An 89,668-nucleotide genomic window follows, 5' to 3' on the forward strand; every position below is an offset into this window, starting at 1 on the left:
CGGTAATTTATTTCACCTCGAGAATGGCAAATAATACCGAAATTGTCGCCATTATAAGCAGTGGAGCAAGCTTTCACAGGTTTGCGAGACCTTATTTTTTGACTTCTCTTTTTATTGCGGTTATTTCTTTGGTAGTCAATCATTTTGTTTTACCGTGGGCTAATATTAAGAAAAACCAGCTAGAAGCATATACTTATAATGCCACCAATAAAGAGAAAATTTTAGGAACGGCTCCTGTTGCGGCGCAATTGAGTAAAACAGAATATATTTTCATCAATTCCTGGAATAAGCAGGAAAAAAGAGGCTATGGTTTCCTGTATCAAAAATTTGATAAGAACCGAAAGCTTGTTTATGAGCTGAAATCCACAGACGTGTATTGGCAACAGGCTAAAAAAAGCTTTATGCTGAATAGCTATCTCGAAAAAACAATTAATAAAGACGACTCTGAAAAACTCGGGCAAGGTTTTGAACTGAAAAAAGATTACGGACAAGATCCTGAAGAACTTTTCCCAAACGAACTTTTAGGACAAAATAAAACAACGCCGGAGCTGATTAAATTCATAGAACGCGAAAAAGATAAAGGGAACAGTAACCTGAATTCTCACCTCAATGAGTTTCATCAACGTACTTCAATGCCGGTTTCTATTATAATTTTAACCTTTTTAGCGCTTTCGCTTTCGTCTCAGAAGAAAAGAGGCGGATTGGGGATCAACCTTGCAATTGGTATTTCCTTAGCCTTTGTTTTTGTATTTTCATTCGAAGCCCTAAAGGTTGTATCAGAAAATAAAGTTTTGCCACCTGCGCTCGCTATGTGGCTTCCCAATATTGTGTTTTTACCGATTACCTTATTTTTATACTTAAAACGAGCCAATCAGTAAAGGAGTTTTATTTCTTTGTGATAAAAAGATTTTAGACCTGATTTTTCCAGATCGATCCAAAGTCTGCCGTTTTCGTCAGCATTTTTAATGATGCCATTTTGTCTTGAATTTTCCAGTTCAAAAACAGAGATTTCATCTTTTCTGAATAAATTTAAATTAAATTGGTCTAAAATATCCTTTTCAGCCGGAATATTATTGAGTTTCTCAATTAAATAATCATGAAATTCTTCCGTGAATTTTTTGAGTTCAAATCGATTTCCCGTTTGGGTTAGAAGTGATCCTGCATTATTTATTTCATCAAATTTTTCCTGGAGAATATTAATTCCGATTCCGATGATGAAATAGTTTTCGTTGTTGATTCTCTTTTTTTCGATCAGGATTCCGACGACCTTTTTATTTTTCAGAATTATATCATTCGGCCATTTTATTTTCACTATCTTTTCAGTCAAATTGGCAAGATAGCTTTGTACTGCGATTGCGGTATAATAATTGAACATAAAATCGGAATGAGTAACCGACTCTGTTTTTACAGCCAATGTGTAAGCTAAATTTTGCCCGATAGCTGATTTCCAGGTGTTTCCGTACTGCCCTTTTCCTTTTGTCTGGTTAAAAGTATACAAACCTACAAAATTTGACTGCGGATAAAGTAAAAGCTGAGGTATTTCGTCATTAGTAGAAGAACACTCGGTGCGGTAAAACAGCTCACTCATTTAAGAAAACTTTAAGACTTTAAAAGGCTAAAAGTAAGGCTAAAGTAAAAGAAAAACAATAAATTTGCAGATTATAGTATTTTTTAATGAATAAAACAGCAGAAAAACAAGAATTATTAGATAAAATCGTTGAAGCCATACAGGATGTAAAGGGAGAAGATATTATGATCTTCGATCTTTCTAAAATTGAAAATTCTGTGGCAGAAACTTTCGTAATATGTAGCGGAAATTCTAATACACAGGTAAATGCATTGGCAGGAAGTGTAGAGAAAAAAGTGAGAAACGAACTAAAAGAAAGACCTTGGCACGTAGAAGGTACCGAAAACGCAATGTGGGTTTTGGTAGATTACGTTTCGGTGGTGGTGCATATTTTCCAGAAACAGACTCGTGAATATTACGATATCGAAGAACTTTGGGGAGATGCAAAAATTACCAAAATAGAAAATGAAATATAAATTTTAAAAGTAATAGATGAATAATAAAGGATTTAACTGGTTTTTCCCCATTATGATCATAGCTCTTTTGCTATTCTTTGTCACCACTTCTTTAGGTGACAGTGGGGCAAAATCTATTGATGAAGACAGCTTTTTCAAAGAAATGCAGGCTGGGAAAATCCAGAAAGTGCTAATAGACAAGCAAAAGCAGAATGCTGAGGTTTATTTAACACAAAATGCAAAAACAGAAACAGTAAAAACTCAAGATAAAAGTCCGGCTCTGTTTCCGTCACTGGGAATGACTCCAAAAGCAGATTTTACACTGAAATATGGTGATTTGCAGTTGTTCTTAGCAAAGTTTGAAACGCTAAAAGCTGAAAATCCTGCAATCAAAACAACTAAGGATTATGCGGAAGGTGAAAGTCCTTTGATGAGTATTCTTATTCAGGCATTAATCTGGATTGCAATCTTAGGATTGTTCTACTTCATTCTTTTCAGAAAAATGGGAAGTGGAGGCGGTCCTGGAGGACAGATTTTCTCAATTGGTAAGTCTAAAGCCAAACTTTTTGACGAAAAAGAAAGAATTCAGACAACATTTAAGGATGTTGCTGGTTTAGAAGGTGCTAAAGAGGAAGTTCAGGAAGTTGTAGATTTCTTGAAGAACTCAGAAAAATATACAAAACTGGGAGGTAAAATTCCTAAAGGTGTACTTTTAGTAGGTCCTCCGGGAACAGGTAAAACCTTGTTGGCAAAAGCTGTAGCAGGTGAAGCGAAAGTTCCTTTCTTCTCACTTTCCGGTTCAGATTTTGTTGAAATGTTTGTTGGAGTAGGTGCTTCAAGAGTGAGGGATCTTTTTGCTCAGGCTAAAGCTAAATCTCCTGCAATTATCTTTATTGATGAGATCGACGCCATTGGTAGAGCGAGAGGTAAAAATAATTTCTCAGGTGGAAACGACGAAAGAGAAAATACCCTGAACCAGCTTCTTACAGAAATGGATGGTTTCGGAACCGATACCAACGTGATTGTAATGGCCGCAACCAACAGAGCAGATATTTTAGATAAAGCTTTGATGAGAGCGGGTCGTTTTGACCGTTCGATTTATGTAGACCTTCCGGAGCTTCATGAAAGAAGACAGATTTTTGATGTTCATTTAAACAAAATCAAATTAGACGGAACGGTAGACAGAGAGTTTTTGGCAAAACAGACACCTGGTTTCAGTGGAGCAGATATTGCGAATGTTTGTAATGAAGCAGCTTTAATTGCGGCAAGAAACAATCATGAATCGGTAACAAAACAAGATTTCCTTGATGCTGTAGACAGAATTATTGGCGGTCTTGAGAAGAAGAATAAAGCAATCAAGCCTTCTGAAAAGAGAAGAGTAGCTTATCACGAAGCAGGGCATGCAACAATTTCATGGTTGGTAGAACACGCTTCGCCATTGTTGAAAGTAACAATTGTTCCGAGAGGACGTTCTTTAGGAGCGGCTTGGTATCTTCCGGAAGAAAGACAATTGACAACTACTGAACAGATGCTGGACGAAATGTGTGCAACTTTGGGAGGTAGAGCAGCAGAACAGGTGATTTTCAACAATATATCTACAGGAGCACTTTCTGATTTGGAAAGCGTAACGAAGAGAGCTCAGGCGATGGTTACAATCTATGGTTTGAGTCCGAATATTGGTAATATTTCTTACTATGACAGCTCAGGCCAGTCTGAATATTCATTCGGAAAACCTTATTCCGAAGAAACCGCTAAGAAAATTGATATTGAGATCAAAGGTATTATCGAAAATCAATACGACAGAGCGATTCAGATCCTGACTGATAATAAAGATAAGCTTGATGCTTTGGCAAGTAAGCTGTTAGAAAAAGAGGTAATCTTCCGTGAAGATCTTGAAGAAATCTTCGGGAAAAGAGCTTGGGATCCTGAGTTGACAGAAAAACCGGTAACCAATACAATTCCGGATAAAGAAGTTATAGGAGAACAGCCGTCTGAAGATGTTAAAGACAACGAAATTCAGGCTCCTGAAAGTTCTACACAAATCTAAATTTGCATCAGCATTTTCATATAAAACCCGACAAAGATTTATTTGTCGGGTTTTTTGTGATTTAAAACTATATTCTTAGACGAATTATAATTATATTTTCTATTTTTGTATAAAGTTGACTAAAATATACTAAGTTGAGTTTATTTAAAAAGATTGTAAGCAAACTTACCAACCAGCCCGAACCAGAAGAAAAACAAAGTCTGGAAAAGCTTGGAGATTCGCTGAAAAATGCAGATCTCGATTATAAGTTTGCACAATTATTTACGCATTCAGGTGGCTTTTTCAACTATTGTGCAGATGAGGCAGAAGCGCTGCAGACTTTAAATCAGATTTTGAAAATCGAAGGGATCAATTCTGTGTTTTGTTGTGATAAAGATTTGCAGGGATTTTTAAATGTTGTTAAAACAAATTATACTCCTGAATTAGAATCACGCAATGATGCTGCCTTTATCACCTGCGAATATCTTATTGCATATGACGGAAGAATCATGCTTTCGCACAATAATATTCTGCATTATCACTCTTCAAGACTTCCGGAGAAAATTATCATTATGGCAAACGTTTCTCAGATTGTCAATAATCTGAACGATGCAATGGGAAAGATAAAACGTACCGGAAATATCAAAAATCTTACTTCAATCAGTGGAAACCATTCTAAGCTGGATCCTGCTGCTAACAATAATACGAAGCTGTTCTTGCTATTGCTGGAAGATTAGCCTCGATTTCTAAACTATAAATTTTGGACAAAAATCTTATTCAGAGAACGCTTTCGGGGATTGTTTATGTGGCAGTTATTTTTCTTTGTACAACTCCTTTCGGGGCACAGCTTTTAGATACAGTTTCTCCCGGTCTTGTTCAGCAGCAATATCTTTATTATGGTTTAATCAGCCTGCTTTTATTGGTTGGAACCTGGGAATGCATGAAGATCATGAAGTTTGGCGACAGCTATGAAAAATGGGTTGTATTTCCCTTGGTCGTTTTTGTTTTTTATTTATTCTCCAAAAGATATTTTCAACACGGATTTTATTTTGATTTCAGATTATGGGAAATCTTGGCGCTTTCTTTAACGTTGATTGCCGTTGTTACTTTATTTAAATTTTCAAACGAACTTTATTTAGACAGCGGAAAGCTTATTTTTACAGTAATCTACGTTGCTTTACCATTTTCGTTTGCATTAGGTTTGCCTAAATATTCATCCTACGAAAATACATTTTCACTGGAAGTTATCTTCTTATTCTTACTGATTTGGAGCAGCGATACTTTTGCATATTTGGTTGGAAAGTTTTTAGGAAAGCATAAAATGGCTCCTAAAATTTCACCTAAGAAAACATGGGAAGGTTACATTGGAGGAGTTGTTTTAACTTTGGTTTTATCTTATTTCGTTGAGCAATATCAACCACAGCTTCGTGGAAACTGGATGATTGTCGGTTTTCTGATTGCTGCATTTGCTCCTTTGGGGGATTTGGTTGAAAGTCAATTGAAAAGAAATTTCGGGGTAAAAGACAGCGGAAACATCATTCCGGGGCACGGTGGCGTATTAGACAGGCTCGATAGTTTTTTAATCTGCGTTCCTGTCGTATATTTGTACTTTATTATAGAAAAATTTATTTAAACTCATGAAATTACATAAGGAATCGAAAGGAACGATTACGGTTGCAACAATACTTTTTGCTATTATTGCAGCGGTATCTATTTATTTCCTTGAAATGTGGTCGCTTCTGATCATTATCCCGTTATTGGTTATTTACAGCTTGGTATTCTGGTTCTTCAGAGTTCCAAATCGTGATATTCAGGATCATGTGGAGAATGTGATCGCTCCGGTTGACGGAAAAGTAGTAATGATTAAAGAAGTAGAGGAGGATGAATTTATCAAAGGAAAAGCCATTCAGGTTTCTATCTTTATGTCTCCCTTGAATGTTCACATCTGTAGATATCCGGTTTCCGGAAATGTGATTTACAAGAAATATCATCCGGGAAAATATTTGGTTGCATGGCATGAAAAATCTTCTACAGAGAATGAAAGAACAACGGTTGCTGTAGAAAGCTTAACTCATCATAAAGTGGTTTTCAGACAGATTGCAGGATATGTTGCCAGAAGAATTGTTTTCTATTGTAATGAAGGCGATGCAGCCAAAGCAGGACATGAGTTTGGTTTCATCAAATTCGGTTCAAGAATGGATATCTTCCTTCCTTTGGATACAGAAATTATCTGCAAAATTGGTGATAAAACGAAAGGGGGTGTTGATGTTATTGCTAAAATGAGAGATTAATACTTTAAAAAAAATATATCATAAGAGCTGTTTCGGAAGGAACGGCTTTTTTAATGATTAAAATGTAAAAACTCTATATACATCTGTTGTTTTGATTGTTGACAGATTGAAGCAGGTAATAGATTATCTTTAATAAAAATTTACTTTAAATTTAAATTCTTTGATGTTTTGATACTCATTTAATACTTTTACCTTTTTTATTATTCTTATTAGTCGTAGTTTTGCCTGAAATCGACAATTTAATATTTAAATGAAAAAAATTCTACTTCCTTTAATGATCTTGGCAGGTTTAAGCAAAACAGCTGCACAAACAACAATCAATGTATTTTCTCAAATTGTTTTTTATGACGGTTATGCTGCAAATGTTTCTAATCCCGTTCCTGCCAATACAATCCGGTTGGCAAATTACAGATATGCTAAAAAATTAACGGATGCAGAACTGAATTCATTTCAGAATAAAATTACCATGAATGTAACGATTGGTGCATTGTGTGATAATTATGACAGAATTGGAGGGGTACATATTGCGCTGGTTCCGAAAAATCAATTGACTTACACGCTAAGTGACACCGGAGTAAAAAGAATCGAAATCGGAAGGTATATTACTCCTTTCATGAATAAAAATATTTCTCCGACTTCTGTTCCTTATACTTATGAATTGGATAATCTATACGCTGTGTTTAGTAACACTGCCATTAGAAATACTTACGATATCTATGTAGAGCTTGATGTCTTTGGTGTTCCATATACTGCAAATACACAAGTTGTAGGTTGTGCGGGAAGAAATGATGTTTTCGAAGGTACGCTGGATTTTGTTACATCGAATGATCCAACTATCACAAATTCTTATAATAATCTGCTTCCTCTTTTAGATTCAAATGAGCTTAATAATTACAACAGTACGGATCAGCCGGGAGAAACGGTAAGACTTGTAAATTTTAGCCTAAATCAAAGTACAGATAATGCTAAGTTTTTTATTGTTTCAACTCCGCATGGAGCTAATTCTGGCGGTGAAGAATATGTGAGAAGGCAAAATTTTGTTTATTTGGATAACGCACAGGTTTTAACGTTTACTCCGGGAGGAAAATCTTGTGAGCCTTACAGAATGTACAATACGCAGGGAAATGGTATCTATGGAACAACTGTAAAAACCACACTTTGGTGGACATCGTGGAACAACTGGTGTCCAGGAGATTCTGTCCCTATCAGAAGCTTTACATCTACTTCACTTGCAGCGGGAAATCATACCATAAAATATGAAGTTCCTACTGCGGTATTTCAGGGGCAGGATGGTAGAATTGTGCTTTCGATGTATATGCAGAGTACGAATCAGATGTTGTCGGTAAAAGATCTTTCGACGGTTGATGTTTCTGTTTTTCCGAATCCTACTGCAGATTTTGTAAATATTAAATCTGATAAAAAGGTGAAAAATATTATCGTTTATTCTTTGGATGGGAAAAGATTGAATGAAGTAAAAGATTCGAGAGTCGATCTTACTGCTTATCCGAAAGGAGGCTATTTGCTTGATATTACTTTGGAAGGAGGCCTGCAGTTTAAACATAAAATAATCAAGAAATAATTTTCAACATTTCCATAAAAAGAAGAGAAGCCAATTTTGGTTTCTCTTTTTTATTTGATGTACTGTTTTACCTCTGTGATCAGATTTAAAATTAAATCAACCGGCAAATCCTCACTTTCGTCAATTAAAAGGATTTTAAACTTCTTTCTGCCTTCGCTGATGAGCAAAGGGTGATCTAATCGGTCGCCGTGATAGAAACTAATGTAATGTTTTTTGTGTTTCTTGCTGTAATATAGGTAACACAGCATTTTCTTTTTAAATTTAAAAAAGGGCAACCCAAAACTTAAAGTTTCGGTAATATTTTCGGTATCCGATTCTAAGATCTTTTTTCTCAAAAACAAAAGAGTACTTCTTTCAGGCTCATCGATTCTGTAGAAGTACTCTTGTATAGGATTCATTTTAAATTAGATTTAAAATATATTAGTCAAAATTCTGAAGTTCAACCAGTTTTCGGTAAGTTCCTCCGCGAGCAATCAAATCATGATGGCTTCCCTGTTCAACGATTTTCCCTTTTTCCATCACCACAATCCAATCTGCTTTCTGGATAGTTGAAAGTCGGTGTGCGATCACAAGTGAAGTACGGTTTTCCATCATTTTTTCCAAAGCTTCCTGCACGAATTTCTCTGATTCAGTATCCAAAGCAGAAGTTGCTTCATCTAAAATCATAATCGGCGGATTTTTAAGAACGGCTCTTGCAATGGAAATTCTCTGCTTCTGACCTCCTGAAAGTTTTCCTCCGGCCTCACCGATATTAGTATCGTACTGATCGGGAAGATCCATAATGAAATCATGGGCATTGGCAACTTTTGCGGCATTTTGAACCTGTTCTAAAGTTGCATTCGGTATTCCGAGCGAAATATTATTTCTGATGGAATCATTAAACAAAATATTGTCTTGGGTAACCAATCCAAACAGTTTTATGTAGTTGGATAGTTTTATATTTTTAATATTTTCTCCGTCTACAAGAATTTCTCCCTGGTCTACATCATAAAAACGGGTGATAAGATTGGCAATTGTACTTTTTCCGCTACCACTTTGTCCTACTAATGCCACAGTTTTACCTTTGGGAATCGTAAGTGAAAAGTCTTTCAGGACATCTCTTTCTTCATACCCAAAAGTGATGTTTTTAAACTCTACATTATGGTCGAAACCGTTGATTTCCTTTGCTCCTTCTATCTCCTTGATATGATAATCTGCATCTAGAATTTCAAAAATTCTTTTTGCTGAAACTTCACCTTTCTGAATATTCGAAATTGCAGACGAAAGCGCTTTTAAGGGTTGTAAAATGGTATAGAATAAGGCAATGTAAGTAATAAACTCACTTCCGGATAAACCTTTCCCCTGAATCGCTAATCTTCCGCCGAAATATACAATCATACCGATGGTGACTGCTCCCAAAAGCTCACTTACAGGCGAAGCTAAAGCTTTCTTCTTAAAAAGACGTAAAGAAAGAAATCTTATTCTATTCAGAACATCATCAAACCTTTTCTTGATTTGAGGGGATGCGTCAAAGATTTTAATAATTTTAAGGCCTACTAAAGTTTCATCTACAAAAGAGTACATTTTTCCCAATTCGTTTTGTGCTTCTCCTGTATCTCGTTTAAGGCTTTTCCCGATCATTGAAATGATGGTACCCATAATCGGAAAAACGATCAAGGTGAAAATAGTCAGCTCAAAGTTGGAATATAAAAGATAGCCCATTGTAATAATAATCACAATCGGGGAACGTATAATGTCGATTAAACTGTTGAGAATGTTGCCCTCGACTTCACCAACATCGGAGGTGATTCTCGCAAAAACGTCTCCTTTTCTGGAATTCGTAAAAAACGAAACCGGTAAATCTAAAATTTTATCATGAAGTTTAATTCTGAAATCCCTGGAAACACCTGTTCTTGAAAATGTAAGGTAAAACTCTGAAAAGTAGCTGAAGATATTTCTCAGGAAAAACATAGAGATAAACAGGATGCAGGTAATCAAAAGAATATATTCAGGACCTTTTTCTATCTGCAGTTGCTGAATGTAATAATTAAAACTATCTTTTAAAAATGATCCGGCTTTGGTGATACCTTCGTACACCGGCTGTGAACTGACTTTCTTTGCTTCTTTATCAAAAAGGATATTCAATACAGGCATGAAAAAAAGCATGGCAATAATATTGAACAGGGCATAAAGAATATTAAAGAAAATACCAATCGCAATAGATTTTTTGTACGGAAGTATGTTGTCTATCGCTCGTTTATAATAACTCATTAAATTTTAGATTAATCTTACAAAAATAAGGAAATTTAAAGATAAGACGTTCTTAATTGAATTTTACTTTATCACTATACTTAGGATTGAAATTTTCAGGGTTCAATTTCTCTAAAGTTTTGGCAAAATTGTTGATAATCTGCGTCATGTTTTCGGAATTTACGATGCTCATATCGTCATTTGCATGATGATAATGCTTTATTTTGCTCATATCTGCAGTAGAAATAGAATGTGCAATAATTTTTTTCTTCACAAAGCTTACGTTATCCGATCTGTAAAACAGTTGCTGCTTCGCATAAGGATCAGGATGGATTTTTAAACCGTTTACGGCATTTTGGTTAAACAGTTCATCAAGATCTGAAAATTCGTCACCTGTAATGAAAACGGTATTTTCGCCAAATTCTGCTTCTGTAGCCACCATTTCAAAATTAAACAAAGCAGAAAGGTTGTTATAAATGGGGTCTAATTTTTTATCTTCAGAAATAGCCTGTGAACCCAACATTCCTTTTTCTTCCCCATTGAATGCCATGAAAACCATAGAAAATTCAGGAGTTTTACTTTTAAAATAATCGGCAATTCCTACCAAAGTTGTGATTCCGCTTGCGTCGTCATCTGCACCGTTGTAAATGTTGTCTCCGGATTTTTTGCTCATTCCGATATGATCGAAGTGTCCTGAAAATCCTAAAAATTTCTCTGAATTTCCTTTTTTAATCCCACAAACATTGTAAGCTGTTTTTCCTTTGTAATTAAAAGGAACGAGGTAAGAATTTCCTGTGCAATATTCAAGATTGTTTTCTTTGAAAAGCTGTGCAATGTATTCTGCTGCCTTATCGTTTTCGGGAGTTCCTATTTCGCGGCCTTTCATTTCGTCTGAAGACAACGTTGAAATCACAGTTTTTACTCTTTCTTCGGAAACATCCTGTGCAAAAGCTGAAGCTGTAAAAAGTGATAGGGAAAGATAGATTAGCTTTTTCATATTTAAATTGTATTATTTCTTTGATTTAATATTTTGATTATCGACTATCGGTCACAGTGCTTATTTTAACGCAAAGTTCACAAAGTTTTTTTTAACTACGAACTGTTTTATGGGTTCGCAAAGGCGTTTCACTCAGCAAAGAAAACTAAATCCTTAGGTCATTAGGATTGTGGTTATTCAATAATTATTAATTGAATGTGTCGCAAGTTTGTGTGAAATGTTGCAGAACCGTTAAAATATTTAATTCCAAAAGATTTTGCGGGAATTCTTGAAAATAAAAATTGCCACGAATGCACGAATTATTTATTGTGATTTTTTAAATGTTATTCGTGGCAATTTAATTTGTTTGACCAAATTGTCACTGATCCAAATACTTAAAAAGATTTTTACGCAAAGCCATCTGTGAAAATCTGTGGGGAATAAAAAAACAGCTCCTAAAAAGAAGCTGTTCTCACTCAAAAAATCGTTGTAAGGTTATCGAAGTCTGTCTACAGATTTTACGAGCCTCTCATCTTTTTTGATATAAATGTTTGCCAAAAACAAACAGATTATCGCAATCAATGGGAAAACCGGCTCAATACCCTTCTCAGGAAAATCTATTCCTCCGGATAAGTTTTGTAACCAGTACGCCAATACACCAATCAACAAAGCGTTTATAATAATGCTGAAATTATTCAGCAAGATTTGTCTTTTTCTGTTGTTAAAGCTAAACAGACTGAATGCTCCTGCCAAAACCAAAACGACTGAGGTAGCTTGAATCACCGGAATGCCTCCGAAAACCTCCACATCCTGTCCTGTAATAAAAAGGAAAACTGCTGCTAAAACAGACAGTAAAATCCATATAGTCTGTATCCTTTGTAACATAGAATTTTAAATTCAGTAGCAAAAATAACATAAATTTTGCACAATTCAAAAATAAGTGTAGATTTGCAATATACAATGTACTTGAAAACAAAAGTCACCGGACTTACTTTTCTTACTCACAACTAATTACATTTTTACATTAAATATGTTTAACATAGAAACGTTAAGGTCAAAATCCGTAACGGAATTGACTAAAATCTTAAAGGATTTGGGCGTTAAGGTTGCAAGAAACAGCAATGAAAATGATAAGATTTTTGCTATTCTTGATTTTCAGGCATCCAACCCTAAAGTTACAAAAGATTATTTCAATACCACAGAAGTAACAGCAGCTGCAAGTGCGGATGAAAAGCCCGCTGAAAAGGTGACAAAGCCTGTTGCTAAAAAATCTGCTCCTAAAAAAACTACCAAACCAAAGGCTGAAACCGAAACGAAAGAAGATCAGCCAACTGCGGAGCCGGAACCTGCCAAAACAGAAGAAGCTCCGATTGAAGAAGTAAAAGCAGAAACAACTCAGGAAACTACCGAAGAAAAACCTGCCCCTTCAAACAACAAACAGAAAAGAAAAAGAATTTCACCTCCTGCAGCAGCCAGCGAAATTGAAGCAACAGGAACAATTGAACTTCCTACGAATACAGATTCTCAGCCAGTTCAGGCAAAAGAAGAAAGACCGAAAAGACCGCAAGGTCAACCACAACAAAATCAGAAAGGTCAAAACCATCCACAGCAAAACAGTGGAAATTCTCAAAACCAAAACCGAAATCAAAATAATAACCAGAATCCTAACCAAAATCAGAACAGACCGCAACATGCTGAAAGATCTGAAAGACAGGAAGAACCGCAGGAACAGAAAAAAGAATTCAGTTTCGACGGATTGGTTAGTATTGAAGGTGTTTTAGAAATATTACCAGATAATTACGGATTCTTACGTTCGTCAGATTTTAGTTATATTTCTTCACCGGATGACGTGTATGTTTCTACAGCTCAGATCCGAAATTTCGGATTAAAAACAGGTGATACTGTAAGAGGAATTGTAAGACTTCCGAAAGAAGGAGAAAAATATTTCTCATTATTAAAGCCAACTGAGGTGAACGGCCGCGATTTAGCTTATATCAAAGATCGTGTTGCTTTTGAATATCTTACTCCATTATTTCCTGAAGAGAAATTTAATTTATCAGGAGATAATTCTACAATGTCAACGAGAATTGTAGATTTATTTGCACCTATCGGGAAAGGACAAAGAGCGATGATTGTTGCACAACCAAAGACCGGTAAAACAATGTTGCTGAAAGATATTGCCAATTCTATTGCAGCCAATCATCCTGAAGTCTATATGATGGTTCTTTTGATCGACGAACGTCCGGAAGAAGTTACCGACATGGAAAGAAGCGTAAATGCAGAAGTTATTGCCTCTACTTTCGATGAAGCTGCCGATAAGCACGTGAAAGTTGCAAATCTGGTTTTGGCAAAAGCTCAGAGAATGGTAGAGTGTGGTCATGATGTAGTGATTCTTTTGGATTCTATTACAAGATTAGCCAGAGCTTACAATACAGTGACTCCTGCTTCCGGAAAAGTACTTTCGGGTGGTGTTGATGCCAATGCACTTCACAAACCGAAAAGATTCTTCGGTGCTGCCAGAAAAATTGAAGGTGGCGGATCTTTAACGATTATTGCAACCGCTTTAATTGACACGGGTTCTAAGATGGATGAAGTAATTTTTGAAGAATTCAAAGGTACCGGAAACATGGAGCTTCAATTGGACAGAAAAATTGCCAACAGAAGAATTTATCCTGCAATCGACTTGGTTTCTTCAAGTACCCGTCGTGATGATTTGTTGATGGATGAAGTTACTGCGCAGAGAATGTGGATTTTAAGAAAGTATCTTTCTGAAATGAATCCTATTGAAGCAATGGAATTTGTAAACAAAAATATCAGAGGAACTCTGAATAACGAAGAGTTTTTGATGTCGATGAATAAATAATCTTATTGATTTCAGATATAAAATACAAAGCAGTCATATTTTGGCTGCTTTTTGTTTGTTTAAAATTATAATTAGTAAAAATAAATTCAAACATGATATTAACTCTAAATTGATTTAAATTTAACTAAACAACGATCATAAATATGTTTTGCTGAAGTTTTTGTTATTATCAATGTTAAAGATTTATTAAAATAATCCGTAATTTTTGAAGTTGGCTTGAATATTGGCTAAATTTGAGTCATAACATTAAAAATAAAACTTATGTCATTCGAATTACCAAAATTAGGATATGCTTACGAAGCTTTAGAGCCGACAATTGATGCAAAAACAATGGAGATTCACCATTCAAAACATCACCAAGCATATGTTGATAATTTAAATAAAGCAATCGAAGGAACTGATCTTGACGGATTGTCGATTGAAGAAATCTGCAGAACAGGTGTTGAAAAACCCGCTGTAAGAAATAATGGTGGAGGTCACTTCAACCACACTTTATTCTGGGAAATTTTAACTCCTGGTGGAAGCAAAGAGCCTGTAGGAGGTGTAAAAACGGCTATCGACAACTATGGTGGTTTCGAAAAATTCAAAAATGATTTTTCTGATGCTGCAAAAACAAGATTCGGTTCAGGATGGGCTTGGTTGGTAAAAAATGAAGACGGATCGGTTTCTGTAACTTCTACTCCAAATCAGGACAACCCATTAATGCCTGTTGCTGATACAAAAGGAACTCCGGTTTTGGGATTGGATGTTTGGGAACACGCTTATTATTTAAACTACCAAAACAGAAGACCTGATTATGTAACGGCGTTCTTCGATGTTGTAAACTGGGATAAAGTAGAAGAATTATTCAACAAATAATCTTCACTTGTGATAAATAAAAAGGTTCAGAAATTTTCTGAACCTTTTTTATTGTCTGAAATTATCACTTGCTCCCAACCCGTTCATTCTCAGTTTGTATTTCCAGTTTACATAAGCGAAAACCTGATATAGTTTGTATTCGAATTTAATTCCATAATTCTCTCTCGGGTCATAGTCTATTGAAGACTCAATGATATTTCTATACCTTCCTGATGTAAAATAAGAATTCCATTCGGTAACCAACATTGTGTTCCTGCTTTTTAAATAAGCTTCGGAATATTGACTGATTGGTCGTGCTACAGCATTCAGAAAATAATCAAACTGAGTGTCGATTACGATCAGATCCCATTCGCCATCATCATTTTTCTCTGGTTTCATTACAGATTCTTCTTTTTGTTTCTTTGAATTATTCTGTGCCAATAAATTTAGAGGAAGAATGATTAAAATTAATATGATAAGTAAATTTTTCATAATGAATGTTTTATACGAAAAAAGCACTCCAATAGAGTGCCTTTGTTGTTATTTTTTAATGTATTCTTTCTGAAGAACCGAAACACCGGGAAAGTGATCGCTGTAACCTCCTGTGAATCGGTCGCCATCCCAAGAACGAAGAGGGTATCCTTTCCATTGTCCTTCTTTATTTACAAGATAAGAAGGCGCATAGATTTCTGCTTTAAAAATACTATAAGTAGGTGTAAGCTTTTCTTTTGAGTAGAGATTTTGAGAAACAATAATCTGATCAAACAAATTAGGTGCATCTCTATATGCTAAAGATGCAACACCTGCTTTATACAGTTTATACATCAAATTATAGTATGGTTTTTTATCTGATAAATCTTCAGGGCTTTCTACTGCGCCAAGATATTTTTTCAAACTTGGGCTTACAGGATCGTCATTATAGTCACCCATTGAAATTAGTTTTATACCAGGATTTTCTGCTGATAATTTATCCATTTCGTTTTTAAGTACCGTTGCAGCTGCATTTCTTCTTGGTTGGGAAGCTGCTTCACCACCACTTCTTGAAGGCCAGTGATTCATAAACACGGCAATTTTTTCTCCGTCTAAAAGGCCAATTGCCACCAAAATATCTCTTGTATATTGTCTTTTGCCATCTTCATTGTATACTTTGATTTCTTTGGTGTAAGAATTCTGTAAAACAAATCTGTTTTTCTGATATATAAGAGCAATATCGATTCCTCTTGCATCATAAGAGTTATAGTGTACAATACCATAATTGCTTTTTGCTAAAACAGGCTGCTTTATAAGATCTTCAATTACCTGTCTGTTTTCAACTTCTATAAGACCGCAGATTGCAGGATTATCATTCGTATATTGTCTGCCAAGCTCAGAAATTACTTTTGCTTCGTTCGCTAATTTCTGGTTGTAGTATTTTGTGCCCCATCTTTTTTTACTGTTTGCAGTAAAATCATCTGCTAAAATCTGATGACGGATAACTTTTTTTCCTACTAAAAGTTCGTTGCTCCATTCTCCTTTGTAATCTTCAGTAGTTTCTAAATATTTAAGAGAATCAATCGGAACACTTCTATGGAATTTAGGATTTGAGAACGGTACTGTTCCGTCAATATAATCTGCAGAAACAATAGTGTCCCAAAGGTTTTCTACATTTAAAAAAGCTACTGCCGCTCTTTTTACCTGTTTTTGCTGAGAAAAACCAAGTGTAAAGCAGAAAACTGCAATTATGAGTGCGAATTTTTTCATGTTATCGTAATATTCAAAAAATTGAGGGGGTAAAATTACACAATTTACATCAATAAAATATTAAATTAATCTTAATAACTGTTTTTTGATTTCAATCATAAAGAAGCTGTTTTTTTAGGATATCATTTACTTGTTAAGAATATTTAATAGAATAAAATGCAGAAAATGTTTGAGTTAATGAAAATAATCCTAAATTTGTTGCCCCTTAAATAAAGAAGGTGTAAAAAATAAGTTTATTATGATTAAAAAACTATCCCTAATCTCTTTGTTTACACTATTACCTGCATCCTATTACTATGCACAAACTACTGTTTATGCGTATGTTAAAGGTCAGGATGGTAAGCCTGTAGAGAGAGCAGAGGTTGATCTTGAACAATCTGTTGATGATGTAACTGCAGACAAAATCGGTTACTTCCAGTTTGTAGATTTAAAGCCAGGACATTATCTTATTACCGTTGCAAAACCGAACTTCGAATCTAAGATTGTAGAGTTTGATGTAACTGCTGATGAGAAAAGAAAAGACTTAGGTGTGATTGTTCTTAATAACAGTTTAGGAAGCGATGCCGGAGTTGTTGTGATTGATGATTCTGCAAACGATACAGAAGACGGAGGTTCTGCAATGCAACCTACAGTGGGGCTTTTGAGTTCAGGTAGAGATGCATTTCAAAATGTTTCTGCTTTTGAATTGGGAGCTTACTGGTTCAGACCGAGAGGGGTAGACAATCGTTTTGAAGATGTTTTATTCAACGGGGTTTCTATGTCTAAAAATGATGACGGAAGAATCGATTTCAGCAACTGGGGTGGTTTGAACGACGTGACAAGATATCCTTACGAAAATGTAGATAACATTACTCCTTCAGAATATACGTTTGGTAATTTGGGAGGTGTGGTTTATTATAATACAAGAGCATCTTCTTACAGAAAACAGACTTCATTAGCGTATTCATTCACCAACAGAAGCTATTTACATAGAGCAATGGCAACGTATTCTTCCGGAATGAGTAAAAATGGTTGGGCGTTTACTGTTTCAGGAAGCAGAAGATGGGGAGATCAGGCAATTATTGATGGAGTTTATCAGGATGCTTATGCATATTTTGCATCGGTTGAGAAAAAATTCAGCGAGAGACACTCTATTAACTTTACTGGTTTCGGTTCCCCCACATACAGAGCTTCAAATTCACCGAATACTCAGGAAGTTTACGACATCATGGGTAAAGACTACAATTCATATTGGGGATGGCAAGATGGTGAGAAAAGAAATTCAAGAATCAGAAAAGTATTTGAACCGATGTTTATGCTTACTGATTATTTAAAAATCGGAAAAAACTCAAACTGGACAAATACGGTTTCTTATCAAATCGGAAGCGATGCAAGAAGCAGATTAGACTGGTTCCGCGGAAAAGATCCGAACCCAACCTATTATAGGAATCTACCAAGTTATGGACTTGTAACAGCTGATGAATTTAGAGAGAAGTCTCAAATTGACTGGACGAGTTTATATTCTCAAAATAACAACATTCCTGTCGAAACTTATACAATTGGTATAAATCCGGATGGAACTCCAAAAACAATAAAAGGAAAAAGAGCTGTTTATACTTTGGTGGAGGACGTAAATAGAGATAAAACTTTCAATTTTGCATCTCACTTTGATACAAGACTAAAAGATAATTGGAAATTAAATATCAACTTTAATTATCAGAATTTGAAGTCTGATAACTTTAGAAGGATAAAAGATTTATTAGGTGCAGATTTTGCATTTAACCGAAATGCTTTTAACAATGATGTACAGTACAATGTAGATGATCCTAACTTTACTGTGAAAGTTGGTGACAGAACACAATATTCTTATGAGCTAACTAAAAATCATTACTCATTAAATATTTCATCAGAGGTAGATTTCAATAAATTTAATATCATAGCATCTATTTTCAGTTCTTATTCTGAATCTCAGAGAGAAGGAGATTACAAAAGCGGTATTTTAATTTTACAAAATAATTCTAAAGGCAAAAGTGCAATCTATGATGCTTTAGATGCAGGTCTAAAAGGGAAAGTGACTTACAAAATCAATGGTAAGAACTTTATTGTTTATAATGGGGCATTCTTTAGCTTAGCTCCGACTTTAAATGAATTATACATTAATCCTAGAGCTGTAGATTATTTAACTCCAGGAGTTAAAAATCAAATTATCAACTCTAATGATTTAAGCTATATCATGAGAGGTCAGATTCTTAAATTAAGATTATCAGGTTATTATACTACAGTAAGTAATTCTACAGAAATTTCAAGATATTATGCCGTAGTAGCTGATCAAACAGGGTCTATGAATACCTTAATTAATGAAGCGATGACAGGTGTTGATAAGAGATATATAGGCGCAGAACTTGGTTTTGATGTGAAAATTACCCCAACATTAAACGCAACAGGGGTTGCAAGTATTGGTGAATATAAATATACAAACCGTCCAGATGTGTACTCATTTGATGATTTAAATGATTTCAGAAGCTATGGTAAGGCAAACATCAAAGATTACAAAATAGCTGGAACTCCACAAAAAGCATTTTCATTTGGTTTAAAATACAATTCACCTAAATATTGGTGGGTAGGTGCATCTGCAAATTATTTAATGGATCAGTATCTTGATTTTTCAGCATTAAATAAAACAGCTTCAATGTATACAGATCCGGGAACAAATGATACATATGCAGGCGCAAGTCCTGAGTTGATTCAGCAATTGACGGCGCAAACTAAATTTGATGATCAGTTCATGTTAAATGCCAATGCCGGAAAATCATTCCTAATCGGCAAATACAGAATGGGAATCAGTGTATCTGTAAATAATATTCTGAATAATAGAAATTATGTAACGGGTGGTTTCGAACAAGGTAGAGCGGCTAATTTCCCGCAACTTCTTGAGGAGTCTCAAAGAGAAACACCTCATTTTGGACCAAAACTTTGGTATGACAGAGGAATTACGTTCTTTACAAATGTTTATTTAAGATTCTAAAACAAAGTAATAATGAAAAAATATAATTCAATTTTAAAATATATTTTCGCAATCTTTGCTGCACTTGTAATTACAGGTTGTGTGCATGATGATAAATATGATGAGCCAAACCTTGATGGTTATCAGTGTGCAGATCTTACTGCTACAATGACGCTTACTCAACTGAGAGCTAAATTTGCTCCTACTGCAACTGCAGCTTTTGTTTTTCCAGACAATTCCACTGATATTGTTGAAGGATATGTTTCTTCTACTGATGAAACGGGAAATATCTATAAGACAATTTATATTCAAGATAAGGCTGAAAATCCTACACAAGGTTTCGTAATTAGTGTAGATGCGGTAAGTAATTATACAAACTATCCTCAGGGATCTAAGATCTATATTAAATTGGCCGGTTTGGCTTTAGGAACTTATGGTGGAGTTGTTCAGTTAGGCGTAAAAACCGGAACTGAAACACCGGCAACTTCCGTATCAAGAATTCCTGAGAAACTTGTGCCGGCAAGAATTTTCAGATCATGTTCGATCAGAGAAAATATTGTTCCTAAGAAAATGACTTCTTTACAGATGGTTTCTGCAAACGATCAATATATCGGATGTTTGATTCAGATGGATAATGCAGAATTCGACAACAGAATCTTATGTACAAACTTTGCTCCCAATGGTGTTACTGTGGACAGAATCATCAGAGATAATACAACAACGACAACTAGAGTTGTAAGAAACAGTGGTTATGCATCATTTGCCAATCAGATTCTTCCTTCAGGAAACGGTAAATTTGTTGGTATTTACAGCAAATTCAATAGCACTTACCAAATGTACATCAACAAGGTTACTGATCTTGAGATGACTAAATTCCCGAGAATCGACGGTATTGCATCAAACCCTTGTGAGTACAGTGATAACGGATTAACTCAGAAAACAGTTGCTGAAGTTAAGCAATTGGCAACAAGTCCACTTACATTGATTACAGGTGATTTTGTTCTTAAAGCTAAAGTAACGGCAAACGATAAATCAGGTAACCTTTTCAAATATATCTATGTTGAAGATGCAACAGGAGGTATCAGAATTAATATCGATAAAGCTGATATGTTCAACGATCCTAGATTTGTTGTAGGTAAAGAAGTTTATGTAAAACTTAAAAACTTATATGTAGGAGCTGTTTCAGGCGAAATTCAGTTGGGAACTCCATTCAGTGGAGCAGTTGGTAGAATTGCAGAAGCTGATGTCTATAAATATTTCTTTGATTCTAAAAAACCAATTACTGCAGTTACTTCTACTGAGAAAATGATTAACCAATTTACTGCTGCAGATGTAGGTAGATGGATTAAAATTAAAAACCTTCAGTTTATCGCTGGAGATTTAGAAAAAGTGTACGCATCAGGAGCGGTTACCAACAGAACTTTAGAAGACTGTTCAGGTAACAAAGTTATATTGAGAACCAGTAATTTCGCAGATTTTGCAGGTCAGGTAATCGAAGGTGGAAAAGGAGATGTTTATGGTATTCTAAGTATTTTTAATGGTACTTATCAGCTATGGATTACTGATGTTTTGGGTGCAGATTTGGATGATCCAAGATGTGATGGTTCAGTTTACACACCACTTCCTGTATTATACAAAGATGATTTTGCTGCAGGTGGTTTCGGTACAGACTGGACAACCGTAAACGTTGCAGGTACTCAGATTTGGAATACTTCTAACCAAGGTAACGGAACCAATTACTATGCAGTAATGAGTGCTCCATTGGGAAGTGCAGCAAATGAAGATTGGCTGATCTCAAAAACAGTAAGTTTAGCAGGAAAAACAAAGGCTGCTGTAAGCTTCACAACTGACGTGAGATATGCAGGATCAGTTCTTCAGGTTTACGCTACAGAAAATTACACTGGAAACCCGGCTACAACAACTTGGGTTGCTTTACCTGCTGCGCTTGATACAAATACAGCAGCATTTGGAGATTGGGTAAGCTCAGGAAATGTAGACTTATCAGCGTTCTTAGGTAAAAATGTAAGAATAGCATTTAAATATACTTCAACATCTTCTGCAGCGGCAACATGGGAAGTTGATGATTTCAAAATTAAAGGTCAATAATAATTGATACTTGTAAAATAAAAAAGACGGACAGAAATGTTCGTCTTTTTGTTTGGTAGAAATGTAAATGCACAATTTGTTATTTTTGATTGTATATCAGTATAATGTTTTTGTTCAAGATCTATTTAATTGCTCCATCGGAGCAATATCTGTGTAGAAAAATTAAGAATGCATTTACATTGCGCTCCGTAGGAGCGCTACATTTAATTAAAAATATTAAAATTAAATCTATTCGGATATTAAAATAAAAAAACCACTGCAAAAGCAATGGTTATATAATTTAAATTAAAATTCTTTTAGAAAGAAACCTCATTTACCTCTTTTCCGCGCTGAAAATTCATCGTTTTCAGATTTCCTTTATAAGCAATATTCACAAGATTAATCTGCTTAGGAAATGCGCTTAAAAGTATCGTGTTCTTTATTTTTAGACTGTTGATGTCAGAAACACCTCCTGTTTCAAAATATACCCAAACTGTTTCTCCGCTTACCTGACTTCCGGTGAATGTTAAATTCTTGGGAGAAGCATTTACAAATACGTCAAAGTTGCTATTTACATATTTTTTTACTTCAGCTTCAAAACCGGCAGTATTTCTGTTGATCTTTATAGCATCAGAAATATGACTGGTATTCATCTTCGTTGTAAACTTCAGTGTTTTGCTTCCGTCGACATAGTCAACCTTCGTCATCGAAGAAAAGAAGTCAAAAACCGTGAAGCTCATCATTATTAAAAATGTAAAAATACTCGATACATATAAAATTTTTTTCATCTCAATTTATAAATTTACAGCATTTTGCTAAATAGATTGGGTCAAATTTAGTGCCAATTAAAAATTAACGTTTACAGAATATTTGTCATAAAAAGCCTTAATGTGTGCAACTGCTTCATCAGCGGTATCTACCACACGATAAAGATCAAGATCGTCTGAAGAAATCATTCCTTCATGAAGTAAAGTTTCTTTAAACCAGTCGAGTAAACCACTCCAGAATTCTGTACCAACCAGAACAATCGGAAAACGTCCTATTTTGTTGGTCTGAATTAGCGTAAGCGCTTCTGTAAACTCATCTAGGGTGCCAAACCCACCCGGCATCACGATAAAGCCCTGCGAATATTTTACGAACATTACCTTCCTTACAAAGAAATAATCAAAATTCAATGAGTACATCTTATTGATGTAAGGATTAAAGTGTTGTTCAAAAGGTAGGTCGATATTTAATCCGATTGATTTTCCCTGAGCGTTGAAAGCGCCTTTATTTCCGGCTTCCATAATTCCGGGACCGCCTCCTGTAATCACTCCGAAACCAATTTTAGTAATTTTTTCGGCAATCTCTACCGCCATCTGGTAATATTTGCTTTCAGGCTTTAGTCTTGCTGAACCGAAAATAGAAACACAAGGTCCTATTCTTGCCATCTTTTCGTAGCCGTCTACAAATTCCGCCATTACTTTGAAAACCATCCAGCTATCTTTGGTAATGGTTTCGTCCCAGGTTTTTTCTCTTAAACTGTTATGCAGCTTTGTTTCGTTGATATCCGGTTCTGTATTTTCTATACTTTCGTCTCGTATTCCTTCAATGCTCATCCTAAATTATTTAAAATATTTCTCTGCTTCAATCACAGATTCCGGTCTTCCTACATCTACCAAAATGCTTTCATGCACAAAGCCATGAATTTTTTCGGTCTGCATCAGATCCAGATATTCTTCCATCACAGAAAATTTTCCCGTTCTTTTAATCTTATCAAAAATCACAGGATTGATGCAGTGCACTCCGCTAAAAGCAAGAGGTCTGAATCCCTTGTTGAATTCTGCAAGACGCTGTTCGCCGGTTTGTACATTGAGCCATCCACGTAAAACCAAATCATCATTAAACAGCAGTTTTCTCGAACTTTCTCTGTCTGAAACCGCTAAGGTAACAAAATCTTTAATTTCTTTATGGTATTTCACAAAATCATTGATGTTGATATTCGTCAGAATATCAGCGTTCATGATCAGGAAATCTTCTCCATGATTGAGGAATTCTTTAGCAAAAATCAGGCCGCCTCCGGTTTCCAGAAGTTCATTCGATTCATCGGAGATTTCAATCTTACAGCCGAAGTTATTGTTTTCTTTCAAAAAACGAACAATCTGATCTCCAAAATGATGAATGTTGATCACGAAATCAGTGATTCCGAAAGCTTTAAGATAATTGATATTCCTCTCTAAAAGCGGAATTCCGTTTACTTTGGCCAAAGCTTTAGGATGATGGTCTGTAAAAGGTTTCAGACGGGTTCCTTTTCCGGCTGCAAAAATTAATGCCTTCATAATTATAGGTAATGGGTAATTGATAATGAGTAATTCATGAGAATAAATATTAATAACGATATTAAAAATATCACTTATTACACATTACTTATTGCTTATTATTAAGTTGGTGCTGTTCATCGTGATGAAGGCTGATTTCTACTTTATCACCATATTTTTCTTCAATAAAATGAGCAATTTTTATGGCCGAATATACCGATCTGTGTTGTCCACCCGTACAACCGAAATTGATCTGAAGGTTCTCAAAGCCTCTTCCCAGATAATTATCAATATTAATAGAAACTAGACTTTTAATTAATTCTAAAAACTTGGGCATATCGGTTTTCGTTTCCAGATATTCCTGCACGCCGATGTCGTTTCCGGTCTGGATTTTATATTCTTCCACTCTTCCCGGATTTAAAATTCCACGGCAGTCGAATGTGAAACCGCCGCCGTTTCCGGTTTCATCTTTAGGAATTCCTCCTTTTTTATATGAAAAACTGTGGATGTCTATGTGTAGCATGTTTTTTATTTACTTTTTTTGAATATTTAAATTTTCACAGTTTTGTCATTCCGTAGGAATCTAAATATTTTTATTCCATTTAAAGGGTTGAGATTCCTACGGAATGACAAAGTGTGTTTTAAAATTAATTGTTTAATATTTCCTCAATTTTCAATTTTGTTTTCTCCAAATTCAATTGCCCAATCACTTTTTTCAGCTCAGGGAAGTTCATGATTTCTTCCCAATTTTCAGCAAAATCTGTAATATTCTGAATGCCTTTTTCGATGCTTGAAATAAAATGTTGCTTCCTTTGAATCAGTCCGCGGAAACCATAAGCTCCCAAAACCTGCAGAAATCTCATCATCTGAACTGGTTTCACCGAATTTTTTAGTTGATTTTGAATCTCTGTATTTTCAAACTGGTGAATATAAAATTCAAGCATTTCATTTTTAAAATCTTCCGGGAAATTGGCTTTAGCCTGAAACAGAAAAGAAATTACATCGTACATCAGAGGACCTTTCATTGCCGACTGATAATCGATAAATGAAACTTCATCGTTATCATTTACCATAATATTCCGAGCCTGAAAATCACGGATCATGATTCCCTTCGGTTCGAGATTTTCGATGAGGTCAGCGATTTTTTTGAACTCTTTCAGCAAGGTAGATTTGTGATATTCCAATTCCAGAACATCAGCCACAAAATTTTTGAAATAATAAAGATCATGGATAATGGGAAGTTCGTCGTAACTTTCATATTCGAAAGTTTTTTTGAAATCTATTTTACCTTCGGTTTTTGTCTGAAGTTCAAAAAGTTTTCTGAGTGTCTCTTTTACCAATAGTTTTACCCTATCCGACAATCCTTCTTCAGCAATAATTTCTGAGAGTGTCTTTTTACCTAAATATTCCTGAATATACATTTTTCGGTCATCAGAAATATAATAAATGACCGGAGTATTGAGTTGTAAATCAGAAAATACATTCGAATAATAGAGAAAACTTTCGTTTTCCTGAATATTGTCGTTACAGGTAATGATGTATTTTGCGTTGCGGTTTTCAGCCAGAAAATTTACTCTTGCAGAACCGCTTTGAGCTAAAGTGATAAATTCAACAGATTTTTCACCAAAATAATTTTCAAAAAATATTTTTACGTCTTCTGAAGTCATAATATGCCAACAAATATAGTGATTTACATACGAATTGTTATATTTGCAACATGTTAAAAGACTTTAAGCCTGTTTTAGGAATATTGTTGCGCTTCATCATCATTTACCTGGTGTTGCTGTTTGCGTATCAGTTTTATCTTAACAGTTTTAAAGAATCTGGTTTGGATCCTTTTTCCAGAATGATTGCAAATCAGGTGATGTTTTTGCAAAACTCAATGGGTTTTCCTTCAGCTCTTTATGACGATATACCTAAACAACAGATATGGTTTCATGTAAAAACGGGCTTTGTTACCAGAATGGTAGAAGGTTGCAATGCTATTTCTGTAATGATTCTCTTTGTCTCTTTTGTTTTTGCTTTTTATAAAGGAACTAAAACTTTCGTTTTTGTAGCGATTGGTCTCTTGATACTATATATTATGAATGTTTTGAGAATTGCAGGACTTAATATTGTGTACAGTGATTATCCGAAATACGGTAAAATGACCCATGACTATGTGTTTCCTGCTGTGATTTACGGCACAGTGGTTGTACTTTGGCTGATCTGGATTAAATTTTTTGCATTAAAAAAATGAAAGTCTTAAGCTGGATATTAGTGCTTTTGGGTGTTGCAGGTCTAGTCTCGGTGAGAATTTTTGAAGACCGTATCTTTTATGATCCGTTCCTGAATTACTTTCACGAAGCAGATAAACAGGCAGCATATCCTGATTTTGAATTGGGACGTTTGATTATAAGTCATTTGTTCCGGTTTATCTTGAATCTTTTATTTTCTTGCGTAATCATTCATTTTATTTTTAAAAATAAAAACTGGACTTTACAGGGAGCTGCATTGATCTGTATTGTTTTTGCCATTACTTTTCCTATTTATCTTTATTGTGTTTCCACAAAATTCGAGATCGGGTTTCTTTTTTCTTTTTATATGAGAAGGTTTGTGATACAGCCTTTGATATTGCTTCTCATTGTTCCGTTGTTCTATTATCGAAAGCAAATGTTGGTAAGAAATATTGAAGACTAATCCAAAAATTTTTTTTAAGCTCATAAAAGCGCTGCTAACTTTTATAGAAGTTTTGCATTTCCTGTATAATCTTTGTGTTTTTGATTAGCCTGGATTGAGCGGCATGTCTGAGCTCTTTTCTTTGGATTTCAGCGCGGCGGCTTTGCCGCCGCGCTGAAATCCAAAGAAAAAGCGAGTAGCGAAAGCCGGAAATAGCTCCTGAAAACTCTCAGACTGTATGTTTATCTATGCTTGTTACGTTTGCGGGAGTCCATTTTACCCGTTTTACAAATGGGAGTTCGCGGACGGGACAATTCATGATCTGGCAAACAGGACATGAAATGGTTTTACAATCATCCATATGGAAATTGAATTCTACGGTTCTTTTTGTGTTTTTTGCCAGTAAAATAATGACGTTTTCCATTTCCTGATGGGCCTCACGAAGGCTGTAATAATAGGGTAGGGTAATGTGCGCATCAATGTGAAGGGAAGAGCCAAACTGCTGGATTTTCATGTTGTGAATGTCTATCCATTCTGTTTTTCTGTTTTTTTCTAAAAGGTCTATGATGTTGTTTAAAAGTTCCGGATCCTGTTCGTCCATAATTCCGCGAAGCGATTTTCGAACAATTTTATAACCGATAAAAATGATATAGAATCCGAATAATAGGGCTACGACAGAATCGATCCAGTAGATCTTGGTAAAGTAGACAATTACTAAACTGATAACGACTCCCAATGTTGTAATGGTGTCGGATTGTAAGTGTTTTCCGGAAGAAATTAATACTAAAGAATTTTCTTTTTCACCTTTTTTAATGGAGATATAGCCTAAAATATAATTGATAATGGCTGTTGCGGCAATGATGGCAATTCCCCAGTCTAATTCGCTCAGAACTTTTCCTGTAACCAAACTGTTGATGCCTTCGTAGATGATCATAATTCCGGCGATGGCGATGAGTGCACCTTCTATTCCGGAGGTTACAAATTCTACCTTTCCGTGACCGTAAGGATGGTCTTCGTCTTTTGGTTTTGAGGCTAAATGCAATGAATATAAACCCATAAAAGCACTGATCACATTCACAATACTTTCCATGGCATCAGAAAATACGGCATCGGAATCGGTGAGTTTCCAGGCGATAATTTTTCCGACAAAAAGAATGATTCCGAAAACTGCAATGAGCTTCTGGAAACCTACTTTGTCTTTATTTATTTTCTTTGTAATCATTACTTTGTTTGAAAAATTTTTGAACCATTAAGGTCTTTTAAGGTTTAAGAATTTTTAAGGCAAATATCTGAGATATTTTTTCAGTTGATAGGATTTTATCCTATCCTTTAGTAAGCCGTCGCTTCGGGACTTGTTTTAGCCATCAACTACCAACCAAATTCTACCAACTAAAATAATTATTCGATAAAAAAAAGAATCTCTTTTGGAGACTCTTTTTCTTTTTGTTAGTTTATACTAAGTCGTTTTCTACCAAGTATTCTGCGATCTGTACTGCGTTTGTTGCAGCGCCTTTTCGCAGATTGTCTGCTACAATCCAAAGGTTAAGTGTTTTTGGCTGTGAGAGATCTCTTCGGATTCTTCCCACAAAAACTTCGTCTTTTCCTTCTGAATATAAAGGCATCGGATATTCGTTATTTTTTACGTTATCCATTACCACAACTCCCGGAGTTTCGGATAAGATTTTTCTTACTTCATCAAGCTCAAATTCGTTTTCAAATTCGATATTCACACTTTCAGAATGTCCTCCCTGAACCGGAACTCGTACTGCAGTTGCCGTTAAATTGAATGTATCATCGCCTAAAATTTTCTTAGGCTCTTTCATTAATTTAATTTCTTCTTTCGTGTAATCGTCGTCTGCAAAAACATCACAGTGTGGCAATGCATTTTTGAAGATCTGATATGGATAAACCTTTTCAGCATCCTCACCTTTGATTTCTGCATTAAGCTGATCAACTGCCGCTTTACCCGTTCCTGTTACAGATTGGTAAGTAGAAACAATTACTCTTTTCAGGTCATATTTTTTATTCAACGGACCTAAAACCATGACCAACTGAATAGTAGAACAGTTTGGGTTGGCAATAATCTTGTCTTCTTTCGTTAATACGTGAGCATTGATTTCCGGTACTACCAGTTTTTTAGTTGGATCCATTCTCCATGCGGAAGAATTGTCGATTACCGTAGTTCCAGCTTCAGCGAAAAGAGGTGCGAATTCTAAAGACGTTCCGCCTCCTGCTGAGAAAATTGCGATATCAGGTTTGGCAGCTATAGCGTCGTCGATGCTTACGATAGTATAATCTACCTGTTTATACTTCACCTGTTTACCAATAGATCTTTCCGATGCTACCGGAATTAATTCTGTTACAGGGAAGTTTCTCTCTTCGAGAACTTTAAGCATAACCTGTCCAACCATTCCTGTTGAACCTACTACAGCTACTTTCATTTGAATAATAAAATTATTAAGTTAATATAAATTAAGCTCCGAAGACTCTTGCCCACGGAAATGCATATCCGAATAATGCTACCGCGATCAATCCCATGAATACGATTCCTAAAGAAATGGTATCATTAGATTTTACTTTTTTATTGATGATGGTCATCAAAACTGCTGCAATAAGCATTGAAGCCGGATGTTCTACATATTGAAATCTTGAATAAGCGTTGCTCATCAGTGTTCCAGAATCTAAAGCCGCTTTTACAGCCGGAGAGGTAAACCACAGTACAATCCCCACCAAAAACTGAATATGAAAGAAGATCATGGTGAACAGGGTTGTTTTCTTTAGGAATTTATTTACTTTCCCACTGAAACCAAACATGGTTGCCAAAAGTGCAATAATGAATAAGGCCACCAAAAGGAGTTCAAGATAAGCAAACCCTTTATGAGCATTGATTAAAATTTTGTAAAAATCCATACTTCTATTTTTTCTATTTTTAAAGTATACAAATATAAAAAATCCCAGCGATAAAGCCGGGATTTGATATGTAATAAGTTGTAAATTATTAGAATTTAAATGCAACAGAAGCTGCCCAAGTTCTACCGAATCCGAAGTAAACAGTATTACTTGTGTCTAAACCTTTGTAGAAGTTAGCTGGGTTGTTAATATATGCACTATATGCTGCTTGTGCTTGTGCATCTGTATTAGAAGACGTTTTGAAGTCTGCTAAATCTTTTACATGGTTTGAAGTTTTACCATCAGATATATAAGTAGTATCAAGTAAGTTATAAACATTACCTGTAAATACTAATCGCTGATTTTTACCAAGGTTTACAGTGTAAGAAAGACCTAAATCAAATAAGTTGTAGCTTGGATATTCTAAAGCTCCTTTTTTACCATTATTGTTAATGGATCCATTAGGTTGAACGTAAATATCACTGAAGTTAATTAAACCGTAATAGTTGTTATAGTAATTCCAATTTCCAAACACACTAAGTTGTTTTACAGGTTTTACAGTAAATCCTAAAGCAGCAGTAGTTTGAGCAGCATCTGAAATTTTTATTTTATCTAATGCAAATTCTACTTCATTTTTACCATTTAATGAAATAGGTGTTCCGTTTTCATCATAAAGAGTTCCGACAGCATTACCTTTATATTTCCAATCTCCGATAGAGAACATTGCGTTGAAAGATAAGTAATCTGTAGCTTTTACTGTTCCTTCAAATTCGATTCCCATGTGGATTTCGTGAATACCGGTTAGGTTTGCGTAAGGTCTGTTGTATAAGTTTGTTCCTGTTGCAGGTAAGCTTGGATTAATCGGAACAACAAGTCCTGTAAATCTGTTATATCTGTCTTTCCAAGAAGTATAGTAAAGGTTAACATTAGCATTGAAAATTCCGCTTCTGAAACCATATCCTAATTCCGCTGAAGCAATTTTTTCGTTAGTTAACAATGGATTGACAATTTGTTGATTTCCATTTGCTCTTCCGTCTGTTAGAGGAGAGTTATATACCGAATTGAACAAAGGTTGTTTAGCATAATAACCAATATTTGCAAAAACATTGTGATGGTCATCGATATTATAGTTTGCTCCAGCCTTTGCATTAAATCCAAAAAGGAATTTTGTATCTGTTTTTTGATTAACAGATTGACCTTGTTGGATAGTACCATCTTTTAACCAATTGTCAATTCTCTTGTATCCTTGTTCTGAAACCGATCCCTGAACGAATGCTGAGAATTGGTCTTTAGAGTATTCAAGTTGCCCAAATAAACCACCCCAAAGAACTTCTCCGTCATAGTTTCTATAAACAATCTGATTTTTATCTTTTACTGCTTTTGCAAAAGGGTTTGCTGATGGTGTTGGATTTTGTACAAGAGTGACATCATATCCTCCAGGATTGTTCATGTCATCTTTTTCAATATACTTGTTATTCCCCCAAAGATCTGTTAAGACACCTGGGTGATATCCGTAGTAGTATCTTAAATCAACTCCTCCTGAGAAACTCCAGTTTTCATTGAATTTATGTTGGAAGTTTGATAATATACCGTACCAGTCGTGTGAGTTGATACTTGCTCTTCTGGTTAAACCATTCGTTCTTGTTGCCGTTCCGGGAGTTGCATTAATTGCTGTGTAATTAGAACCTCCATTTGACCAGTTAAAAGTAGTAGTTCCTTGATTCCATGCTGCGATATCATCAAAACGAATTAATCCATTTTCATCCTTGAAAAAAGCATCATTTATACCTTTTGAGTTGGTTGCAGGACCTGTTCCGCTGGTTCTATTTCCTACGATACTACCCATAACACCTGTTCCGCCTCCTCTTCCCCAAGATGCATATAGAACAGTAGATAATTTTGATTTTTCGGATATTTTCCAATCCCAGTTAAATGATGCAACCGGTTTGCTGTAGAAATTGATTGATTGAGACATGATTTCTCCGTTCAAATATCCCCAGTTTGAATTGTATCTTCTGTTAGGTTCATCTACGCCATTTCCGTATTTAATAAATGTTGAAATTGAACTTTGGAAGTTCTGCATGTGCCATTGTGGTGCTCCAGTAAATGTAAATTGGAAATCATGCTTTTCGTTTGGCTGATAACCTAAAGCAAAATAATAGTTGTAAGCTTCGAAATCTGAACCATCAATATAAGTTGCTCCTGCAGTTCTAGCCATTAAGAATGAAGTTGACCAACCTTTTGCAGATTTACCTGTATTATAAGAAAATAGAGTCTTTAAGTAGCCATCATTACCAACTCCTAAGAATACGTTTCCTTCTTTTTTCTTGTCTGCTGCTCTTGTAATGATATTTGTCGTTCCTCCTACAGAAGCAATGGCTAATTTTGAAGATCCCAAACCTCTCTGTACCTGCATTGCAGAAGTTACGTCTGATAATCCTAACCAGTTACTCCAATAAACTGCACCATCTTCCATTCCGTTTACAGGAACACCATTAATCATTACAGCTTGGTTGTTGGTATCAAAACCACGGATATTCATACGACCATCACCGAAACCTCCTCCGCCTTTTGCAGCGTAGATTGAAGGCGTGGATTTCAAAATTTCAGGGAATTCCTGATTCCCTAATCTTTCAACGATTTGTGCTTCTTTAATTGTAGAAACTGCAACCGGTGTTTTTCTATCTTTCGCGATATCGGCAACACCTGTAAGAACAACAGCTTCAATATCTTTTGACCTGGTGTCAGCTGTATCCTGAACCTGTTGTGCATAATAAACACTAGCTGTTGATAATGTAATTATCGCAGTTAGCATCGATTTGTTGATTAATTTCATAATCGTAAGTAATAGTTAGAATTAAATTTTATGCAAAATTCGACAAATAAACTTTAACTATTATTAACTTAATGTTAATTTTTATTGATTACAAATAACATGTAACTATTTGAAAATCAATAATAATTGATAATTATCAATTTTACAGTGAAAAAAATCATATTATTTAATTTTTAATAAAATACATATGTTTTTATTAAAAATATAATGTATTACATAGCAGCTTTTAAGCTTAAATCTATATTTTCTGCAGAATGAGTCAATGCTCCAGCAGAAATATATGTGACTCCGGTAGCAGCAATATCCTTCAATTGATCTCTTGTAATTCCACCAGACGCCTCACTTTCGCAAGAACCATTAATTAGTTTAACGGCTTTAGCCATTGTAGCAACATCCATATTGTCAAGCATGATTCTGTCGACCTTTGCATTGATGGCTTCCTGTACTTCTTCGAGATTTCTTGTTTCGACTTCGATTTTGAGTTTTTTCTTCGATTTCTTCACATAATCTTTTGCCATTTTTACAGCATTGGTAATGCTTCCGTTATAATCAATATGGTTGTCTTTCAGCATAATCATATCGTAAAGTCCGTATCGGTGATTGGTTCCGCCGCCGATTGCGACCGCCCATTTTTCGCAAACCCTGAAATTCGGAGTCGTTTTTCTGGTGTCTAAAAGTTTTGTTTTTGAACCAATTAATCTCGAATCCCAATCATGTGTTAAAGTTGCAATACCGCTCATTCTTTGCATGCAATTAAGAACCAGCCTTTCTGTTGAAAGAATTGATCTTGCACTTCCTGTAACGATAAAAGCAATGTCGCCAACTTTTGCCATTTCACCGTCTTTGATGAAATTCTCTATTTTCAGATTTTTATCGAAGGTTTTGAAAATGATTTCCGCCAGTTCAACTCCTGCCAAAATGCAGTTTTCTTTTACTAAAAGCTTTGCACTTTGCTGTAAATCTTTAGGAATTGTAGACAATGTAGAATGATCGCCATCCTGAATGTCTTCTTCCAAAGCATTTTTGATGAATTGTTTTAAAACTTTATCTGTGGCGTAGCTTGGTCTTTTCATATGTGGAGATTTTTTTAAGGTCATGTGTAATCGCAGCTTTTTAATTGCTTTTGTGTTTATGAATCACGATGATTACATTATTGTAATTTTTTTAATTCGTTTTCGACTTCTTCTATTGACGGAAGATGAGATTTAAGGTTTTCGGGTAATACTTTTTTCAGCTCATAGGAAGAAATTCCTAATGGTTTGTGAAGATCAGTTAGAGAATATTCTGCAATAATTTCATTTTTGTCTTTACAGATGATCATCCCAACTGTTGCATTGTCGTTTTCATCTCGCAATTGTTTATCAACAGCAGTCACATAGAAATTAAGCTTTCCGGCAAATTCAGGTTCAAAATGCCCGGTTTTCAGTTCTATTACTACATATCTTTTTAGTTTAATATGATAAAATAGTAGATCAATAAAAAAAGATTGATTGCCAATAGAAATTTCAACCTGTTTTCCTACAAATGCAAAGCCGTTTCCCAATTCTATCAGGAACTTAGAGATATTTTCTGTCAGAGCATTTTCTAATTCCCTTTCTTTATAGTTCTCTGTAATATTGATGAAATCAAAAATATATGGGTCTTTCAGTGTTTCACGGATCAGATCGCTTTCATAATCAGGTAATGTCTTTGAAAAATTATTAATTGCTTTTCCTTGGCTTTCAATAAGATTACTGGAGATCATATTCAATAAAACTGCTCTGCTCCAACCATTTTCTATGGTTTTTTTGATGTAAAAATAAGCTTCTTCTGGGGTTTTGCATTTTGTTATTAATGCGAGATGGTGTCCCCATGGAATCAGAAAAATAGTATTGTTTAAATCGTCAACAACTTGTTGACGATTTTCATTGTCTTGATTATAAAACAGATAGAATCGTTTGCAGTATTTTAAATTGCTTTCAGAAAAACCTTTTATTTCGGGAAATTCTGTACGTAAATCTTTACTTAATTGTGAAAAGAAGCCGGAGCCATACGTATTCTCAAAATTTCGTTCGGAAATTTCCTTTCCCAAATCCCAATACATTTCTATCAGAGCAGAATTCACCTGAATGGCGGCTTTGATCTGGCTTTGCTGAATTTTTTGTTTTAAATCTAAAATCCAACGGATATATTGTTCATTGCTTTTTTGTAGCATATTCAAATTTAATATAAATTCTAAATCTGACGTTTTTAGGATTTTTTAATAATAATCAATTATGCCTGAACTAAATCTTTGTTGTAAAATGCACCTTTATTTTGAGTCATTTCCATTGATTGGGTAATAATCAGATGCGCAACGGTTGTTAAATTTCTTAATTCTGAAAGTTGGGGTGAAAGAATAGAGTAGTGGTAAATTTCATCAACGGCAGCTGCAATTTCTGCATGTTTCTGAAGTGCCATTTTCAGTCTTCGTTTGCTTCTCACAATTCCTACAAGATCGCTCATCATTTCCTGAAGCTGTTTTCTGAGGTAAGAAACGATGACCATTTCATCGATGATTTTCATTCCTTCTTCATTCCATTCCGGAACAGCTTTTAGATCATCAAAATTGAAATTGTTTTCTTTTAATAATTCTACCGTTTTCATTGCAGCGTTGTGACCGAAAACAAGACCTTCCAATAATGAGTTGGAGGCCAATCTGTTCGCTCCGTGTAATCCTGAGTTTGTACATTCACCAACGGCAAATAGATTATTGATAGAAGATTGTCCGTCTTTATCGGTTTCAATTCCGCCCATCAGATAATGGCAAGCCGGAACTACAGGAATCAGTTGGGTAAAAGGATCAACTCCTTCATCTTTACATTTTTTATAAATATTCGGAAAATGCTCTAAAAACTTTTCATGATCCATTTCTCTGCAATCCAAGCCTACATATTCATCTCCTGTGATTTTCATTTCGGCATCAATGGCTCTTGCAACGATGTCTCTTGAAGCTAATTCTTCTCTTTCATCGTATTTATGCATGAATTTTTCGCCTCTTTTGGTTCTTAATTTTGCGCCGTCGCCACGAACTGCTTCGGAAATTAAAAACAACATTCCATCGATTTTGCTGTATAAAGCTGTCGGATGGAATTGATAATACTGCATATTGGTTACTTTACCTTTTGCACGGGCTACGAAAGCAATTCCGTCTCCGGTTGCAATGGTCGGATTGGTAGTGTTTTTATAAACGTGTCCCGCACCTCCTGTTGCTGCTAAAGTAATTTTGGAAGTAATTTTTTTGATAGATTTGGATTTTTCATCTAAGATATAAGCTCCGTAACAATTGATTTCGCCTTCATTCAGTTCTTTTCCCGGAACATGGTGTTGTGTTATAATGTCGATCACGTAGTGATGATCGAGAATTTCAATATTGGGGCTGCTTTTTGCGGTTTCGAGTAAGGCTCTTTCGATTTCAAAACCGGTGATGTCTTTGTGATGTACAATTCTGTTTTCGGTATGACCTCCTTCTCTTCCTAAGGCAAATTTTCCGTTTTTCATGTCGAAATTTGCGCCCCATTCAACGATTTCGTTAAATCTTGCAGGTGCTTCTTTCACAACCATTTCAACAACATCAAGCTTGCTTTCGCCGTCTCCGGCTCTCATCGTATCGTCGATGTGCTTCTGAAAATTATCATTTTTCAAATCGGTAACGACAGCTAAACCGCCTTGTGCATATTTGGTATTGCTTTCGTCTTCGTCAGATTTTGTTACAATGATTATTTTGGCATCGGGAAACTGTTCAGAAACTTTTATGGCATAAGATAATCCGGAAATCCCGGAACCAATCACTAATACATCCGCTTTTATCATAGTTTTGCTTTAAGACAATTGTCTAAATATTAAATAAATTTAAACAATTTTTCGTTTGGTTTTCTTACTTTTTTCATGTGTTGGAAATGATCTTCTTCAGAACGATAACCTAAAGCCAAGGTAACGGTCACTTTTTCTCTATCAGGATCAATATCCAAAATCTCTTCAATTAAATCCTGTCTGAAACCTTCCATCGGGCAAGTGTCGATATTTTCTATAGCTGCAGCATACATCAGATTGGCTAAAACAATGTAAGATTGTTTTTCTGCCCAGTTGAAAAGTTCGTCCTCGGTTTTCTGGCTGACGTGCTGATTGATGCTGTTTTTAAAAAGATCAAGCTTCCCGAGTTCAATATTTCGTACTTCGGAAATGTGATTGAAATAGCCATTGATATAATTTTCTTCAATCAGTTTTTTTGAAACAATGACTACCAAATGTGAACAGGTGGAAATCTGCGATGGATTGTAAAATGCCGGAATCAGTTTTTCTTTCATCTCTTTGCTTTCTACCACCAATATTTTGTAAGGTTGCAATCCCAAAGAGCTTGCCGCCAGTTTTCCAGACTCTAAAATGCTGAGAAGAGCTTCCTGAGGAATAATAAAATCAGGATTAAATTTTTTTACAGAATATCTTCTGCTTAAAGCTTCCAAATAATTCATAAGACAAATTTAAGAATTGATGCCGAATAAAGGTTGTTTTAAGTAAAATATCTATTTGTAAATTTTCTAAATAAAAAATCACTCCCCGAAGGAAGTGATTCAAAAAATTAAGTATAGTATGAAAAAAAATTATTCTCTGTTTTTTACCATAATCCAACCTGTAAGTTTTACAGGAGTTTTGGTTTTGTTGTTTTCATTCCAGGTTACAGAATACCAGTAGCTTCCTGTAGGAACTTTTCTTCCGTTTGCGGTTCCGTCCCATTTATACTGATTGGTTTTGTCTCCTTGATGAAGTTTTGCTCCGTAACGATCATAAATGTTAAAGACTAAATTAAGCTTATTGCCTAAAGCAGAATAGTCTACGACATCATTGCGACCATCGCCGTTTGGTGTAATTACATTGATGATGTTTGGTACCGTTACATCTACTACCATAGGTTCGCAATCGTAAGCATCTTTTACAAAAACCTTATGAATTCCTCTTGAGATATTGGTAAACACATTAGAGTCCTGCCAGTTTACATTATCCAAAGAATATAGGTAAGCTGGTGTTCCGCCGTTTGCATACACTGTAATTGTTGTAGCAGATACGTCAACTGATGTAATTACTGGCTGTTCTGATGCAAATATTTTTACATCTTGCTTCACGGTACAATCTCCTGTTTTCAGCTTTACCCAATATGTTCCTACACCAACATTCGAAATTGTCTGTGTGGTTTCTCCCGTGCTCCATTCGTAAGCATCGAATCCTGTACCTGCATCCAATGTGGTTTTATCTTCGATGCAAATAATCTTATCTTTTAAGATTTCTGAATAAACCGGTGGGATGACAGTCAGTGTCACTTTAGCAATTGCATAACATCCGTTTGCATCGGTTACTTTGATGTAAACAACACCGCTTGGAGCAGTGTATGGTTGCGGAGGTGTAATCTCATTGGTTCCATTAATGGCATCCTGTAAAGACGGATAGTAATTTTTTGTAACCCCTGTCTGCGTTGTTACAGGTGCATTGGTAAGATTGAATGTCCCCATCGAAACATTGTTTTCAAGGAAGCAGCTTCTTAAAGTTGCATCATTTACCGTAACTACAGGATAGTGGTTTAATGTAATAACTGCATTATCCGTACATCCTTGTGAGGTAGTAACTTTCACGTGTACGGTACCTCCGGCTGCTGAAGGGTAATTTGACCAGTTCAGAATTTCTCCCGTACCTGCATTTAAATTTGCCAAAGTAGGGTAATACTTTTTCGTTACCCCGGGTTGTGTGGTGACTGCGGCGGTGCTAAGGTCGAAGTAAGCCAGCCCTTCATTATTGTTATTACAAGCGGTTATTGTAGGATCATCTGCAGCAAAAGGGCTCGGATTTAACACAATTCTTCCGTCACCATTATCACAAAGTGTAGAAGTCGGATCTTTTACCACCACTGTAATTGTTGTATTTCCTGAATATTGAAAATTGTTCGGGAAAGCAATTGGAGTAGGATTTCCTAATACATAATAAGTGATGATGTAATTTGAAGGATTATTTACAAACTGATTTGCATAAGATGTTAAATCAATAAACCCATTTCCGGTTGCCGGGTTTGTACAAACAAAAGGTGTAATTGTAGACTGTAGAATTGGAACTTTATCGATGAAAATCTTCGCATTTTTTATTGAATGTCTTGCGCTCGCAGCTCCTGTACCAGCAGAAAAGCCGAAGTATCCCTGTGTCATACCGATTGCACCGCCCGATGGAGCAAAAGAATTGTCTACAATTAAAACACCGTCTATTCTTATCTGAATTTTCCAATTATTAATATTAGCAGGATCTACTTCTCCATTTACTTCCACATGTTTGTAAGTCGCTCCCACGAAAGGTTGTGTGGGGTTCAGATCCGGTGAATGAAAGGTGCTGTTTGCGGTCATGTTATATTCGATGTTCGGACTTCCGGCAGGAACATTATTTGTCCCATACAGAAGGTGAACCTTACTCATTTGTCCTTCCGTACTGTTATTGAATATATCAAATGCCACCATTAATCCGTTTGCGTTGGCAGGAATTCCAAGTCCGCCACCGGTAGTAAATCCTGTAGGAGGATTGGATAGATACCAGAATGTAAGACCATCACCTCTTCCGTAAGAGGTTGTTCCGTTTCCGTCAATTCTGAAATCAAATTCAACTTTCCATTTATCGCAATATTTTAGGTTGATCGGGTTGGACAGTTTAATAGCACCAAACTGGCTGGTCTGGTCTGCTGTAAGCTGTACAAAATCACTTGTTGCAGAAGCTGACGGAACAATATCCCATCCTGTGGTATTAATAACAGGGGTTCCGGTAAGCTGGTAAGTTTGTGCTGTAAAATCTGAGTTGATGATTGATAAAACGAACAAAAAACTGAGGAGTAAAACTTTCTTCATTTTTAACTTAGAGATTTATTGTTTGGTAAAATTATCGGTTTTTTTATTTTAAATAGTGAGATCTAAAGCTTAGAAGTAGCAATAGAGTACATCATGAGTCATTATTAAAAGCTATGTTTTTAATAATAGGGTTGAGAAATTCAAAATTTAAAAAGCACCACATAGATATAGTGGTGCTTAGTATAAATTATTCTCTGTTTTTTACCAATACCCAGCCATTGTATTTGGTCTGTGTATTGTCGCTTTCAGTCCATGTGATGGTGTACCAGTAAGTACTTGTTGACAATTTTTTACCTCCGGAAGTTCCGTCCCAGGTGTAATTTCTAAATTTGTCAGCCTGATATTTCATGTTTCCGTATCTGTCATATACTGTAAAGACAAGATTTTTCTTATAAGCAAGAGCGCTGTAATCGATGAAGTCATTTACATTATCTCCGTTTGGCGTGATTGCGTTAATAAGATTCGGTACTGTAATCTGAACTTCGGTAGGTTGGCAATTGTAATAATCTTTTACAAAAACTTTTACTTCGCCTCTTGGAAGCCCGGTAAATACATTAGAGTCCTGCCAGTTGAGACCGTCTAATGAAAACTTATAAGGTGCTGTTCCTCCTGAAACATTTACAGTGATTGTATTGTTAGCAATATCGATAGTAGAAATCACAGGAGTATTTGCTTTTTTTACATTTACATTCTGTAAAGTATAGCATTTTCCTGTTTTTAAAAGAACCCAATAGTTTCCTACTGCAACATTTGTAATAGATGATGTTGTAGCTCCCGTGCTCCATTCATATCCGTCAAATCCAGGACCTGCATCCAACGTTGTTCTTTCATCAATACAAATGATTTTATCTTTTAAAATAGATGATTTAACGGGAGGTAATACCTTTAGTGTAATTTTTTTAATAATAAAACATCCGTTTGTTCCTGTGATCCTTACAAAAACTTCTGTTGATCCTGAAATATGTGTTGTTGCAGGAATAATTTCATTCGTTCCGCTTAATGCGTTGGATAATGAGGTGTAAAACTTCTTAGTAATGCCTGTTTCATTTGAAACATTTGCCGTTGTAAGATCAAACAAAGCTGTTGAGGTGGCATTTTCTATAAAACAAGATTCTAGTACGGCATCAGTAGATACTGGCAACGGATGGAAAATCAGTGTGATCTCAGCGTTTCCGGTACAACCTTGTGGTGTTGTAACCTTTACATATACTTTTCCGGGTCCAGAAGTGTAGGAAGTGTAGTTGGTGATCTCATTTGTATTTGCGTTAAGATCAGCAAGAGTTTTATAATATTTTTTAGTAACTCCGGGAACAGCTGTCACATTAGCTGCTGAAAGATCATAAGTTGCGGTTGTAGCTCCATTATTGTTGCAAGCATAGAGATTGACATTATTTGCCGTAAATGGAGATAGCGTCAATAAAATCTTTCCATCCGGGTTGTCGCAAAGAATCGATGCATTATCCCTAATAATTACATTTACAGTAGTATTTGCATTAAACTGAAAATTTGTTGCATTAGAAACGGGTACGCCTCCCACCATATAGGTAAATGTATAGTTTGCAGGGTTTGCAACAAACTGAGAATTAAAAGAGGTTAAATTAACTGTTCCGTATCCTGTAGTAGGATTTGGGCAATAACTCTGTGTGGCAGTCGGATTTAGTAGACTTACTTTATCAGTATAAATTTTAACATTTTTAATAGAATGTCTGGATCTGTTTCCTCCGGTAGAAGCTGAGAAGCCAAAATATCCGTTAGTCATTGCTGCGGCTGTTCCTGATGCAGTAAAAGGCTGATCGCAGATAAGGTTTCCGTCTATTGTGATTTTTATATTCCAGGTATTTGGTATCGAAGTGTTTACCTGAGCTGTAACTTCAACGTGCTTATAATTGGTTCCCTGAAAAGGCAGGGTCGTATTCATATCCGGGGAATGAAAAGAACTTCCCGCAGTATTAAAGAACTCTACGTTATTGTTGTCGGTTGTGTTTTGTACCTGTCCGTAAGCAACGTGTACCTTGCTCATTACTGCCGTGGTTGTGTTGTTATACGTGTCAAATCCTACAATGAGACCGATTGCATTCTGAGAAACTCCAAGACCAGAACCCAAAACACTTGCTACAGGAGGATTTGCTAAATACCAAAAAGCAATACCATCTCCGTTGGCGGTTTGGTTAGAATCCATTCTGAAATCGAATTCAACCCTCCATTTGTCGCAATATTTCAGGTTGATGGGATCATTAAGTCTGATCGACCCAGATTGATTATTTGTATCGGGAGTTAACTGAATAAAATCACCTCCGGTTCCTACAATTGTTGGAGAAACCATTGTCCAGCCAGTTGTGTTAATTGGCACTCCTGTGAGTTGATAAGTTTGGGAAGATAATTTCCCGGAAATACAAAGTACAAAAAGGGTAAAATAAAACAGTAGTTTTTTATTCATTTATTAGCATACTTTAATTAGACGCGTAAAGATATTAAATCTCAACCAATAAATATATAAATGCTGTTAATTTTGTAAAAAAGTTTGATTATTTTGTAATAAAAAATATCAATGATAACGAAAAGTTGAATATGATAACTGAGATTTTAGTCTTATTCAAAATAAAGAATTGTTTTCAGTACCTTCGAAATAAGTGTCTATTTCGAGGTTTTCTGAATTTGCAGCAGCAACTGCAAGCTTATCGCAAAGCTCGTTTTCAAAATGTCCTGCATGGCCTTTTATCCAGTGCATTTTGGGATTGTGCAGATTGTATAATGTTACAAATCTTTTCCAGAGATCGGGATTTTTTACGTTTTTCCAGCCTCGTTTTATCCAACCGGAGATCCAGTTTTGGTTAATGGCATCAGAAACATATTTGCTGTCGGTAAAAACATGAATGTCATTCTCCGTAGATTTCAGTTTTTCCAAAGCAGTAATCACAGCCAAAAGTTCCATTCGGTTGTTGGTTGTTTTTCTGAATCCTTTAGAGAATGTTTTCTGATAATTTTTTTCGGGAACACGCATTAGGATTCCATAACCTCCTTTTCCGGGGTTTCCGCTGCAGGCTCCATCTGTGTATATTTCTATTCGCATTGAGGTTGAGGCTAAGGCTTAGGTTAATTATTATTTAGATTAAATTTTACCTTAACCTAAATATTAAAAAGGAAAATCTTCTTCATCGTCAAAATCATTCATCGAAGATCCTGAAAGTTTAGAACTGTCCGGAAGATCGAATGCTGCTCCCGGTTGAATGGTTGTTTTAATTTTTTCGAAACCACTTGGCTCTCCAAAAGAAGAATTGTACCCCATTCCGTTGGTTGCCTCTTCAATATTCCCAAATTTTGCAAAATGCTTCAGGAAAGATAATCTTACATCTGCAGTTGCACCATTTCTGTGTTTTGCAATGATCAATTCTGCCTGGTTTTCTGTAGAGGTTTCTGCTCCGTCTTCATCATTATCCCAAACCGTAATTTTATAATATTCGGGTCTGAAAATAAATGATACAATATCCGCATCCTGCTCAATCGCTCCCGATTCCCTTAGATCTGAAAGTTGAGGTCTTTTTCCGGGACGCGTTTCCACACTTCTTGACAGCTGCGAAAGTGCAATTACAGGAACGTTCAATTCTTTTGCAATGGCTTTTAATGAACGGGAAATCATCGAAATTTCCTGTTCACGGTTTCCACTTCCTTTTCCGCCTCCTCCTGCGGTCATTAGCTGAAGATAATCGACCATGATCAGTCTTACGCCATGCTGCATGACCAGTCTTCGGCATTTTGCTCTGAAGTCGAAGATGGAAAGTGAAGGGGTTTCGTCAATATATAGAGGTGCATTTTCAAGTTCAGATACATTGGAGAATAATCTCTGCCATTCTTCGTCATCCAGCGTTCCTTTTCTTAATTTTTCTGAAGAAATTCTTGTCTCGGAGGCAATCATTCTGGTAATCAACTGTACCGATGCCATCTCGAGAGAGAACAATGCCATCGGGATTTTGTACTCAACGGCAATATTTCTGGCCATTGAAAGGATAAATGCTGTTTTCCCCATCGCAGGACGTGCAGCAATAATGATGAGATCGGAATTTTGCCAGCCACCGGTTTCTTTGTCTACATCTCGGAATCCTGACGGAACTCCGGAAAGTCCTTCCTTATCTTTTAAAGATTTAATCGTATCAATTGCTTGTTTTACCAATGAATTGGCGGTATCGAATCCTTTTTTAATGGTTCCGTTGGTAATTTCAAAAAAAGACTGTTCGGCTTTATCTAAAAGTTCAAAAACATCTGTTGACTCTTTGTATGAAGAATCGATAACGTTGGCTGAAACATTAATCAAGCTTCTCAAAATATATTTTTCAAGAATGACACGAACGTGATATTCGATGTGGGCTGATGAACTTACACCCATTGTAAGCTCAATAATATAATGGTCACCACCTGCCTGATTGAGTTTATCAGTCTTTTTTAAATCCTGAATGATCGTCATGATGTCAACAGGCTGATTGGCTTCGTATAATTTTAATATGGTAGAAAAAATTACAGAATGTCTCGGATCATAAAAAACTTCCGGAGTAAGCAGGTCGATAGAATGGTCGAGCCCTTTTTTATCAATTAAAAAAGTACCGATTACCAATCGTTCGAAATCTACTGCATTGGGAGGCATTTTTCCATCTGCAATCGACAATTCTCTTGCAAAGTTTCCTTGTGTAAGAGATGATAGTGTTTCTTTCTGCGCCATATTGCAAAGATAGTTTTTTTAGAAAATAATCTGAAAAGAGTAATTAAGAATTATTGTTGATAACTCTTAAAATACGAGTAATGAAGGCAGTTATTTTATGTTAATAAAAAAATCACCCCATTTCTGAGGTGATCTTATTATTATGAAAAATGTGCTATTCTCTGTTTTTTACAAGTACCCAACCGTCGTATTTAGTAGGTGTACTGTTTTTGTCATTTTCATTCCATGTAATGGTATACCAGTAAGTTCCTGTAGGGATTTTTTTACCTCCTGAAGTACCGTTCCATTTGAAATTTCTTATTTTATCAGCTTCATAGATCTTATTTCCGTATCTGTTGTAAACTGTAAATACAAGATTCTTTTTATAAGCTAAAGCTGAATAATCAACTTCGTCATTTACGTTATCTCCGTTCGGAGTAATTGCATTCACTAGATTAGGTACAGTAATCTGGATTTCGGTCGGATTACAATCATAAGAATCTTTTAAGAAAATTTTATTTTCCCCTCTTGGTAAACCTGTAAATACATTTGAATCCTGCCAGTTTGTTCCATCTAAAGAATATTGGTAAGGAGCAGAACCTCCTGATGCATTTACTGTAATTGTATTATTGTTGATATCAAGACTTGCAATGACAGGTTGTTGCGAAGGATATACATTTACTTGCTGAAGCGTGAAACATTTTCCTGTTTTTAATTTAACCCAATAAGCTCCTACGCCAACTCCAGTAATAGATTGTGTTGTAGCTCCGGTGCTCCATTCGTATCCGTCAAAACCTCCTCCTGCATCTAAAGTTGTTTTATCTTCAAAACAGATCGTTTTATCTTTAAGAATTGAAGATTTTACCGGTGGTGAAACTTTTAAATTAATTTTTGTAATGGCAAAACATCCGTTTTCGTTTGTTACTCTTACGTATACGTCTGTATTTGATGTAATGTAATTGTTAGCGGGAATAATTTCATTTGTTCCGGCTAAAGCATTAGCCTCAGATGTAAAGAATCTTTTTGTAATTCCTGTCTGAGAAGTTACATTAGCCTGAGTAAGGTCAAATGATGCTTTTGTAATGTCTCCCTCAATAAAGCAAGATTCTAAAAACGCAGGTGTAAGAACAACAACGGGGTGGAAACTTAATGTAATCGTAGAATCATCCGTACATCCTTCAACAGAAGTAACTTTTACATAAATTGTTTTTGGAGCAGACACGTATGCTGTGAAATTCGTAATCTCATTCGTACCTGCATTCAGATCTGCCAGTGTAGGATAATATTTCTTGATAGCAGTAGCATCAGCGAATACATCTGCTGTCGTAAGATTAAATGTACCTGTACCGGCGCCATTGTTGTTACAAGCCTTTAATGTAGCATCTTTAGCTACGATATTTCCTTGTTTGAATTTAAATTTTCCGGTTACAAAACATCCGTTAATAGGATTCGTCGGACTTGTGGGATCAGTATATTTTAATCGGTAATAGTAAATAGTTGTCCCGTCTACAACTGCGGTTGTTAGAGGGTTGTTTCCGGTAACGGCATCATTTGTCTCATCGTGATAAGTCACTGAAAAGTTTGGATTTCCATTAAGAATTCCTGCCGAAAGAGTGGTGAAATCAAATGACATTGGAAGTGCACATTTTAAAATTTCATTAGGCTGCGCCGGATTAGTGGCATTTGGAACTCCCGGAGTAATGAATGGATTTGGAGTCAAAGTCGGATCATTGAAAGCTGAGGTTAAAGTGGCTGTACCTCCCCAAGTAAGAGAGAATCCGTTTGTTGAACCATCCCAGTTATCAATAACCAGATAGTAGGTTTCTCCTGCGATTACATCCATATAAGGACTCATGGTGTCAACAGCACTAGGTCCGGTCGGAGATAGGGTAAGTGACAATCCTGTTGGGCCATCACTACCGTCGTAGTTACAACGTATTGGAGGGCTTAATGCGCCACAGGTTTGGTTTGGTCCATACACTCCGAAGTCGTAATCTGTCGCAAATACATTAGGATTTATTACAAAAGTCAATGTTCCGGAGGTTGCGACTGTAAAGGTGTACCAAGTTGAGTGATTCTCATCAGAGGATAAACAACCCATCAAGTCTTCATCAACAAGACCCGGCCCATCCGAGGTATAAGAAATGTCAGAATTACCACAGACTGGCATTGCTGAAACACAGTCAGATTGTGAGTAGTATAATTGTGATGTTATTAAAATAAAAAAGAGTAATAATTTTCTCATTTTCTAAATGATTTTAAATACAAATTTAACAAAAATATGCTTAAACAGATTAATTATTATGTAAAATCAAAAAAAAGCCACTGAAGAGTGGCTTTTATAATTGTATTATTTATTTTATTCTCTGTTTTTTACTAAAACCCATCCTGAGAATTTTATTGGGGTTTTGTTTTTATTATTTTCGTTCCATGTTACAGAATACCAGTAGTTTCCTGTAGGAGCTTTCTTGCCTCCATTAGCAGAGCCGTCCCACTTGTAACCATTGGATTTATCGGCTTGGAAAATTTTCGTTCCGTATCGGTCGAAAATACTCAACACTAAATTCTGCTTATTAGATAAAGCCGAATAATCGATGAAGTCATTTACTCCATCTCCGTTTGGAGTTATTACATTCGTAATGTTAGGAACAACAACAGTAATTTCAATCGGGTTACAATCATAACTGTCTTTTACATAAATCGTGTGATCTCCTCTTGTAATATTTGTGAAAACATTAGAATCTTGCCAGTTAACATTGTCAATCGAATATTTGTAAGCAGGAGCTCCGCCAATTACCTGTACCGTGATTGTGCTGTTAGAAACTTCAATATTTGATACAACAGGCTGTTCAGATGCAAATACTTTTACTTCTTGTTTAGCAGTACAGTCACCTGTTTTTAGCTTAACCCAATACGTACCCAGTCCTACATTTGAAATTGTTTGCGTCGTTTCACCGTTGCTCCATTCATAAGCATCAAATCCGGGACCTGCATCCAGTGTTGTTGTGTCTTCTGCGCAGATGATTTTATCTTCAAGCACAGTTGAATAAACCGGAGGAATTACGATTATATTAATTTTAGCAATATTGTAACATCCTTCTGCATTTGATACTCTCACATAAACAACACCATTCGGAGCAATATAAGGTTGCGGTGGTGTTATTTCATTGGTTTGATCAATAGCGTCCTGTACAGAAGGGTAATATTTTTTAGTCATTCCCGACTGATTGTTTACGATGGCTTCATTTAGATTAAATTCTCCCATTGTAGGAGTTCCCTCTATAAAACATGCTCTCAGAGTAGCTTCTGTTACGATAATTTCAGGATAAAAATTCAGCTTAATCTCAGCAATATCAGTACATCCGTATGGTGAAGTTACCAAAACAAAAACAGAGCCTACAGCAGATACGTATTGATAAGGGTTTGTAATTTCGTTCGTGTTATTATTCAAATCTGCTAATGACGGATAGTATTTTTTTACAACAGTAGGATCGTTAATTACATTTGCTGTGGTTAGATCAAACATTGCTGTTCCTGCATTATTGTTGTTACAAGATGTTAAAGTAGCATCCACAACATTGATGGCACGCTGAACAAATTTGAATGTTCCCGGAAGTCTGCATTTGCTTATCGCTCCACCAGGTGCACTAGGATCAGAATAAGTGATTACATAGTAATAAACATCGGTTGTGTTTACAGGCAATACTCCTAAGATCGGATTGTTTCCGTTAAGTGCATCATTAGAATTTTTATAATAACTCACTACGAAATTCGGGTTGTTATTAAGAATACCTGCTGATAATGTGTTAAAATCAAAAGTCGGTGGTTCATTACAAACAATTACTTCATTTGGTGAAGTAGGAGTAGGCCCTGCATCTCCCGGCGGAATAAACGGATAAGGCTGAAATGCAGAATTAAAAGGTGATACCAATGTTGCTGTTCCTCCCCAGACTAGTTGAAATCCGTTAGCACTTGATAAGAAGTTATCAATAACCAAATGATAAGTCTGACCTGCGATTACATCCAGATATTGACAGAAAAGCGGACCTCCTCCGTCTGCAGTGGTATTTGTACTGGTCATATTCAGACCTGTTGGTCCGTCGGCGCCGGAATAATTACATCTAATGGGTGTCCCTAAATTATTACATGCTTTATCCGGGCCATATACAGCCCAATCATAATCATCTGTAAAAACATTAGGATTAATTACAAATGTTAAGGTTCCTGATGTTGCAGCTGTGAAAGTGTACCATACTGAGAAATTCTCATCATCGCTAAGGCAGCCTCCCAGGTCTTCTAATATATCTCCCGGTCCTGTTGGGGTAAAGGAAATAGGTGAATTTCCACAAACCTGTATCGTTCCTCCACAGTCTGAGCTCGATTGACTGAAAACAGCTTGGGAAATAATCATCAAAAAAATGAGTAGAAATTTTTTCATTCTTGAAATATTTTTAATACAAATGTAAAGAAATTATTAATCTTAAATTAATTTTCATTGCATATTCTTACATAACGTTTGGGAACGATTAATATTGCATTCTTCTTAATTTAGGATTGGTGGTTCCTACAATAAGGGCGATCAAAACAGTCATGCTGCCGCCAAAAACGACCGATCTCACGACTCCTAAAAGCTTGGCCATCAGTCCGCTTTCAAATTGCCCCATCTCGTTGCTCGACATGATGAAAATTGAATTGACACTTAAAACTCTTCCCCGAATATGATCCGGAGTCTTCAGTTGAACAATTGTTCCTCGAATAACCACAGAAATTCCATCCAGCATTCCGCTTAAAACCAAGAACATGAATGAAAGCCAATAATAATGCGACAGTCCGAAACCGATAATGCACAATCCGAAACCGGCAACCACAGTCAATAAGATCTTTCCCTGATTTTTTCTTAACGGTACTAATGATAAGGTGGTGATGATGATCATCGAGCCAATATCTGAAGCCGCATTGAGAAAACCGAAACCTTCTGCTCCCGATTTTAAAATATCGGTGGCGAAAACAGGAATCATGGCAACTGCTCCTCCGAAAAGCACCGCAAACATATCCAGACAAAGCGCTCCGAGAATTTCTTTGGTTTTAAAAATATAAGAAATTCCTTCACGCATACTTTCCATTACTTTGATTTCTTCTTTTTTGTACTCCGAAAACTGAGGTTTAAGCTGCCAGAAAAATACTGAAGCGACAACTAAAAGTGAAATGACCACCATTAATGTCCATTTAACGCCAAAAAAACCAATCAAAAATCCTCCAACAGCATGACCGCAAACGGATGAAACCAAAAATGTTGCCTGATTTAATGTAATAGCGCTCGGAAGATTTATTTTTTCAACAATTTTAGGAATCATGGAAGGAACAATTGGTCCGATAAAAGCTCGTGCAATTCCCGTAAAGAAAATGACTCCGTAAATAAAATAAGTAATTTCGTGCCCTGTGAAATGAAGTTCCACATCAAAAAATGCAGGAATCATCAATAAACTGATCAGAAAAACATACACGTAATTGCAGATCAGAAGTAGTCTTTTCTTTTCATTCATATCAATCACATGACCTGCATACAAAGCACAGCTTACCGCCGGAATTACTTCAGAAAGGCCGATAAGACCGATCGAAAAAGGATCTTTTGTCAACTGATACACCCACCATCCGAGTAAAGTAGCAAGCATTCTGAAGGCTAAAACAATAAAAAATCTTCCCGTAAGAAGATTTCTGAATTCAACATTTTGTAATGTTTTGAGCGGCAATAAAGAAATCATGCACAAAAATAGCCTTAAATATTCATTTAAGGCTATCTGTATTTTTAATTTTCAAATGATAAATAAAATACCACCTGAAAGATTTTGTCTATTTTAGTCTGCTCTCAAAGAACTGATTACAATCGCAGCAGCACCTGCAGCTCCAATCAAAACGGCACCTCCTGCAACTCTTGCTTTTGATCTGTCTTTTACAGAAGCTACATTAGATTTTGGGATAATTACTTCTGTACTGTCTTTTTTTCCTGCAGTTCCGATCAGGTTATCACCATCTACATTACGGAAAAGGAATTTTTGTTTTTTTGAACCATCTCTCGGAGTTACCACATAGATTTTTCCTGCCTGAAGAGTTGAGTAATTATTCTGCGCAATATCTTCGCTGTACTTTGTTGTTGCACAAGATGAAATTACAAATAAAGACGTTAATAATGATGTTTTTAAAAGTACAGATGCTTTCATTATATTTTTTTAGTTTTCCAAATTTATAATTTTTTTTGAATATACGTTTTCATTAAAAAGAAAATCTCATATTTTTTTATAAGATTTTAATCTAAAATGAGACAATTTTATATTTAAAAGATAATTTAGCTTAATTAATTTGCGCCACTTCCAAATGCAGCAGCGGTATCGGCTACAACATCTGTAGCTTTTATCATTACGACAACCAAAGTAGTTAAAGCGGCAATTCCTCCGCCGGTTGCAACAACTGCAATTGCTGTTTTGTCTTTTCTTATCTCTGTAATATTGTTTTTTGCAATGAAGATTCTTTCATTTTTTCTGGTTCCAATAATGCTGTCTTTAGAAATGGAAGTAATGACCATCGGAATTTTACTTCCGTCAGTCTGAAGAAACGTATATTTATTTCCGGCTTTTATATTTTTATAATTATCAGGATTTTTAGCAGCACTATATTTCAAAGAACTACAGGAAGTAACTAAGATGATGATTAAGACAGATAAAATACTTTTCATGATAAATGATTTTTGGTGTTTATTTTTTATAGGCTTTCAATAAATCTGCAATTTTTCTGTCGTTTGCGAGTCTTGGGATTTTATTTTGTCCACCCAGTTTTCCTTCAGATTTTGCATATTCCTGAAAAGCATTCTTTTGAAGCTTGGTAATATGAAGTTTCTGCAAAATACTTCCTGAAATCAGATCATCATAATAAGTATTGCGTTTTCTAAGCTGATTATCTAATTCATTTTTAAATAAATCTAAATTCTCAGGCTCTTTTTCAAACTCAATAAACCACTCGTGATAAGGCAAACCTTCTTCAGGATTCACTTCCGGAGCCAAATGGAATTCAGTAATCTGAGCCGGAAACTTTTCGACAGTCGATTTTATAGCTTCTTCCACTTCAAAAGCAATCACGTGCTCACCAAAAGCCGATGTGAAATGTTTCGTTCTTCCACTTACCAGAATTCTGTGCGGATTTTTATCAATAAAACGTACAACATCACCAATTGAATATGCCCATAAACCTGAATTGGTTGTGAGAATTAATGCATAATCTTTATTAAGCTCAACATCTTTTAAAGTTAATCTTTGAGCATTCGGTTTTCCGTATTGTTCTAAAGGGATAAATTCATAGAAAATTCCGTGATTCGTTAAAAGCAGCAAACCTTCTTTGGTATAATCGTCCTGAAACGCAAAAAAACCCTCCGAAGCCGGAAATGTCTGTACAATGTCTACTTTTCCGCCTAAAAGTTCTTCCATTTTATCGCGATAAGGTTCATAATTTACACCACCTGTAACGATGAGTTGAAGATTTGGGAAAATCTGCTTGATTTTTTTATCGTTTTTTTCGATCAGCTTTTCAAAATACATGATCAGCCAGGGCGGAATTCCTGAAATCAGCGTCATGTTTTCTCTCTCAGTTTCTTCTACGATTTTATCGACTTTAGTTTCCCAGTCTTCAATCATATTGGTTTCCCAGCTTGGCAAACGGTTTTTCTGAAGATAATTTGGGATGTGATGGGCTACAATTCCTGAAAGTCTGCCGGTTTTTACACCAAAAACTTCTTCAAGCTCAGGACTTCCCTGTAGAAAGATCATTTTCCCGCCAACAAAATCGGCATTGTTTTTTTTAGCAATATAATGGAAAAGTGCGCTCTGTGCTCCCTTTATCTGAAATGGCATTCCTTCTTTAGAAATAGGAATGTATTTTGAACCGGAAGTTGTGCCGGAAGTTTTGGCAAAATATTCGGGAGTTTCTGTCCACAAAATATCTCTCTGTCCACGCTTTGCTTTTTCGATAAAAGGTTTCAGATCTTCATAATCTGCAACAGGAACTTTTCCCTGAAAATCTTTTACAGACTGTATGTTTTCAAAATCGTACGTTCTTCCAAAAAGAGTTTTTTTAGCCGTATCAACAAGAGATAACAATAGTTCGTCCTGATTTTTTTCTGCATTTTTCTTGAATTCTTCTGCTTTTTGAACATGTTTTTTTGCCCAAATCAACGCCGCATTTTTCTTTAGAAAGTTTAACATGGTTCAAATTTATAAATAAGTATAGAATCCAGAGAAAATATTTGAATAAAAAAACCGATGATCCTAGGCATCGGTTTATTGAAATTTGATTATGAATGACAACTATATGTTGTTATTTGTTTTGTTTATACCTTTTGTCTGGAGTTCCGTCTTTCTTCAGCATTTTATTTTCTTTATATCTTTTGTCGGGAGTTCCGTCTTTTTTCAGTTTTTGTGCTGGTTTTACTGCTTTTGTTTCGACCGCTTTCATTGGTTTCGTTGTTGTTGCAGTTTTTGCTGCTGAGCTTTTTGTAGCCGGAACAGCTTGTTGAGCAGTTGCAAATCCCAATCCTAAAATGATGGACATTGCCGTAAGAAATTTTTTCATTTGTCTTATTTTAATTAAGTAAATGTAAGGAAAAACTCATTACAAAAATTCGTTTATCAAAACTTAACTAAATTTTATAAATTATTAAATTCCAATTAATTCCAAATAAAAACCCGCCTCCAAAAAAGGAAACGGGCAACATATGAATGAGTTATTATTATATTATCTTGTACAGTTTGCTCTCCAGGTTTTACCATCTGCGGTATAGAGCATTTTCAATTCATTATTGTCGATTCTCACATATACCAATGCATTAGAATTTACCATAACCAAAGTGTTATCACCTTGTTTTTCAAATTCAAGACCATTCAGATCGGGAATTCCGTTTGAGAATCTGAAGTTGTACTTAGTTCCACTTGCGATTTTTGTGACAAAAACTTCCCCGTTATCCGTAGAAATATCATTGTCATTATCAGTATAAGCGATACTTCCTTTGTAAGTTCCTGCAAAGAAGTCGTTGTCTGCAGGATCATCATCGTTATTACATGATGATAGTGAGAAGGCCGTGAAAAGAAGTACGAATACCCCTAGAATTTTGAATACATTTTTCATAATATTATTTTTTGGTTTGTGACAATTGAATTTCCAAAGATTGTGCCCAAATTGAAATTGCGAATAATTTTAACTTTTTTTAAACAAATTTTTCTAAAAATTAAGAGAATTGCATTTTTGGGTTGAAATTTGATTGATTTGACCTAAAAGGTTAAAAATAAAAAATAACGTATCTTTGGCATAGTTAAACGGTTTCGGAATTATCCCGAAATCGCTTTTGTCGTTTATATCTACACTATTTATGCAGTTAAAAAATATCAGCGAAAATTTTCTTCCCGATTTGCTTAAAAATGAATTTGGAAAAGAAATTTTCTCACAAATTGATACTCAGCCGCATCTTTCTGTAAGAGGAAGTGCGGGTTCTTCAGCTTCGGTTTTCACAGCCGAACTTTTTCTTAGTTATAAAAAAAACCTGCTTTTTCTTGTTGATGACAAAGAAGAAGCATTGTATGCAAACAGCGAATTGGAAGATCTTCTTGGAAAAGAAAATGTACTTTATTTTCCGGCAACCCATATGGAGCCTTATCAGGTTGAAAAAACGCAGAATGCAAATCTGGTATTGCGAACGGAAGTTTTAAACAAAATAAATTCAGAAAAATCTCCGAAAGTAATTGTTGCTTACATCGGGGCACTGTCTGAAAAAGTTCTGAAAAAGGAAGATTTTAAAGCAATTTCTCATCATATAAAAACCGGAGATCAGCTCGATTTTGATTTTGTAGATGAACTGCTGAATCATTATCAGTTTCATCAGACCGATTTTGTTTCCGAACCGGGAGAATTTTCTGTACGTGGCGGAATTGTTGACGTGTTTTCTTATTCTAATGAAAAGCCTTACCGCATTACTTTCTTCGGGAATGAAGTTGAAAATATTAAAACTTTTGATATTGAAACTCAACTTTCGGTGGACAAAGTAGACGAATTTCAGCTGGTTTCGAATATGAATTTTTCAGTTTCGGGTACCAAGGTTTCGTTGCTCGAAATCTTACCTGAAGACAGCATGATCGTTTCAAAAAACGGAATTGTCGGTTTGCAGAAGCTTCGTGCTTTTTATGAAAAGGCATTAGAAAAGTACGATGGTTTAAACAAAAATATTGCGCATAGAACACCGCAGGAATTATTTATTTCTGATCAGGAATTTTTATTTGATTATAAAAAGTTCAAAACTATTGATTTCAGCGCTGTCGGAATTGAAGAAATCAAGTCGGTGGAAATTAAGCTTAACCAGACAACTCAGCCTTCTTTCCATAAAAATTTTCAGTTATTGATTGAAGATTTGCAGGAGAAAAAAGAAGAAGGTTTTGATCTGTGGATTTCTTTTTCTACCGATAAGCAAAAAGACAGATTAGAATCTATTTTTGAAGAGCTTGGTCATCAGACTGCTTTTAAAAGTTTTAAATCTGAACTTCATGAAGGTTTTGTAGATCCGGATCATAAAATTTTGGTGTATACCGATCATCAGATTTTTGACCGTTACCAAAGATATAAAGCCAAAAACGCTTTTGCAAAATCTGAGCAGTTGACTTTGAAAGATCTGATGTCTCTGAAAGTGGGCGATTACATTGCTCATATCGATCACGGGATTGGTAAATTCATGGGATTGGTAAAAGTAAATAATGACGGGAAAATCCAGGAATGTTTTAAACTGACTTATAAAAATGGTGATTTGTTGTATGTAAGTATTCATTCGCTTCATAAAATCTCGAAATATAATGGTCCCGACGGAAAAGAAATTGTTCTGAGCAAGCTTGGTTCACCAACCTGGAAATCTTTAAAACAGAAAACCAAAGCAAAAGTTAAGCAGATTGCTTTTGACTTAATTAAATTATATGCCGAAAGAAAAACGGCAAAAGGCTTTGCTTTCACGCCGGATTCTTATTTACAAAATGAGTTGGAAGCGAGTTTCGTCTATGAAGATACGCCGGATCAGGAAAAAGCTACGATTGACGTGAAAACCGATATGGAAGCCGAAACGGTGATGGATCGACTGGTTTGCGGAGACGTTGGTTTCGGTAAAACCGAAGTTGCGATACGCGCTGCATTTAAAGCGGCTACGGACGGAAAGCAGGTTGCTGTTTTGGTTCCTACCACGATTTTGGCATTTCAGCATTTCAGAAGTTTTAAAGACAGGCTTAAAGACTTTCCTGTAACGATTTCTTACCTAAACCGTTTCAGAACCGCAAAACAAAAGATTGAAACCATTGAAGGTTTAAAAACCGGAAAAGTTGATATTGTAATCGGAACCCATCAATTAGCTTCAGATAAAATTAAATTTAAAGATTTAGGTTTATTGATTATTGATGAAGAACATAAATTCGGAGTATCGGTAAAAGACAAGCTGAAAACCTTAAAAACCAATATTGATACCCTTACTTTGACCGCAACGCCAATTCCGAGAACATTGCAGTTTTCTTTGATGGCAGCAAGAGATTTGTCGGTAATCAAAACACCACCGCCAAACAGACAGCCTGTAGAAACCCAGATTGTTGGCTTTAATGAAGAGCTCATTCGTGATGCTGTTTCTTATGAATTACAGCGAGACGGACAGGTTTATTTTATCAACAACAGGGTTGAAAATCTGAAAGATATTGCAGGCTTGATTCAGAGGCTGGTTCCTGATGCAAAAGTGATTACAGGTCATGGGCAAATGGATGGAAAACAGCTTGAAAAGAACGTTTTGGATTTCATGGAAGGAAAATATGATGTTTTGGTTTCCACAACGATTGTAGAAAGTGGAGTCGACGTTCCGAATGCGAATACGATTTTCATTAATGATGCGCAACGTTTCGGAATGGCAGATCTTCACCAGATGAGAGGAAGAGTAGGGCGAAGCAACAGAAAAGCATTCTGTTATCTGATTACACCACCGTTTGATATGATGACTGCCGATGCAAGAAAAAGGCTGGAAGCCATCGAACAGTTTTCAGATCTTGGAAGCGGTTTCCAGATCGCCATGAAAGATTTGGAGATTCGTGGCGCAGGAGATCTATTGGGTGGTGAGCAAAGCGGATTTATCAATGAAATGGGTTTTGAAACCTATCAGAAACTGATGCAGGAAGCATTGGAAGAATTAAAAGATGACGAAAACTTCGAAAATCTTTTTGAAAATGAAGAAGACCGTCAGAAATTATTCAAATCTGTGAAAGAAGTGAATATTGATACCGATTTGGAATTAATGTTACCTGACTCTTATGTTTCCAGTACGGAAGAAAGATTGTTGCTTTATCAGAAATTAGCGGAGATTGATAATGAAAAAGAGCTGCAGAAATTTGAAGCTGAATTAAAAGACCGTTTCGGAACTTTGCCTGAAGAAGCGATTAACTTACTAAAAAGTGTCGCCTTAAAATGGCTTGCTGCAGCCATTGGTTTTGAGAAAATTGTCATGAAAAACGGGATTTTCTTAGGTTATTTCCCAGGCAATCCACAGGATAAGTTTTACCAGACAGAGAAATTCAGGCATATTATTACCTATTTAACCCAAAATCCTGCACAGGCTCAGCTTAAAGAAAAAGCTGGAAAAGAAGGAAATAATCTCATGATGCGGAAGGACAAAGTGAAGAATGTAGATGAGGTGAATGTGTTGCTGAAATCTATTTTAGGAGTTTAATTTTTTATCAAATAAATTTATAAAGTCAGCTTGAATATACTTCAAGCTGACTTTTTTGTTAAAACTTCAGAAAAAGCTCTATAATGTTGAAAATAATTTATATTTGCCAAGAAATAATTAAAAATGCTATGACCAGAAACAAATTTTTAACAGGAATATCTGCTATACTTCTTGGCTTTATGCTTTCTTGCGATAATACTACGGCTGATCCTATCAATAATACTTTAAACAATCCCAATAATCCGGGCGGAAGCGGTGGAGGAGGAAGTGCTCCTTCAATTACAGGACCACGAATTTTACATAAAATAAATGTGAATAGTGTGACAAATCAGGAATTTGTAACCAATGGAAATGTTCTTGAAAAAGCAATTTTCAAGGAAGCGAGTGGTCCTACTTCATTCTTAGTCGGAACAGTTACCTATACTTCGGGAAAAGTTACAAGAGTAAAGTTTGCGCAAGAAGTTAACGGTGCTCCGGCGAATACTTTATCATATGATTTCAATATTACTTATGATTCAGGAGGAAAAATCAATTACACGACTTGTCAAACAATGTTGGGAACAATGCCGAGTTTCAACAGTGAATACACTTATACATACGATGGTTCTGGAAAGATAACGAAAATTGTAGAGAAGAAAAAATCTGGAAGCACTTACACTCATTTCATCAATTATAATCTTACAAATAGCGGAGATAATATAACAAAAATGGTTAGTGAGTCGGGAATTACGAATGCGGCTGGTGTTCCGGATTTATCTGCTACGGTATTAACTACAACATATGATTACACTTCTTATGACGATAAAATTAATCCTTATACAACACTGCCAAAAACATTTTTTGTAATGTGGAGTTTGCTACATCCAATTAATTTTCCTTCATTATCTGCTAATAATCTTAAAAGTTTTAATATCGTATATCCTTCTCCTGTTCCGGGTATACCAGGTCAGGTAATTCCTGGTGCTTATACTTATTTGTACGATACTCAAAATTATCCTGTTTCGGATCAGACACAGGCACAGAAGTATATCTATAAGGCGTTATAACCAGAATTTTGTTATTAGTTTTATGGGAATATTAATAAAAACATGATTTTTATACAAAAAAAAATTATATTTGTGGAAAAATAAATAATCCCCCTTTAGAAATGAAACGATTTTTCTATTTTATTTTAATCATCGCAGGGTTTTCTTCAGTGAACTCTTGTAAAGATATGACCAATGAAGAAGGAGATCCGCTTTTGGATCTTAATGACAATACAGGTTTAATTGGTCCGAGAGCTCTTTCAAGAGAGATTACCGACTTCGGAACAATTGCTGAGTACCAGTACAGCGGTCTGCTTCTTACGAAAGTTCTTACAGAAAAAGGTTCTGTAACCAATGTAGAGTGGAGTGGTGATAAAATCAGTAAAATAACATTTAACGGTTTTCTTGATCTTGATAATGACGGTGTATTAGATACAGACAGTATTTCTTATACTCAACAATATACTTACGGAAATTTAGGAAGACTTACATTGATCTCTGAGAACAGATCTGTTTACAGAAGATTAGCACCTGTTCCTCCTGCAACAGTAGGACCTTATGCTCTTTACGAAAAGACAAAAGCAATATATAATCTTACGTACAGTGCTACAACGGCAAAATTAGCATCAATTGTAATGAAAAGAGGGAAAGATATTGTACCTTTTGAATACACAGATTATACAAAAGCTGCTTATTCTTACTTAGGAGATAATGTTTCTACAGTTTCAAAAGAAGTGGGTAAACTGATTACAAACGGAACAGTATTTGAGCCGGCTGTAGAAAAATATGATTTCGGATTTACAAACTACGATTCTCAGATCAATGGTTATACACTTTTACCGTTTGAATACAAGGTTTCAGTGCTTATCTCAACCAATATCAATGATGACAGAAGTTTGATGTTGTCACCAAACAGCCCAAGAAGAGTTTCTGTTACTGATATGACAGACCCGGTTCCTACACCAATCGTAATCTCTACGAATTATAAATATGATCCGCAGACATATATGATTCAGGGATTCGGAGTGAATTACTTCTACAAACCATTATAATTAAAAATTAGTTTTTTAAAATATTTTAAAACTCAATCCTTATCGGGTTGAGTTTTTCATTTCAGAACCCTTAATTTTGCAAAAAATTTCTCATGAAATATTTAATTGTAGGTCTTGGCAACAAAGGTCCGGAATATGAAAATACACGTCACAATATAGGTTTTAAAGTCGCTGAAAAAATTGCAGAAACTTTAGAATCATCATTCAATACAACAAATTTCGGCTGGATGGCTGAAGGGAAATATAAAGGAAGAAAAGTATTGGTTCTGAAGCCTGATACGTATATGAATCTTTCTGGAAATGCCGTAAAATACTGGATGCAGAAAGAAAATATTCCTTTAGAAAATATAATGATCGTTACGGATGATCTTGCATTGCCGTTCGGAACTTTAAGGATGAAAATGAAAGGTTCTGATGCCGGTCACAATGGTCTTAAAAATATTCAGGAAGTGTTACAGACTCAAAACTACGCAAGACTGCGTTTTGGGATCTCTGCTGAATTTTCTGAAGGAAAACAAGTAGATTACGTCTTAGGAACCTGGAATGAAGAAGAAACTGAAAAGCTGCCAGAAAGGATCGAGAAATTTTCGAAAGCTTGTTTGTCCTTCGTTTTTGCAGGAATTAACAATACGATGTCTGCTTTTAACGGTAAATAAAAATAAGTTGGGGCGGAAGCTTTGCTTCCGCCCCAACTGTTATGAAAGATAAATGTTTGTTTTATAGCCAGGTTACAACGCCGGTTTCAACGTCATAGTTTGCTCCGACAATCTTGATCTTACCTTCTTCTTCAAGTCTTTTCAAAGTAGAGCTTTGCTTACGGATATCGTCAATTGCATTTTTTACATTGTGCTGATTCAGTCTTTCAAGAAGATCTGCATTTGCAGAAGTACGCTCTTCTCCATCTTTTATAATGGTTTTAATGATGGGATCAAAATGATCAATTAAATGGTTCAAGTTATCCATACCCATTCCTTCGATTTTAGCCGCATCTAATCCGCCTTTTAAAGCTCCGCATTTTGTGTGACCTAAAACAACAACCAATTTAGAACCTGCTACATTACAGCCAAATTCCATTGATCCTAAAATATCCTGATTTACAAAGTTTCCTGCAATTCTGATACTGAAAACATCTCCCAATCCCTGATCAAAAATAAGTTCTGCAGAAGTACGGCTGTCGATACAGCTTAAAACTACTGCAAATGGCCACTGACCTTCACGGGTAGCATTTACCTGCTCCAAAAGATCTCTGTTTGCCTTCAAATTATTTACAAATCTCTGATTTCCTTCTTTTAAAAAGTCTAATGCTTTTTCCGGTGTAATCGTCGACTGGGTTTCTGATGTATGTGCTTTCATATGAATTTATTATTTTGAATTATTATTTAAAATTAAAGTTATAAAAAATTATTTGAGCTTACATTGCTCTTTTATGGGTAATGACGATGTGAGAGTCTTCATCGGTTTCGTAATCTTTATACGAAGTTTTGAAGCCTAATAGTTCCACATTAATGTCTTCTTCTTTCGCACGGATGTTGGCAAAATCCTGGATCATTTCTAGTACATCTGTTGCGATATATGATGTTCCTCTCGCATCAATCGTTACCGTAGAGTTAGATTTGATGTTTTTCAATGTCTTTTTAATCGCTGCCTTGTTAAGGAAAGAAACTTCTTCTGCCAATTTCATTGTAATTCCGTCTGCATCGCTCAGCTTTTCACGGCTTAAATAATAAGCACGCTTCATATTTCCCTGTAAGATATAGAACACTGATATTGCTAAACCAATTCCTACTCCTTTCAGCAAATCGGTTGCTACAATTGCAACAACGGTTGCCACAAACGGAATGAACTGGAATTTCCCCAAATGCCAGAAATGCTTGAATGTTGCCGGTTTTGCCAGTTTATATCCTACCAAAAGTAAAACCGCTGCAAGGGTTGCCAAAGGAATTAAATTCAGAATCACAGGAATTGTCAACACACAAATCAACAATAGAAATCCATGAATCATCGCTGAAATCTTTGAAGTCGCTCCCGCATTTGCATTAGCAGAACTTCTTACTACAACTGATGTCATTGGTAATCCACCGATAAATGAGCTTACAAGATTCCCGATTCCCTGAGCTTTTAATTCTAAATTGGTATCGGTAATTCTTCTCTGAACATCCAGTCGATCTGAAGCTTCAATACAAAGTAATGTTTCAATGGATGCGACAATGGCAATCGTTGCACCCGCAATCCAGACTTTCACATTGGTAAAACCATTAAAATCGGGTAGGGTAACAAGATTTTTAAAATCATCAAGACTCTGCGGAACCGGTAAGGAAACCAAATGCTCTTTACCGATTGCTAATGAACTTCCTGATAATTTGAATAATTCATTCAGTAAAATTCCGACAACAACGGCCACTAAAGCTCCGGGAAGCATTTTCATTCTTTTTAGGAATAAAACTTTATCCCAGGCTAAAAGTAAAGCAATTGATACAACGGTTACAATTATTGCTCCCGGATGAATCGCTCCAAAAAGTTCTGAAAAATAATTAAAATTTAAACCGTTATCAAAAATAGATTCATGGCCTTCATAATCTTTGTCAAAACCTAAAGCATGCGGAATTTGTTTTAAAATAATAATGATTCCGATCGCCGCAAGCATTCCTTCAATCACATTATTTGGAAAATAATTAGAAATGCTTCCTGCTCTTACAAAGCCTAAAATCAGCTGGATAACACCAGCAATAATACCTGCGCAAAGAAAGAGCTCAAAAGCCCCCAAATCGGTAATTGCTGTTAAAACAATGGCCGTAAGACCTGCAGCAGGTCCCGAAACCGAAATATTTGAGTTACTGATCGAGCCGATAACCAAACCACCTACAATACCTGCGATAATGCCGGATAACGGTGGTGCACCGGATGCTAAAGCAATTCCTAAACATAAAGGAAGAGCTACTAAAAATACAACGAGGCCTGAAGGGAAATTCTCCTTGATTCCTTCAAATAATGAATTTGTTTTTTTCATGACAGCGAAAAATACTTAGTGTAACCGATTGAGCTTAATTAAAATATTAATTAAAATCACCAGTAATAAAATTGGAAATTAATTTAAAAAGACATCTATTCAACATCAGAATCTGATATGAATATTTATTTTGGTCTGTGAAAAAATTAAGCTTCCGGAGGTGGAGAAAATATGGTGAGAAATGGCGAAAGATGACCAGAGTCATCAATCAATACAAAGGATCTGCGCTCGAGATCTGGTTCGAAAAACTTCAGAAAATCATGTACGTTCAGAGTTTTGGGTAAAGTCTTCTCGTAAACGGTAAATGATGAATAATGAGAGTGTGTTTCTTCTTCGTTCAGAATTACATTAGTTCTCTGTAATTTCCATCCACAAATCGCAGCGATGCTTGGCAAAGCTGTAAAGTTGATGATAAACAGTAATGTAATGATACTCCAGAATTTCATTTCACTCAAATTTTTTAGAAAGATTATTTCGTCTTTCTGCTCATAACCCAATCTGAACTTGTAAGATTATAGATCTTTTGAATGTCTTTTAAAATCTCTTCAAAGTCGATCTCCAGATCAATAATTTTACCCGTTCTAAGGTCGAAAACCCAGCCGTGAACTATAGGATATTCTTCTAAAATATATCGTTCCTGTACACAGGCCATTTTAATAACGTTGATGCATTGCTCCTGAACATTCAGTTCCACAAGCCTGTCATAACGTTTGCTTTCATCATCGATAGAATCTAATTCAGCCTGATGCAGTCTGTACACATCACGAATGTTTCTCAGCCACGGATTTAAAAGTCCTAAATCCTGAGACGTCATCGCTGCTTTCACACCACCGCAGTTGTAATGCCCGCAAACAATAATGTGTTTCACTTTCAGATGCTCTACTGCGTATTGTATCACCGCAGTGGAACTCATATCCAAAGTGTTGACAACATTGGCAATGTTTCTGTGAACAAAAACTTCACCCGGTTTGGCTCCCATCAGTTCTTCTGCCGTGGCCCTGCTGTCTGAACATCCGATGTAAAGATACTCAGGATGCTGAGTTTTGGCAAGATCCTCAAAAAAATGTGGATTGTCTGCTAATTTAGATTCTACCCATTTTCTGTTGTTTTCGAAAATAACTTCGTACGAATTCTTCATTAATTAAATTTTAAAGATTATAATTATTTATTTCGTTTAAATTATTTTCAAATTCAATAGACTGAATCAATAATTATACAAAAATATTAATTTTACTGAATTATCAAGCATTTTTAACAAAGTTTAATAAAGATAAAGATATGATAAAATTCAGCTTTAAATCTTATTATTTATATAACCATCTGTGGCATTTTCGTTAGGGAATATGTTTGCAGGATTTCCGGCTACAATCGAATTTTCAGGAACATCAAAATTGACGTACGCATTCGGAGCGACCAGAACGTTGTTTCCGATAGTTATTTTTCCTACAATTACGGCGTTCGGGCCGATCCACACTTCATCTCCGATTACCGGATAGCCTACATTTTTGCCACGGTTTTGTTGTCCTATTGTAACTCCTTGGGCAATATTGCAGTTTTTACCAATTTTTGCTTTGGGGTTAATCACCAAACTCCCCCAATGTCCGAGATAAAAACCTTCCCCGATTTCTGTTTCAGGATAAATCTGAAAGCCGTATTTGATCTGGAAATGTCTCAAAACAATTCTCCAATACAAGCCTAAAAACGGCGTCTTATTATATTTTTGGGTTTTTCTGAAAATATAAATAAAATGAAGATTCGGATTAAGGCATTTCTTCCAAATCTGAAATGTTGAAAGCCATTTTCCGCTTTCCCGATAAAAATCTTTCTGAATAATTGTATAACTCATTTCACTGCTTTTAAAGGTTATCAATAATTTCCTGAAGATGTGCGACAGATTTCTGCAGCACGAAAGGAAGTTCAGCTGAAGCTATTTCTTTTCTGTAGTGATCTGCAAGTTCTTGATTGTTCAAAATCTTTTTCATGCCTTCGTAAATTCCGGTTTCAGAGTTTGGCGTGATAATTCCCAGCTTTCCATCCTGGAGAAGATCTTTTATTCCTGAAACATCGGTAGATACAATAGGTTTATTTAAAATTAAAGCTTCAGCAATTATTGTTGGAAAGCCCTCATGTCTTGAAGACATGATATAAAAATCTGCTTTTTTAAGATAAGGGTAGGGGTTATCTCTGAAACCGAGCATTTTAACAGTTTCCGTGAGGTTCAGATTGTTCAGCTTTATCCGGATGTTTTCAAAATCAAAACCATCACCAATGATAATGATCTGATGTTTTAATCCTTCATCTATCAGTTTTTTATGTACATCCAGAAGCCTGTCGTAACCTTTTTGGGGGTAAACTGTTCCGATCGTAATAAAAGTTGGAGTAGTGTCGGAAAAGGGATAATCATCAATTATTGCATTCGCTTTCTTTAAGGTATCATCCTTATCTATTGGATTAAAAATCTTAATAACTGCTTGTTTCTCCTTTTCACTTGGAGCAATTTTCTGCATTTCCTCTTTCAGTTTATTGGAAATGACCAATATTTTATCAAATTTGAAAAACTGCCTGATTGCATCCGGAGTATATTCCTTTAGATTAAAGATGTCGTTCTGTATCCAAATGATCTTTTTAGAATCTTTTTGGGGACTTGAAAGAAGCTCTCTGTACATTCCGTGAATAGCAGCTATTTCTACATCATATTTTTTATTTTTCAGCACAAATCGATAAAGAAGCCACGGAAACCACAAAAACATTTTCTGATAAAGTACCCTGAATGCTTTCATTGGAATTTCATTAGGTTTGTTTGTGGTGATCATTTCCCCTTTAAGCAGGTAATGTAGATTGACCCATGACGGAACTTCCTTGATGTACATACCTGTGTATAGATTAATCAGTAGGTCTATTTCGTATTTGTTTTCGGGGAGATTTTTGAGAAAGTTAATCAGAACTTTTTCTGCACCACCGTGACGAAGAGAACCAATACGGATGAGGATTTTCTTTTTTTGTGACATTAATTTAAAATTTATACTCTTTTAATTTAATTTATCTTTAATAGGCGGCAGATTAATGTTCTGAAAATAAAAAAATATTTTTCATTAAATTAATTTTGACACAGGATAGAGCAGAGTAGCTAACACTTTTACAGGAAAAGATTTGAGTTCAGAAATTGTTTTTCTGAAACCTCTTTGATCAGTTGCCGAAAACTTTAAATATCCTCCAAGATTTCTAAAGATGGGTACAGGATGAGCCCATAATTTTGAACTATAGGTATTCAAAAAAGCTTTGTAATTTTCTGCAAGTCCAAATGCATTTTTTTTATCATAAAACTGGTTGGCGAGAGATTGCTCGTCGTTTTCATCTCTGTAATAGATACGGCTTATTTTATTGATACAATAATGAAATCCCAGAGTGTCAAACTGAAATTGAAAAACGCCTTCAGGGATAAACCCTTTACCGCTAAGTTTTTCAAGATTAAGTTCCATTTTTTTATAAATTTCGACCTTTCCCATTCCCCATTTATCTCCCTTTACATTGTATTTGTAACGCATATCAAATATACTGCAAATAAGAGGTTCTTCAGGGAATTTATCCCCGACAATTTTTCCATTTTGATCCTGACAAAGAGAAGAGACAAAAACAATATTTTGTTTATCATTGATTTCTTTCCATTTTTCTACAAGCACTTCTAAGGCATCATCTAATAATGCATCGTCTGAATCGAGAGGTGAAAAATAGGTTCCTTCAGAAAGTTCAATTCCTCTGAAAAATGTTATAAACTTGTGCTGGTTTTCCTGATGATAATACCGGATTCGGAAATCTGCTTTTTCCTGAAATTGTTTTACCAATAGATCGGTGCCATCTGTAGACCCATCATCTATAATAAGCCATTCAAAATCCTTGAAAGTCTGTCTCTGTAAAGAGTCGAAAACCCGAGGTAGCGTATGAGCACGGTTATAAGTAGGGGTGAGGATTGTAACTAAAGGCTTCATTATTGTTTCAGCTTGTATTGTTTTTCGAAAACGGATGTTACTTGACGATAGATTTGATCGTTATCAAATTTTGATACAGAAACTGTAGCGTTACGTTTGATTTTCTCAACAAGCTCATTATTGGTAAGAAAAGATTTCATCCCCTGATATATGGATTCTTCGTTCGGTTCTACAAGTAAACCATCATAGTTGTGTTCAATCATCTCAGGTATACCGCCCACATTTGTGCTGATTGTTGGGATCTCAAGACCCATAACCTCTCCGATGGTTAACGGATAAGATTCAGATTCAGAAGGAAATATAAAATAGTCTGAATTTTTTATATAGGGATAAGGGTTAATTTGTGAGTCCAAAAGAAGGTATGATTTTTCTACACCAAGATCTTTTGCCTGATTTTTCAGATTTTCCATTTCTGTACCACCGCCAATTACTGCAATAGAATGATTATATCCTTCATCTAAAAGTCTTTTGTGAACTTTCATAAGGGTATGATAGTTTTTCCGAACATGCAACCTTCCCATCGAAGAAAAAACAGGTCTTTGATTGTAAGATACAGGAAACTCTAAAGATTTTTTTCTTGCTTCTTCAATTTTTATAGCATTGTAAATGACAGAACTGTTTGGATATTCTATATTGTATAATTCTTTGATGATGTCTCTTGTCTGCCGGGATCCGAAAATTACCCAATCGAATTTTTTAAGACTGGTAATCCGATGCATGACGCGTTTCTGATCGGGGTCATAAGAGACATCGGTGTGAAACCAAGCTACTTTTCTTGCTTTCATCGGGCTATTCAAAACAGAATCAAAATCGGTATATCCTGATGCAACTTCTATGTCAAAATCTGTTTTGATATACTTATTATAAAGTGCTTTAGGATTTTTTCTGTAATACCACAATATAATGGCTCTTTTTACCAATTGAAAGAATCTGATCGGCTTTTTGGCACTCATGTCTTCTCTGCCTTTCTGAACACTGGTCACTTTAATGTGAGGGGGGATTTCATTCCTGAGCTCACCCTGAAAAGTATTGAGAAGCAACGTTATATCGAATAATTCTTGTGGTAAATTTTGAAAAAGATCCAGAATTACTCGCTCTACACCTCCCATTTCCATGGAACGGTGATAGAATAGAACTTTTATTTTTTGGGACATTTGTGTATTTTAAAATTAATCTTTAAAAGACAAATATAAGTATTGTTAATCTTTTTCTTTTGTGTTTTACAAAAAGATATTCTTTATAACTAATAAATTTCGATATCTTCAAGAACATACTTGTAGCGATGAAGTAATCTTAAGTAATATAAATATTCTAATCTACAGACTAGTCTATATATTTTCTGTTATTGGCTTTTAGTTATGAAAATTTTCTAAGAATTTTAGTTAAAAAGTTATTCTGTTTTTCTTTAAGAAAATTGGGTAGATTGTCAATATCTTTTATTTTTCTGTGAAAAATACTTTCAAGATTTCTTCTTTTGGCAGCATCTAAAATGACTTGATGCCAATTGTTATTTAGTTTCTCTTTCTTTGAAGATTCCTGAGATACGCCTTTATCATGCAATCGATAATAATAAAGAGGAGTGTTAATGAACGTTATGTGTCCGACTTCATAGAGCTTTAAGTACAAATCCTGATCAACAGCAGAAGTGAGCTCGGTATTAATACCTTCAGTTTTGTTATAGGCGGCTTTTTTAAATGTAAAAAAGTGGTTTACCTCCAGAAAAATATTAAAAAAAGATTTTCTACCATTTTTTACGGCACGTGAATGTTGGAATATCCGGATAGGCTTTAGCTCATTATTGCATAAATAAAATTTCGAATAGGTTGCAATATTGTCTTTATGGTGATTTTCTATGCTGAGTTGAAGCGCATTTTCAGCAAGTGCATCATCAGGATCTAAAAATCCACAAATTTCTCCGGAAGCTAGTTCTATACAACGTCTTTTAGTAAAACCAACCCCTTTATTATTTTCATTTTGAAAAAGCTTTACTTTATCATCGTCTTTCGTAAGCTGCATGACTTTTTCGTAAGAACCATCCGTAGAGCAATCGTCAACGATAATAATTTCAAAATTATGATAGCTCTGATTGAGAATGCTTTTATAGCACTCTTTAAAGTATTCGTAATGATTGTAATGGGCTATGAGAATTGAAAAGAGCATTCTGTGATATATTAGTTGTTTAGAGAAATGTTTTTTTGATCTTGTTTATTAATGATGATTGAATTGCTTGGCACATCTTTGTGAATCACACATCCTGCTCCTAAAATAACATTGTCACCTATGGTTACATCTTTTAAAATGATAACATTGGTGCCTGTCCACACGTTGTTTCCTATTTTTACCTTTCCGATATTGAAATCTGTTTTCGAAACCGAAAAGGGCTCTTTTGTATATTGATGATTGTGGTCGAAAATTTTCATGCCCTCACCTAAAATACAGTTTTCCCCGATTTCAATTTCTCCAAGACATGAAATTGTAGCTCGGGTAATGTAGGTTCCATCACCAATGGAAAATTTAGCATTATTTTTAACAGTAATAAAATTAGAATGATTGATCGTTACATTCTTTCCGAACCGGAATTCTGCATCATCGGAAATATCTAGAAAATTATTCGAACCCAGTTTGAAGGAAGAATCTACTGTGCTTTTATCAGTAAAAAAAAGCTCTCGATTTTGGGCATCAATGCAACTATTTGCGAAATTTCTTAATTTTATGAAAAATCGACCTAAAACCTTTCTCATCCAAATTGTTTTTTCAAAAGTATTAAATATTCTTTATAGTTTTGCAATAATTAAAAGCAAAAACAACTTGATGATACCCAACCAACCATTAGTCAGTATTAATATTCCTGTTTTTAAATGTGAGAAATACATTCTTCGATGTCTGGAATCTGTTAAAAATCAAACGTATAAAAACCTTGAAATTATTCTGGTAAATGATTGTACTCCTGATAACAGTATGGCTGTCATCAACAAATTTGTACATGAAAATCCCAATCTGAATATTAAAATTCATGAGCATCAAAAAAACTCTGGACTTTCTGTAGTTAGAAATACCGGGATCAAAGCATCTGTAGGAAAATATATTTATTTCTTGGATAGTGATGACGAGATCACTGAAGATTGCATTGCGCTGCTTGTTCATAATGCTTTGAAAACAGATGCACAAATCACGATTTCGCAAAACCGATGGATCAATACTTTTGATAATACAACGAAAGATTTCGGTTTTCCTACAACGGCAGATAAAAAATATTATAATAACAGACTTGAGATTTTTTCTGTTTACAGTAATGGCGGTTTTCCTTCATCCTCCTGGAATAAACTGATTAAGAGAGATTTTATCATCGATAATGAAGTATATTTTGTACCGGGATTATTTGCACAAGATGAATTGTGGTTTTTTGATCTTCTTCTCAAAACAGATACTTTATCAATCATTGATGACATTACTTATCTTTATTATCTGCATGGAGAATCTGTAATTTTCAACAGAACAAAGAAGAATTTTGAGAACTTCTTAACCATTTTGGAGTACTTCACCAAAGCTTATGAAAACGAACCAAACGTAGCGTTGAAAAAAATGATTAAAAAGAAAATTATTCTTTTCAAAGAAATGGTTCTCATCATGCAGTGGAAAGCATTGAAAGATAAAGGTTATTTAACCGTAAATATTTCAAGAATGCAGAAACTTACTAGATTGACAATAGCAGATTACTTCGATTCTGATTTTAATGCTGACATCAAAAAGAAAAATTTCTTTCAAAACATTCCTGCAGATCTTTCTGCAAAATTATTTGTCTGGAGGTTTGAACGATAATTTTAGTTTTTAAATTTATAAAAAGCAGAGATCAGAGAAAAGCTGGAAATCAGGATTGAATTGTACATTTTTGTAACACCTGAAAACTGAGATAGAACATTTTTTTTATCAAGCTCAGAATAGGATTGAAGCAGTCTTTGCTTCTGAAATGATTGTTGCTCCGCAGTCATGCTTTAAAAAAAATAATGATATGTCTTAAGGCCGTTTACAAAGTTCCGGTATGCAGTAAGCTCAAAGATAGATTTTCTTTCTTCGTAAATCTTTTTCTCTATAAAAATGTTTCTCAATAAAACATCGGTTCTTACAATATCTATTTTTTTTACAGATGGCATTTTAGCAGAAGAATCCGGGTGTATGTAATGCGTATATACAGCATCACAACTGCCGATAAACTTTGCGTTTTCGAAAATCATTCTTTCTACTATTTCATCTGCATTTAGAAGAGGTTCTGTAAACCTGAATGAATGAGATTTGAAAACTTCCTTGCGGTATAATCCTCTGATGTGAATATCATATTTGCCAACCGTTTTTTTTATTGCTTCTTCACCAGAGATTTTTCTAGAAATAAATTGAGTGTGATTCTCAAAACGAATGTCGAGATTAATCATATATTTCAGTTCCCCGGATGTAAATCTTGTGTCGACAATCGGAGTAACAATATCTAAATCGGGCGATTGGGAGAAAGTATTAAAACATTTTTCAATAGTATCCAGTTCAATGAGATCATCATGATCAAACAAAAAAATAAACTCTCCGGATGCCCTATCTTGCCCATAGGCTTTAGAATATTGTGCATACTTTTGATTTTCTTTTGTATAGACTTTTACCCTGGAATCCTGCTTTTCGAAATAAAGCAGCTCTTCTAAAGTAGAATCTAAAGAGCCATCATTTACACAGATGAATTCTATGTTCGGATAAGTCTGATTCAAAAGGCAATTCATGGAAGATTTTACAAAATCACCCAGTTGTACTGAATTGTAATAGGTTGTAATGACCGATATTAGAGGAAAGTCTTGCATAATTTGCAAATATCTGAAAAATATTTTTTCAGATATTTTTGATTAAACAACAAAATATTAATGTTTTAGCAAAGAATAGCGAATAGATTTTCATAAAATAATGTTAGATTTGTTTCTTAATATAAATACATGTGTGGCATTGCAGGAATTGCAAAAAAAAATATTCTTGAGGAGGATTTCTACAAAGAAACTCTTAAAAATATGACCAGTTCTATTATTCATCGGGGACCCGATGATGAAGGACACGAATATTTTAATAACTGCTTTTTAGGCTTCAGAAGACTGGCAATTGTAGATTTGTCAGAAGATGGGCATCAACCGATGTATTCCGATACAAAAAATGAATGCATAGTTTTTAACGGTGAGATTTACGGTTACCGCGAATTAAAAAAGGATTTAAAAGATTATCCTTTTCAGAGCAATACCGACACAGAAGTTATATTATCCCTTTTTAAAAAATATCAAACCAGACTGCCGGAATATCTCAACGGAATGTTTGCATTTGCAATTTGGGACGAAGATCAGCAGCAGTTGTTTTGTGCAAGAGACCGTTTTGGTGAAAAGCCTTTCTATTATGCTATCGGTAAGAATGGTGAGTTTATTTTTGCTTCTGAGATCAAAGCGATCTTAGCAACAGGTCTTGTTGATGAAGAATTGAATGATGAGGCGATTTATCATTTTCTAAGACATATGTATGTTGGAAGTCAACAGAGTATTTATAAAAATATTAATGTTTTACCGCCTGCTCATAAGCTGATTTACAAAAATGGCAAAATTGAAATCTCTCAATACTGGAATTTCCCTCAGAATAAATTACAAATCTCCGAAGAGGAAGCTGTATCTGAATTTAAAAATTTAGTTGAAAAATCTGTTAAAAAACAATTGGTTGCAGATGTGAAAGTGGGTGCTTTTCTCAGTGGCGGACTAGATTCAGGAACATTAGTTGCACTTTCTTCGCAGAAAAATGAAAATTTAACGACATTGGGATTTCGGTATGAAGGAGATTGGGACGAGATGCCCGATGCAAGAAGTATTGCTGAAAAATATAAAACTGACCATAAAGAAGTAGCGTTGGAAACCTCAGAAATTTCTAAAACTCTCGTTGAAGTTTTGAAAAAAATGGATGAACCGCTTGCAGATACAGCCATCCTTGCAACATACACCATCTGTAAAGAAGCAGCTAAAAACATGACGGTTGTGATCACAGGAAATGCGGGTGACGAATTGTTTGGCGGTTACAAATGGTATCAGAAAGAGAAAGAAATTCTTGAAAAGGGTAGTGCAAATTTTTCGCTTTTACCTTTTTATAAAGCAGGTTCTGTAATCACCGAAAAGCTGGGATTTGAAAAATCAAGACAATATTTTCTAGATAAGGTTTTCAGAGCCAAGTTTCCGGATATTGTTTCTTATCAGAAAGGGAAAGTCCATAATAATTTTTCTCATGGGGAAACTTCACAACTGTTAAATTCCATTTCAAAATATGAACATTCTTATGCATTCGATTTAGATAAAAACGACCTGAATACCTGCATGAGGATGGATCTCACCAACATTATTCCAGGAGATTATATGGTGAAAGACGACCGTATTGCCATGATGCACTCTATTGAACTGAGAACCCCATTTTTAGACAAAAATCTGGTGGAATTTTGCTCTGCGCTTCCTGCTGAATATAAGGTGAATGCCAATCAAACCAAAGTCATTCTGAGAGAGGCTTTTGGAGACCTGCTTACCTCAAATATTCTGAACAAGAAAAAACAGGGTTTCGGTGCTCCTATTGCAGATTGGCTGAGAATTCCTGAAATGGAAAAACTGACGAAAGATATTTTACAAAATCCGTCTTCTAAAATCTTTACAAAACTGAATTTTGGTGAAGTTCAGAAGCAGCTCAACTACAATTATAAGCATTGGTCGCTATTGGTTCTCGGAATCTGGATGGAGGGGCACTAATTATATTACAGGTAATATTTTTCTAGTATTTTTTTAAGATAGTTTTCCTTATTATTTAGATTATTTTCAATAAAATATTGTTCAATATCCGGAATATTAATGTCATATCCCGAACCGCTTCTAAGGAGATTTATATCTACTTTTTTGCTGTAAAACTGTTCTATGATTTCAAGGATTTCAATAATCGAATAATTTTTGATGTAAGCAACATTTACAACTCTGTTTAATTTCTGGCTATCAATGAGAGCAAAAGTAATATTTTTAATATCATCAACATCGATGAGGTTGCGGGTTGCTTTTGTGTGAACATTTATGGTTTCGTTGTTGTGGACGGCCCGTATAATGTAATTGATCAGTAAATTGGGATTTCCTCCTTTGCCCACTGCATTGCTTACTCTTAAAATAAGAAATTTTGGGCATAGTTTTTTTATGAGCTGCTCCATTTTCAATTTGTGGAGTACATAGTCACTGCCTGTTTTTGAAGAATCATAAATGCTGCAGGTAGAGAAATAAACAAATGTCTTTTCCTTATTTTCTGCAATTGTATTTTTTATCAGATTTTCTTCTCGTAAAAACTCCTCAGCTCTTGTTTCTAATGAATTTGATACTCCGGATGCAAAGAAAACAATATTTTCTCTGTCGTTATTTGTAAATAGTGACGCAATAAGTCCTTTTCCGATAATCATAGTGTTGTAATTGAGAATAGTATTTTTGTGGCATAATTAAATATCATCAAGTACCCATTTGTAAATAGATAATCTATATTTCCTAATTTCAAATGCGGAACAAACAATACTGTTGATACAAAGATAGTTAAAGCTTCATTTCTTGGTGCTATATATTTTGCAATAAAACTGTCCATTTTAAAATGAAACTTTTTTATGTAACCAATTTCTCCACCCAATTCATAAGTATATATAAAGCTGCTGATCAAAGCAAAAAATATGAATCTTTGCCAATCCATAGCAATGAAATAGAGTGGTATTGCACAAAAAAGTTGTAGTAAAAAAGTTGTGGCAAGAAAGGAACTGCTCAAAGAGCCATTGTCTTTCTTGAAAATAAAAACATTTATATTTCTAAAGTCATTGTATCTTATAATCACAAAGATAAGCGAAGCAAGATATTGAAGATATAATATCCCACGAGAGAATCCTTGACTGTACGCAGAAAAGTTGATGAAAATAATATTTTTCGCACTAGAATTAATGTAAAATAGTGGTGTTGGTAAGTCTTTTGTATAACTATTTTCAGGAAGATAGCTTTTAATATTTTCAAAAATAATATCTCCTGCTCCAACAAATCCATGACTAAAAATCACAATTAAAAAAGTAAGAACAGGAATGATGAAAAGGAAGTTCCATACATTTTTCAGAGGTGTTTTTTTTATTGAATACAAGTAAATTAATAAAAACGGAACCGTATAAAAAAATATCATTTCATGCAATAAGATCCCTACAGATAAAACTAAACTTAAAAGCAGCAGCTTAGTGAAGATATTGTTTTTTGCCAGCTTAATTATTTTACAGCAAACGATAATGAGTAATAAAAGCAAGCTGTCTTTTAGTCTTATTCTGTTATCTAAAAGTAAAAAAAACAAGCCTGAAGGCAGAAGCAGAAAAAAAAGGGAGATGTTTTTTTTAGTAAAATTATAAATAAAATATGCTATCAAAAGAGCATAAGTTATAATACTGAAATATTTCGTGATCGCAAGCAGATTCATACCTGTGATTTCATGTAGCCAGATGAAGATTTCTCCCAATAATCCTCTTCTGATAAAACCTGCGGAATAATTAATCAGTAATTCTGCATCAAAATAATCGAGTTTATTTGGTATGTAAAGCAGATATTGTATTCCCTGAATAAGGTATATTAATATCAGAAGGAAAATAAAAATAAATTTCAAATTAATTTTCATGCGTTTCATGTTTATCTGAGCACAATGATCATGTAAAGGCCAGAATCAGAGTGAGGTAAATTTACTTTTTATAAAACTCCTTTATCTTCTTGTGCCCTACATGCAATATTACCTCTTCTCCCAAACCTTCATTACCTTCACAGAGGCACCATTGTTTTGGCAGGATGTATGGGTAAATTCCTGTTTTCCATGCAGTTTTCCACATGACTAGAGAAGATCTCGAAGGATCGTTTTTCATAGTTTCGGCACAGGTTTTATAGAAAATATTGCCTCTTTCATCATTTTTCCAGAGTGTCATTGGGCTTTGGTTGTAAGAATGCCCAAGTCCTAAGCTCTCATCTTCTATTGGTTTTGCATCTTTAGACCAAATCATATCCTGTCTTAGTAACTGTCTGTCATTATCAGGAACACAAAATCCAAATTTTCTGGTAAGATAAATCAGTGCTATAATGTCGCTGGAAACGACTTCCATATCAGAATCCAATACACATTTGAAGTCTGCATCTGACTGCGTAAGAGACAGAAATTTAAAGTAGTCTGCAGTTCTGTATCCGTATCTTTCATGTTCAGAATTGATAACAGGAGAATTGGTTTTGATAAGGTTTACCCCATCAATTTTCAGATCAAAGTCAGAATACACGGTATATTTTGCATTTGGAAAGTATTCTTTCAAAGTTCTGAGAGATGGGTCTAATCTGGATTCGTTATTTTGAAAATCTGCGCCACCGCCGTTTACTCTTTGTTCTCCAAATTCAGAAAATAAAAATTCTATACTTAGGGAATTGATAAATTCATTATCCGTATCTGAGAATGGAATATTTCTAAAAGGTTTTCTCTTTTTTTTGTTGACGGCAAAAGCATCTCCTTTCAGAATTGCCCACGCACGTCCCAGTCTATACAGCAAAGTTCCAATCATTTTTTATCTAATAGAAAAGTTTATTTTTTTTATTTTTTCACGGAGTGGTTTTTCTATAAACAGATAGCTGAGAGCAGAAAAAAACAACAATGCTGTCACGCCACATAAAAATAGTTTCAAATCTCCAAAAATCCTTAGCCTTTGTAAGGCATATTCTGTGAAACCAAACACAGGTATCTGCAATATATAAATTCCATAACTTATCTCTCCTAAAAATACGAAAATTTTCTTGCTGAAAATTTTTGTGATTATCCCGGTATTTAACGATATGAAAATAATCAATGGTATAAAAATCAAAGCTAATAAGCCATCATGGTAGTTCAAATATTCGGGACGGAAAATAAGCGCTAATGGAATAAGGCAAAATAACAATGTAATTATCAAGTCATAATTGCCGGATCTGTTCTTTAAATGTTGTATGAAAAACAGTCCTGCAAGGTTTCCTGCAAGAAACTGATTAATATGCATAAGCGGAAAATATAGGAGGAATTTTTTTGTAATAGATTCGTTGACGATTACCCAATGACCATTTATTGCACAAATGAGAAAGATCTGTGTAAAAAGCCAAATCAAAAAAACGGGTATTACCAACTGTTTCAATTTATATTTTTGGTAAAAAAAATTGAACATTAATGGAAATATTGCATAGAATAAAAATTCTACGGATAATGACCATCCTGTAAGATTGACCGTGAAAACTTTTTCCGGAAACCAGGCCTGCAACATTAAAACATTTAAAAGCAAATCGGAAAAAACAAAATCTTCTTTTGCATCAAAAGTCTGCAAAATAAGCATAAGGAGTATTGCAAACAGGTACAGAGGATAGATTCTTGAGAATCTGTTTTTGAGGTAAGAATAAGAATCAATATTTTTTTTGCTCCCATAAGCAATAATCATAACGAATCCGGATAAAATAAAAAAAAAGCTTACCCCAATATTTGCCTGTGTGAGAATTTTGCTGACCAAAGGATGAGAAAAAATATTAAGTGGTCTTCCAAAGTGATAAGCAACAATAGCAATCGCTGCTACAAATCGGGTGAAAGTAAGTTGGTCAATCTTCATTCGGAGATTTTTTGGGAAATAAAGTTTTTCATCAAAGCTCCAGAGTTGCCGTGCTTTTAAATGATTTTAAACACCTCTGTCGCAAAATACATTTTCTGAAACCGAAAAATGATTTTGGCAAATATAGTAAGATTAATTTTATAATGAATTTCTTCCTATTTTTGTTAAAAATTTAAATGATGAATTTCCTTCCCATTGTATTCACCTGCGATGATTTTTATTTTAAATATACCAGTGTGGTTATTGCTTCCCTGCTTGTAAATCAAAATAAAAACTGCCAATATGAAATTAATATTATCAGTGAATTCATCAGTGATGAAAACAAGGCATTAGCCGAAAAACAAATTTCAAAATTCAGCAATTTTTCTATAAAATTCATCATTTTAGAAGATTTCGATGCAGGAAAATTTTATCTGAATTCTTATATGACTGTAAGTACTTATTACAGGTTTTATATTCCCCAATTGTTTAAAAATTACGAAAGAATTTTGTATCTGGATAGTGATCTGATCGTAGATGCAGATATTTCTGAATTGGCGGTCATGGATTTTGATGATAAGCTTGCGATCTGCAGCCCAAGTCCGTTCATTGTAGATAAAGTGAAAGCGGGGAACGATGAGGTTTTTACAAGAGAATATTTTCAGGAATATCTGAAAATGCCCGATCCTACGTTATATTTTAATGCAGGAGTTATGCTTTATAACCTCAAGAAAATGCACGAAATCGAAATTACAGAGAAATTTTTCAATGCAATTGAAGAGATTAAGAAGCCATTATTGCAGGATCAGGATATTCTGAATTCGGTTTTGTCCAGAAACGGAGGAGTAAAGATGGTCTCCAGTAAATATAATATGACCAAGGCTTACACGATAACTTCAAAAAGAATTTTTCTGGAGAATCTAAAAGAATTGTTCGGGATCAGTAAAAAGGACAATTGGTTTTACATCTACCATTACGTAGGAAAGGAGAAACCGTGGATGGAAAAAAGAATCGACGGACTGTTGTTCGAAAAATACGCTAAAAAATCACCTTTTTATTCTTTAATTTTTCCTAAATAAATTCAAGATGCTGTTCACTGTTTTTACTCCTGCTTATAACAGAGCTTATATCATTGAAAATCTTTACAAAAGTCTTCTTCGGCAATCTTGTAAAGATTTTGAATGGCTGATTGTAGATGATGGTTCTACAGATCATACTGAAGAATTGATAGGTTCTTTTATCAAGGATGATAAAATTACGATTCGTTATTATAAACAAAAGAATCAGGGTAAGCATATTGCGATCAATTTCGGGTTGCGAGAGGCAAAAGGTGACTGGTTTTTTACAGTAGACAGCGATGATTTTTTGCCCGATGATAGTCTGGAAATATTAGCCCAAGAAAGCAAAAATGTATTGAGAACGGATAACGCAGGCTTGGTAGGTTTGAAATCCTATCCTAATCAAACTGTTATAAAAAGAACGTTTGACGGCAAAAGTATGGAATGCTCTTCTTTAGATTTTACTTACAAATATGGGTACAATGAAGAAATGGCGGTTTGCCTGAAAACGTCAGTGGCGAAGAAATTTCCGTTTCCGGTCATTGAAGGCGAGAAATTTTGTCCGGAATCTTTGGTATTAAACAGAATGTCTAAAAACTACTCATTTTATTATTTCGGAAAATCTATCTATACAGGAGATTATCTTGAAGATGGTTTGTCTGCAAAATACTGGGAAAATTTCAAAAAGTCGGTCAATTACTCGCTGATTTATTGGTCGGAGCTTACAGCTTCTGATGTGCCAAAGGAAATCAAAATAAAAGCGCTTAAAAATTATTTTACATTTTCACACAGTGTACCCAACCGCTTCCTGAGAATTCTGAAAGATATTTCTATCCCAAACATCTTTTTATATTACCTAAGCAAGTAGTTTTTTGATCCAGTTTTCGAATTCATATTGATCTGTAATTTCATGATCAATAGGTCTGTAAGGTTTTGTAAGAAAGTCTGATAGTCTGTCGAAGTTGTTGAAATCTGTTACGAAAATATTATCCGGGTGGTAAAAATCGTATTCTTTTACCGTCGGGTTATTGGTGATCATTTTCTTTCGGTATTTAAGGGCTTCAAAAAAACGAAGTGAAAGTCCGCTGTGTTCATCCCTTTTCAAATCGATAAGAATAGATGATTTTTTTACCATGTCAAGGTTTTCCTGATAAGAGGTTCCATCGATAAGGTTTTTGATTCTGGAGTCGGTATTGACGTAGCTTCTGTCGGTATTGAGATAGATAAGAGGGTTTGTTTTAATGGTATTCTCATCAAGATAGGTAAACAGATTGGTGATTTTTTGATGTCTATCTGCGAGGTACTGCCCAATATAGAAAAAATCATACTCTGCCATATAATCCGTATTGTCTTTTCCAAAAAAACAATTGGTGATAAATTTTAGATGGTAACCCGGATTATCTTTTATATCATTTTTATCAAAAACAAAAATTTCATCAAAATAATTTCGGTACGATAAGATCTTTTTAGATACAGAAATCCCATCCAGTTGAAAATCGACCATCTTGTCGCTTATTTTTCTTGCCTTTTTCAATACAAATTCAGGAACCAAATCTGCACGGATGACCACACAGTAATCGAAATGATCATTCCCGAGCTGTTTAAGGCTTCTTTTGCAGTATTTTTCAAAATTCGCATGGTTCGCAGTAATGGGGTAAGAATTGTTTTTTAAAACATTTCTATAAAAAATATTCACTATTTTTTGCCATATACTAAATTGATTGTAATAGAGTTTATCCTTAAATAAAATTTCCAAATCGTAGCTGTTTTTTATAAACTGTTCTACAAACGGCTCTCCGAGAACTTGATTTTTGTAAATGAAAAGAATAGAAGGCATATCAATCAAATTTAAGTTTTTTTCATATTAAGGAAAAACTTTTCGTAGGATATATAAGATATCCAGGAAACTAATATAGTCAGTCCAAACGATAATATGTAAACGAATATATTGTACATACTGTGATTAATCAGCGGATATGTAAGCTTAATAACTAACAAGATAATCATCCAATGATACATATAAAGGCCGTATGAAATCTTACCTAGAAATTTAGTTAAAGGATTATCCACATCAAAAAAGGGATTGAGAACAACAGAAAGAATCGTAAAACCAAACATGAGAGCATAGATTTCATCTGAAAATGTCCCGAATCTTACATTAATAAACCAAGCAGAAATTGGGATGACTATACTTATGATTGAAATGATTTTGTTCTGAAAAATCCTGATAAAAGGATTTTTCTTAGCCAATAAAAAACCCAATAATCCTCCATACGCCATACAATTAAATTTAGTCTGATGAAAAAACTTCTGCACAAAAGAATATAATTTCTCATGATGAAACGTATGCTCATTAATATAATTAAACAAATGCGGAAAAAATGTAAAAAATATAATAAATAAAGAACAATACTTGATAAACCCTTTTCGTAAAAAAAACAATACCGCAAAAGGCCAAAATAAATAAAATTGTTCTTCTACTCCTAATGACCATATTTGCGGGCTGTTTGGCCATGACGAATTAAGGGCAGGCGGAACATTTGGAAAAATAGTTAAACAAAGTATAATAGTCCTTCTGGGTATATCAGCGGAAAATAGGAAAAAAGAAAGAAAAATGATAAGGTAATAGAGAGGCCATATTCTAAGTATTCGTCTTATATAAAATTTTTTTAAAAATATTGTCTTGTGCTTATCAATCTCCTGAATTAATAAATAGGTTATCAAAAAACCACTTAAAACAAAGAAAAGTGTCACAGAAAAATGGGCATCAGGAAACAGCATAAAATCTGTACGGAATACATTATGCTGCTCTTTGATGAGTTCAATATGGCTCCAAACTACAATGAGGGCGGCAAGGGCTCTTAATGTATCCAGTCCTTTTAAATATTTCATCTAGTGTTTTATAATTATTTGTTCTAGCCTTTGTCTCCATACTTGCCAATTCAGTTCCTGAATATACTTTTCTCTTGAAGCAATAGACATCGCCTTTATTTTTTCCTTACTTGTAAGTATATTTTCGATAGCATCGGCATAATCTTCAGGAGAAGAATTTTGTGGAAGAAGCAAGCCCGTTTTGCCATTTTCAACATGCGCGGAAACACCTCCCGTGTCGGTTGAAATTACAGGCAAGCCATATCCTGCAGCCTCACAAAATACAATAGGTGTACAATCTGCTTTTGTAGGAACAAGTAAAAAGTGAGACTGTAAAAGATGCGTCTGAATTTTTGCTAAATCATCCGGAAAATTTTTGTTGAGATAGGGTATAATGTTTACCCATTCATCCTGAATTTTCGGGTTGCAGCCAATGATTTGCAGTTTAACCGAATAGCCTTTTTGATGTAGGATTTTTACTGCTTCATAAGCAAGATTTCCTCTTTTCCTTTCCCAGTCTACAGCGAGAAATAAGAAAACAATATCTTCACCTTTGCTTTCATTGAAATTCAAAAAATCAGGCACCGCCAGATTGGCACCGAATTTTAAAACCTTCACTTTATCATGATTAATTCCGTAATGATTCACGGCATAGTTGGCTGCCCATTCGGAAGAGAAAATATTTACTGAACTTTTATCAAGCATCCTCTTTTCAATCCTTTTTGTTTCCCATTTAGAAAGCCAGCCGAAACCTGAATAGTATGGATAATAGTTCAGCAATTGTGCAACATTGGCATCATTCAGATAGATAATAGGAGTGTCGGTATTTACAAACGCAAAATCGTTGAGGTATGTTGGCACGAAGAGCAAATCAAATTTCTTTGTTTTGAGAAGGTTTGTTATCTTTTTTCCTAACTTTTTAGAAGAAAAAAAATTAACTTTAGTATTGTAACCGCGATTGAAAATCTTGTAAAACAGTTGATGGATCTTATTAAGTTTAGCGATTTCATTTTCATTTAGTAGCTGTTGCGGAATCCATTCTACTTCGTAACCCAGTAATAAAATCTGCTCATACATCTTGAACATGGTTCCGGACCAGTTTGCTTTGTTGTCAAGCGGCATTGAGCTGTAAAAACCAATTTTCATATGAGCTGTTATGATGTTTATAAATTTATTGAGAAGAATTTTTTGATGATTGTTTTTTTTTAATATAAATGCTACTTCAGATATTTATTTTTCAAATTTCTTAAAATGAATTTGATATAATTTATCTCATGCTTTACAATTTTGTGATACGGAAAAGCGCCACCGGTTATTGAAAAGAGAAAAGCAGTTCGGTGGTATCTTCCCAGAAATATTTCTCTGTCTAAATAATTTCTTTGGTTTCCTGTAAATTTTATGAGCGTTGGGACATGATTTGGGCTCGCTTTTTTTAAAAAAATATCAGCAAGGTGCTGATAGCTGCTTTTTAATCTGAAAGAGAAATAATGTCCCACTTCATTAGCAGAAATCATGCTTATTCTGAAATCTTTATTTTTTTTCATGACAGAGATTGCCGCAAGATAAATAATGAGATAGTCCGCAAGATCGCCGATGTTTTGAATTTCATCTTTGTTGTTTTTTATATCTTTAAAAAACTCATAAGGTTGCGGAGAGGTGTAGCAGGCGAAAAATTCCTGGTGCCATGCAGAAACAAACTTGTTGTTTTTTGGTGTCGCCAGAAACCAACTTTCCAGAATAGGATTCTGCATATCTGTCGTACAAAAATCTGAGTAGAAACCCAATAGATCGTATTTTAAATTTTCTTTAAGATCATAAACCCACGATAAGTTTTCAGTAAGAATTGTACTGATATCTATCCATATTCCGCCGTTTTTTTTAAGAATTTCAAGTCTTACAAGATCAGTATAATTTACAAAAGGGAGATCTTTTCTTACAGGGAGAATATCGGGAAGATAATTTTTTACATTTTTTGTGTTCAGTATGATGAGCTCAAAATCGGGAACGAGTTTTTTAAATTGGGTGATGCATAAATCTACCAATTCTGAATCACTATGGGTGTCCCAAAATGACCAAATGATTTTCGGAATAGGCTCAAGGTTTTCTGCTCCTTCTCCCCAGTTTACTTTTGATTTATATTTATCAAATTTTTCCATTTGCTACGAAAATAAGTTAAGTAGCTTTGCTACATATTTATACTGTATTTTATCTAAAAGAACCTGTTTTTGTACCTTCTTTTTTATATTTTTTGTGAATAATTCGGTAAATAAAATGTTGGTTTTTTCTCTTACACCATCTTCTACAGGGAATTTGTCATACCGAAATCTCATATACTGTTTTGTAATTGCATCTTCGTACACAATTTCACTCACCCCAAGCTTATTTCTGAAATACTGAATAGATCTCAGTTCTTCAATATAACTTTGCCCTGTTTTTTTGACATTGAATGAAACTTTTACTGAATGTTGTCTGAAATAATTTAAAAACTTTCCACAAATGGCAACATCCTGTAAGCGGCTCATTTCTGCCCAAAAAATCCAGTCTCCGGCGAGTCTATAATTTTTATATTCATCAGAAATCTGGTAATACAGCTCTTTTTTAAAAATTGCCATACTTGCATTAACGAGTTGATTAAAAGGAAGGAGCTTTTTCTCTATATATTCGTTTTTATCAATTATTTCAGAGATTGAATCTGTGCAAATATGCGGGTAAAATGTGTTTTTTTCGGTATTGTAAAAAATGGACTGACAGTGCGAAATTCCAATATTTTTATTGTCAGTCGTTGGTGCCAATAGGTTTTGCAAAAGTGTAGGTTCACACCAATCATCACTTTCCGCAATCCAAATCCATTCTCCTTTGGCAAGTTCGATGCCTTTTTGCCATTGTCTGAATGTGGAACCCGAATTTTCTTCATCGTAAATTATATGAGAGACGTTGGGGTGATTTTTATATTGTTCTATAACTTCTCTACTGTTATCAAGCGATAAGTCATCCAATATAATAAGCTCAAAGTCCTGAAACGTTTGATTTAATACAGAATCAATACGCTCCTTAAGATAGGGCGCATGATTATAGTTGGGAATGATGACTGAAACTAGTGGCATAATAGAGTTTTACCGGCAATTAAATTATCTTTTAAAAAGTGTAGTTAACTTATTTATATACGATTTAAATTTAAAATACCTGGAGTTAATAATTTTATAATGAAATTTTGCGTAGAGGTTTTTTTTATCTAAAACGATATAGTAATCTTCCAAAAATCGTCTGAATAAAATTTTACGCTGACCATCATCAAGGATATTTGAATATGCAAAATCGTAAACAGCAATCTGATTAGCCGCTAAAACTTCCGATTTGCCGCTGCTGTTATTCGGATGAATCCGGTATAACGTCAAATACTGATCTATGAATTTTATCTTTACCTCAGAATTCTTTAGCAATTCTACCCAAAACAGCCAATCCTCATGCAATTGAAATTTCTCATAAAAATACAGATTATCGATGATTTCCTTTTTTATAATCGGGGTATGTATCGGGATATTTAATCCTTGATCCCAATACTTGAGTAATGCCTCAATATTTAAAGTGTGATCTTTTAAATTGCAGAAAGGTTCTTCAATTTTATCGGCCTTTAGATGTTGAAAATCGGTGTAGATAAAGTTGAAATCATCTTTAAATTTTAATGATTCTTCAAGCTTTGTGGGTAAAAGCAGATCGTCGCCATCAAGAAATTGAATCCATTGCCCGGTAGCTTTTTTCAGACCGGCATTTCTGGAGTGGGCAACCCCACGATTATCATGCTTTATATATAGAAATCTGCCATCTTTTTGCACCCAATTTTCGGCTATTTCCCCTGTACTATCAGTAGAACCATCATTTACAATAATACATTCCCAATTTTGATAAGTTTGGTCGCTTACAGACTGCAAGCACATATCAAGATACTGGTCTTGATTGTAACAGGGAATAATTATGGAAACTAAGGGATGAGGCATAAATTGTGTTTTTAAAGCAAATATATTAAAAATCTTGCATTTAGGAGGGTGTATTGGGGCTTTATGTGCTTACTTAGAGAGTATATTTGATGTATTATTTGATCAATTTAAGTTTACATAAATTTAAAAATAATTTGTAAGGCCTAAAGTGAATTTACATAATGTATTTTTTTTAAGGTCTTTGCAAAAAGAATGAATTTGAACTTTTTGAGGTAATAATTAGCAATTGAATAATTGGCTTTTTGCTTGTTACTATAGCAATGCCATAAATATTGATAGATAACCTGACTTACAAATTCTAAAGGAAAGGTTTTAGAATGATGGAGGATAAATTTTTCACGAAATTTATTATAAGCATTATCTTTTAACTGATTCAGGTGTTGAGCACCGGATATACTGATCTCTGAGATTCTTACCTTTACATGAGTGGCACGATTATAATATATTTCACCATAATCTGAGAAAGATAGAATTGCAATGTCGTCGCTTCCCCAAGCCAACGGAATTTTTTCAAATCGATGTTTGTGATATTTATCTGTCCGAAATATGTTTTCTGATAAACTGCTATTTACTTTACCTGAATATTTATTTATGAAAAATTTTTCGGCAGCAATAGTGTCTGTATTATAGTCATTAATCTTAATGGTTTCATTGTTTTCATCAATATGGTGATGTATTGTCTTCATACAATAAATCTTGTGAGAATCGCAATAATCGACAGATTTATAAAATTCTTCAACGAAATTATCTCCTAAAACATCATCATCTCCCAAGATCTGAAACCAGTCTTCTTTTACATTTTCTAATATTCTTTCCCATTGTAGCACCAGATTCTTGCCACCCAGATTTTCAGTATAATTATAATATTTGTATTCTGTTGGGTCAAAATATTGCTGAATAATTGGCTGCGGATTCTCAGGACTTGCATCATTCCCAATATAGATAACAAAATCTTTATTGGTCTGTGTAGCAACAGACTTTATGGTTTGTTCAAAAAAATCTATTTTATAATAAGGTATGACAATGGCAAGCTTAGACATTTTTTTTGATTTAGAATAAGTTTTTAAATTTTAGACTCGGGCTTTCAATATAACGCCAAGATAAAAATGCTAAAATGTAAGTTACGAAAAGACCTGTTATCATTAGCAATATAGTATTTAAATTAAAAAAATACATCAGCAATTGTTGTATGAAAAAGCCATAAATATAAACACCATAAGAAATATCTCCAATTACTTTTCCTATTAAATTTACAGGTGAAGTATTTAGTTTAGATAACATAATAATTAAAATCGGCAGTGCCAATGGAGCTATAGCTTCATACAGATTGAAGAATATTGAAGTGATCAATATGCAAGATAAAGACATGCGTACAAATAATGTATTAAACTTTTTAAAGTTTAAAAAACTCAGTATTGAGCCAGCAAGGAAAAAACTTGCCAATTTATATGATAATTGACTTGTTAATAAAAATTGATCGAACAAAAAGCTAAGAAATAGAGGTTTAAATTGTAAAAGTAAGTAAGATACGGTAAAAGTCAATATAAGTACAGCTTTAACGAAACCTGAGCGTTTCTTGAAAAGGAATAACAAAAGCAGAAAGAGATAAAGACTGAATTCGTAGCTTAAAGACCATAAACTTCCGTTAATTGCGCCGGGATACGGATTATGAGTAAATACTCCATCAACGTTGTATTGTACTCTGTATAATGAGAGTACATTTGGAAAGTAGCTCCAATAAGATTTTTCATCAAATATATTTCTTCCCTCATAAACGAAAGGTAAAATAAGCACTGTAAACAGAAGCAGAACTACTAATGCAGGAAAAAGTCTTAAAATTCTTTTCCATAAATAGTTTAGGATGGTTTTACTCCTTTCTAAACTTTGAAAAATGAGATAACCACTCATTGCAAAAAAACATTCTACAGCAAATCGCCCCAAATCAATCTGATCATGAGAATAATGTAGAAGCAATTCTTTTTTTCCGGTTAAAGGGAATGAGTGGGAAATTATAACTCCGGATGCTAATATTAATCTAATAAAGTCAAAGTTATTTCTTCTGTCTACGGCAATTGTTTTTTCATTATTGTGAGTTGCATCATTCATGTATTACGATATAAATTTTTTAATTTAAATAAGATAAAACGCTGATGGGAACTTATCAGGCTTTAATCTTTTTCAGTACAAGAGTTTGGTAACCTTCATTGCACTGGTTTAAATCATACTGGTTGGTAAACTTCTCGATAGGTTTACCGTGAATCTGCAATACATTTTCTTTGGATATTCTGTTTAATATCCTGTTTTTGAGATTGTATTCTTTTCGCTTTCTTTCTCCTACAATTTTAATTTCCTGAAGAATCACTTCAACAATTTCAAATTTTGATTCGAATAGCTTATGAAAATCGTAGAAATTCCATTCAATGACGTGATAAGGATTATTGGGTGCCGTATTCGTGACTTTTGTGATAGGGGTAGAAATTAATAACATCCCGTCATCAGCTAAATTTTCGTAAAGATTATTAATGAAATCAAGATAATTGGGAACATGTTCTATGGTTTCAAAGCTTATGATAACATCAAAAGGGGTTTCGTCTTTGTATTTTGTGCCATCTTCGACTACTCTTGTAATATTCGTGTGACCATATCTGTGTTCGCCATATCGTATAGCATCTTCACTCAGGTCGACTCCTACAACCGAATCTGCCTCTCCCTCTGTTGCTAAAAGATAAGTTCCGTACCCACAACCTGAGGCAACATCCAAAACTTTTTTGTTTTTCACATATTGAAGCGCATATTTATATCTGTTTAAATGCTCGTCTTCATATTTTTTTAGCATGAAACCATATACCCATCTTTCTGCTTTTCCGTAAACGAGAAGATCGGATAGGTTTCTTAATTCGAAGTTTGTACAGAACAATTCTTCAATAATATTATTTTCTTTCATTTGTCCAAGTTTGGTTTATAGTGAAATATCCTTGCGAATAATCGGGTTTTTCTTGCTTAAAATTATCTTTTACGTTGATTTTCAGTCCTTTATCGTAATAATCGTGGGTTTCGGAATTATCACCAATGTAAATTTCACAATTGTATTTTCCTGATTTCAGAGGGAAGCTTGGTATTTCACAAAATATGATATTTTCACCTGATGATAGATCAAAAGTTTGCTGAAAATGACCTGAAAAAGGGGTGAATAGCCTGTTCCCCAAATCGTCATTAAACCCAATTCCTATTTTAATATTTTTGATATTTTTATTCGACTGTATGCGGAACTCTAAAACTCCATCCTGCATGGTCTGTAAATTTTCGGAATCATCATTTCCTTTACGATACGATTTGAAATCTTTCAGATAAATGTTTTTGTGGGAATTTGGTATTATGTTTTCACTGTCTGAATTATGTGTATACAGACTGATGATTGATTTAATATCCGAGCTGCCTTTTAAAAGACCGTTTTCCAGCATAATTCCTTTTTGGCAAAGTTGTAGAATGCTCGGTAAGTTGTGACTCACAAACAAAATCGTTCTTCCCTCACCTTTGGTGACATCACCCATTTTACCAAGACATTTTTTCTGAAATTCAGCGTCTCCTACGGCCAGAACCTCATCTACAATAAGAATTTCAGATTCTAAATGTGCAGCTACTGCGAACGCCAAACGTACATACATTCCGGAAGAGTATCTTTTTACCGGAGTATCAATATATCTTTCTACACCCGAAAAATCAACAATTTCATCAAATTTTCTGCTGATTTCTTTTTTGGTCATTCCCAGAATAGCTCCGTTGAGGTAAACGTTTTCACGACCTGTCATTTCCGGATGAAAACCTGTTCCTACCTCAAGAAGAGAGGCAATTCTTCCGTTTGTATAGATTTTCCCTGTTGTTGGTTTTGTAACTTTGCTCAATAGTTTTAGAAGAGTAGATTTTCCGGCTCCGTTTCTGCCGATAATTCCTACCGCATCGCCTTGTTCAATTTCGAAATTGATGTCACGAAGCGACCAAACATATTCTGAACTTCCTTTCGCTGATCTGTCGTTGGATTCACCAATCATCAGATAAGGATCTTCTTTTCCTCTTACTTTATGCCAGAAACGGTTTAAATCGTGGGTTAATGTTCCTGTTCCTACCTGACCGAGACGGTATTGTTTTGATATATTTTCAGCTTTTAATGCAAGCATGTGTTTTTTGTTTAATGTTTAAAAAAAGTTTAAGATTCAAAATAATATGAGGCAGTGATTTTAAGATGAAATGTAATAATCACTTATTATTCATATTATACCGTGTCTATAAAAGATTTTTCCGATTTGTTGAAGACCACAATTCCTGCAAAAAGTATTACAATGATAAATGCAAAGCTCATCAGTAGTCGTGGCATGCTGAAGTCTCCAGATCCTATAAAGCCATATTTAAAACATTCAAAAATAGGTGTTAAAGGATTAAGGTCAGCTAAAAATCCATAGCTTCCCAGTTTTTGTTTTACCAATGAGGTTGGCAAAATAACCGGTGTAAGCCACATAAACAAACTTACTCCAAAACCGAGTAACAAAGACAAGTCTCTGTATTTAGTAGTAAGTGAAGAAAATATCATTCCTAAGCCTAAAGAAAATATAGCAAGAAAAATAATCAGAATAGGGAATGAGAAAGCCCATGAATTGGGATGTACCTCACCTTTAAACATATAATATCCCAAAACAATCCAAAATAATACCAGTTGTATAGCTAAACGCATGAAACTCGAAATAATGGAAGAAATTGGCGTTACCAGTCTGGGAAAATAAACTTTCCCGAAAATTCCCGCATTCCCTGTAAACACATTTGAAACGCTGAGCATCGTAGTACTGAAATACCCCCAAAGCGTATTTCCTGCAAGGTAAAATAATATTGGTGGAATGCCGTCTGTCGGCAGATTTGCGATACCTCCGAAAACCAAGGTAAAAACAAGGGTTGTAAGGATAGGATTTATAAAAAACCAAAGCGGGCCTAGGATGGTCTGTTTAAAAGAAGAAATAAAGTCTCTTTTTACAAACATTAAAACCAGGTCTCTGTATCGCCAGACTTCTTTCAGATTGAGCTGGAATAAAGAGTGACCAGACTCAATGGTTTCTGTCCACTTCTGTTGTGGTTCATTCATTTGTGGGGAATTTTTTGCAAATTTAAAATAATTAATTGATTGGCAGTCTTCTGAATCATGAAATCTTCATATTCAGGCAAAAACATAGCTAATATAACCCGTAGTGCATTATAAAAAAAGTTATTCATGTTACAAAAATTTGTAAATTGTATTGACTACCAATCAAATACATTCATGAATAACCTAGATGCAATTTACGATTTTATTCTCACAAAATTGAGAG

79 protein-coding genes (1 of these 79 only partly in view) are annotated in these 89,668 nt (G+C 34.8%); 21 read left to right on the plus strand and 58 right to left on the minus strand.

Annotated features, from left to right (window positions below; translation table 11 throughout):
• A protein-coding gene (locus BA768_RS15465; protein ID WP_034677858.1) for an LptF/LptG family permease crosses the window boundary here: on the plus strand, positions 1–878 show its 3' portion. Its footprint begins 235 nt before the window's first position; only the last 878 of its 1,113 coding nucleotides appear in the window; its start codon lies off the left edge, out of view; it ends in the stop codon at positions 876–878.
• Here the strand turns inward: BA768_RS15465 and BA768_RS15470 are convergent.
• The gene (locus BA768_RS15470) at positions 872–1,588 is read right to left on the minus strand and encodes a biotin--[acetyl-CoA-carboxylase] ligase (RefSeq protein ID WP_065721481.1); all 717 of its coding nucleotides are present in this window, start codon (positions 1,586–1,588) and stop codon (positions 872–874) included. The genes BA768_RS15465 and BA768_RS15470 overlap by 7 nt on opposite strands.
• 86 nt (positions 1,589–1,674) lie before the next feature.
• Between BA768_RS15470 and rsfS the strand changes: the two genes are divergently transcribed.
• The 6 genes from rsfS (at position 1,675) to BA768_RS15500 (ending at position 7,918) form a co-directional block, all read left to right on the plus strand.
• A complete protein-coding gene (rsfS, locus tag BA768_RS15475; RefSeq protein WP_034677860.1) occupies positions 1,675–2,043 on the plus strand; it encodes a ribosome silencing factor in 369 nt (122 codons plus the stop codon).
• 16 nt (positions 2,044–2,059) lie between these two features.
• Complete coding sequence (gene ftsH / locus BA768_RS15480) at positions 2,060–4,069, plus strand: ATP-dependent zinc metalloprotease FtsH (RefSeq protein WP_034677861.1); 2,010 nt, start codon at positions 2,060–2,062, stop codon at positions 4,067–4,069.
• Between the two features lie 134 nt (positions 4,070–4,203).
• Positions 4,204–4,785, plus strand: coding sequence for an LUD domain-containing protein (locus tag BA768_RS15485; RefSeq protein ID WP_034677862.1), 582 nt, complete (start codon positions 4,204–4,206; stop codon positions 4,783–4,785).
• A gap of 23 nt (positions 4,786–4,808) precedes the next feature.
• A complete protein-coding gene (locus BA768_RS15490) occupies positions 4,809–5,681 on the plus strand; it encodes a phosphatidate cytidylyltransferase (RefSeq protein WP_065721482.1) in 873 nt (290 codons plus the stop codon).
• Between the two features lie 4 nt (positions 5,682–5,685).
• Entirely contained in the window at positions 5,686–6,339 is a 654-nt protein-coding gene (locus BA768_RS15495; protein WP_065721483.1) for a phosphatidylserine decarboxylase family protein, read from the plus strand.
• Positions 6,340–6,589: 250 nt separating this feature from the next.
• On the plus strand, positions 6,590–7,918 hold the full coding sequence (locus tag BA768_RS15500) for a peptide-N-glycosidase F-related protein (protein WP_065721484.1): 1,329 nt from the start codon (positions 6,590–6,592) through the stop codon (positions 7,916–7,918).
• 50 nt (positions 7,919–7,968) lie between these two features.
• Here BA768_RS15500 and BA768_RS15505 read toward each other — a convergent pair whose 3' ends face one another.
• From BA768_RS15505 to BA768_RS15520, 4 genes are all read right to left on the minus strand, one after another.
• On the minus strand, positions 7,969–8,316 hold the full coding sequence (locus BA768_RS15505; protein ID WP_034677866.1) for a DUF1801 domain-containing protein: 348 nt from the start codon (positions 8,314–8,316) through the stop codon (positions 7,969–7,971).
• A gap of 22 nt (positions 8,317–8,338) precedes the next feature.
• Positions 8,339–10,168: an ABC transporter ATP-binding protein gene (locus tag BA768_RS15510; RefSeq protein ID WP_065721485.1), complete on the minus strand. Its 1,830-nt coding sequence runs from the start codon at positions 10,166–10,168 to the stop codon at positions 8,339–8,341.
• A 52-nt stretch (positions 10,169–10,220) separates the two neighbouring features.
• Positions 10,221–11,144, minus strand: coding sequence for a M28 family peptidase (locus BA768_RS15515; RefSeq protein WP_065721486.1), 924 nt, complete (start codon positions 11,142–11,144; stop codon positions 10,221–10,223).
• Positions 11,145–11,618: 474 nt separating this feature from the next.
• Positions 11,619–12,008, minus strand: coding sequence for a DUF4293 domain-containing protein (locus BA768_RS15520; protein WP_065721487.1), 390 nt, complete (start codon positions 12,006–12,008; stop codon positions 11,619–11,621).
• Positions 12,009–12,153: 145 nt separating this feature from the next.
• Between BA768_RS15520 and rho the strand changes: the two genes are divergently transcribed.
• Complete coding sequence (gene rho, locus BA768_RS15525; protein ID WP_065721488.1) at positions 12,154–13,986, plus strand: transcription termination factor Rho; 1,833 nt, start codon at positions 12,154–12,156, stop codon at positions 13,984–13,986.
• A 261-nt stretch (positions 13,987–14,247) separates the two neighbouring features.
• Positions 14,248–14,844, plus strand: coding sequence for a superoxide dismutase (locus tag BA768_RS15530; protein ID WP_034677873.1), 597 nt, complete (start codon positions 14,248–14,250; stop codon positions 14,842–14,844).
• 48 nt (positions 14,845–14,892) lie between these two features.
• On the opposite strand, the gene BA768_RS15535 is transcribed toward BA768_RS15530, so the two are convergent.
• Both BA768_RS15535 and BA768_RS15540 read right to left on the minus strand, forming a co-directional pair.
• Complete coding sequence (locus BA768_RS15535) at positions 14,893–15,315, minus strand: DUF6146 family protein (protein WP_065721489.1); 423 nt, start codon at positions 15,313–15,315, stop codon at positions 14,893–14,895.
• Between the two features lie 48 nt (positions 15,316–15,363).
• Positions 15,364–16,563, minus strand: a complete 1,200-nt coding sequence (locus BA768_RS15540) for an endonuclease (RefSeq protein ID WP_065721490.1) — start codon at positions 16,561–16,563, stop codon at positions 15,364–15,366.
• 238 nt (positions 16,564–16,801) lie between these two features.
• On the opposite strand from BA768_RS15540, the gene BA768_RS15545 reads away from it, so the two are divergent.
• Both BA768_RS15545 and BA768_RS15550 read left to right on the plus strand, forming a co-directional pair.
• On the plus strand, positions 16,802–19,567 hold the full coding sequence (locus BA768_RS15545; RefSeq protein WP_065721491.1) for a TonB-dependent receptor: 2,766 nt from the start codon (positions 16,802–16,804) through the stop codon (positions 19,565–19,567).
• Positions 19,568–19,579: 12 nt separating this feature from the next.
• Positions 19,580–21,652 (plus strand): DUF5689 domain-containing protein, encoded by a 2,073-nt coding sequence (locus BA768_RS15550; RefSeq protein WP_065721492.1) that lies wholly within the window; start codon positions 19,580–19,582, stop codon positions 21,650–21,652.
• 296 nt (positions 21,653–21,948) lie between these two features.
• On the opposite strand, the gene BA768_RS15555 is transcribed toward BA768_RS15550, so the two are convergent.
• From BA768_RS15555 to BA768_RS15575, 5 genes are all read right to left on the minus strand, one after another.
• On the minus strand, positions 21,949–22,419 hold the full coding sequence (locus tag BA768_RS15555; RefSeq protein ID WP_065721493.1) for a DUF6702 family protein: 471 nt from the start codon (positions 22,417–22,419) through the stop codon (positions 21,949–21,951).
• Between the two features lie 57 nt (positions 22,420–22,476).
• A complete protein-coding gene (locus BA768_RS15560) occupies positions 22,477–23,229 on the minus strand; it encodes a TIGR00730 family Rossman fold protein (protein ID WP_065721494.1) in 753 nt (250 codons plus the stop codon).
• Positions 23,230–23,235: 6 nt separating this feature from the next.
• Entirely contained in the window at positions 23,236–23,949 is a 714-nt protein-coding gene (locus tag BA768_RS15565; protein ID WP_034677880.1) for a nucleotidyltransferase family protein, read from the minus strand.
• An 88-nt stretch (positions 23,950–24,037) separates the two neighbouring features.
• The gene (locus tag BA768_RS15570; protein ID WP_034677881.1) at positions 24,038–24,451 is read right to left on the minus strand and encodes an RNase adapter RapZ; all 414 of its coding nucleotides are present in this window, start codon (positions 24,449–24,451) and stop codon (positions 24,038–24,040) included.
• A gap of 124 nt (positions 24,452–24,575) precedes the next feature.
• Positions 24,576–25,595 (minus strand): aminoglycoside phosphotransferase family protein, encoded by a 1,020-nt coding sequence (locus tag BA768_RS15575; RefSeq protein WP_065721495.1) that lies wholly within the window; start codon positions 25,593–25,595, stop codon positions 24,576–24,578.
• A 50-nt stretch (positions 25,596–25,645) separates the two neighbouring features.
• On the opposite strand from BA768_RS15575, the gene xrtF reads away from it, so the two are divergent.
• Together xrtF and BA768_RS15585 are read left to right on the plus strand one after the other, a co-directional pair.
• Positions 25,646–26,167: an exosortase family protein XrtF gene (gene xrtF, locus BA768_RS15580; RefSeq protein WP_065721496.1), complete on the plus strand. Its 522-nt coding sequence runs from the start codon at positions 25,646–25,648 to the stop codon at positions 26,165–26,167.
• A complete protein-coding gene (locus tag BA768_RS15585; RefSeq protein WP_065721497.1) occupies positions 26,164–26,607 on the plus strand; it encodes an exosortase F system-associated membrane protein in 444 nt (147 codons plus the stop codon). Before xrtF ends, BA768_RS15585 begins: the two co-directional genes overlap by 4 nt.
• A gap of 208 nt (positions 26,608–26,815) precedes the next feature.
• On the opposite strand, the gene BA768_RS15590 is transcribed toward BA768_RS15585, so the two are convergent.
• The 20 genes from BA768_RS15590 to BA768_RS15685 all read right to left on the minus strand — a co-directional run bounded on the left by BA768_RS15590 (position 26,816) and on the right by BA768_RS15685 (position 53,059).
• Positions 26,816–27,808 carry a cation diffusion facilitator family transporter gene (locus BA768_RS15590; RefSeq protein ID WP_065721498.1) on the minus strand — a complete coding sequence of 331 codons (993 nt, stop codon included), beginning with the start codon at positions 27,806–27,808 and terminating at the stop codon, positions 26,816–26,818.
• A 229-nt stretch (positions 27,809–28,037) separates the two neighbouring features.
• Positions 28,038–29,027, minus strand: a complete 990-nt coding sequence (locus BA768_RS15595) for an aspartate-semialdehyde dehydrogenase (protein WP_065721499.1) — start codon at positions 29,025–29,027, stop codon at positions 28,038–28,040.
• 31 nt (positions 29,028–29,058) lie between these two features.
• Complete coding sequence (locus BA768_RS15600) at positions 29,059–29,496, minus strand: hypothetical protein (RefSeq protein ID WP_065721500.1); 438 nt, start codon at positions 29,494–29,496, stop codon at positions 29,059–29,061.
• A gap of 88 nt (positions 29,497–29,584) precedes the next feature.
• Positions 29,585–32,311 (minus strand): TonB-dependent receptor, encoded by a 2,727-nt coding sequence (locus tag BA768_RS15605; protein ID WP_065721501.1) that lies wholly within the window; start codon positions 32,309–32,311, stop codon positions 29,585–29,587.
• A 212-nt stretch (positions 32,312–32,523) separates the two neighbouring features.
• Entirely contained in the window at positions 32,524–33,384 is an 861-nt protein-coding gene (gene nadC / locus BA768_RS15610) for a carboxylating nicotinate-nucleotide diphosphorylase (RefSeq protein WP_065721547.1), read from the minus strand.
• A gap of 77 nt (positions 33,385–33,461) precedes the next feature.
• Positions 33,462–34,505, minus strand: a complete 1,044-nt coding sequence (locus BA768_RS15615) for a YhcG family protein (RefSeq protein ID WP_083206701.1) — start codon at positions 34,503–34,505, stop codon at positions 33,462–33,464.
• A gap of 59 nt (positions 34,506–34,564) precedes the next feature.
• The gene (gene nadB / locus BA768_RS15620; RefSeq protein WP_065721503.1) at positions 34,565–36,142 is read right to left on the minus strand and encodes an L-aspartate oxidase; all 1,578 of its coding nucleotides are present in this window, start codon (positions 36,140–36,142) and stop codon (positions 34,565–34,567) included.
• 29 nt (positions 36,143–36,171) lie between these two features.
• Complete coding sequence (locus BA768_RS15625; protein WP_065721504.1) at positions 36,172–36,801, minus strand: NAD(P)H-dependent oxidoreductase; 630 nt, start codon at positions 36,799–36,801, stop codon at positions 36,172–36,174.
• Between the two features lie 129 nt (positions 36,802–36,930).
• A complete protein-coding gene (locus tag BA768_RS15630; RefSeq protein ID WP_065721505.1) occupies positions 36,931–39,201 on the minus strand; it encodes a T9SS type B sorting domain-containing protein in 2,271 nt (756 codons plus the stop codon).
• A 187-nt stretch (positions 39,202–39,388) separates the two neighbouring features.
• Positions 39,389–41,638 (minus strand): lectin-like domain-containing protein, encoded by a 2,250-nt coding sequence (locus BA768_RS15635; RefSeq protein ID WP_065721506.1) that lies wholly within the window; start codon positions 41,636–41,638, stop codon positions 39,389–39,391.
• 156 nt (positions 41,639–41,794) lie between these two features.
• On the minus strand, positions 41,795–42,271 hold the full coding sequence (gene rnhA / locus BA768_RS15640) for a ribonuclease HI (RefSeq protein ID WP_065721507.1): 477 nt from the start codon (positions 42,269–42,271) through the stop codon (positions 41,795–41,797).
• 63 nt (positions 42,272–42,334) lie between these two features.
• Positions 42,335–43,912: a replicative DNA helicase gene (gene dnaB, locus BA768_RS15645; RefSeq protein ID WP_034677898.1), complete on the minus strand. Its 1,578-nt coding sequence runs from the start codon at positions 43,910–43,912 to the stop codon at positions 42,335–42,337.
• 154 nt (positions 43,913–44,066) lie between these two features.
• Positions 44,067–46,136, minus strand: coding sequence for a gliding motility-associated C-terminal domain-containing protein (locus BA768_RS15650; protein WP_065721508.1), 2,070 nt, complete (start codon positions 46,134–46,136; stop codon positions 44,067–44,069).
• Positions 46,137–46,250: 114 nt separating this feature from the next.
• Positions 46,251–48,329 carry a gliding motility-associated C-terminal domain-containing protein gene (locus BA768_RS15655; protein ID WP_065721509.1) on the minus strand — a complete coding sequence of 693 codons (2,079 nt, stop codon included), beginning with the start codon at positions 48,327–48,329 and terminating at the stop codon, positions 46,251–46,253.
• Positions 48,330–48,417: 88 nt separating this feature from the next.
• On the minus strand, positions 48,418–49,653 hold the full coding sequence (locus BA768_RS15660; protein ID WP_065721510.1) for an MFS transporter: 1,236 nt from the start codon (positions 49,651–49,653) through the stop codon (positions 48,418–48,420).
• 93 nt (positions 49,654–49,746) lie between these two features.
• Positions 49,747–50,109: a hypothetical protein gene (locus BA768_RS15665; protein ID WP_047480866.1), complete on the minus strand. Its 363-nt coding sequence runs from the start codon at positions 50,107–50,109 to the stop codon at positions 49,747–49,749.
• A 134-nt stretch (positions 50,110–50,243) separates the two neighbouring features.
• Complete coding sequence (locus tag BA768_RS15670; RefSeq protein WP_065721511.1) at positions 50,244–50,621, minus strand: hypothetical protein; 378 nt, start codon at positions 50,619–50,621, stop codon at positions 50,244–50,246.
• 19 nt (positions 50,622–50,640) lie between these two features.
• The gene (locus BA768_RS15675) at positions 50,641–52,140 is read right to left on the minus strand and encodes a GH3 auxin-responsive promoter family protein (protein WP_065721512.1); all 1,500 of its coding nucleotides are present in this window, start codon (positions 52,138–52,140) and stop codon (positions 50,641–50,643) included.
• 112 nt (positions 52,141–52,252) lie between these two features.
• A complete protein-coding gene (locus BA768_RS15680; protein WP_034677906.1) occupies positions 52,253–52,507 on the minus strand; it encodes a hypothetical protein in 255 nt (84 codons plus the stop codon).
• A gap of 162 nt (positions 52,508–52,669) precedes the next feature.
• Positions 52,670–53,059 carry a hypothetical protein gene (locus tag BA768_RS15685; protein WP_034677907.1) on the minus strand — a complete coding sequence of 130 codons (390 nt, stop codon included), beginning with the start codon at positions 53,057–53,059 and terminating at the stop codon, positions 52,670–52,672.
• A gap of 241 nt (positions 53,060–53,300) precedes the next feature.
• Here BA768_RS15685 and mfd point away from each other — a divergent pair, with 241 nt between their 5' ends.
• The 4 genes from mfd to pth all read left to right on the plus strand — a co-directional run bounded on the left by mfd (position 53,301) and on the right by pth (position 59,396).
• Positions 53,301–56,663, plus strand: coding sequence for a transcription-repair coupling factor (mfd, locus tag BA768_RS15690; RefSeq protein WP_065721513.1), 3,363 nt, complete (start codon positions 53,301–53,303; stop codon positions 56,661–56,663).
• A gap of 128 nt (positions 56,664–56,791) precedes the next feature.
• Positions 56,792–57,709, plus strand: a complete 918-nt coding sequence (locus BA768_RS15695; protein ID WP_065721514.1) for a hypothetical protein — start codon at positions 56,792–56,794, stop codon at positions 57,707–57,709.
• 101 nt (positions 57,710–57,810) lie between these two features.
• On the plus strand, positions 57,811–58,740 hold the full coding sequence (locus BA768_RS15700) for a hypothetical protein (protein ID WP_034677911.1): 930 nt from the start codon (positions 57,811–57,813) through the stop codon (positions 58,738–58,740).
• 92 nt (positions 58,741–58,832) lie between these two features.
• A complete protein-coding gene (gene pth / locus BA768_RS15705; RefSeq protein ID WP_065721515.1) occupies positions 58,833–59,396 on the plus strand; it encodes an aminoacyl-tRNA hydrolase in 564 nt (187 codons plus the stop codon).
• 61 nt (positions 59,397–59,457) lie between these two features.
• Here the strand turns inward: pth and BA768_RS15710 are convergent, their stop codons facing one another.
• From BA768_RS15710 to BA768_RS15755, 10 genes are all read right to left on the minus strand, one after another.
• The gene (locus BA768_RS15710) at positions 59,458–60,093 is read right to left on the minus strand and encodes a carbonic anhydrase family protein (RefSeq protein ID WP_034677913.1); all 636 of its coding nucleotides are present in this window, start codon (positions 60,091–60,093) and stop codon (positions 59,458–59,460) included.
• Between the two features lie 58 nt (positions 60,094–60,151).
• Positions 60,152–61,747, minus strand: coding sequence for a SulP family inorganic anion transporter (locus BA768_RS15715; RefSeq protein WP_065721516.1), 1,596 nt, complete (start codon positions 61,745–61,747; stop codon positions 60,152–60,154).
• Positions 61,748–61,893: 146 nt separating this feature from the next.
• The gene (locus BA768_RS15720; protein ID WP_034677915.1) at positions 61,894–62,193 is read right to left on the minus strand and encodes a hypothetical protein; all 300 of its coding nucleotides are present in this window, start codon (positions 62,191–62,193) and stop codon (positions 61,894–61,896) included.
• Positions 62,194–62,216: 23 nt separating this feature from the next.
• A complete protein-coding gene (locus BA768_RS15725) occupies positions 62,217–62,885 on the minus strand; it encodes a carbonic anhydrase (RefSeq protein WP_034677916.1) in 669 nt (222 codons plus the stop codon).
• A 156-nt stretch (positions 62,886–63,041) separates the two neighbouring features.
• Positions 63,042–63,593 (minus strand): serine acetyltransferase, encoded by a 552-nt coding sequence (locus BA768_RS15730; protein ID WP_034678287.1) that lies wholly within the window; start codon positions 63,591–63,593, stop codon positions 63,042–63,044.
• 10 nt (positions 63,594–63,603) lie between these two features.
• Positions 63,604–64,755 (minus strand): glycosyltransferase, encoded by a 1,152-nt coding sequence (locus BA768_RS15735; RefSeq protein WP_065721517.1) that lies wholly within the window; start codon positions 64,753–64,755, stop codon positions 63,604–63,606.
• 84 nt (positions 64,756–64,839) lie between these two features.
• On the minus strand, positions 64,840–65,733 hold the full coding sequence (locus tag BA768_RS15740) for a glycosyltransferase family 2 protein (protein ID WP_065721518.1): 894 nt from the start codon (positions 65,731–65,733) through the stop codon (positions 64,840–64,842).
• Positions 65,733–66,887 carry a glycosyltransferase gene (locus BA768_RS15745; protein WP_065721519.1) on the minus strand — a complete coding sequence of 385 codons (1,155 nt, stop codon included), beginning with the start codon at positions 66,885–66,887 and terminating at the stop codon, positions 65,733–65,735. The genes BA768_RS15740 and BA768_RS15745 overlap by 1 nt, the downstream gene beginning before the upstream one ends.
• Before the next feature lie 202 nt (positions 66,888–67,089).
• Entirely contained in the window at positions 67,090–67,893 is an 804-nt protein-coding gene (locus BA768_RS15750) for a glycosyltransferase family 2 protein (protein WP_065721520.1), read from the minus strand.
• Positions 67,894–67,904: 11 nt separating this feature from the next.
• A complete protein-coding gene (locus tag BA768_RS15755) occupies positions 67,905–68,474 on the minus strand; it encodes an acyltransferase (protein ID WP_065721521.1) in 570 nt (189 codons plus the stop codon).
• A 70-nt stretch (positions 68,475–68,544) separates the two neighbouring features.
• Here BA768_RS15755 and BA768_RS15760 point away from each other — a divergent pair, with 70 nt between their 5' ends.
• Positions 68,545–69,552 (plus strand): glycosyltransferase, encoded by a 1,008-nt coding sequence (locus tag BA768_RS15760; protein ID WP_065721548.1) that lies wholly within the window; start codon positions 68,545–68,547, stop codon positions 69,550–69,552.
• A 173-nt stretch (positions 69,553–69,725) separates the two neighbouring features.
• On the opposite strand, the gene BA768_RS15765 is transcribed toward BA768_RS15760, so the two are convergent.
• Entirely contained in the window at positions 69,726–70,571 is an 846-nt protein-coding gene (locus tag BA768_RS15765; protein WP_065721522.1) for a glycosyltransferase family A protein, read from the minus strand.
• 129 nt (positions 70,572–70,700) lie between these two features.
• Between BA768_RS15765 and asnB the strand changes: the two genes are divergently transcribed.
• Positions 70,701–72,521 carry an asparagine synthase (glutamine-hydrolyzing) gene (gene asnB, locus BA768_RS15770; protein WP_065721523.1) on the plus strand — a complete coding sequence of 607 codons (1,821 nt, stop codon included), beginning with the start codon at positions 70,701–70,703 and terminating at the stop codon, positions 72,519–72,521.
• A gap of 5 nt (positions 72,522–72,526) precedes the next feature.
• Here asnB and BA768_RS15775 read toward each other — a convergent pair whose 3' ends face one another.
• From BA768_RS15775 to BA768_RS15790, 4 genes are all read right to left on the minus strand, one after another.
• Positions 72,527–73,207: an NAD-dependent epimerase/dehydratase family protein gene (locus tag BA768_RS15775; RefSeq protein WP_065721524.1), complete on the minus strand. Its 681-nt coding sequence runs from the start codon at positions 73,205–73,207 to the stop codon at positions 72,527–72,529.
• A complete protein-coding gene (locus tag BA768_RS15780; protein ID WP_123947130.1) occupies positions 73,204–74,190 on the minus strand; it encodes a hypothetical protein in 987 nt (328 codons plus the stop codon). Before BA768_RS15780 ends, BA768_RS15775 begins: the two co-directional genes overlap by 4 nt.
• Positions 74,191–74,497: 307 nt before the next feature.
• Positions 74,498–75,352 carry a hypothetical protein gene (locus tag BA768_RS15785; RefSeq protein ID WP_065721526.1) on the minus strand — a complete coding sequence of 285 codons (855 nt, stop codon included), beginning with the start codon at positions 75,350–75,352 and terminating at the stop codon, positions 74,498–74,500.
• A gap of 3 nt (positions 75,353–75,355) precedes the next feature.
• Positions 75,356–76,414, minus strand: a complete 1,059-nt coding sequence (locus BA768_RS15790; RefSeq protein ID WP_065721527.1) for an acyltransferase family protein — start codon at positions 76,412–76,414, stop codon at positions 75,356–75,358.
• A 179-nt stretch (positions 76,415–76,593) separates the two neighbouring features.
• Here BA768_RS15790 and BA768_RS15795 point away from each other — a divergent pair, with 179 nt between their 5' ends.
• Positions 76,594–77,472 carry a glycosyltransferase family 8 protein gene (locus BA768_RS15795; RefSeq protein WP_185114200.1) on the plus strand — a complete coding sequence of 293 codons (879 nt, stop codon included), beginning with the start codon at positions 76,594–76,596 and terminating at the stop codon, positions 77,470–77,472.
• A 7-nt stretch (positions 77,473–77,479) separates the two neighbouring features.
• Positions 77,480–78,319 carry a glycosyltransferase family A protein gene (locus BA768_RS15800; RefSeq protein WP_065721529.1) on the plus strand — a complete coding sequence of 280 codons (840 nt, stop codon included), beginning with the start codon at positions 77,480–77,482 and terminating at the stop codon, positions 78,317–78,319.
• Here the strand turns inward: BA768_RS15800 and BA768_RS15805 are convergent.
• From BA768_RS15805 to BA768_RS15855, 11 genes are all read right to left on the minus strand, one after another.
• Positions 78,308–79,288 (minus strand): hypothetical protein, encoded by a 981-nt coding sequence (locus tag BA768_RS15805; protein WP_065721530.1) that lies wholly within the window; start codon positions 79,286–79,288, stop codon positions 78,308–78,310. The two genes, BA768_RS15800 and BA768_RS15805, sit on opposite strands and share 12 nt — an antisense overlap.
• Positions 79,289–79,299: 11 nt before the next feature.
• A complete protein-coding gene (locus tag BA768_RS15810) occupies positions 79,300–80,343 on the minus strand; it encodes an acyltransferase family protein (protein WP_065721531.1) in 1,044 nt (347 codons plus the stop codon).
• Positions 80,344–81,468 carry a glycosyltransferase family 4 protein gene (locus tag BA768_RS15815; protein WP_065721532.1) on the minus strand — a complete coding sequence of 375 codons (1,125 nt, stop codon included), beginning with the start codon at positions 81,466–81,468 and terminating at the stop codon, positions 80,344–80,346.
• Positions 81,469–81,539: 71 nt separating this feature from the next.
• Positions 81,540–82,478 (minus strand): glycosyltransferase family 32 protein, encoded by a 939-nt coding sequence (locus tag BA768_RS15820; RefSeq protein WP_065721533.1) that lies wholly within the window; start codon positions 82,476–82,478, stop codon positions 81,540–81,542.
• A 3-nt stretch (positions 82,479–82,481) separates the two neighbouring features.
• Positions 82,482–83,426 carry a glycosyltransferase family 2 protein gene (locus tag BA768_RS15825; RefSeq protein WP_065721534.1) on the minus strand — a complete coding sequence of 315 codons (945 nt, stop codon included), beginning with the start codon at positions 83,424–83,426 and terminating at the stop codon, positions 82,482–82,484.
• A 24-nt stretch (positions 83,427–83,450) separates the two neighbouring features.
• The gene (locus tag BA768_RS15830) at positions 83,451–84,317 is read right to left on the minus strand and encodes a glycosyltransferase family 2 protein (protein WP_065721535.1); all 867 of its coding nucleotides are present in this window, start codon (positions 84,315–84,317) and stop codon (positions 83,451–83,453) included.
• Between the two features lie 143 nt (positions 84,318–84,460).
• Positions 84,461–85,357: a glycosyltransferase family 2 protein gene (locus tag BA768_RS15835; RefSeq protein WP_065721536.1), complete on the minus strand. Its 897-nt coding sequence runs from the start codon at positions 85,355–85,357 to the stop codon at positions 84,461–84,463.
• Positions 85,358–85,367: 10 nt separating this feature from the next.
• Complete coding sequence (locus BA768_RS15840; protein ID WP_065721537.1) at positions 85,368–86,423, minus strand: acyltransferase family protein; 1,056 nt, start codon at positions 86,421–86,423, stop codon at positions 85,368–85,370.
• Between the two features lie 55 nt (positions 86,424–86,478).
• Positions 86,479–87,261, minus strand: a complete 783-nt coding sequence (locus tag BA768_RS15845) for a class I SAM-dependent methyltransferase (protein WP_065721538.1) — start codon at positions 87,259–87,261, stop codon at positions 86,479–86,481.
• Positions 87,248–88,492, minus strand: a complete 1,245-nt coding sequence (locus tag BA768_RS15850; protein WP_065721539.1) for an ABC transporter ATP-binding protein — start codon at positions 88,490–88,492, stop codon at positions 87,248–87,250. Before BA768_RS15850 ends, BA768_RS15845 begins: the two co-directional genes overlap by 14 nt.
• Positions 88,493–88,587: 95 nt before the next feature.
• Positions 88,588–89,445 (minus strand): ABC transporter permease, encoded by an 858-nt coding sequence (locus BA768_RS15855; RefSeq protein ID WP_065721540.1) that lies wholly within the window; start codon positions 89,443–89,445, stop codon positions 88,588–88,590.
• Between the last annotated feature and the right edge of the window lie 223 nt (positions 89,446–89,668).

This window comes from Chryseobacterium sp. CBo1 (genome assembly GCF_001693475.1).
Classification (GTDB): Bacteria; Bacteroidota; Bacteroidia; order Flavobacteriales; family Weeksellaceae; genus Chryseobacterium; species Chryseobacterium formosense.

Coding starts and splice junctions, on each gene's coding strand:
- BA768_RS15470 (WP_065721481.1), bottom strand. CDS start 1,588: ATGAGTGAGCTGTTTTACCGCACCGAGTGTTCTTCTACTAATGACGAA.
- rsfS (WP_034677860.1), top strand. CDS start 1,675: ATGAATAAAACAGCAGAAAAACAAGAATTATTAGATAAAATCGTTGAA.
- ftsH (WP_034677861.1), top strand. CDS start 2,060: ATGAATAATAAAGGATTTAACTGGTTTTTCCCCATTATGATCATAGCT.
- BA768_RS15495 (WP_065721483.1), top strand. CDS start 5,686: ATGAAATTACATAAGGAATCGAAAGGAACGATTACGGTTGCAACAATA.
- BA768_RS15500 (WP_065721484.1), top strand. CDS start 6,590: ATGAAAAAAATTCTACTTCCTTTAATGATCTTGGCAGGTTTAAGCAAA.
- BA768_RS15505 (WP_034677866.1), bottom strand. CDS start 8,316: ATGAATCCTATACAAGAGTACTTCTACAGAATCGATGAGCCTGAAAGA.
- BA768_RS15510 (WP_065721485.1), bottom strand. CDS start 10,168: ATGAGTTATTATAAACGAGCGATAGACAACATACTTCCGTACAAAAAA.
- BA768_RS15515 (WP_065721486.1), bottom strand. CDS start 11,144: ATGAAAAAGCTAATCTATCTTTCCCTATCACTTTTTACAGCTTCAGCT.
- BA768_RS15520 (WP_065721487.1), bottom strand. CDS start 12,008: ATGTTACAAAGGATACAGACTATATGGATTTTACTGTCTGTTTTAGCA.
- rho (WP_065721488.1), top strand. CDS start 12,154: ATGTTTAACATAGAAACGTTAAGGTCAAAATCCGTAACGGAATTGACT.
- BA768_RS15530 (WP_034677873.1), top strand. CDS start 14,248: ATGTCATTCGAATTACCAAAATTAGGATATGCTTACGAAGCTTTAGAG.
- BA768_RS15535 (WP_065721489.1), bottom strand. CDS start 15,315: ATGAAAAATTTACTTATCATATTAATTTTAATCATTCTTCCTCTAAAT.
- BA768_RS15540 (WP_065721490.1), bottom strand. CDS start 16,563: ATGAAAAAATTCGCACTCATAATTGCAGTTTTCTGCTTTACACTTGGT.
- BA768_RS15545 (WP_065721491.1), top strand. CDS start 16,802: ATGATTAAAAAACTATCCCTAATCTCTTTGTTTACACTATTACCTGCA.
- BA768_RS15550 (WP_065721492.1), top strand. CDS start 19,580: ATGAAAAAATATAATTCAATTTTAAAATATATTTTCGCAATCTTTGCT.
- BA768_RS15555 (WP_065721493.1), bottom strand. CDS start 22,419: ATGAAAAAAATTTTATATGTATCGAGTATTTTTACATTTTTAATAATG.
- BA768_RS15560 (WP_065721494.1), bottom strand. CDS start 23,229: ATGAGCATTGAAGGAATACGAGACGAAAGTATAGAAAATACAGAACCG.
- BA768_RS15565 (WP_034677880.1), bottom strand. CDS start 23,949: ATGAAGGCATTAATTTTTGCAGCCGGAAAAGGAACCCGTCTGAAACCT.
- BA768_RS15570 (WP_034677881.1), bottom strand. CDS start 24,451: ATGCTACACATAGACATCCACAGTTTTTCATATAAAAAAGGAGGAATT.
- BA768_RS15575 (WP_065721495.1), bottom strand. CDS start 25,595: ATGACTTCAGAAGACGTAAAAATATTTTTTGAAAATTATTTTGGTGAA.
- xrtF (WP_065721496.1), top strand. CDS start 25,646: ATGTTAAAAGACTTTAAGCCTGTTTTAGGAATATTGTTGCGCTTCATC.
- BA768_RS15585 (WP_065721497.1), top strand. CDS start 26,164: ATGAAAGTCTTAAGCTGGATATTAGTGCTTTTGGGTGTTGCAGGTCTA.
- BA768_RS15590 (WP_065721498.1), bottom strand. CDS start 27,808: ATGATTACAAAGAAAATAAATAAAGACAAAGTAGGTTTCCAGAAGCTC.
- BA768_RS15595 (WP_065721499.1), bottom strand. CDS start 29,027: ATGAAAGTAGCTGTAGTAGGTTCAACAGGAATGGTTGGACAGGTTATG.
- BA768_RS15600 (WP_065721500.1), bottom strand. CDS start 29,496: ATGGATTTTTACAAAATTTTAATCAATGCTCATAAAGGGTTTGCTTAT.
- BA768_RS15605 (WP_065721501.1), bottom strand. CDS start 32,311: ATGAAATTAATCAACAAATCGATGCTAACTGCGATAATTACATTATCA.
- nadC (WP_065721547.1), bottom strand. CDS start 33,384: ATGAAAAGACCAAGCTACGCCACAGATAAAGTTTTAAAACAATTCATC.
- BA768_RS15615 (WP_083206701.1), bottom strand. CDS start 34,505: ATGCTACAAAAAAGCAATGAACAATATATCCGTTGGATTTTAGATTTA.
- nadB (WP_065721503.1), bottom strand. CDS start 36,142: ATGATAAAAGCGGATGTATTAGTGATTGGTTCCGGGATTTCCGGATTA.
- BA768_RS15625 (WP_065721504.1), bottom strand. CDS start 36,801: ATGAATTATTTGGAAGCTTTAAGCAGAAGATATTCTGTAAAAAAATTT.
- BA768_RS15630 (WP_065721505.1), bottom strand. CDS start 39,201: ATGAAGAAAGTTTTACTCCTCAGTTTTTTGTTCGTTTTATCAATCATC.
- BA768_RS15635 (WP_065721506.1), bottom strand. CDS start 41,638: ATGAATAAAAAACTACTGTTTTATTTTACCCTTTTTGTACTTTGTATT.
- rnhA (WP_065721507.1), bottom strand. CDS start 42,271: ATGCGAATAGAAATATACACAGATGGAGCCTGCAGCGGAAACCCCGGA.
- dnaB (WP_034677898.1), bottom strand. CDS start 43,912: ATGGCGCAGAAAGAAACACTATCATCTCTTACACAAGGAAACTTTGCA.
- BA768_RS15650 (WP_065721508.1), bottom strand. CDS start 46,136: ATGAGAAAATTATTACTCTTTTTTATTTTAATAACATCACAATTATAC.
- BA768_RS15655 (WP_065721509.1), bottom strand. CDS start 48,329: ATGAAAAAATTTCTACTCATTTTTTTGATGATTATTTCCCAAGCTGTT.
- BA768_RS15660 (WP_065721510.1), bottom strand. CDS start 49,653: ATGATTTCTTTATTGCCGCTCAAAACATTACAAAATGTTGAATTCAGA.
- BA768_RS15665 (WP_047480866.1), bottom strand. CDS start 50,109: ATGAAAGCATCTGTACTTTTAAAAACATCATTATTAACGTCTTTATTT.
- BA768_RS15670 (WP_065721511.1), bottom strand. CDS start 50,621: ATGAAAAGTATTTTATCTGTCTTAATCATCATCTTAGTTACTTCCTGT.
- BA768_RS15675 (WP_065721512.1), bottom strand. CDS start 52,140: ATGTTAAACTTTCTAAAGAAAAATGCGGCGTTGATTTGGGCAAAAAAA.
- BA768_RS15680 (WP_034677906.1), bottom strand. CDS start 52,507: ATGAAAAAATTTCTTACGGCAATGTCCATCATTTTAGGATTGGGATTT.
- BA768_RS15685 (WP_034677907.1), bottom strand. CDS start 53,059: ATGAAAAATGTATTCAAAATTCTAGGGGTATTCGTACTTCTTTTCACG.
- mfd (WP_065721513.1), top strand. CDS start 53,301: ATGCAGTTAAAAAATATCAGCGAAAATTTTCTTCCCGATTTGCTTAAA.
- BA768_RS15695 (WP_065721514.1), top strand. CDS start 56,792: ATGACCAGAAACAAATTTTTAACAGGAATATCTGCTATACTTCTTGGC.
- BA768_RS15700 (WP_034677911.1), top strand. CDS start 57,811: ATGAAACGATTTTTCTATTTTATTTTAATCATCGCAGGGTTTTCTTCA.
- pth (WP_065721515.1), top strand. CDS start 58,833: ATGAAATATTTAATTGTAGGTCTTGGCAACAAAGGTCCGGAATATGAA.
- BA768_RS15710 (WP_034677913.1), bottom strand. CDS start 60,093: ATGAAAGCACATACATCAGAAACCCAGTCGACGATTACACCGGAAAAA.
- BA768_RS15715 (WP_065721516.1), bottom strand. CDS start 61,747: ATGAAAAAAACAAATTCATTATTTGAAGGAATCAAGGAGAATTTCCCT.
- BA768_RS15720 (WP_034677915.1), bottom strand. CDS start 62,193: ATGAAATTCTGGAGTATCATTACATTACTGTTTATCATCAACTTTACA.
- BA768_RS15725 (WP_034677916.1), bottom strand. CDS start 62,885: ATGAAGAATTCGTACGAAGTTATTTTCGAAAACAACAGAAAATGGGTA.
- BA768_RS15730 (WP_034678287.1), bottom strand. CDS start 63,593: ATGAGTTATACAATTATTCAGAAAGATTTTTATCGGGAAAGCGGAAAA.
- BA768_RS15735 (WP_065721517.1), bottom strand. CDS start 64,755: ATGTCACAAAAAAAGAAAATCCTCATCCGTATTGGTTCTCTTCGTCAC.
- BA768_RS15740 (WP_065721518.1), bottom strand. CDS start 65,733: ATGAAGCCTTTAGTTACAATCCTCACCCCTACTTATAACCGTGCTCAT.
- BA768_RS15745 (WP_065721519.1), bottom strand. CDS start 66,887: ATGTCCCAAAAAATAAAAGTTCTATTCTATCACCGTTCCATGGAAATG.
- BA768_RS15750 (WP_065721520.1), bottom strand. CDS start 67,893: ATGCTCTTTTCAATTCTCATAGCCCATTACAATCATTACGAATACTTT.
- BA768_RS15755 (WP_065721521.1), bottom strand. CDS start 68,474: ATGAGAAAGGTTTTAGGTCGATTTTTCATAAAATTAAGAAATTTCGCA.
- BA768_RS15760 (WP_065721548.1), top strand. CDS start 68,545: ATGATACCCAACCAACCATTAGTCAGTATTAATATTCCTGTTTTTAAA.
- BA768_RS15765 (WP_065721522.1), bottom strand. CDS start 70,571: ATGCAAGACTTTCCTCTAATATCGGTCATTACAACCTATTACAATTCA.
- asnB (WP_065721523.1), top strand. CDS start 70,701: ATGTGTGGCATTGCAGGAATTGCAAAAAAAAATATTCTTGAGGAGGAT.
- BA768_RS15775 (WP_065721524.1), bottom strand. CDS start 73,207: ATGATTATCGGAAAAGGACTTATTGCGTCACTATTTACAAATAACGAC.
- BA768_RS15785 (WP_065721526.1), bottom strand. CDS start 75,352: ATGATTGGAACTTTGCTGTATAGACTGGGACGTGCGTGGGCAATTCTG.
- BA768_RS15790 (WP_065721527.1), bottom strand. CDS start 76,414: ATGAAGATTGACCAACTTACTTTCACCCGATTTGTAGCAGCGATTGCT.
- BA768_RS15795 (WP_185114200.1), top strand. CDS start 76,594: ATGAATTTCCTTCCCATTGTATTCACCTGCGATGATTTTTATTTTAAA.
- BA768_RS15800 (WP_065721529.1), top strand. CDS start 77,480: ATGCTGTTCACTGTTTTTACTCCTGCTTATAACAGAGCTTATATCATT.
- BA768_RS15805 (WP_065721530.1), bottom strand. CDS start 79,288: ATGCCTTCTATTCTTTTCATTTACAAAAATCAAGTTCTCGGAGAGCCG.
- BA768_RS15810 (WP_065721531.1), bottom strand. CDS start 80,343: ATGAAATATTTAAAAGGACTGGATACATTAAGAGCCCTTGCCGCCCTC.
- BA768_RS15815 (WP_065721532.1), bottom strand. CDS start 81,468: ATGAAAATTGGTTTTTACAGCTCAATGCCGCTTGACAACAAAGCAAAC.
- BA768_RS15820 (WP_065721533.1), bottom strand. CDS start 82,478: ATGGAAAAATTTGATAAATATAAATCAAAAGTAAACTGGGGAGAAGGA.
- BA768_RS15825 (WP_065721534.1), bottom strand. CDS start 83,426: ATGCCACTAGTTTCAGTCATCATTCCCAACTATAATCATGCGCCCTAT.
- BA768_RS15830 (WP_065721535.1), bottom strand. CDS start 84,317: ATGCCTCATCCCTTAGTTTCCATAATTATTCCCTGTTACAATCAAGAC.
- BA768_RS15835 (WP_065721536.1), bottom strand. CDS start 85,357: ATGTCTAAGCTTGCCATTGTCATACCTTATTATAAAATAGATTTTTTT.
- BA768_RS15840 (WP_065721537.1), bottom strand. CDS start 86,423: ATGAATGATGCAACTCACAATAATGAAAAAACAATTGCCGTAGACAGA.
- BA768_RS15845 (WP_065721538.1), bottom strand. CDS start 87,261: ATGAAAGAAAATAATATTATTGAAGAATTGTTCTGTACAAACTTCGAA.
- BA768_RS15850 (WP_065721539.1), bottom strand. CDS start 88,492: ATGCTTGCATTAAAAGCTGAAAATATATCAAAACAATACCGTCTCGGT.
- BA768_RS15855 (WP_065721540.1), bottom strand. CDS start 89,445: ATGAATGAACCACAACAGAAGTGGACAGAAACCATTGAGTCTGGTCAC.